General features: G+C 71.5%; 77 protein-coding genes and 2 pseudogenes (1 of these 79 cut by a window edge). 43 read left to right on the top strand and 36 right to left on the bottom strand.

Features of this window, described 5'->3' with window-relative positions; all coding sequences use genetic code 11:
• A pseudogene (locus WH85_RS13890) lies at positions 1–988 on the bottom strand (hypothetical protein); the annotation flags it as partial.
• Here WH85_RS13890 and WH85_RS13885 point away from each other — a divergent pair.
• From WH85_RS13885 to WH85_RS13875, 3 genes are all read left to right on the top strand, one after another.
• Positions 947–1,978: a tetratricopeptide repeat protein gene (locus WH85_RS13885; RefSeq protein WP_245673930.1), complete on the top strand. Its 1,032-nt coding sequence runs from the start codon at positions 947–949 to the stop codon at positions 1,976–1,978. The pseudogene WH85_RS13890 and the gene WH85_RS13885 sit on opposite strands and share 42 nt — an antisense overlap.
• Positions 1,975–2,979 (top strand): HAD-IIA family hydrolase, encoded by a 1,005-nt coding sequence (locus tag WH85_RS13880; protein ID WP_045742226.1) that lies wholly within the window; start codon positions 1,975–1,977, stop codon positions 2,977–2,979. Before WH85_RS13885 ends, WH85_RS13880 begins: the two co-directional genes overlap by 4 nt.
• Positions 2,980–3,114: 135 nt before the next feature.
• Positions 3,115–4,395, top strand: a complete 1,281-nt coding sequence (locus tag WH85_RS13875; RefSeq protein WP_045742225.1) for a methyl-accepting chemotaxis protein — start codon at positions 3,115–3,117, stop codon at positions 4,393–4,395.
• Between the two features lie 51 nt (positions 4,396–4,446).
• On the opposite strand, the gene WH85_RS13870 is transcribed toward WH85_RS13875, so the two are convergent.
• Positions 4,447–4,782, bottom strand: coding sequence for an SCP2 sterol-binding domain-containing protein (locus WH85_RS13870; protein ID WP_045742224.1), 336 nt, complete (start codon positions 4,780–4,782; stop codon positions 4,447–4,449).
• Between the two features lie 95 nt (positions 4,783–4,877).
• On the opposite strand from WH85_RS13870, the gene WH85_RS13865 reads away from it, so the two are divergent.
• The 13 genes from WH85_RS13865 (at position 4,878) to WH85_RS13805 (ending at position 19,693) form a co-directional block, all read left to right on the top strand.
• Positions 4,878–5,477: a phasin family protein gene (locus WH85_RS13865; RefSeq protein WP_045742223.1), complete on the top strand. Its 600-nt coding sequence runs from the start codon at positions 4,878–4,880 to the stop codon at positions 5,475–5,477.
• 4 nt (positions 5,478–5,481) lie between these two features.
• Entirely contained in the window at positions 5,482–5,766 is a 285-nt protein-coding gene (locus tag WH85_RS13860) for a hypothetical protein (RefSeq protein ID WP_045742222.1), read from the top strand.
• A gap of 31 nt (positions 5,767–5,797) precedes the next feature.
• Entirely contained in the window at positions 5,798–6,673 is an 876-nt protein-coding gene (locus tag WH85_RS13855) for a TlyA family RNA methyltransferase (RefSeq protein ID WP_045742221.1), read from the top strand.
• Complete coding sequence (locus tag WH85_RS13850) at positions 6,670–7,557, top strand: NAD kinase (RefSeq protein ID WP_045742220.1); 888 nt, start codon at positions 6,670–6,672, stop codon at positions 7,555–7,557. Before WH85_RS13855 ends, WH85_RS13850 begins: the two co-directional genes overlap by 4 nt.
• Positions 7,558–7,619: 62 nt before the next feature.
• The gene (recN, locus tag WH85_RS13845) at positions 7,620–9,377 is read left to right on the top strand and encodes a DNA repair protein RecN (RefSeq protein WP_045742219.1); all 1,758 of its coding nucleotides are present in this window, start codon (positions 7,620–7,622) and stop codon (positions 9,375–9,377) included.
• A 64-nt stretch (positions 9,378–9,441) separates the two neighbouring features.
• Positions 9,442–10,635 (top strand): putative cytokinetic ring protein SteA, encoded by a 1,194-nt coding sequence (gene steA, locus WH85_RS13840; protein WP_211275363.1) that lies wholly within the window; start codon positions 9,442–9,444, stop codon positions 10,633–10,635.
• A 7-nt stretch (positions 10,636–10,642) separates the two neighbouring features.
• Positions 10,643–11,572: a copper transporter gene (locus WH85_RS13835; protein ID WP_045742218.1), complete on the top strand. Its 930-nt coding sequence runs from the start codon at positions 10,643–10,645 to the stop codon at positions 11,570–11,572.
• Positions 11,573–11,597: 25 nt separating this feature from the next.
• Positions 11,598–12,431, top strand: coding sequence for a hypothetical protein (locus WH85_RS13830; protein WP_045742217.1), 834 nt, complete (start codon positions 11,598–11,600; stop codon positions 12,429–12,431).
• The gene (gene murJ, locus WH85_RS13825) at positions 12,428–13,990 is read left to right on the top strand and encodes a murein biosynthesis integral membrane protein MurJ (RefSeq protein WP_045742216.1); all 1,563 of its coding nucleotides are present in this window, start codon (positions 12,428–12,430) and stop codon (positions 13,988–13,990) included. The genes WH85_RS13830 and murJ overlap by 4 nt, the downstream gene beginning before the upstream one ends.
• A gap of 26 nt (positions 13,991–14,016) precedes the next feature.
• Positions 14,017–15,129 (top strand): glycosyltransferase family 4 protein, encoded by a 1,113-nt coding sequence (locus WH85_RS13820; protein ID WP_045742215.1) that lies wholly within the window; start codon positions 14,017–14,019, stop codon positions 15,127–15,129.
• 41 nt (positions 15,130–15,170) lie between these two features.
• Complete coding sequence (locus tag WH85_RS13815) at positions 15,171–17,306, top strand: hypothetical protein (RefSeq protein WP_045742253.1); 2,136 nt, start codon at positions 15,171–15,173, stop codon at positions 17,304–17,306.
• 133 nt (positions 17,307–17,439) lie between these two features.
• Positions 17,440–19,137 (top strand): CTP synthase, encoded by a 1,698-nt coding sequence (locus WH85_RS13810; protein WP_045742214.1) that lies wholly within the window; start codon positions 17,440–17,442, stop codon positions 19,135–19,137.
• A gap of 1 nt (position 19,138) precedes the next feature.
• Complete coding sequence (locus tag WH85_RS13805; RefSeq protein WP_045742213.1) at positions 19,139–19,693, top strand: NUDIX domain-containing protein; 555 nt, start codon at positions 19,139–19,141, stop codon at positions 19,691–19,693.
• A 109-nt stretch (positions 19,694–19,802) separates the two neighbouring features.
• On the opposite strand, the gene WH85_RS13800 is transcribed toward WH85_RS13805, so the two are convergent.
• Positions 19,803–20,780, bottom strand: a complete 978-nt coding sequence (locus WH85_RS13800) for an NAD(P)-dependent alcohol dehydrogenase (RefSeq protein WP_045742212.1) — start codon at positions 20,778–20,780, stop codon at positions 19,803–19,805.
• 76 nt (positions 20,781–20,856) lie between these two features.
• On the opposite strand from WH85_RS13800, the gene WH85_RS13795 reads away from it, so the two are divergent.
• Positions 20,857–21,273 (top strand): VOC family protein, encoded by a 417-nt coding sequence (locus tag WH85_RS13795; protein WP_045742211.1) that lies wholly within the window; start codon positions 20,857–20,859, stop codon positions 21,271–21,273.
• A 45-nt stretch (positions 21,274–21,318) separates the two neighbouring features.
• Here the strand turns inward: WH85_RS13795 and WH85_RS13790 are convergent, their stop codons facing one another.
• Together WH85_RS13790 and WH85_RS13785 are read right to left on the bottom strand one after the other, a co-directional pair.
• Positions 21,319–22,104: an SAM-dependent methyltransferase gene (locus WH85_RS13790; RefSeq protein ID WP_045742210.1), complete on the bottom strand. Its 786-nt coding sequence runs from the start codon at positions 22,102–22,104 to the stop codon at positions 21,319–21,321.
• 62 nt (positions 22,105–22,166) lie between these two features.
• Positions 22,167–23,375 (bottom strand): barstar family protein, encoded by a 1,209-nt coding sequence (locus WH85_RS13785; protein ID WP_045742209.1) that lies wholly within the window; start codon positions 23,373–23,375, stop codon positions 22,167–22,169.
• Between the two features lie 129 nt (positions 23,376–23,504).
• Here WH85_RS13785 and ald point away from each other — a divergent pair, with 129 nt between their 5' ends.
• The 5 genes from ald (at position 23,505) to WH85_RS13760 (ending at position 27,787) form a co-directional block, all read left to right on the top strand.
• Entirely contained in the window at positions 23,505–24,620 is a 1,116-nt protein-coding gene (gene ald / locus WH85_RS13780) for an alanine dehydrogenase (RefSeq protein ID WP_045742208.1), read from the top strand.
• Between the two features lie 14 nt (positions 24,621–24,634).
• Positions 24,635–25,537, top strand: coding sequence for a site-specific tyrosine recombinase XerD (locus tag WH85_RS13775; protein ID WP_211275362.1), 903 nt, complete (start codon positions 24,635–24,637; stop codon positions 25,535–25,537).
• A 112-nt stretch (positions 25,538–25,649) separates the two neighbouring features.
• Positions 25,650–26,582, top strand: coding sequence for a ParA family protein (locus tag WH85_RS13770; RefSeq protein ID WP_045742207.1), 933 nt, complete (start codon positions 25,650–25,652; stop codon positions 26,580–26,582).
• Positions 26,583–26,593: 11 nt separating this feature from the next.
• Complete coding sequence (locus WH85_RS13765) at positions 26,594–27,265, top strand: zinc metalloprotease (RefSeq protein ID WP_045742206.1); 672 nt, start codon at positions 26,594–26,596, stop codon at positions 27,263–27,265.
• Positions 27,266–27,601: 336 nt separating this feature from the next.
• Complete coding sequence (locus WH85_RS13760) at positions 27,602–27,787, top strand: hypothetical protein (protein ID WP_045742205.1); 186 nt, start codon at positions 27,602–27,604, stop codon at positions 27,785–27,787.
• A gap of 400 nt (positions 27,788–28,187) precedes the next feature.
• Here WH85_RS13760 and WH85_RS50345 read toward each other — a convergent pair whose 3' ends face one another.
• On the bottom strand, positions 28,188–28,352 hold the full coding sequence (locus WH85_RS50345) for a hypothetical protein (RefSeq protein WP_157410976.1): 165 nt from the start codon (positions 28,350–28,352) through the stop codon (positions 28,188–28,190).
• Between the two features lie 657 nt (positions 28,353–29,009).
• On the opposite strand from WH85_RS50345, the gene WH85_RS13755 reads away from it, so the two are divergent.
• Together WH85_RS13755 and WH85_RS13750 are read left to right on the top strand one after the other, a co-directional pair.
• Entirely contained in the window at positions 29,010–30,512 is a 1,503-nt protein-coding gene (locus WH85_RS13755) for a tetratricopeptide repeat-containing diguanylate cyclase (RefSeq protein ID WP_157410975.1), read from the top strand.
• A 197-nt stretch (positions 30,513–30,709) separates the two neighbouring features.
• Positions 30,710–31,021 carry a hypothetical protein gene (locus tag WH85_RS13750; RefSeq protein ID WP_157410974.1) on the top strand — a complete coding sequence of 104 codons (312 nt, stop codon included), beginning with the start codon at positions 30,710–30,712 and terminating at the stop codon, positions 31,019–31,021.
• A gap of 49 nt (positions 31,022–31,070) precedes the next feature.
• On the opposite strand, the gene WH85_RS13745 is transcribed toward WH85_RS13750, so the two are convergent.
• Positions 31,071–31,595: a GNAT family N-acetyltransferase gene (locus WH85_RS13745; protein WP_045742204.1), complete on the bottom strand. Its 525-nt coding sequence runs from the start codon at positions 31,593–31,595 to the stop codon at positions 31,071–31,073.
• A gap of 137 nt (positions 31,596–31,732) precedes the next feature.
• Between WH85_RS13745 and WH85_RS13740 the strand changes: the two genes are divergently transcribed.
• Genes WH85_RS13740 through WH85_RS13730 form a run of 3 tightly spaced genes read left to right on the top strand, consistent with a single transcriptional unit; the run spans position 31,733 to position 34,387 of the window.
• The gene (locus tag WH85_RS13740; RefSeq protein WP_045742249.1) at positions 31,733–32,776 is read left to right on the top strand and encodes a segregation and condensation protein A; all 1,044 of its coding nucleotides are present in this window, start codon (positions 31,733–31,735) and stop codon (positions 32,774–32,776) included.
• Complete coding sequence (scpB, locus tag WH85_RS13735; protein ID WP_045742203.1) at positions 32,773–33,657, top strand: SMC-Scp complex subunit ScpB; 885 nt, start codon at positions 32,773–32,775, stop codon at positions 33,655–33,657. Before WH85_RS13740 ends, scpB begins: the two co-directional genes overlap by 4 nt.
• Entirely contained in the window at positions 33,644–34,387 is a 744-nt protein-coding gene (locus WH85_RS13730; protein ID WP_045742202.1) for a pseudouridine synthase, read from the top strand. Before scpB ends, WH85_RS13730 begins: the two co-directional genes overlap by 14 nt.
• A gap of 4 nt (positions 34,388–34,391) precedes the next feature.
• Here the strand turns inward: WH85_RS13730 and WH85_RS13725 are convergent, their stop codons facing one another.
• The 3 genes from WH85_RS13725 to WH85_RS13715 form a co-directional block, all read right to left on the bottom strand.
• Positions 34,392–35,984: a methyl-accepting chemotaxis protein gene (locus tag WH85_RS13725; protein ID WP_245673928.1), complete on the bottom strand. Its 1,593-nt coding sequence runs from the start codon at positions 35,982–35,984 to the stop codon at positions 34,392–34,394.
• Positions 35,985–36,091: 107 nt separating this feature from the next.
• Positions 36,092–37,735, bottom strand: coding sequence for a WD40 repeat domain-containing protein (locus WH85_RS13720; RefSeq protein ID WP_045742201.1), 1,644 nt, complete (start codon positions 37,733–37,735; stop codon positions 36,092–36,094).
• Positions 37,736–37,738: 3 nt separating this feature from the next.
• Positions 37,739–38,647 carry a LysR family transcriptional regulator gene (locus WH85_RS13715; protein ID WP_045742200.1) on the bottom strand — a complete coding sequence of 303 codons (909 nt, stop codon included), beginning with the start codon at positions 38,645–38,647 and terminating at the stop codon, positions 37,739–37,741.
• A gap of 82 nt (positions 38,648–38,729) precedes the next feature.
• Between WH85_RS13715 and WH85_RS13710 the strand changes: the two genes are divergently transcribed.
• Positions 38,730–39,947, top strand: a complete 1,218-nt coding sequence (locus WH85_RS13710; RefSeq protein WP_245673927.1) for an MFS transporter — start codon at positions 38,730–38,732, stop codon at positions 39,945–39,947.
• Positions 39,948–39,959: 12 nt separating this feature from the next.
• Here the strand turns inward: WH85_RS13710 and WH85_RS13705 are convergent, their stop codons facing one another.
• On the bottom strand, positions 39,960–40,199 hold the full coding sequence (locus WH85_RS13705; protein WP_045742198.1) for a hypothetical protein: 240 nt from the start codon (positions 40,197–40,199) through the stop codon (positions 39,960–39,962).
• 68 nt (positions 40,200–40,267) lie between these two features.
• Here WH85_RS13705 and WH85_RS13700 point away from each other — a divergent pair, with 68 nt between their 5' ends.
• Positions 40,268–41,431: a hypothetical protein gene (locus tag WH85_RS13700; RefSeq protein ID WP_045742197.1), complete on the top strand. Its 1,164-nt coding sequence runs from the start codon at positions 40,268–40,270 to the stop codon at positions 41,429–41,431.
• Here the strand turns inward: WH85_RS13700 and WH85_RS13695 are convergent.
• From WH85_RS13695 to WH85_RS13685, 3 genes are read right to left on the bottom strand one after another with little or no spacing between them, the layout of a single operon-like run.
• The gene (locus WH85_RS13695) at positions 41,422–42,198 is read right to left on the bottom strand and encodes a metallophosphoesterase (RefSeq protein WP_211275359.1); all 777 of its coding nucleotides are present in this window, start codon (positions 42,196–42,198) and stop codon (positions 41,422–41,424) included. The two genes, WH85_RS13700 and WH85_RS13695, sit on opposite strands and share 10 nt — an antisense overlap.
• Positions 42,199–42,207: 9 nt before the next feature.
• The gene (locus WH85_RS13690) at positions 42,208–44,469 is read right to left on the bottom strand and encodes a putative bifunctional diguanylate cyclase/phosphodiesterase (protein WP_052720420.1); all 2,262 of its coding nucleotides are present in this window, start codon (positions 44,467–44,469) and stop codon (positions 42,208–42,210) included.
• Between the two features lie 48 nt (positions 44,470–44,517).
• Entirely contained in the window at positions 44,518–45,915 is a 1,398-nt protein-coding gene (locus WH85_RS13685; protein WP_045742196.1) for an AMP-binding protein, read from the bottom strand.
• Positions 45,916–46,015: 100 nt separating this feature from the next.
• On the opposite strand from WH85_RS13685, the gene WH85_RS13680 reads away from it, so the two are divergent.
• On the top strand, positions 46,016–47,758 hold the full coding sequence (locus tag WH85_RS13680; RefSeq protein ID WP_045742195.1) for an ABC transporter ATP-binding protein: 1,743 nt from the start codon (positions 46,016–46,018) through the stop codon (positions 47,756–47,758).
• Here the strand turns inward: WH85_RS13680 and WH85_RS13675 are convergent.
• The 5 genes from WH85_RS13675 to WH85_RS13655 all read right to left on the bottom strand — a co-directional run bounded on the left by WH85_RS13675 (position 47,715) and on the right by WH85_RS13655 (position 56,013).
• Positions 47,715–49,526 carry a tetratricopeptide repeat protein gene (locus WH85_RS13675; protein WP_045742194.1) on the bottom strand — a complete coding sequence of 604 codons (1,812 nt, stop codon included), beginning with the start codon at positions 49,524–49,526 and terminating at the stop codon, positions 47,715–47,717. The genes WH85_RS13680 and WH85_RS13675 overlap by 44 nt on opposite strands.
• A 3-nt stretch (positions 49,527–49,529) precedes the next feature.
• Complete coding sequence (locus WH85_RS13670) at positions 49,530–50,009, bottom strand: hypothetical protein (protein ID WP_169792440.1); 480 nt, start codon at positions 50,007–50,009, stop codon at positions 49,530–49,532.
• Between the two features lie 1,885 nt (positions 50,010–51,894).
• Positions 51,895–52,623 (bottom strand): hypothetical protein, encoded by a 729-nt coding sequence (locus WH85_RS13665; protein ID WP_052720419.1) that lies wholly within the window; start codon positions 52,621–52,623, stop codon positions 51,895–51,897.
• Between the two features lie 41 nt (positions 52,624–52,664).
• Positions 52,665–54,785 (bottom strand): 3-hydroxyacyl-CoA dehydrogenase NAD-binding domain-containing protein, encoded by a 2,121-nt coding sequence (locus WH85_RS13660; protein WP_045742191.1) that lies wholly within the window; start codon positions 54,783–54,785, stop codon positions 52,665–52,667.
• Positions 54,786–54,798: 13 nt separating this feature from the next.
• The gene (locus WH85_RS13655) at positions 54,799–56,013 is read right to left on the bottom strand and encodes an acetyl-CoA C-acetyltransferase (RefSeq protein WP_045742190.1); all 1,215 of its coding nucleotides are present in this window, start codon (positions 56,011–56,013) and stop codon (positions 54,799–54,801) included.
• A gap of 113 nt (positions 56,014–56,126) precedes the next feature.
• Between WH85_RS13655 and WH85_RS13650 the strand changes: the two genes are divergently transcribed.
• From WH85_RS13650 to WH85_RS46965, 3 genes are all read left to right on the top strand, one after another.
• Positions 56,127–57,338, top strand: a complete 1,212-nt coding sequence (locus WH85_RS13650; RefSeq protein ID WP_052720434.1) for a TetR/AcrR family transcriptional regulator — start codon at positions 56,127–56,129, stop codon at positions 57,336–57,338.
• Positions 57,339–57,459: 121 nt separating this feature from the next.
• Positions 57,460–59,268, top strand: a complete 1,809-nt coding sequence (locus WH85_RS13645) for an AMP-dependent synthetase/ligase (RefSeq protein ID WP_045742188.1) — start codon at positions 57,460–57,462, stop codon at positions 59,266–59,268.
• A gap of 168 nt (positions 59,269–59,436) precedes the next feature.
• Positions 59,437–60,546, top strand: a complete 1,110-nt coding sequence (locus WH85_RS46965) for a glycoside hydrolase family 26 protein (RefSeq protein ID WP_157410972.1) — start codon at positions 59,437–59,439, stop codon at positions 60,544–60,546.
• A 3-nt stretch (positions 60,547–60,549) separates the two neighbouring features.
• Here the strand turns inward: WH85_RS46965 and WH85_RS13635 are convergent, their stop codons facing one another.
• Positions 60,550–61,065, bottom strand: a complete 516-nt coding sequence (locus WH85_RS13635; protein ID WP_045742187.1) for a pyridoxamine 5'-phosphate oxidase family protein — start codon at positions 61,063–61,065, stop codon at positions 60,550–60,552.
• Between the two features lie 178 nt (positions 61,066–61,243).
• Between WH85_RS13635 and WH85_RS13630 the strand changes: the two genes are divergently transcribed.
• Entirely contained in the window at positions 61,244–61,453 is a 210-nt protein-coding gene (locus WH85_RS13630; protein ID WP_045742186.1) for a hypothetical protein, read from the top strand.
• An 85-nt stretch (positions 61,454–61,538) separates the two neighbouring features.
• Here the strand turns inward: WH85_RS13630 and WH85_RS13625 are convergent, their stop codons facing one another.
• Positions 61,539–62,789: a GDSL-type esterase/lipase family protein gene (locus tag WH85_RS13625; RefSeq protein ID WP_083448983.1), complete on the bottom strand. Its 1,251-nt coding sequence runs from the start codon at positions 62,787–62,789 to the stop codon at positions 61,539–61,541.
• Positions 62,790–62,871: 82 nt separating this feature from the next.
• Between WH85_RS13625 and WH85_RS13620 the strand changes: the two genes are divergently transcribed.
• Complete coding sequence (locus WH85_RS13620) at positions 62,872–63,420, top strand: hypothetical protein (protein WP_045742185.1); 549 nt, start codon at positions 62,872–62,874, stop codon at positions 63,418–63,420.
• Positions 63,421–63,460: 40 nt separating this feature from the next.
• Here WH85_RS13620 and WH85_RS13615 read toward each other — a convergent pair whose 3' ends face one another.
• Genes WH85_RS13615 through WH85_RS13595 form a run of 5 tightly spaced genes read right to left on the bottom strand, consistent with a single transcriptional unit; the run spans position 63,461 to position 70,616 of the window.
• Positions 63,461–64,969 carry a GGDEF domain-containing protein gene (locus WH85_RS13615; protein ID WP_045742184.1) on the bottom strand — a complete coding sequence of 503 codons (1,509 nt, stop codon included), beginning with the start codon at positions 64,967–64,969 and terminating at the stop codon, positions 63,461–63,463.
• Positions 64,970–64,985: 16 nt separating this feature from the next.
• The gene (locus WH85_RS13610; RefSeq protein WP_045742183.1) at positions 64,986–67,676 is read right to left on the bottom strand and encodes an exo-rhamnogalacturonan lyase family protein; all 2,691 of its coding nucleotides are present in this window, start codon (positions 67,674–67,676) and stop codon (positions 64,986–64,988) included.
• A 2-nt stretch (positions 67,677–67,678) separates the two neighbouring features.
• Positions 67,679–68,503, bottom strand: coding sequence for a carbohydrate ABC transporter permease (locus tag WH85_RS13605; RefSeq protein ID WP_045742182.1), 825 nt, complete (start codon positions 68,501–68,503; stop codon positions 67,679–67,681).
• Positions 68,500–69,336 (bottom strand): carbohydrate ABC transporter permease, encoded by an 837-nt coding sequence (locus WH85_RS13600; RefSeq protein WP_045742181.1) that lies wholly within the window; start codon positions 69,334–69,336, stop codon positions 68,500–68,502. Before WH85_RS13600 ends, WH85_RS13605 begins: the two co-directional genes overlap by 4 nt.
• Entirely contained in the window at positions 69,336–70,616 is a 1,281-nt protein-coding gene (locus WH85_RS13595; protein WP_052720415.1) for an ABC transporter substrate-binding protein, read from the bottom strand. Before WH85_RS13595 ends, WH85_RS13600 begins: the two co-directional genes overlap by 1 nt.
• A gap of 467 nt (positions 70,617–71,083) precedes the next feature.
• Between WH85_RS13595 and WH85_RS13590 the strand changes: the two genes are divergently transcribed.
• A complete protein-coding gene (locus tag WH85_RS13590; protein ID WP_045742180.1) occupies positions 71,084–72,235 on the top strand; it encodes a hypothetical protein in 1,152 nt (383 codons plus the stop codon).
• A gap of 774 nt (positions 72,236–73,009) precedes the next feature.
• Here the strand turns inward: WH85_RS13590 and WH85_RS13585 are convergent.
• Entirely contained in the window at positions 73,010–74,383 is a 1,374-nt protein-coding gene (locus WH85_RS13585) for a cellulase family glycosylhydrolase (RefSeq protein ID WP_045742179.1), read from the bottom strand.
• Positions 74,384–74,459: 76 nt separating this feature from the next.
• Complete coding sequence (locus tag WH85_RS13580) at positions 74,460–75,503, bottom strand: arabinan endo-1,5-alpha-L-arabinosidase (protein ID WP_083448990.1); 1,044 nt, start codon at positions 75,501–75,503, stop codon at positions 74,460–74,462.
• 319 nt (positions 75,504–75,822) lie between these two features.
• On the opposite strand from WH85_RS13580, the gene WH85_RS13575 reads away from it, so the two are divergent.
• Positions 75,823–76,149, top strand: coding sequence for a hypothetical protein (locus WH85_RS13575; protein ID WP_045742178.1), 327 nt, complete (start codon positions 75,823–75,825; stop codon positions 76,147–76,149).
• Between the two features lie 37 nt (positions 76,150–76,186).
• On the opposite strand, the gene WH85_RS13570 is transcribed toward WH85_RS13575, so the two are convergent.
• The gene (locus WH85_RS13570; RefSeq protein WP_063775507.1) at positions 76,187–77,746 is read right to left on the bottom strand and encodes a serine hydrolase domain-containing protein; all 1,560 of its coding nucleotides are present in this window, start codon (positions 77,744–77,746) and stop codon (positions 76,187–76,189) included.
• A gap of 53 nt (positions 77,747–77,799) precedes the next feature.
• Complete coding sequence (locus WH85_RS13565) at positions 77,800–79,059, bottom strand: dienelactone hydrolase family protein (protein ID WP_083448981.1); 1,260 nt, start codon at positions 79,057–79,059, stop codon at positions 77,800–77,802.
• Between the two features lie 108 nt (positions 79,060–79,167).
• Between WH85_RS13565 and WH85_RS13560 the strand changes: the two genes are divergently transcribed.
• The 3 genes from WH85_RS13560 to WH85_RS13550 all read left to right on the top strand — a co-directional run bounded on the left by WH85_RS13560 (position 79,168) and on the right by WH85_RS13550 (position 82,430).
• Positions 79,168–80,226, top strand: a complete 1,059-nt coding sequence (locus WH85_RS13560) for a pectinesterase family protein (RefSeq protein WP_045742177.1) — start codon at positions 79,168–79,170, stop codon at positions 80,224–80,226.
• Between the two features lie 260 nt (positions 80,227–80,486).
• The gene (locus WH85_RS13555) at positions 80,487–81,881 is read left to right on the top strand and encodes a hypothetical protein (protein WP_045742176.1); all 1,395 of its coding nucleotides are present in this window, start codon (positions 80,487–80,489) and stop codon (positions 81,879–81,881) included.
• A gap of 117 nt (positions 81,882–81,998) precedes the next feature.
• Positions 81,999–82,430, top strand: a complete 432-nt coding sequence (locus WH85_RS13550; protein WP_045742175.1) for a type II toxin-antitoxin system Rv0910 family toxin — start codon at positions 81,999–82,001, stop codon at positions 82,428–82,430.
• A gap of 10 nt (positions 82,431–82,440) precedes the next feature.
• On the opposite strand, the pseudogene WH85_RS48675 reads toward WH85_RS13550, so the two are convergent.
• Positions 82,441–82,593, bottom strand: a pseudogene (locus WH85_RS48675) (TetR/AcrR family transcriptional regulator); the annotation flags it as partial.
• Between the two features lie 126 nt (positions 82,594–82,719).
• Here WH85_RS48675 and WH85_RS13545 point away from each other — a divergent pair.
• Positions 82,720–83,400: a hypothetical protein gene (locus WH85_RS13545; RefSeq protein ID WP_045742174.1), complete on the top strand. Its 681-nt coding sequence runs from the start codon at positions 82,720–82,722 to the stop codon at positions 83,398–83,400.
• 101 nt (positions 83,401–83,501) lie between these two features.
• Here WH85_RS13545 and WH85_RS13540 read toward each other — a convergent pair whose 3' ends face one another.
• Positions 83,502–85,037: a flotillin family protein gene (locus WH85_RS13540; RefSeq protein ID WP_045742173.1), complete on the bottom strand. Its 1,536-nt coding sequence runs from the start codon at positions 85,035–85,037 to the stop codon at positions 83,502–83,504.
• A gap of 52 nt (positions 85,038–85,089) precedes the next feature.
• Positions 85,090–85,620: a hypothetical protein gene (locus tag WH85_RS13535; protein ID WP_045742172.1), complete on the bottom strand. Its 531-nt coding sequence runs from the start codon at positions 85,618–85,620 to the stop codon at positions 85,090–85,092.
• A 211-nt stretch (positions 85,621–85,831) separates the two neighbouring features.
• Here WH85_RS13535 and WH85_RS13530 point away from each other — a divergent pair, with 211 nt between their 5' ends.
• Complete coding sequence (locus WH85_RS13530; RefSeq protein ID WP_157410971.1) at positions 85,832–86,806, top strand: hypothetical protein; 975 nt, start codon at positions 85,832–85,834, stop codon at positions 86,804–86,806.
• A 78-nt stretch (positions 86,807–86,884) separates the two neighbouring features.
• Here WH85_RS13530 and WH85_RS13525 read toward each other — a convergent pair whose 3' ends face one another.
• The gene (locus WH85_RS13525) at positions 86,885–87,490 is read right to left on the bottom strand and encodes a Uma2 family endonuclease (protein ID WP_045742170.1); all 606 of its coding nucleotides are present in this window, start codon (positions 87,488–87,490) and stop codon (positions 86,885–86,887) included.
• A 226-nt stretch (positions 87,491–87,716) separates the two neighbouring features.
• Positions 87,717–89,285 carry a FadD3 family acyl-CoA ligase gene (locus tag WH85_RS13520; protein WP_045742169.1) on the bottom strand — a complete coding sequence of 523 codons (1,569 nt, stop codon included), beginning with the start codon at positions 89,283–89,285 and terminating at the stop codon, positions 87,717–87,719.
• 169 nt (positions 89,286–89,454) lie between these two features.
• Here WH85_RS13520 and WH85_RS13515 point away from each other — a divergent pair, with 169 nt between their 5' ends.
• Positions 89,455–90,480, top strand: coding sequence for a MerR family transcriptional regulator (locus tag WH85_RS13515; protein ID WP_045742168.1), 1,026 nt, complete (start codon positions 89,455–89,457; stop codon positions 90,478–90,480).
• Between the two features lie 59 nt (positions 90,481–90,539).
• On the opposite strand, the gene WH85_RS13510 is transcribed toward WH85_RS13515, so the two are convergent.
• A protein-coding gene (locus WH85_RS13510; RefSeq protein ID WP_045742167.1) for a TetR/AcrR family transcriptional regulator crosses the window boundary here: on the bottom strand, positions 90,540–90,675 show its 3' portion. It continues 488 nt past the right edge of the window; 136 of the gene's 624 nt are visible here — the last part of the coding sequence; its start codon lies off the right edge, out of view; its stop codon occupies positions 90,540–90,542.

The following is a 90,675-nucleotide window of genomic DNA, read 5'->3' as shown; positions in this document are numbered from 1 at the left end:
CCGTCCGAGTGGTGACCGTGGTGGCTTCCGTAGTGGTGGCGACCGTCCGGGTGGCGACCGCGGTGGCTTCCGTGGCGGTGACCGTCCGGGTGGCGACCGCGGTGGGTTCCGCGGTGGCGATCGTCCGAGTGGTGACCGTGGCGGCTACCAGGGTGGCGGCGACCGCGGTGGATACCGCGGTGGTGACCGTCCCAGTGGTGACCGTGGTGGGTTCCGCAACGACGACCGTGGACCGCGTCAGAGCTTCCAGGGTGGTGACCGTGGCGGCTTCCGTGGCGGCGACCGCCCCAGTGGTGACCGTGGTGGCTACCAGGGTGGCGGCGACCGTGGCGGCTTCCGTGGTGGGGACCGTCCGAGCGGGGACCGTGGTGGTTACCAGGGTGGCGGCGACCGGGGTGGATACCGCGGTGGTGACCGTCCCAGTGGTGACCGTGGTGGTTACCAGGGTGGTGGCGACCGCGGTGGTTTCCGTGGTGGGGACCGTCCGAGCGGGGACCGTGGTGGCTTCCGTAGTGGTGGCGACCGTCCGGGTGGCGACCGCGGTGGGTTCCGCGGTGGCGACCGTCCCAGTGGTGACCGTGGTGGTTACCAGGGTGGCGGCGACCGGGGTGGATACCGCGGCAGCGACCGTCCGAGCGGCGACCGGCCCGGTGGTGACCGTGGCGGATACCGGGGTGGCGACCGTCCGACCGGCGACCGGGGTGGATACCGCGGCGGCGACCGGCCGAGTGGTGACCGTGGTGGGTTCCGCAGCGACGACCGGGGTGACCGGGGCGGCTTCCGGGGCGACCGGGACCGCGCCGGCGACCAGGGTGGCCGCGAGCAGGGTGGGCGTGACCGGGACGAGCGTCCGCAGGACGACGCGACGCAGCAGGGCTTCCGGGTTCCGGAGCTGCCCGCGGACGTCGTCGCGACCGACCTCGACGAGGAGGTCCGCTCGGAGCTGGTGAGCCTGTCCCGGGAGGCCGCGGACAACGTCGCGCGGCACCTGGTGGCGGCCGGCCAGATCATCGACGAGGACTCCGAACTGGCTCTGCAGCACGCGATCGCCGCTCGCCGGCTCGCGTCGCGGATCGCGGTCGTGCGGGAGGCCGTCGGCCTCGCGGCGTACGCGGCGGGTGACTGGACCACCGCCATCGCGGAGCTGCGCACCTACCACCGGATGACCGGCAAGCAGACGCACCTGGCCGAGCTGGCCGACTGCGAGCGTGCGCTGGGCCGTCCGGAGCGGGCGATCGACCTGTTCCGCGGCGCCGACACGGCAACGCTGGAGAAGGCGGGCGCGATCGAACTGCTGATCGTGGCGGCCGGCGCCCGGGGCGACCTGGGTCAGCACGAGGCGGCCGCGGCGATGCTGCAGGTCAAGGAACTGACGGGCAACGACGACGCGGAGTGGGCGGCACGTCTGCGGTACGCGTACGCCGACGCCCTGCTCGCCGGTGGTCGCCGGGACGAGGCGCGGGAGTGGTTCGCTCGTGCCGCCGCCGTCGACGAGGACGGTCTGACCGACGCGGCCGAGCGTCTGCTCGAACTCGACGGCGTGACCATCGAGGGCGACGACGCGGACGAGGACGAGGAGTCCGAGACCGAGGCGGCGATCGGTGAGGGCGGTGCGGAGACCGCGACCGACGACGAGGGTGACGAGGACTTCGAGGACGAGGACGACGAGGAGTTCGAGGAGGACGACGACACCGAGCCGGTGGCCGTCGCCGACACGGACGTGAACACCGACGCCGTCGCCGCCGAGAAGACCGTTGCCGCGGAGAAGACCGCGGACGCGCCGGCGGAGACCGTGGCGGACACCTCGGCGAAGGCTGAGAAGTCCGAGACCGTCAAGGCGGAGGCGCCGGAGAAGCCGGGCGCCGTGGTCGCCCCGGCGTTCCTCGAGCCGGAGAAGGCCGCCGGCGCGGACGACAAGGCGGACGCCGACGAGTTCGTGGCGAAGGCCGACGACCGGGACGAGCGCCCGCAGGGATGAGTGATCACCTCGCGGCCGGTTACGACCTCTGTGTCTTCGACCTGGACGGCGTCGTCTTTCTGATCGACACGCCGATTCCGGGCGCGGTCGAGGCGGTCGAACGCCTTCGTACCGACCGGACCGCGATCGCGTACGCGACGAACAACGCGTCCCGCCGGGCCGCCGACGTCGCTGCGCTGTTGAACGGCATGGGTGTGAGTGCGGCGCCGGCCGAGGTTTCGACCTCGGCCGGCGCCGCCGCCGCTCTCCTTGCCGAGCGCCTGCCCGCCGGTGCGAACGTGCTGGTGGTGGGCGCGGAGGCGTTACGGGCCGAGGTCCGGGACGCCGGCCTGAACCCGGTGGATTCGCTCGCCGGGGAGCCGGTCGCGGTGGTTCAGGGGTACGGGCCGGAGGTCGGCTGGAAGGAACTGGCGGAGGCGTCGCTCGCGGTGCGGGCCGGTGCCGTCTGGTTCGCCACCAACACCGACCGGACCCTGCCCAGTCCGCGCGGTCCGCTGCCGGGTAACGGCTCGCTGGTCGCGGTGCTGCGGACCGCCCTGGACCGGGATCCGGACGTGGTGGTCGGCAAGCCGCAGCCGGGGCTGTTCCACACCGCCGCCGCCCAGGCGTCGGCGCGGAAGCCGCTGGTGATCGGTGACCGGCTGGACACCGACATCGAAGGCGCGGTCGGCGCGGGCATGGACAGTCTGCTCGTGCTGACCGGGGTGAGCGGTCCGGCGGACCTGCTGGTCGCCGCCCCGGAACGGCGTCCCACGTATGTCGCGGCCGACCTGTCCGGGTTGTTCCGGCCGGCGTCGGGCGCGGTGGTGCCGGCTGACGGGGACACCGTGGGCGGCTGGCGGGTCGAGCGGGACGGCGACCGGGCGATCCTGCACGGTTCCGGTGAACCGGTCGATGCGCTGCGTCTGCTGTGCGGGGTGACCTGGTCGGGGGTTCCGGTGCACGCCGTCGAGGCGGGATCGGGCGCGGCGGGTGAACTGCTGACCGGCTGGGGTGTCTGAGGACGGCGCTTCACCGCGTACCGTGAAGAGGAGATCCAGAGGCGGGGCCGCGGCCGCGCCTTTTCTGTCTCCACCTTTTGGCACTGTGGGTGTTTTCGGGGTCATTTCTGGTGGTTCGCGGTCGAAGAGGAGAGCGTGAGCACATCCTCGTCCCTGCCGCGCGGCGCCCGGCTCTCCGACGCATCCTGGCAGGCGCGACACCGGATCATCGAACGGCTGCTCTGGTGCCATGTGCCGGTGTTCCTGGTGGTGGGTTTCCTGGGAACGCGCCCGCCGTGGGAGACGGTGCTGCTGGCGGTGGTCGTCGCGGCCTGGGCGGGCTGCTCGCGGGCGTTGCCGTCGACCCGGGCCCGATCACAGGTCACCGCGGTGGGGCTGATCGGGTGCACGTTCGTCGCGATCGAGCTGTCCGGTGGGGCGATGTCCGCGCACATCCACCTGTACGCGGTGCTGATCTTCGTGGCGTTGTATCAGCAGTGGTCACCCCTGGTCCTGTCGATCCTGGCGGTGGTGGTGCACCACGGGGTGCTCGGGCTGGTGGCGCCGGGCCGGGTGTTCGGCATGCACCACCTGCCGATCTCGTCCGCGATCGGGCTGGTCGTCGTGCACGCCGGGCTGCTCACCCTCGAGGTGATCGGGATCGTCGTGTTCTGGCACTTCGCCGAGCAGGCCGAACGGGAGAACGAGATGCTCGCCGAGCAGGCCGAACAGGCGCGGCGGGAGGTGGAACGGGCCGAGCAGGCCAACCGGGACCGGGCCGCCGACGAGTTGCGGAGCCGGTCGGAGCAGGCCGCCGAGGAGTCCCGCCGGCTCGCCGGTGAGGTGGCCGGGATCAGCGCGGAGGCGCACGCGGCGATCTCGGCGGTGGCCGCGGTGGACAACGAGCTGGCCGCGCTGACCGCCTCGGTGCACGACATCGCGCAGCGGTCCGCGCAGGCCGCCGGTACCGCCGCCACCGGGCAGGACGCGGCCACCTCGGCGACGGCGAAGGTGCGCCAGCTGGAACGGTCGGTCGGGGAGATCGCCGACGTCAACGCGATCATCGCGTCGCTGGCCGAACAGACCAACCTGCTGGCGCTGAACGCGACCATCGAGGCGGCCCGCGCCGGTGAACTGGGCAAGGGCTTCGCGGTGGTGGCCGGTGAGGTGAAGGACCTGGCGCAGGAGACGGCGACGTCGGTGAAACGGGTCAACGAGGTGATCACCGCGATCGTGGCGGAGACCGGCGACGTGGCGAACACGTTCGCGGCCACCGCCGGTGCGGTCGACGACATCCACGAGCTGCAACTGAACATCGCGTCGTCGGTGGAGGAACAGGCGGCGGTGCTGAGCGAGGTGACCAGTCAGCTGTCCACCGCGACGGCGGCCGCCGACCAGGTGCTCCGCGGTCTGGAGACGCTCGCCGCCACCCGGTGAACGATCTTCGGCCGGCGTCCGTATCCCCGGGCGCCCGGCCGGAGTGATCGTTTACAGGAGTTTGCGGAGCTTGAGCAGGTCGAACGGATTCGCCTTGATGCGCACCTGCCCGGACGCGATCGCCCGGGTGACGTCCAGGCCGCCCTTGACCAGGGCGATCAGGTCGTCGCCGGTGGAGATCAGGGCGATCTTGGCTTTCGGGTCGTCGCCGTCGGCGATGTCGACCAGGCGGCCGCCGGTCAGCCGGGCGTGGAAGGCGGTGTCCAGGTCGGTGACCCGGCAGGCAAGCGTCCGGTCGAGATCCAGACGACCCTGCGCCTCGGCGTTCGCCGCCAACCGGGCGGCCAGATCGTGCAACGCCTGGCGGCACTCGTCCACGGTGGCCATCGGCATCCTCCCTCGCGACACCAGCACGGTACCTCAGGAGTTCCACGGTAGTGCCCGGTAGCGTGGCACCCGACGCGGCGAGAGGAGACCGGAACATGCCGGACCCATGGCGTGCTTATCTGGACCTGGCCCTCGGCCTGACCGAGGCGCCCCGGAAGAAGGCGCAGCAGGTCGCCGGGGAACTGTTCACCCGCGGCGGGGCGACGGCGGCACAGGTGCAGGGTCTCGTGGAGGACCTGCTCTCGACCGGCGGGGCCAACCGTGAGGCGCTGACGACCATCGTGCGTTACGAAGTGGACCGGGCCCTCGGGCGGGTCGGGCTGGCCACCGCGGAGGAGGTGGCGGACCTCACCTTGCGCGTACGCGATCTGGAACGGCGGTTGCGGGAGGCGCAGGCCCGGGCCGACGCGGCGGAGACGGTCCCGGACGCTGCCGGTGGTGCCGCGGCGACGGGCGCAGCACCGGCCTGGAAGATCGCGGCGGCGAAGGCCGCGCCCGCCCGGAAGCGCACTCCGGTGAAGAAGACCGCACCTGTCAAGGCCGTGCCGGCCGAGAGGGGCGTACCGGCCGAGAAGGCCGTACCGGCTGAGAAGGCAGTACCGGCTGAGAAGGCAGTACCGGCCAAGAGAGTGGCCGCGAAGAGGACCGCCGCGAAGAAGACCGCCGCCAAGCCGGCTGACGACATGGAGGCGTGACCGCGTGACGTTCCCGAACCCGCAGCCCGGGCCGCGCCCCGGCGGATTCCGTCCCGGACCCCCGCCCGGTGGCCCCCGGCCGCCGCAGACGCAGCTGACCGGCCTGCACGTCCCGGCGCCGGGCGGGCTGACACCGCTGGGCGAAGGGGAGGACACCGGACATCCCGCGGTGGACGCGGTGTTACGGTCGCTCGCCAATGCCGCGCGTCTGGCGCCGGCCGAACAACTCGCCGAGTTCGAGGCCGCGCACCAGGTGCTCCAGGAGACCCTGGCGAGCATCGACCGCTGATTCTGTTCCGTACTCGAAAATAAGGACACTGATGGCCCGCCGTGTGCGTCTCGACGCGGAGCTCGTCCGTCGTAAGCTCGCTCGTTCCCGGGAACAGGCCGCCGCTCTGGTCGCGGCCGGCCGTGTGCAGGTGCGTGGCACCGTCGCCCACAAGGTGGCGGCGATGGTGGACACCGCCGACCCGGTCGTGGTGACCGGCGAGGATCCCCAGACGGAGTACGTGTCCCGGGGCGGGCACAAACTGGCCGGTGCGCTGGCCGCCTTCGCTCTGCCGGTCGAGGGCCGGCGCTGCCTGGACGCCGGTGCCTCCACCGGCGGGTTCAGCGACGTCCTGCTCCGGGCCGGCGCGGACCGGGTGGTGGCGGTGGACGTCGGGTACGGCCAGCTGGCCTGGCCGATCCGCACGAACGACCGGGTGGACGTGTACGAGCGCACCAACGTGCGCACGCTGACCCCCGAGGCGATCGGCGGTGTCGTCGACCTGACGGTGGCCGATCTCTCCTTCATCTCGCTGCGGCTGGTGCTGCCCGCGCTGGCCGCGTGCACCGCCGAGGACGGCGATCTGGCGTTGATGGTCAAGCCGCAGTTCGAGGTGGGCAAGGAGCGGGTCGGCACCGGTGGTGTGGTCCGTGACTGGCGGCTGCGCGCGGAGGCGGTGCTGGACGTGGCGGCGGCCGCGGCCGCCCTGGGCCTGGGCGTGCGGGACGTGACGGCCAGTCCGCTGCCCGGTCCGAGTGGCAACGTCGAGTTCTTCGTGTGGTTCCGGCGGGACGCCCCGCCGGCCGACCGGGATCGGGTGGAGACCGTCGTCGAGGCCGGTCCGGGCGGCGGGGTAGGTTCCTCCGAACCGGAGAACTCTGCGGTTACCGACATCAATCAGACGCCTGCTCTCATGGAGGAGAAATGACGCGTTCGGCCCTGCTGGTGACGCATACCGGGCGCCGGCAGAGCACGCAGCACGCCAGAGCGGTCGCGCGTGACCTGATCGCCGCGGGCTTCGAGGTCCGGGTGATCGCCGAGGAGGTCGCGGATCTGGACCTGCCGCCCGGCGTGCAGTCGGTCAACGGCCCGAACGCCGCCGAGGGTGTGGAGATCGTGCTGGCGATGGGTGGTGACGGCACCATCCTGCGTGCCGCCGACCTGGCCCGGCCGGTGAAGGCGCCCCTGCTCGGGATCAACATGGGCAAGGTCGGCTTCCTGGCGGAGACCGAGATCGACCACATCGACGAGGCGGTCGCCGAGGTGGTGGCCGGTGAGTACGCGGTCGACGAGCGGCTCACCCTGGACGTCCGGGCCGAGTACGACGGGCGGCTGATCGCCGAGTCCTGGGCGCTCAACGAGGTGACCGTCGAGAAGGGTCAGCGGGCCCAGATGCTCGAGCTGATGGTCGACGTCGACGGCCGGCCGCTCTCCCGCTACGGATGCGACGGTGTGGTGTGTGCCACACCGACGGGTTCGACGGCGTACGCGTTCTCGGCCGGCGGACCGGTGGTCTGGCCCGAGGTGGAGGCGCTGCTGCTCGTGCCGATCAGTGCGCACGCCCTGTTCAGCAAGCCGCTGGTGACCGCTCCGACATCGACGTTCGTGCTGACCGTCGATCCGTACACGTCGTTTGCGGTGCTCTGCTGTGACGGACGACGCACCTGGGATCTGCCGCCGGGTTCACAGGTGACCGTCGAGCGCGGGAAGCTGCCGGTCCGCCTGGTCCGGCTGGCGCCGCGCCCGTTCACGGACACGCTGGTCGCGAAGTTCGAGTTGCCGGTGGTCGGCTGGCGGGGTAACCGGCGCTGATCGTCCGGGCCTGCCGGAACACCCGGTGGGCAATTGTCGGTGGGCACCGTTACTGTCTGCCTGTGCTGGAGGAACTACGCATCACCGGGCTGGGCGTCATCGACGACACGACGTTGCGCCTGGCGTCCGGAATGAACGTGATCACCGGTGAGACCGGTGCCGGCAAGACGATGGTGGTGACCGGCCTCGGACTCCTGTTCGGCGGGCGGGCCGACGCCGGCCGGGTCCGTGCCGACCCGGGCCGGGCCGTGGTCGAGGGCCGTCTGAAACTGGGCGGTTCCCTCGGCGACGCGGTCCGCACCCGGATCACCGACGCCGGCGGCGAGGCCGACGACGACGGTTCGGTGCTGCTCAGCCGCACGGTGACGGCCGAGGGCCGGTCCCGGGCGCACGTCGGCGGCCGCAGCATGCCGGTGTCCACCCTCAGCGAGCTGGGCGAGCAGATCCTGGCCGTGCACGGTCAGTCCGATCAGCTGCGCCTGCTGCGCCCGTCGGAGCAGCGGTCCGCGCTCGACCGGTTCGCCGGTCCCGAGCACGAGAAGCTGCTGGAGACCTACCGCGAGGCGTTCGGCCGCTGGCGTGCGGTCAGCGAGGATCTGGCCGACCGGCGGCGCAACGCGCGTCAGCGTTCGCAGGAGGCCGACCTGCTCAAGCTGGGCCTCGACGAGATCACCCGGGTCGACCCGCAGCCCGGTGAGGACGACGACCTGCGGGCCGAGCTGCAGCGCCTGGAGCACGCCGAGGGTCTGCGGGTGGCGGCGGCGCTGGCCGCGCAGGCGCTGGCCGGCGGCGTGGAGGCGGCCGACGACACCCCGGACGCGACGCAACTGCTGGGCACGGCCCGGCGCACCCTCGAGGGGCAGGCCGGAGTGGATCCGGCGCTCGGTGACCTGGCCGTCCGGCTGGAGGAGGCCGCGACCCTGGTCGGTGACGTCTCCGCGGAGCTGTCGGCCTATCTGGGCACACTCGACGCGGATCCGGCCCGGCTCGAGGCGATCTACGAGCGGCGGGCGGCGCTGCGGGCGCTGACCCGGAAATACGCGGACGACGTCGACGGCGTGATCGTCTGGGCGGAGAACGCCCGCACCAAGCTGAGTGAGCTGGACACCTCCGACGAACTGCTCGAGGAACTCGACCGGGAGCGTCAGCGGCTGGCCGCGTCGGTGGGCGAGCTGGCCGGCCGGCTGACCGCGGCGCGCCGGGAGGCCGCGGGGCGGTTCTCCGAGGCGGTCAGCGTGGAGCTGGCCGGTCTGGCGATGCCGCACTCGCGGGTCGAGGTGGCGGTGCTGACCCGCACACCGTCCAAGGACGAGCCGTCGGTGACGGTCGACGGGCAGGAACTGGTGGCCGGGGCGGACGGCGCGGACGAGGTGGAGCTGCGGTTGCTGGCCCACCCGGGTGCGCCGGCGCTGCCCCTGCAGAAGGGCGCCTCCGGTGGTGAGCTGTCCCGGGTGATGCTGGCCATCGAGGTGGTCTTCGCCGGGGCGGGTGGGCCGCCGACGCTGGTGTTCGACGAGGTGGACTCGGGTGTCGGCGGGACGGCGGCGGTGGAGATCGGCCGGCGGCTGGCGCGCTTGGCGCGTACCCATCAGGTGTTGGTCGTGACGCACCTGCCGCAGGTCGCCGCTTTCGCCGATCGCCACCTGGTGGTCGCGAAGGACACCGGCGGAGCGATCACCACGAGTGGGGTCCGGATCGTGGAGGAGACCGAACGGGCTCGGGAATTGTCCCGGATGCTGGCGGGTTTGCCGGATTCCGATTTGGGTATCGCCCACGCAGAGGAGTTGCTCTCCGTAGCGTCTCGGGAAAAGCGTGGATGATAGGTCCCTTTTGTCGGTGAGCTGGCGCATGTCGTGGGGGGAACGCATGCGGCGGCATGTCAGGATGGCCGGGATGCGACTTCCCATTCCCACCCTGCGCCGGTCCCGCGGCACCGAGCCGGGATCGGTGTCCGGTGTCGCCCGCCTCGACCGGCGGACCAAACGCATGACCGGCCGGCTGCGGCCCGGCGAGATCGCGGTGATCGACCACGTCGATCTGGACCGGGTCGCCGCCGACTCACTGGTGGCCTGCGGTGTCACCGCGGTGCTCAACGCGAAGCCCTCGATCTCCGGGCGCTACCCCAACCTGGGCCCCGAGGTGTTGATCCAGGGCGGCGTCGTGCTCGTCGACAACCTCGGCGAGGACGTCTTCCAGGGGCTGCGTGAGGGGCAGACGGTCAGCATCGAGGGCGGCGTGGTGCTGCTCGACGGCGAGCCGGTGGCCACCGGTGACCGGCAGGACGCGGAGACCGTGGCCAAGTCGATGGCCGACGCCCGCGAGGGACTGTCGGTGCAGCTCGAGGCGTTCGCCGCGAACACCATGGAATACCTCAAGCAGGAACGCGACCTGCTGCTCGACGGCGTGGGCGTGCCCGACGTGGAGACCCGCATCGGCGGCCGGCACGTGCTGATCGTGGTGCGCGGCTACGACTACAAGGAGGACCTCGACGTCCTCCGGCCGTACATCCGGGAGTACAAGCCGGTTCTGATCGGCGTCGACGGCGGCGCGGACGCGCTGGTGGAGAACGGCTACACCCCCGACCTGATCATCGGGGACATGGACTCGGTCACCGACGACGTGCTGCGCTGCGGCGCCGAGGTCGTGGTGCACGCCTACCCGGACGGCCGGGCACCCGGCCTGCAGCGGGTCAAGAACCTCGGCGTCGAGGCGCTGACCTTCCCGGCGGCGGCCACCAGCGAGGACCTCGCGATGCTGCTCGCCGACGAGAAGGGCGCGTCGCTGATCGTCGCCGTCGGCACCCACGCCAACCTGGTCGAGTTCCTGGACAAGGGACGCGGCGGCATGGCCTCGACGTTCCTGACCCGGCTCAAGGTCGGTGGCAAACTGGTCGACGCCAAGGGCGTCAGCCGCCTCTACCGGCAGAACATCTCCGGCTCGGCGCTGCTGCTGCTGGTGCTCTCGGCGATGGCGGCGATGGCCTCGGCGGTGGCGGTGTCGACGGTGGGCCGGGCGTATCTCACCGTGGTGTCCGAGTGGTGGGACAATCTGGTCTTCCAGCTCGGCAATCTTCTTTGAGGGCGTTGTGATCAACTTCCGGTACCACGTGGTGTCGCTCACCGCGGTCTTCCTGGCGCTGGCAATCGGCCTGGTGGTGGGCACCTCCGCGCTCAACGGCCCGGTCTCGGAGAACCTGCGTGACAATCTCGCCGAGCTGAACAAGGACAACAGCGTCAAGCGCGAGCAGGTCAACAATCTCCGCGAGGAGGTCAACCGCAGTCAGGACTTCGCCGGCGAGATCGCGCCGTGGCTGCTCAGCGGCAAGCTGGCCACCCGCCGCATCGCCGTGGTGGCGCTGCCCGGCGCGCAGGACTACGCCGAGGGCGTGGTCACCCAGCTCGGCGTGGCCGGCGCCACGATCACCGCGCGGATCACCGTCGAGGACAAGTTCTTCGATCCGGGGTACGCCAACGAGCTGCTCGACCTGGCCGACCAGTCGTCGCAGCCGACCATCCCGGTCACCGGCCTGCCGCTGAACAGCGACGGGGTGGAGACCGCCAGCGCACTCCTCGCGCTCACGATCATGCAGGGCACGACCACGCCCGCCGCCGCCGACGTGACCGCGGTGCTGACCGCGTTCACCAAGGCCGGCTACATCGCCATCGAGGACGGGGCGCTCGGCGGCGCCGAAGCCGTGGTGCTGGTCGCCGGGGCGCCCGCCACCGACAAGGAGGCCACCCGCAAGGCGCAGTCGGCGGTCACCGTGGCCGGCCAGTTCGGCACCAACCGGATGCTGGTGGTGGCCGGTGACGGTGCGGGTGACGGCAACCTGGTGGCCGGTGTCCGCAGCGACGCGACCCTGGTCAAGCAGATCTCCACGGTGGACAACGTCGGCACCGTCCAGGGGCAGGTGGCCACCGCGATGGCGACCGTCGAGCGGCTGGTGCAGAACCGGGTCGGCCAGTACGGCCTCGGCACGGGGGCGACCTCCATCGTGCCGTCCACCGCTCCGTAGCCGTCGTCTGGCAGACTCGTCAGCCATGGCCTACCTCCGCTCGCTCGGGATCGGCGCGTCCGTGGCGCGTGCCGCACTAGCCTGGGTCCGCCGTGATCCGCACGCCGCCGAGCTGCACCGGACCAACTTCCAGGGCCGGACGGTGACGCTGGCCGGCGGCCCGGCACTCGCGGCCGGGGCCACCCTGGGCGCGGCCGCCGGGGCGACGACCGGCCGGCTGGCGGCCGCCGCGCTCACCGCCGGGGCGGTCAGCGGCGCGGTCGGGTTCTACGACGACATCGTCGGCAACCGGCCCGAGCAGAAGGCGGCGAAAGGCTTCGCCGGGCACCTCGGTGCGCTGCGCGAGGGCCGGGTCACCAGCGGACTCGTCAAGATCGCCGGGGTGGGCGCCGCCGGACTGGTGGCGTCCGCACTGATCGGCAGCAGCCGCACCGGACGGTTCGGCCGGGGCGTGGACGTGCTCCTCGGGGCCGGTGTGATCGCCGGCGCGGCCAACTTCGTCAACCTGCTCGACCTGCGCCCGGGCCGGGCGATCAAAGCCGGGCTGATCCTCGGTGCGCCGCTGGCGGTGGGACGGCACGCCTCGATGGCCGCGGGCACCCTGAGCGCGGGGGCGGCCCTGCTGCCCGCCGACCTGAACGAGGAGATCATGCTCGGCGACGCCGGGGCGAACGCGCTGGGCGCGCTCCTCGGGGTGACGCTGACCGCGCGGACCTCGACGGCCGGCCGGCTCGCCGCCCTGGCGGTGCTCGGATCGCTCACCGCCGCCAGCGAGAAGGTCAGCTTCACCAAGGTCATCGGGGACACACCGTGGTTGCGGTACGTCGACGAGCTCGGCCGGCGGCCACCCTCTTCGTGACCAGCGCCAGAATCGCCGGTGCGGCGGCGCTGATCACGGTCCTGACGATCGTGGCCCGGCTGGCCGGGTTCGTCCGCACACTCATCTTCTTCTACACCGTGGGCGAGGGCGGCGACGGCAACCTGCCGGACGTCTACGCCTCGGCCAACACCGTTCCCAACATCGTCTTCGAGCTGGTCGCCGGAGGTGCGCTGGCCAGCCTGGTGGTGCCGCTGCTCGCCGCCGCGATCAGCGCCGGCGACCGGGAACGGGTCTCCGCGATCACCTCCGCGCTGCTCACCTGGATGCTCGTGCTGACCGTGCCGCTCGCCGTGGTGGTCGCGCTCGCCGCCGGGCCGATCACCGGGATGTTCGGCGGGATCTCCCCGGAACACCAGGACGTCGCGGCCCGGATGCTGCGCTGGTTCGCGCCGCAACTGCCGCTGTACGGCATCGCGGTGGTGCTCACCGGCGCGCTGCAGGCGCACCGGCGCTTCGCCTGGCCGGTGATCGCCCCGCTGCTGTCCAGCGTGACGGTGATGACGGCGTACCTCACCTATGCCGGGGTCGACGGTGCGCGTACCGGCTTCCCCGGACTGTCCACCACCGGCGAGCTGATCCTGGCGGTGGGCACCACCCTCGGCGTGGTGGTCCTCGCGTTCTGCCTGTTCATCCCGCTGCGCTCGCTGCGGCTGCGCCTGCGGCCCACCCTCAGGTTCCCCGGTGACGAGGGCCGGCAGGCGATCCGTCTCGGCTGGGCCGGCGCGGTCACCGTCGGCGCGCAGCAGATCCTGGTCGGGCTGATCCTGCTGCTGGCCGCCCGGCAGATGGGCCCCTACACCGGGGCGCAGACCGTCTTCCTGCTGCCCTGGGCGGTCCTCGCGGTGCCGCTGGCGACGGCGGCGTACCCGCGGCTGGCGGAGGCCTTCGTCCGCGGTGACGAACCGGGCTTCGCCTCCACGCTCGCCGGCGCCGCCCGGTCGATCGTCCTGCTCGCCGGCCTCGGCGCGGCGGCCCTCGGCGGTCTCGCCGGGCCGGCCACCCTGCTGATGGGCGCGCCCAGCGCCGCGGCTGCGGTCGTCGGCTTCGCTCCCGGTCTGCTGGGGTACGCGCTGTTCGCGCTGCTGTCCCGGGCGTTGTACGCCCGCGGCGCCACGGTCGCCGCGGCGGTCGCCTCCCTCGTCGGCTGGCTGTGCGCCGGTCTCGCGGTGGTGGTGGTCACCGCGACCTCCACCGGCGCCGCACGGTTGTTCGGACTGGGCCTGGCCAACGCGATCGGCATGACGGTGATCGGGGTGCTGCTGGTCCTGGCCGTCCGCCGGCACGCCGGACCGGAGGCGCTCGCCGGACTCGGCCGGGCGGTCCCGGCCGCGGTGGTCGCCGGGACGCTGGCCGGACTCGCCGGGTGGGGGACGGTGGGCGGCCTCGAGGCGGCCTTCTGGCCCACCCCGGGCGTGCTCGGCGGCCTCGTGGAAGGCATGCTGGGCGGTGTGGTGGTCGCGGCGGTGTTCGCCGCGGTGGCGTTCGCGCTGGACCGGCGTGACCTCGGGCCGCTGGTCGCGAAACTGGGCCGGCGGTGACGGTTCATGTCGGAGAGGAATCATCAGTGAGCAGCGACGACGGTTGGCGGGGTTCGGTCGTCCTGGTGCTGGGATCCAGCACCGGCGGGATCGGCCGGCACGTCGCCTCGCTGGCCCGCGGCCTCGCCGCCGCCGGCTGCCGGGTGCTGGTCTGCGGACCGGCGGCGACCGACGAGCACTTCGGGCTCAGCACGTCCGGCGTCGACTTCGCCGCGGTGGAGATCCCGGCCGACCCCGGCCCGCAGGACTCCGGCGCGATCCGGCAACTACGCAAGGCCATCGCCGGCCGTGACGCCGAGGTGATCCACGCGCACGGGCTGCGGGCCGCGTTCGTGGTGTCGCTGGCGCGCACCGGCGTACCCCTGGTGGTGACCTGGCACAACGCGGTGCTCGCGCGGGGTCTCAAAGGCCAGGCCGGTGCCCTGCTGGAACGCATCGTGGCCCGCAACGCCGACCTGACCCTGGGCGCCTCGGAGGACCTGGTCGAACGGGCGCTCGCCCTCGGCGCGAAAAGCGCCCGGCTGGGACCGGTGGCCGCCCCGGCGATGGGGGCACCCCGGCGCACCCGCGCCGCGGTCCGCGCCGAGTTCCGGCTGCGCGGCGACACCCCGCTGATCCTCTCGGTCGGCCGGCTGCACCCGCAGAAGCACTACGACCTGCTGGTCCAGGGCGCCGCCCGCTGGCGGGACCTGGACCCGGCCCCGGTGGTCGTGGTGGCCGGCTCCGGGCCCAGTTACATGAACCTGGCCCAGGAGGCGTCCCGCCTGCACGCCCCGCTGCACCTGCTCGGGCACCGCACCGACGTGCCCGACCTGCTCCTCGGCGCCGACCTCGCGGTGATCACCAGCGACTGGGAGGCCCGTCAGCTGTTCGCCCAGGAGGCCCTGCGCGCCGGCGTCCCGCTGATCACCACCGCGGTCGGCGGGCTGCCCGGTCTGGTCGGCGACGCGGCGGTCCAGATCCCGCCGCGGGACCTGGACGCCCTCGACACGGCGGTCCGTGACCTTCTCGGCGACCCGCGCCGGCGCGCCGACTACGCGGCCCGGGGACCCCGGCAGGCCGCGACCTGGCCGGATGAGCCGGCCGTGGTGGACGACGTGCGGTCGGCGTACGCGGAGATCGCGGCGGTCCGCCGGTGACCCGGCGCACCGAGCGGCGGCCCTGGCTGCCCTACCTGCTGATGGCCCTGGTCGTGGCGGCCAGCGTCGCGGGCCTGTCGTTGCGGCCCGGCGAGGGCCGTCGGATCGGCGAGGCCGACTACGTGGTGGTGGCCGCGGCCGCCGGGCTGCGCTGGGAGGACCTGGACCCGGACACCACCCCGGCCCTGTGGCAGGAGGCGACCGCCGGCGCGATCGGCTGGCTCTCCGTCCGGTCCGCGCACGACGTGACCTGCCCCGCGGACGGCTGGCTGACCCTGGGCGCCGGCAACTTCGCCGCCTGGAGCACCGACGACGTCCCGGGACGCTGCCCGGCGGCGGCACCCGCGCTCACCCGGCCGGACGGGATCGGCGCCAACCTGGTGGACCAGCGGGCGGTGGTCCGTACCAACCAGAACAGCCTGCCGTACGGCACCACGCCCGGCGCCCTGGCCGAGTCGGTGCGCTGCACGGTGGCCGTCGGCCCCGGCGCCGCCGTCGCCGCGGCCCGCCCGTTCGGCCGCGTCGACAGGTACGTGCCGGAGCTGCCCGCCGACCCGGCCGACCTGCTCGACGACTGCGTACTGAGCATCGTCGACCTGGGCACCGTCACGGGTTCCGGCGCTGACCGGCGGGCCGCGGTCCAGGCCGCCGACACCGCCCTGGCGAAGGTCCTCGCCGCCCGCCCGGAACGGTCCCTGATGCTGATCGCCGGGGTGGCCGACACCGACGCCGCCTCCCGGCTGCACGTGGCCATCGCCGAGGGGCCGGGCTGGGACGACGGCTGGCTCACCTCGGCCAGCACCGGCCGCGACGGCTACCTGCAACTGGTCGACCTGGCGCCGACCGTGCTCTCGGCGCTCGGCCGGGACCAGCCGGAGAAGCTGTTCGCCGGGTACGCCGCCACGGTCGCCGGTGACCGTCCGGCGTCCCCGGCCGACGCGATGCAGGGTGACGCCGACGCGGACCAGCGGGCCATCGCCCAGCGCGGGGTCGCCGAGATCTTCTTCACCGTCCTGGCGATCGTGCAACTGGTCCTCTTCGTACTGGTGATCCCGATCCTGATCCGGGCCCGCCGGCACGGGGGACCGGCCGGCCCGCCGCTGCCCCCCGCCCGCCTGGTGGCGGTCGCCGAGGGCGCACTGATCGCGGCCGGCCTGGCCATCCCGGCGGCGCTGCTGGCCGACGTGGTGCCCTGGTGGACCAGCGACCACCCGGCCTGGCTGTTCGGGACGGCCACCGGCGCGCTGATGCTGGCCGGCACCGCCGTGGTCCGGCTGGCCGGCCGGTACACCTCCACGCTGTGGCCGATGGCCGCGGTGGCCGGGATCAGCGCCACCGTCGTTGCGGTCGACCTGCTCACCGGCGCGCGGCTCCAGCTCAACGGTGTCGCCGGCTATTCGACCGTGCACGGCATCCGGTACGCCGGGCTGGGCGGCGTCGGCCTCGGCGTCTTCGTGGCCGGACTGCTGCTGCTGGCCGGCTGCCTGGCCCAGCGGGTCGGCAAACGGTGGCGTCCGGTGGTGGTGGTGCTGTTCGGCGGGCTCGGCGTGGTGATGGTGGGCAGCGCATACCTGGGAGCCGACCCGGTCGGCGCCATCGCGGTGACCGCCGGGGTCTGCGTGGCCGCGGCGATCAGCACCGGCGGCTGGCTGACCTTCGCCCGGTTCGCCTGGGCCGCGCTGGCCGGACTCGCGGTGACCGCCGGTTTCGCGATCTTCGATCTGAGCCGGGCCCCGCTGGAACAGGGCGCCCTGGGCCGGATCCTGACCGCGCTCGGCAACGGCACCGCCGGCCCGGCCATGCAACGGGCCGCCTCGGCGAACGGCCAGGCCCTGCTGGACAGCCCGCTGACCCTGCTCGCCGTGATCGGCACCCTGATGCTGGTGTTCTGCCAGTTCTCGCCCTGGGCCGGCCTCAACCGGCTGTACGGCCTGCACCCGGCGATCCGGGCCGCGATGGCGGGCACCCCGGTCGCGACGCTGATCGCCGGCATGCTCGGCGGCACCGCCCTGGGCGTGGCCGGCGCGGCCGCCGCGACCGCCGTTCCGGTGGCGGTGCTCACCGCACTGCGAGTTCTGTTACATGCCGCCGACCGGACCCCGCCACCCGGCGAAACGGACGGACCGGGCGGACCTTCGCTGCGCAAAACCGACGAAGATCAGGTAGCGGTCACCTGACCGGGCACTGACACGCAGGTCCCGGCGGCCCGAGGAGGGCGGCCCCAGCAATCAGTGTTACGGTGAACTCCCGTGGATGGGGCACGGCCCCGGCCGCACGAACCGGAAACATCGGCGACCACGGGAGCGGGCCTTGGCCTCAACAGTGCGCGACACGCGGCACATCTTCGTCACCGGGGGCGTCGCCTCCTCGCTGGGCAAGGGCCTCACCGCCTCGAGCCTCGGCAATCTGCTCACCGCCCGCGGGCTCCGCGTCGTGATGCAGAAGCTCGACCCCTACCTCAACGTCGACCCGGGAACGATGAACCCGTTCCAGCACGGCGAGGTGTTCGTGACGGAGGACGGCGCGGAGACCGACCTCGACGTCGGGCACTACGAGCGCTTCCTCGACCGGGACCTCTCCGGCAAGGCGAACGTCACGACCGGCCAGGTCTACTCGGCGGTGATCGCCCGGGAGCGCCGCGGCGAGTACCTCGGTGACACGGTGCAGGTCATCCCGCACATCACCAACGAGATCAAGAGCCGGATCTTCGCGATGGCCGATCCCGACGAGAACGGCCTCACGCCGGACGTCGTGATCACCGAGGTGGGCGGCACGGTCGGCGACATGGAGTCGCTGCCGTTCCTCGAGGCGATCCGTCAGGTCCGCCACGAGGTGGGCCGGGACCACGTCTTCTACCTGCACGTCTCCCTGGTGCCCTACCTGGCGCCGTCCGGCGAGCTGAAGACCAAGCCGACCCAGCACTCGGTGGCCGCGCTGCGCAACATCGGTATCCAGCCGGATGCCCTGATCTGCCGCAGCGACCGGGAGATCCCGGACAAGATGAAGCACAAGCTGGCGCTCTACTGCGACGTCGACCGTGAGGCCGTCATCGCCTGCCCGGACGCGCCGAGCATCTACGACATCCCCAAGGTGCTGCACGACGAGGGCCTCGACGCGTACGTCGTACGCCGTCTGGGCCTGTCGTTCCGGGACGTCAACTGGAAGACCTGGAACGACCTCCTCGAGCGGGTCCACCACCCCAAGCGGACGATCACCATCGGTCTCGTCGGCAAGTACGTGGACCTGCCGGACGCGTACCTCTCGGTCAGCGAGGCGATCCGCGCGGCCGGCTTCGGCAACACCGTGAAGATCAAGCTGCGGTGGGTGCCGAGCGACGACTGCGCCACCCCGGCCGGCGCTGCCGCCGCCCTCAAGGGCGTCGACGGCATCGTCATCCCCGGCGGGTTCGGTGTGCGCGGCATCGAAGGTAAGGTCAACACTTCGCGGTACGCCCGGGAGAACCGCATCCCGATTCTCGGCCTGTGTCTCGGTCTGCAGTGCATGACCATCGACGCCGCCCGTAACCTGGCCGGGCTCACCGGGGCCAACTCGCTGGAGTTCGACGAGACGGCGACCTACCCGGTCATCTCCACGATGGCCGACCAGGAGGACATCGTCGCGGGCAAGGGCGACCTGGGCGGCACCATGCGGCTCGGGGCGTACCCGGCGGCCCTCAAGGAGGGCTCGATCGTCGCCGAGGTCTACGGCGCGACCGAGATCTCCGAGCGGCACCGGCACCGCTACGAGGTGAACAACGACTACCGGGACAAGCTGACCCAGGCCGGCCTGGTCTTCTCCGGCACCTCCCCGGACGGCCGCCTCGTCGAGTTCATCGAGCTGGACCGGGACGTCCACCCGTACTTCGTGGCGACCCAGGCCCACCCGGAGCTGAAGAGCCGGCCGACCCGGCCGCACCCGCTCTTCGACGGCCTGGTCAAGGCCGCGGTGGCGTACGCGGCCGCCGACGAACTGCCGGTCGAGGTGGCGACCGAGCCGGTCGAGGCCTGAGATGACGTTCGCCCACGAGACGGTGTCGCGGACCCCGCGGTACACCGGCCCGATCTTCTCGGTGCACACCGACACGATCACCATGTCGGACGGCCGGACCGCGGACCGGGACGTGGTGGAGAACCGCGGCGCGGTCGTGGTGGTCGCCGTCGACGAGCAGGACCGGGTCGTGCTGATCAAGCAGTACCGGCATCCGGTCGCGGCCCGGCTCTGGGAACTGCCGGCCGGCCTGCGCGACGTGGAGGGCGAACCCGAGGAGATCACCGCGGCGCGGGAACTGGCCGAGGAGGCCGACCTGATCGCCGGCCGGATCGAACCGCTGATCGCGCTGCACACCTCGGCGGGGTTCAGCAACGAGTTCGTCCGGGTGTTCCTGGCCCGGGACCTGCGGCCGGTGCCGGACGCGGAGCGTCACGTCCGGGAGGACGAGGAGGCCGACCTGGAGATTCACCTGGTCGCGCTGGACGAGGCGGTCGGCATGGTGCTGCGGGGAGAGATCACCAACGCGGCGGCGGTGGCGGGGATTCTCGCCGCGGCCCGGGTGCTGAACGTCTGACGGGTTCTGCGTGGTCGTGTCCGCCGGGGTCGCTGTGCGGCCCCGGCGGTCCTCTTCTGGAAGACCTTTCGGCCGTCGACGGGTCCACTGGTGTGTTCGGGGTGGGGCGTCAGGCCAGGGTGATCACCATTTTGCCGCCGGTGTGGCCGCGACCGATCTCGGCCAGCGCCTCGGGCGCGTGGGCGAGGGGATAGGTGCGGTCGACGGCCGGGCGCAGGGTGCCGCTCTCCAGCAGGGCGGCCAGCTCGGTCAGGTCGGCGGCGTTCTCCTTGGCCAGCAGGCCGTGCAGGCGCTGGTCGCCGCTGGTCAGGCTCAGCAGCGGGGCGGCCACCAGCGCGCGGCTGATGCCGCCGAACAGGGCGGTGCCGTGGCGTTCGCCGCCGATCAGGACCAGGGTGCCGTGCGAGGTCAGGGCGCGGCGCAGCAGGGACAGCGGGCGGTTGCCGGCGGTGTCGACGACCGCGTCGAAGATCGGGCCGCGGCTGTCCACCTCCTCACGGTGGTAGTCGAGGACGTGCTCGGCGCCCAGGCCGCGCACCATGTCGGCTTTGCCGGGGCTGCACACGCCGGTCACGCGGGCGCCGGCGGCCACCGCCAGCTGGACGGCGAACGAGCCCACGCCGCCGCCCGCGCCGATGACCAGGACCTGCCGGCCGGTGGTGATGCGGGCGTAGCGGACGGCCTGCAGGGCGGTGGTGCCGGACACCGGGACGGCGGCGGCGTCGACGAACGGGACACCCGCCGGCTTGCGGGCGATCCGGTCGGCGCGGGCCACCGCGAACTCGGCGAACGAGCCGCCCTCGCAGGTGCCGAACACCTCGTCCCCGGGCTGGAAACCGGACTCGGGTCCGGCCGTCTCGACGACGCCCGCCAGGTCGCGGCCGCGGACCGGGATGCGGGGCCGCCGCGGGCCCAGCGCGGCGCGGATCAGGTAGGGGCGGCCGGTCATCAGGTGCCAGACGCCGGGGTCGACGCCGGCCGCCATCACCCGGATCAGGACCTCACCGGTTTTGGGGACGGGCCGGGGGATGTCACGGACGGCGAGCACGTCGGCCTCGCCGTAGACGTCTTGAACTATCGCCTTCATGGAATCGACGGTAGGAAGTTACGGCAATCGCATAAGGGGCAGTAGATCCATAGCAGAGGACCGGAGGAGGGGAAACGTGAGCATTCCGCGGTTGTGGGCGTTTGTTCTGGACACCACCGATGCCCGGCGGGCAGCCGAGTTCTACCGGCATCTGCTGAATCTGAAGTACCGGCCGGGCGACGAGCCGCCACCGCCCGGGACGGACGACGAGAAGGGCCGGGTCTGGCTGCAACTGGTCGGCGGCGACGGGGCGTGGAACCTGTCGTTCCAGCAGACCGCCGTGGTGAAGCCGACCACCTGGCCGGACGCCGAGGTGCCGCAGCAGATGCACCTGGACACCGCGGTCGACTCGCTGGAGGAGCTCGACCGGCAGCACGAGCGGGTGCTGAGCCTGGGCGGGGTGGTGCGTTTCGACCGCCGGGACGATCCGGAGGAGCCGCTGCTGGTGTTCGCCGACCCGGACGGCCACACCTTCTGCATCTTCGTCCAATGAGCATCGGGGCGCCCGACGACGGGCGCCCCGAACACCGAACGAGGGTCAGCGCTTGATGCCGACCGCTCCGGACATCTGCACGTGGAAGTCCTCCACCGGCGCCGACGCGGGCTCCGGGCGCCACCGGTGCACCAGCTGCACCCCGGGTTCCACGACCTCCAGGTCACGGAACAGGCCCCGGAGCTGATCGTCGGTGCGCGGCTTCGCCGGGATGCCCCGGGCCGTGTACACCGCCGCGGCTTGGACCGCCTGCGGGTTGTGCGCGGTCACCGTCGAGATGGCCAGGGCGCTTCCGGCGGGCAGCGGGGCCATCAGAGCGTCGATGATCTCGTACGCCCGGGACTCGTCCGGGACGAACTGCATGATCGCCAGGAGGCTGACCGCCACCGGACGGCTGAAGTCGAGGTCGCGTACCTCGGCGGAATTGATGATCTTCTCGACGTCGAGCAGGTCGGCGTCCAGGTACGCGGTCGACCCCTCGGCGGACGAGGTGAGCAGTGCCCGCGCGTGCACCAGCACGATCGGGTCGTTGTCGACGTAGACGACCTTCGACGCCGGGTCCACCCCCTGCACGACCTCGTGCAGGTTGGGGGAGGTCGGCAGCCCGGTGCCGATGTCCAGGAACTGGCGGATGCCGAGGTCCTCGGCGAGGAAGCGGGCCGAGCGGGCGAGGAAGTCCCGGTTGGCGCGCATCGAGATGGGCAGGCTCGGGGACGCCTTGACGATGTCGGCGGCCGCTTTCCGGTCCGCGTCGAAGTTGTCCTTGCCGCCCAGCAGGTAGTCGTAGATCCGGGCCGAGTGCGGCACGGCGGTGTTCAGATCGACCGGCATGGCGGCAACCTACCCGGTCCACAGTGTCACGGCCAACGGGGTGATCGACTGAACAGAAACGGTCACATCAGTTCGACGCGAACCCCGTCACGATCCAGCAGCCCGAGCACGTCGTCCATCGTCACCGCCGGCTCCCACCAATACCGGTCGTAGCCGGGCACCAGATGCTCCCGGGCCACCTGCGCGTCGTGCCAGACCAGCCGGAACCCGGGCTCGGCGCCCCAGCCCCCACCCGCGCAGTCGTGCAGGGCGCCCAGGTTCCAGCCGAAGTAGCCGGCCGGCCCGTTGATCGCCTCGCCGATCGCGCAGTAGAAGCCCTCCTCGTCGGTCACGTGCCGCCCGTCCAGGTGGAACGTGGTGTCCGCCGGCCGGTCCGGGGCCTGCCGGTGGTGGGCCAGCGCCGCGCCCGCCCACTCGTGACGCAGCTCGGTGTCGTACCCGGACCACAGGTTCACCTCGGTCGGGCGTCCCACCCGCCACAGGTCCCAGATCTCCCGGGCCCGGGTCGGCCGCGGACCGCCGATCGCGTCGCCGTACTGCGAGCGCAACTCCACGTCGTAGAGGCCCTCGCCGAGCGCCGACGGCCGGACCGCGCTCACCTCCGCGCCCAGGCCACTGCCGAGCACGTGGATCGCGGTGCCGTCGTACGCCGCATGGAATATCGACGCGTTGATGAAACGGCGCCGGGGCGCACCCCGGCGCAGCGCGTCGATCGCCCGTTTGAGTGACGGCTCCGGACGGCAGCCGATCAGGGTGGCCGGCCGCGGCGCCGGGGCGTTGCGATGCCGGAACACCCCGGCGACGTCCTGGCAGTCGCCGAACGGCTCATCGCCGTGACCGGTGATGCCGGCCAGCAGGAAGCCGTCCGCGTCGGGCGCCTTCTCCGCGTTACGGCTCGGCGAGCCGGTCTCGTCGACCCGGAACCGGCCCTCGAGTGTGACATCGAAAAGACCGGGTACCACGATCGAGGGACCGGCGCCGAGCACCGTCACGTCGAGCAGTTCCTCGGCGCAGTCCCAGCACTCCGGGCCGTGGGGCGAGTCGGGCCGGTGCACCGCGGCGACGCCGAGGTTGCCCAGCCGGACCGGCCCGCTGCCGTCGCACGCGGCCAGCAGGCGGCCCTCCGGGGCGCAGCCGAGCAGTTCGTAGCGTTCCACCGGCGGCTGCGGCGGATCGACGAAGAGGCCGTCGATGTCCGCGCACGCGGCGATCACGGCGTCACTGCCGTCGTCAGTGTTCTGATCGACCAGAAGCCAGGGAAAGCCACTCATCGGGTGGAACCGTACAGGCCGGACCGCCGAGCGGGGGATCCGGTGCGCGAACCGGGAAAGCTGCGCAGCTCACAGGTAGTGTCCCGCGCAGGCGGGTCTTTACTCAGTGTTGAGAAAGGACGGTGGCCCGTGAGGGTCGGCATCCCCAGCGAAGTCAAGAACAACGAGTTCCGGGTGGCGATCACCCCGGCCGGGGTGTTCGAGTTCGCCCGGCACGGTCACGACGTCTTCGTGCAGGCCGGCGCCGGTCTCGGCTCGTCGATCACCGACGACGACTTCCGGTCGGCCGGAGCCGTGATCCTGCCGGACGCGGATGCGGTGTGGCAGACCGGCGACCTGATCCTCAAGGTCAAGGAGCCGATCGCCGAGGAGTACCCGCGGATGCGGCCCGACCAGGTGCTCTTCACCTACCTGCACCTGGCGGCCGGCAAAGCCTGCACGGACGCGCTGCTGGACCGCCGGGTCACCGGGATCGCGTACGAGACGGTCGAACTCGCCGACCGTTCCCTGCCACTGCTGGCCCCGATGTCCGAGGTGGCCGGGCGACTCGCCCCGCAGGTCGGCGCGTACCACCTGATGCGGGCACGCGGCGGTCGTGGCGTACTCATGGGCGGGGTTCCCGGGGTGTACGCCGCGAAGGCCGTCGTGATCGGCGCGGGCGTCTCGGGCCTCAACGCCGCGGCGATAGCCCTCGGCATGCAGGCCGAGGTGCTGCTGCTCGACAAGAACGTGGCCCGGCTGCGGGCGGTGGACGCCGACTACCGCGGTCACGTGCAGACGATCGCCTCCAACGCGTACGAGATCGAGAAGGCCGTGCTCGACGCGGACCTGGTGATCGGAGCGGTCCTGGTCCCCGGCGCGAAGGCGCCGACCCTGATCTCCAACGACCTGGTGTCGCGGATGAAACCGGGAAGTGTGCTGGTCGACATCTCGATCGACCAGGGCGGCTGTTTCGAGGACTCCCGGCCGACGACCCACGACGACCCGGCCTACCGGGTCCACGAGTCGATGTTCTACTGCGTCGCCAACATGCCCGGGGCGGTGCCGCACACCAGCACCTACGCGCTCACCAACGTCACTCTGCCGTACGCTCTGGAACTGGCCGACCACGGCTGGCGGGCCGCGATGAAGGCCGATCCGGCCCTCGCCGCCGGCCTGAACACGTTCGACGGGCGCGTCGTCTACGGCCCGGTCGCCGACGCGCACGGGATGGTGCCGATGCCGCTGACGGAGGTGCTCCGCTGAGTCTCGAACCGGCGATCCGGGCCTACCTCGACCACCTGAGCGTGGAACGCGGCCTGTCCCGCAACACCCTCGCCTCGTACCGTCGCGACCTCGACCGCTACGCCGGCGTGCTGGCCGAAGCCGGCGTCGAGGAACTCGGCGACATCCGGTCCACGCACGTCACCGGGCACCTGGCCGGCCTGCGCGACGAGGGCCTGGCGTCCTCGTCGGCGGCCCGGGCCATCAGCGCGGTCCGCGGCCTGCACCGGTTCGCGGTCCGGGAACGCCTGGTCCCGCACGACGTGGCCGCCGACGTCAGCCCACCGGCCCAGGCCAAGCGGCTGCCCAAGGCGCTCGACGTGGACCAGGTGACCCGGCTGCTGTCCGTGCCGGCGGTGGACTCGCCGCTGGGGCTGCGCGACCGGGCGCTGCTGGAGTTCCTGTACGGCACCGGGGCGCGGATCTCCGAGGCGGTCGGCGCCGACATCGACGACCTGGAACTGGACGACGAGGACACCGCGGCGGCGATCCTGCGCGGCAAGGGCGGCCGGACCCGCCTCGTGCCGGTCGGCGGGTTCGCGCGTACCGCGGTGCGGTCCTATCTGGTCCGCTCCCGCCCCCAGCTCGCGGCAGCCGGGAAGGGTACCCCGGCGATCTTCCTCAACGCCAGGGGCGGAAGACTCTCCCGGCAGAGTGCCTGGACGGTCCTGCATCGTTGTGCCGGTGTGGCCGGTCTTCCGGTGGACGGTCCGAACGCGGTCAGTCCGCACACGCTGCGTCACTCGTACGCTACGCATCTGCTCGACGGGGGAGCTGACGTTCGGGTGGTGCAAGAACTGCTGGGACACGCCTCAGTCACGACGACGCAGGTGTATACCCTGGTGACCGTCGAACGTCTGCGGGAGATATACGCGACCACTCACCCGCGCGCTCGTTAGACGCTACGCACCCCTAGGTGCGACACGCCGAACGGCTGACCCCGAGTGGGCGGCGCGTGTGGCGTACAGTCGGGCATCGGCTCCGGCTAACAGCCGGGAGGGGGCGAAGGCAATGTCGGGGAACGGCGAGCGGGCGGAAGCATGGACTTCCACACTCCGCGAGCAGCAGAACTCCCTGGATCTCGGCGCCGACCTCGGTCCCGCCGACCCCACCGCGTACACGATGCGCCGTCCCATCCCCGAACCGATGCCGGCCGACCGGCACGGGCCCGCGCGGATCATCGCCCTGGCGAACCAGAAGGGTGGCGTCGGCAAGACGACCACCACCATCAACCTGGGCGCCGCCCTCGCCGAATACGGCCGTAAGGTCCTGCTCGTCGACTTCGACCCGCAGGGCGCCTGCTCGGTGGGCCTCGGCGTCAACCCGCACAACCTCGACCTGAGCGTCTACAACCTGCTCATGCAGGACGACGTCACCACCGAGGACGTCATCATCAAGACCGACGTGGCCGGGCTGCACCTGCTGCCGGCCAACATCGACCTGTCGGCCGCGGAGATCCAGCTGGTCAACGAGGTCGCCCGGGAGATGGCGCTGGCGCGGGCCCTCCGCAGCGTCCGCAAGGAATACGACTTCATCCTGATCGACTGTCAGCCCTCGCTGGGCCTGCTGGCGATCAACGCGCTGACCATCGCGCACGGCGTGCTCATACCGCTGGAGTGCGAGTTCTTCTCCCTCCGAGGCGTGGCCCTGCTCCTGGACACCATCGACAAGGTCCGCGAGCGGCTCAACTTCGACCTCGAACTCGAAGGCATCCTCGCCACCATGTACGACTCCCGCACCACGCACTGCCGCCAGGTGCTGCAGCGCGTCGTCGAGGCCTTCGGCGACAAGGTCTACCAGACGGTCATCACCAAGACGGTGAAGTTCCCCGAGTCGACCGTCGCGGGTGCGCCGATCACTACGCTGGACCCGGCGTCGTCCGGCGCCCGCAACTACCGTCAGCTCGCTCGCGAGGTCATCGCCGCCCAGGCGGATCGAAGCTAGGTTCCACACCCGTGCTGTTCGCACTCGGCTCGCCGGTGGCGTTCGTCGCCCTGCTGGTCGCCTTCCTGCTCGGCCTGGCCCTGCGCGTGGCCGTCATGCGGTTCACGCTGCGCACCGTGGGCCTCTCGCCGTACCGCCGTCCCCTGCGCCTCAACCCGCGCGAAGACATCGACCCGTTCGGCGCGGTCGCCGCAGCCGTCGGCGGCATGGGCTGGGGCCGGCAGGTCACCGTCGACGAGGTCCCCCGCCACCTGGGACGAGGCCGGGCCGCCGCGGTCTTCGCCTCCGGACCGGTCGCCACCATCCTGCTGGGCGAACTGATCCTGGCCGCGTACGCGATCGCCTTCCCGGACAACGTGCTCAGCGACCTGGGCTTCGTGGACATCCTGCGCGGCGTCGGAACCCTCCCCTACACCGACCAGATCATGCTGTCCCTCGGCGGTGGCCTGCTCGCCTTCGGCCTGCTGGCGATCATCCCGATCCCGCCGCTGGACGGCTTCGGCATCCTGTGGTTCGCGCTGCGGCGCCCCGGCGCGAGCATGAACTGGATGCGCCTCTGGTTCGAGGACAAGAACGTCGGCGTGCTGATCCTGCTGCTCTTCGCGTTCTTCCCGACCGGATACCCCCTGCTGATCATGTTCCTGGACATCCTCGGCGTCCTGTTCCTCCGGATCTGGGGCTGAAAGCTCTTTCGGCGGTACGCGTACCGTAACTCCCTGGGAACCGGGCCTGCAGGACATGCCCTGCGATGTGATCGGTGCTCCCCGGCCCGAACGGGTCCCGCCCCACGAAGCCCACCGCGCCTCCAACCCGAGCCCATCGCGTCGATCTGCTCCTGCCACTGGTACCGCATCCCGAACGGCCGCAGCCGCACCCCGCCATCGGCGAACGTGAGAGTCTGCCGCAGAAACGTCCGCGCCTCATGGTCATATCGGTGCAGGTGTGCCGAGACGTGCCCCTCGGCGACATCCCTGGTCTGGACCTGCTGCTCTTCGCGCTCGAACTGCGCCCGATCCGGCATGAACGTCTCCGCGGTGAACGTCTCCGCGGTGAACGTCTCCGCAGTGAACGCCTTCACCACGAACGTCTCCGCGGCGAACGCCTCCGCCACGAACGCCTCCGCCACGAACGCCCCACCGGGCGCGAGCACCCGCGCCACATTCCGCAGGCACTTCTCCTGGCGGCCGAGATCGGAATCGCAGTGAGCGCCCCCGGTCAGATGATCGGGTGCAGAAGCCCTACCTTTTGGGGCGGTGAAGGCACCCGAACCCTTGATCGGGTGCGGTCACCACAGGGTTCGAGCGGGCCGGCCACCGGGCGGAAAAGCACGCCAGCAGGGGCCTTTGGGTGCACCCACCGTCGTGTTTCGGATGCTGCCGCTGCCGCTGCCGCTGCCGCTGCCGCTGCCGCTGCCGCTGCCGCTGCCGCTGCCGCTGCCGCTGCCGCTGCCGGGTGCCGGGACAGCTGGGCAGTGGGTGCACCCGATCAAGGGGTTGGGTGCGGAGAACCCGCCGTTTGGGGTGGTGAGCGCACTTGATCGCTTGATCGGGTGCTTGTGCCGCCGTCTTTCATCGGAACTATTTGCCGGCTTCATCATCGGTGTACCTATTTGTCGTTGTCGTTGTCGTTGTCGTTGTCGTTGTCGTTGTCGTTGTCGTTGTCGTTGTCGAGGGCGAGGGCGAGGGCGAGGGCGAGGGCGAGGGCGAGGGCGAGGTCGAGGTCGAGGTCGAGGTCGAGGTCGAGGGCGCCGGGCGCCCAACTGCCCGGCACCCGGCAGTTGGGCGGTGGGTGCCGGGCAGTTGGGTGGTGGGCGCACCCGATCAAGGGGTTGGGTGCGGGGAGCCCTCCGTTTGGGACGGTGGGGGCACTCGATCCCTTGATCGGGTGCTTGTGCCGCCATGGGTTGTGGGTAGTGGTTGGCGACAGCTTGGTGGGTCTTGATGCCTCTTTGTCGGGGCTTGTTGGCGGACTGCTGCTCTCGTTGTCTGGCTGCCGGGCCGTCGCGGGCGGCGTTGTGCGTGCCGACAGCGCGACCGGCCGCGCAACTGGTAACGCAACTGGTAACGCAACTGGTAACGCGACCGGCGATGCGGTTGGCAGCGCGACCGGCCGTACGACCGGCCGCGCGACTGGCGATGCGACCGGCCGCGCGACTGGCGACGCCTGGCGATGCGACTGGTAGCGCGCCTGGCGACGCGACCGGCCGTGCGACCGGCCGCGTGACTGGCAGCGCGGGCGGTGGCTGAGGCGGCTCGTCTCGTCCGTGTGCAGCTGACGGCCGAGACGGTTCTGTGGTTGCCGAGGGTGACGGGCGCCGGGCAGTGGGACGGTGGGTGTGGTGTGCCCGATCACGTGGTCGGGTGCGGAGGGCGTTGGTGGGTGGAGGGGTGGGCTAAGGAGTTGGGTGTCGGGGGCGATCGTGCAGGCATGCTGCCGGTGGTGGAGGACTCGCTTCTGGGTGCGGTCGGCCGGCTCGTTGCGGACGTTTACGCGTCTCATGTCGGACTTGCGGAGCGGGCTGCGGCGTTGGCGGGGGCTGCGGAGCGGGCGGGGGACGGGCAGTGTGTGCTGCTGGCCCGGCTCGTTGCGGCGGAGTTGGACAACCGGGCTGGGCGGGCGCCTGAAGGGGTGACGGTTGCCCGGCATGTGCTGAGCAGCAGTGAGGACCGGCTGGTGCGGGCGCACGCTCATGCGGTGATCGCCGGTGGGCTGTGGCGGCTGGGGGACAACGCGACCGCCGTGCGGCATGCGTTGTGGGCGACCCGGATGCTCGCCGACGGGGATCCGCTGCCGTTGCGGGCGGACCACGCGATCATTCTGGCGGTGCAGGTCAACGACCGGCGGCTGGGGGACTTCTCCGCTGAGGAGTTCGTCGTCGCGCAGGAGTTGGCGGATGCTTCGGGGCTGCCCACCCTGATCATCGCCAATTTGAACAATTGGGCGTGGTGTTCGTACGCCGCCGGGGACATCGACGCCGCGGGGGAGTTGACCGGGCGTCTGCGGGATTTCGCGGCGGCTTCGGGGCAGGCGTTGAACGCGTCGACCGCCGACACGGTCGCCAACGTGCTGCTGGAGACGGGGCGGGCGGGGGAGGCGGAGCGGGTGATCCGGTACGCGATCGAGCATGCCCCGTCGACCGATTCGGATGCGGTGCCGGGGGCGCTGCTGACTCTGGCCGAGATTCAGCGCCGGGGCGGGGACCTGGGGACGGCCCTGTCCACGTTGCAGCGGTGCCGTGTCCTGGCGGCGGAGCGGCACCTGCCGGAGAACGACGCGCAGGCGCTGCGGATGATCGCCTCCTGTCACGCGGAGGCCGGGGACTTCGCGGCGGCGTACCGGAGCATGGTCGAGTTTCATGAGGCGTGGGAGGGGCGCCGGACGCAGCAGGGTGACATGGCGGCCCGGTTCGCGCACGCCCAGTTCGCGGTGGAGGAGGCGTATCGGGCCAGTGAGCATTTCCGGGAGATGGCGGAGCGGGATTCGCTGACCGGGTTGTGGAATCGGCGGCGCAGTGACGCCGTGCTGGCCGAGGTGCTGGCGTCGGGGGAGCCGGCCAGCGTCGCCCTGGTCGACCTGGACCACTTCAAGCGGGTCAACGACACGTTTTCGCACGCTGTCGGTGACGAGGTGCTGCGCCGGCTCGCGGATCTGCTGAACGGCGTGCCGGGGCATGCGGGCCGGCTGGGTGGGGAGGAGTTCGTGTTGATTCTGCGGGCCGGCCCGGACGAGGCCGCGCGGATGTGCGAGCTGCTGCGGGCGGAGATCGAGGCGTACGGCTGGGGCGACATCGTCGCCGGTCTGCGGGTGACCGCCAGTATCGGGGTGACGGGGGTGCTGCCCGGCGACGACCGGGGTGTGGTGGTGGGCCGGGCCGACGCGCTGCTGTACGACGCGAAACATGCCGGCCGTAACCGTGTGACGACCGGCTGACTGGGTAGTAATCAGGTCGTGGATCCCGGAATTCCCGAGATGAGCAACCATGGCCGGGCAACGGCCGAAATAAAAAATGGTGAACATCTCATTTTCGGTCGGAGAACCCCTCGACCCCGGATCTGTTCAACTGGCCGGTCTACAGTCGCGGCGCGGTGACCGGCTGGTCACGCATCGCACAGGATGAGGAGTCCCCCATGGCGGAGAAGGCGAAGAAGGACGCGAAGGTCGTGGCCAAGGATGTCAAGGCGAAGGCCAAGGGCGCCACGGTCAAGGCCGCGAAGAAGGCTGACAAGGCCGTCGTGAAGACCGACAAGGTCGCCACGAAGACCGCTGCCAAGGCCAAGCCGGCCAAGGCGAAGCCCGCGACCGTCAAGGCGAAGCCGGCGACGGTCAAGGCGAAGCCCGCAACGGTCAAGGCGAAGCCGGCGACGGTCAAGTCCACCAAGGTGAAGCCGTCGAAGGCCAAGAAGGCCGTCGTGGCGAAGAAGGCCACCAAGAAGAAGTAGTACCGCACCAGCGCCACGGGCCGTCACGTTCACACGTGGCGGCCCGGCCTTATTCCCGGAGCGTGGTGTACAGCTCGCAGGTCTGGTCGTAGTAGCGGTCGGTCGTCCCGAGGTGACGCATCCCCAGGCGGCGGCAGACGGCCCGGGCGGCGCTGTCGTCGGGGCCGGTCACGGCGTACACCCCGGTCAGGCTGGAGCGGGCCGCGTAGGCGAGCACCGCGACCGCGGCCTCGGTGGCGTACCCCTTGCCCCAGGCGTCCGGGTGCAGATGCCAGCCGATCTCGGTCTCGTCCGCCACCGCCGACGAGCCGGAGAGCATCATCCGCAGCAGCAGGGCGGTGCCGACCAGGTGACCGGTGGCCCGGTCCTGAACGGCCCAGACCCCGTGTGCCTCGTCCTGCCGGGCACGCCAGCGTTCGAGCATCGCCAGTGCCTCCGCCTCGTCCCGCAGCACCTGCGAGTCGGCGACGAGGTGTCGCTTCACCTCCGGGCGCGAGTACATGTCGAGGAGGAAACCGGCGTCCTTCTCCTCCCACTCGCGCAACAGGAGGCGGGGCGCGATCAATGACTGCATCGCGGCAGCGTAACCGCGGAGAAGCGGAAACGTAACCGGTGAGCAACCCGCAGCCGGTTGTGCCGTTGGAAGGGTCGGGGGCTGTCCGGCGACGGAAGGACCGACACAGCGTGAGCCCGGAACAGCTGATGCACGGCATGGTCTACGGTCGGCACGTGCCTGAAGAGCCCGACCTGCCGCCGCCCGGTGATCCTGAGCCGTCCGACGACGCGTCCACGGCGGTCACCGCGGGTGACGACGATGCCGTGATGGCCGAGCCGGAGGCCGATTCCGGGGGTTTCACGGTCCGGTTGGAGAACTTCACCGGTCCGTTCGATCTGCTGTTGCAGCTGATCGGCAAGCACAAACTGGACGTCACCGAGATCGCGCTGCATCAGGTGACCGACGACTTCATCGCGTACATCCGGGCCATGGGCGACGACTGGGACCTGGGCGAGACGAGCGAGTTCCTGCTGGTCGCGGCGACGCTGCTCGACCTGAAGGCGGCTCGGTTGCTGCCGGCCGCCGAGGTCGAGAACGAGGAGGACCTGGCTCTGCTGGAGGCGCGCGACCTGCTGTTCGCCCGGCTCCTGCAGTACAAGGCTTTCAAGGAGGCGGCCGCGCACATCGCGGAACTCGAGGCCACCGGGGCGCGTCGCTGGCCGCGTCTGGTCAGTCTGGAGCAGCGGTACGCGGACGCGCTCCCCGAACTGGTTCTCGGCGTCGGCCCGCCGCGGCTGCTCAAACTGGCGCTCAAGCAGTTCCTGCCGAAGCCGGGACCGCCGCAGGTCAGCATCGCCCACATCCACCAGGTACGCGTCAGCGTCCGTGAACACGCCTCGATGCTGCGGGACCGTCTGCGCCGGGCCGGCAGCGCCACGTTCAGCCTGCTGGTCGCGGACTGCGCGAACACCCTCGAGGTGGTGGCCCGGTTCCTGGCGCTGCTGGAGCTGTACCGGGAGGGGCTCGTCGACTTCGAGCAGCCGGTGTCGCTCGACGAGCTGACGGTGCGCTGGATCGGCGGTGCGGGCGACGTCGAACTCGACATCGACGACTACGAGGGGACCAGACCGCTTCCCGAGGACGCCGAGAAGGCCGACGATGACACCGGTTCGGAGGACAGCGGCACCGCGGAACTTGACGGGCCGCGTCCCGATGGTGATCTTGATGAGGGTGATTCGGCGGCGGAGGAGACATCGTGAGCGGTGAGGAGCAGCAGCCCGATTCCCTGGCCGCGCAGGCGGCGGCGTGGGTGCCGCCGTGGGAACGCAAACGTGAGCCGGACCGCGAGTACCAGGCGAGCGTGGACGAGCCGGAGGAACCCGACGAGTCCGATGAACCCGGCGAGTCCGGGGAGCCCGGCGGGTCCGGGGAGCCCGGCGCGCCTTCGGCACCCGAAGCCGAGCCGGAACAGGAAGCCGCTTCGGGTCAGATGACGGTGCCCGCGCAGCCTCGGGGGCCACGGGACGCTCCGGTTGCGCCTGTCGAAGGTGTGGCTCGTACCCCCAAGGAAGATCTCACCGCGCCGAGCGTGATGGACGACGCCGAGCTCGCCGGGGCACTGGAATCGATTCTGCTCGTGGTCGACGAGCCCACCGGTGAGCTGCAGCTGGCGCAGGTGCTGGAGCAGCCGGTGGAACGGATCGCGCGGACGCTGGAGCGGATCGCCGAGCGGTACTCGGCGGCCGGGCACGGCATCGACCTGCGGCGCGCGGCCGGGGGATGGCGGTTGTACACCCGTCCGGAGTACGCGCAGTACGTGGAACGTTTCGTGCTGGACGGGCAGTCTGTGCGGCTCACCCAGGCCGCGTTGGAGACACTGTCGGTGGTCGCCTACAAGCAACCGGTCACGAGGTCGCGCATCTCCGCCATCCGCGGTGTGAACTGTGACGGCGTCATGCGTACGCTGGTCACTCGCGGCCTGATCGAGGAGTGCGGCACCGAACCGGAGACCGGGGCCTACCTGTACCGGACGACGAGCCTCTTCCTGGAGAAACTCGGGCTCAACTCGGTCGATCAGTTGCCGCCGCTCGCCCCATTTTTGCCCGACGACGTGGAAGAAGTGCTCGATGCCTCAGGCTGACACCGCCGAACGCCTCCAGAAAGTCCTGGCGGCGGCCGGTGTTGGATCCCGGCGCGCCTGCGAAGATCTGATCTTCCGCCGGCGCGTCACCGTCAACGGCCGTGTCGCCAAGCTCGGCGACAAGGTCGACCCCGCCACGGCGGAGATCCACGTCGACGGACAGCGGGTGATCACCAACACCAAGCTGGTCTACGTGGCGCTGAACAAGCCCCGCGGCGTCGTCTCCAGTCTCGACGACGAGAAGGGCCGCACCGAGCTGTCCGACTTCCTCGGCGCCAACTTCGAGCAGCGGCTGTTCCACGTGGGCCGGCTCGACGCCGACTCCGAGGGTCTGCTGCTGTTCACCAACGACGGCACGCTCGCGCACAAGCTGATGCACCCGTCGTACGGGATCGCCAAGACCTACCTCGCCGAGGTGGTCGGGCCGCTGCCGCGGACCGTCGGCCGGGCCCTGCAGTCCGGCGTCGAACTGGAGGACGGTCCGGCCAAGGTCGACAGCTTCCGGCTGGTCGACGCGGTCGGCAAGACCGCCCAGGTGGAGATCACCCTGCACGAGGGCCGCAAGCACATCGTGCGCCGGATGATGGACGCCGTCGGTCACCCGGTGACCCGGCTGATCCGCACCTCGGTGGGCCCGATCCGGCTCGGCGACATGCGCCCGGGTGGTTTCCGGCACCTGTCGAACGCCGAGGTCGCCGCGCTCTTCAAGGCCGTCGGCGACGGCGAGTGATCTCTCAGTAGGAGAACTGCGAGACCAGCTCGCGCAGCCGCCGGGAACTCTCCGCCAGATCGTTGGCGGAGACCTCGGCGGCCTGTGCGGCCTCCCGGGTCGTCATGGTCACCTGGACCACCTGGGAGAGTCCGCCGGTGATCTCCGAGGTGCCACCGGCCGCCCGGTTCAGGTCGCCGGTCATGTTCTGGGTGGTCGCGCTCTGCTCCTCGACCGCCGAGGCGATGGTGTTCTGGTAATCGTTGATCCGCTCGATGATCTCGCCGATGCCGGAGATCGACTCCACGGCGACCCGGGTGTCGGTCTGGATGACCTCCATCCGGCGGCTGATCTCCTCGGTCGCCTTCGCGGTCTCCTGCGCCAGGTCCTTCACCTCGCCGGCCACCACCGCGAAGCCCTTGCCGGTCTCGCCGGCCCGGGCCGCCTCGATCGTGGCGTTCAGGGCCAGCAGGTTGGTCTGCTCGGCGATCGCGGTGATCGTCTTGACCACGCCGTCGATCTCCCCGGACGACGCGTCCAGCTTCTGCATGGTCAGCTTCGCGTCCGCGGCCACCTCGACGGCCTGGGAGGCGACCCCGGCGGCCTCGGTGGCGCTGATCGAGATCTCCCGGATGGCCGCGCCCATCTGCTCGGCGCCGCTCGCCACGGCCTGGACACCGGCGCTGACCTCACCGGCGGCGGCGTCGATCGTGCCGACCTGGTGCGAGGCCTGGTCGGTGCTGGCGGCCAGATCCCGGCTGGCCTGATCCAATTCGGACGAGCGTGCGGACAGGCTGATGCTGATCGAGGCGACCGCGTCGATGGTGTCCCGGGTCCGGGCCACGGCCAGGTGGACGGCCCGGGACATCTCGCCGATCTCGTTGGCGGCCAGGTCCTCGTCTCGTTCGGCCAGGTCGCCGTCGGCCATCGCGGTCACCACCTCGCGGAGGGCTCTGATCCGCTGATTGGTGATCCGGGCGACGACGGCGGCGAAGGCGGCGGCCAGGACCACGCCGACGATCAGCACCACGGCGATGGCGACGGCGGCCTGGGCCGCGGTGGTCTGTGCCTGGGCGGCAGCCGCCGCGGCGAGGGATTCGGAGGAGGCGGCCAGATCGTCCAGCGTCGTGATCGACCCGGCGAGGGCCGGGTTGAGCGTGCTGCTGCGGAACTCCGCCCACTCGGCGAGTTTGCCGGCCTTCTTCAGCGCGGACGACTGCTGCCGCAGCTCCAGGTAGTTCGCCCAGCCGGTCTGGAAGGTGCTCATCGCAGCATGTTGGTCGCTGGTGAGGCTGAACGCGTTGTACTCCTCGATGCGCGTGGAGACCAGGTCGTAGTTGGCTGCGGCCTCCTCGTTGTAGGCCGTTGCCTTGGTCGTGTCGGTGGCGGTGAGGCCGGACAGGCTTGCCCAGCGGCCGTGCCAGATGAGCTGCTGGATGTCCTTGACGACGGCCAGCGGGCGTAGCTGCTGACCGTACAGATCCTCGGCCTTGTCGGCGATGGCCTGCGTACGGGAGATGCCGAACCCGCCGACGACGACCGCGACCAGCAGAGCGATGCCGGCCGAGATCATCAGGCCGGCCCGGATGCTCAGAGCGCGAAGGCTGAAACCGGGCAACGGGGCCTCCTCGAACAGCGGAACTGTCCCGTGGATCAGACCACCCGGCGACCCCTGCGGGGTCACTTATCCAGATACCCAAGACTTATCGGGTACGACCTGATAGCTCAGTCCACGACGAAACTCGGCGAGGTGACCGTGGGGGAGGCGGCCGCCGTCGTGTCACCGAGGGCCTTCGCGGCGAACCGGTAGGTCACCTTCTTGGCACCCTGCTGCATGGCGATCGGCAGCGAACCGTCCCCCTCCGCGGTGAACGTCATCCGCTGCAGGGTCTTCCAGGTCTTCCCGGAGCGCTGCTGCAGCTGGACCTCGATCCGCCCGGCGTGCTCCGGCCGTTGCTGGAAGTCCACCGCCACCTTGGTGATCGCGGTGTAGTGGGCGACGCCCTCGACCGTCCGCGACGCGCCGGAGAGCTTGGCGGAGACCGAGCCCGGAGTGCTGAACCGCGCCGAACCGGTGGCACCGAGCCAGGTCAGATCAGTCGGGGTACGCGCCGACACGGTCCCGTTGGCGCGGGCCGGCAGCGCCCAGTCGGCGATCCCGGCGCTGTTGGTGGTCAGGACCCGGGTGCTGACCGCGCCGTTCTGGGTGACCGACACCGGGACGGCGACACCGGCCCGCTTCGGGGTGGTGCGGACCACCAGTTTGAGGTTCCGGCCGTACGCGCGGGCCGGCGTGACGGTGACCGCGACCGCGTCCCGGGCCTGCCCGGCGGCCGGCGCCACGGCGAGGTACGCGTTCCCGCCGGCCGGCTGGAACGGGAAGTAGATGTACCTGCCGTCCGCGGACCAGGCCGCCTCGTGCGCGTCGTTGGTGTACACCGTGCTGCCCGCGGTGCCGGACCGCGTCGTCGCGCTGCCGTCGGAGGTGGAGAACACCTGGACCGGCCGGGTGTCGCCGCTGCCGTCCAGGATCCCGGCGAACCGTTTGCCGTCCGGTGACCAGGCGACGGCGGTCGGGTACGACCCGGTGGTGAAGGTGCCGGTCTGCGCCATCGTGGTGGTGTCGTAGCGGACGAAACCGTAGCCCTTGGCGTACCGGGTGGTGAGGACCTGTCTGCCGTCGGCGGACAGCTCCGCGCCGTAGTTGGTGTCGTTGTCGGCGCCGGCCCGTTTGGTCAGCGTCCCGTCGTCGTTGATCCCGTACGCCGTGATCCCCCCGGAGGACCCGTAGCTGACCACGGTCGACCCGGCCGCGGTCAGCGATTCGGGAGTGCCGGTGAGCACGCTGGTGTCGACGCCGGTGGCCGGGTCGAGGCGGGCCACGCCCCGGTCGGCGGCGCTGCAGCCGTACGCGTACCAGAGGGCGCCGGAGGCCAGTCCGGACCGGCCGGGGCAGGCCTGCGAGGTCCAGGAGTCGAGCACCGTCCCGGCGGTGGACACCTGGAAGATCTTGGTGGCCGCGCCGGCCGAGACGAAGACGCCGGTGCCGTCCGCGCTCAGGCTCAGGCCCGTCACGCCGGACATGCCGGTCACGGTCTTCCGGACGGTGCCGGCCGGGGTGACGATCAGGACGCTGTCACCGGCCGCGACCCAGGCGTCGGAGCCGACGGCCAGCACGTCGGTGATCCGGTCGGTGGTGGGTAGTTTGTGGCGTACCGGCACGGTCAGCGCGGGATCTGCGGCCGCGTGGGCGGGCACCGGACCTGCCGTCGCGTGGGCGGGCACCGGAAGTGCCGTCGCGTGGGCGGGCACCGGAAGGGCCGTCAGTGTCAGGGCGACCGCCGCGGCGGCGAGACGGATCGGCTGCATGCATCACTGATCGGCACCTCCCCGGAAACCCGTAGCGGCCTCGTCGAGCAGGGCGATCAGTGCTCGTACGGCCGCGCCCGGCACCCCGTCGGCCGGGAGCGCCAGCGACAGCGGCCACGTCAGGTCGGCGCCGGAGACCGGCAGGGTGACGACGTCCGGGGCGCCGGCCACCACGAACCGGGGGAGCAGGGCGATGCCCAGACCGTGCCGGACGTGGTCGGCGCCGGTGCCGATGTCCGGGATCTCGATGGTGACGTGCCGGGGCACCCCGGCGGCGGCGAACGCCCGGTCGGTGACCGCCCGGTTGCCGAATCCGGTCGGCGAGTCGATGAAGTCCAGCCCGGCCAGCTCGGTGATCGGCACCGAGGACCGGCCGGCGAGCGGGTGCCCGGGCGGCACGACCAGGTCGAGGACCGAGGAGGCCAGTTCGATCAGGCGTACGCCCGGCGGGTGCGCGCCCGGCAACGAGACGAACGCCAGGTCGAGGCGGTGGTCGAGGAGCGCCTCGAGCAGGCCGACCGACCCGCTCGGCGCGGCCGTGGTGCGCAGCAGGACACCCGGGTGCCGCCGGTGGAACTCGCCGAGCAGGGCCGGCAGGTCGATGATCCGGACCGAGGTGAGGGTGCCGATCCGCAGGGTGCCGCGCAGCCCGCCGCGGACCTCGGCGACGGCGTCGCGGGCCTCCCGGGCGGCGTCCAGGGCGGTCCGGGCCCGGGGCAGCAGGGTGGCGCCCGCGTCGGTGAGCCGGACCCGTTTCGCGTTGCGGTCCAGCAGGGTGGCGCCGAGCTCGCGTTCCAGGGTCTTCACCGCGGCGGAGACGGCGGACTGGACGACGTGCAGGCGGGTCGCGGCGCGGGTGAAGCTCTGCTCCTCGGCGACCGCGACGAAATAGGCGAGCTGACGGAGTTCCACACCGGCAAGTATCTCTGTTGGTGATAGCTGTGAGCATCAACTTTCGTTGTCGGTGATGATCGGTGCGGCGCACAGTGGCCGCATGACCGCCACCCCCACGCCCGCCCGGTTGCACGCCGGGTTCTGGGCGATCGCCCTCACCTTCCTCACCGCGATGGCGTTCTCCACCGTGCCGACGCCGCTGTACCCGCTCTACATGGCCCGCGACGGCTTCTCCACCTTCGTCGTGACGGTGGTGTTCGCCGCGTACGCGGCCGGAGTGGTGGCCAGTCTGCTGCTGGCCGGGCACGTCTCCGACTGGTTCGGCCGCAGGAGGGTGCTGATCCCGGCGCTGCTGCTCGAACTCCTCGCGGCGGTGCTGTTCCTGACCGGCACGTCGCTGCCGGTGCTGCTGCTGGCCCGGTTCGTCACCGGCCTGGGGGTCGGCATGATCACCGCCACCGCCACGGCGCACCTGCAGGAACTGCACGCCGCGCACCGGCCGGAGGCGTCGCGCCGCCGGTTCGAGGTGGTGTCGACCGCGGCGAACAGCGGGGGACTCGGCCTGGGCACGCTCGTCGCCGGACTGCTGGCCCAGTACGCGCCGGCTCCGTTGCGTACCCCCTATCTGGTCTTCCTGGTCCTTCTGGTCCTGAGCGTCGTCGCGGTGGCCCTGACCCCGGAGACGGTGCCGCCGCGGGTGGACCGGCCCGCCTACCGCCCGCAGCGGATCCGCGCGCACGGCGACCGGACCAGGTATCTGGCCGCGGCGGCCGGGGCGTTCGCCTCGTTCGCGGTGTTCGGCGTGTTCACCGCGCTGGCGCCGTCCTTCGTGGCCGGTACGCTGCACCACACCTCCCGGGCGCTGGCCGGTGCCGTGGTGTTCGCGGTGTTCGGCAGCGCGGCCGTCGCGCAGAGCCTGACCGGTGGGCTGAGCGGCCCGGCGCGGACGGCCCTGGGCCTGCTCGCCCAGGCCGGCGGGGTGCTGACCCTGGTGGCCGGCATGCACGCCGGCAGCCTGGCGGTGTTCGTGGCCGGTGGTGTGGTGTCCGGTGTCGGCGCGGGCGTGCTGTTCAAGGCGTCGGTCGGCGCGGTGGCCGCGATGGCGGCGCCCGCCGAGCGCGGTGAGGCGCTGGCCGGGCTGTTCCTCGTCGCCTACCTGGGGATCGGGGTGCCGGCGGTGGTGCTGGGGGTGGCCACCGCGCTGGCCGGCCCGGTCACCGTGATGACCTGGTTCGCCGGGGTTCTGGTGCTGCTGCTCGCGGCGGTGGCGCTGCTCTCCCGGGAGCGCGGACCGTCCCGCGCCCCCGTAACGGTGTGAGGTGCGAAGGTCTCAGGAGAGATCGTCGCCGTGGGCGGCGAGGACGGCCAGCAGCCGCCGGTCCCACGCGTTCTCGTCGAGATCGCGCCACTGATGGCCGTGAGCACACTGCCAGTTGGGCGCCGGCTCCCGCAGGACGCAGCCGCCGAGAGCGAGGTCCCCGTTCTCGGCGGCTCTTCGCGCTGCCGGAACCGGCAGTCCGAACAGCAGCGGCACGCCCTGCGCGCCGCACTCGGGGCAGAAAGGGATCACACACGAACGTTACCCGCACCGGTGCGGGCGCAGATGCGTGTGGTGGTGGGAGCCCCTACGGTGGGTGGATGAGCGACGAGTGGATCAGCGCCCTGGGCCGGTACGCGCGCCGGCTGCACGCCTCGGCCGGCACCGGGCATCACGTGGCGTCGCCGCTGGGCGCGTGGCTGCTGCTGGCGCTCGCCGGGCGGGCCTGCGCCGAGCCGGATCCGCAGCTCACCGAGGTGCTCGGCATCGACCCGCGGCGGGCCGCCACGATCGCCGCCGAGCTGCTGGAGCAGCCGCATCCGGCGGTCGCCGCGGCGACGGCGGTGTGGCACGGCCCGTCCGCCGACCCGGACGGCCTGGCCGGCTGGCGGGCCGGACTGCCCGCGAGCACCGGCACCGGCCCCCTGCCCGACCAGGCCGGGCTGGACCGCTGGGCCCGGGATCACACGTTCGGCCTGATCGACCGTTTCCCGCTCGGTGCCGGCCCGGACGTGGTGTTGATGCTGGCCAGCGCCCTGGCGACGAAGGTTTCCTGGGAGCATCCGTTCGAGGTGGCGCCCGCGGCGGCGCTCGGTGCGGGCAGCCCGTGGGCCGGGCGGCTGGACCGGGTGCTGCGGACCCCGGAGCACGGCCACGAGGCGTTCGTGACCCGCGACGCCGACGCCGGTGAGCTGATCGTGCACGCGGCGGCCTCCGCGGACGGCCTGCGGGTGTTCTCGGTGGCGGCGGGTGCGGACGTCCCGCCGGAGACGGTGATCGCGGCCGCCTACCGGGTGGCCGCCGGGGCGGAGAAGGTCTCGCTCTTCGACCTGCCGCTCGGCGAGGGACCGCTGTGGGATCTTCGCGAGGAGCGGGAGGCGTCCCGGTCCCGGGAGTTCCACAGCGCCGTCCTGCCCTGCTGGTCAGCCACCAGCGATCTCGACCTGACCGCTCCCGGGCTGGGCTTCGGTGCGGCGTCGCGGGTGCTGGGCCCGCTCGCCGGGACGAACGGCGAGGCCTTCGACGCGCGGCAGTCGGCGATGGCACGGTACGGCCGGTACGGCTTCGAGGCCGCCGCGGTCACCGGCTGGGCGACCCTGACGATGATGCCGCCGACGGTCGTGGTCCGGCGGGCGGAGCTGCGGTTCGGTCACGCGTACGCGGTGGTCGCGGTCGCCGCGCAGGACGGCCCGTGGGACGGCGTCCCGGTGTTCTCGGCGTGGGTCAGCGAACCCGCCTCGGTGTCCGAAAAAGATCAGGACTGAGCGGGGAACGGCAGGGGCGTCACGAGGACCCGACCGCCCTCGAAGACGCCCCCGTCGACGGCCAGCACCCGATCATCGGAGTAACTCAGCGCGGTCCGCACGTCGTCCGGCCGGACCCCGAACTGTGAGATCAGCGTGCTGTGCCCGTGCACCAGGCGGCTCCCGCCGAAGGTCGCGAACATCCGCTCCACCTCGTCACCGGTGCGGAACGAGGCCCGGCCGCTGATCATGCCGCAGAAGTAGAGGAACGCCTCCGGGTCGTCGGTGTTCAGATAGTCGGTCACCATCGCGTTGACCGTCGCCACACTGTCGCCGAACGCCAGATAGTTCGTGGTGTCCGAGTGCACCAGCAGGTGGTCGTCGACGAGCGCGGTCGCGGGCAGCCGCAGCAGCCACTCGACGTGCTCCGGGGTGAGCCGCCGGATGTCCGACTCCTGACCGCCGTACCGCACCCAGGCGTCGTAGAAGTCCCAGTCCTGGGCGGTGACCGTGTGCCCGAACCGGTACGCCGCCAGCAGCTGCGCCTCGTGGTTGCCGAGCAGGGCGTGCACCTCGCCACCGGACGCCGGGGCCTGACCGGCGAGCCGCCGGATGTCGTCGATCACCCCGACACCGTCCGGACCACGGTCGAAGTAGTCGCCGAGCAGCCACAGCCGGGCGTCGGCCCCCGACCAGTCGCCGGCGGCGTCGATCAACCCGGCGTCGCGCAGCGCCTCCCGGAACTCGGCACGATGACCGTGCATGTCACTGGCGGCGAAGAGAGGCACGCCGGGAGACTACAGCGCCGCGGCGGGTTCGCCGAGAGCGATATCGATCTCATTCGCCGGCGCCGGGCGGGCGAAGTAGTAGCCCTGCGCGTACCGGTAACCCAGCGTGTGCAGCCGTTCCGCCTGATCCCGGGTCTCCACACCCTCGGCGACCGCACGCAACCCGAGGGTTGCCGCGATGGTGCTCAGCGAACTGGCGATGGCCTCCCGCTCGGCGCCACCACCCAGGTCGTCGATGAACGACTTGTCCACCTTCAGCGAGGTGACCGGGCAGGTCCGCAGCAGGGTGAGCGAGCTGTGCCCGGTGCCGAAATCGTCGAGGGCCAGGCCGACGCCGAGTTCCCGCAGCTCCCGGACGGTGCTCATGGCCGCGCCGCCGGCGAACACCGCGGTCTCGGTGATCTCCACCGTGATCCGGTCCGGGGACAGTCCGTGCCGCTGCAGGGCCGCGGACACCTGGGCGGGCAGCTCCGGGTCGAGCAACTGCCGCGCCGACACGTTGATGTTGACCCGTGGCCCGGCCGTGCCGTACCGCCGCTGCCAGACGGCCGCATCCGCGCAGGCGGTGTCGATGACCCACGCCCCCAGATCGATGATCAGGCCGCTGTGCTCGGCGACCGGGATGAACTCGGCCGGCGACATCGGCGGCAGATTGGTCGGCTTCCACCGCAGCAGCGCCTCGACCCCGGCGATCGAGCCGGACGGCAACTCCACGATCGGCTGGTACACCAGATGGAACTCGTCGCACTCCAGCCCCCGGCGCAGGGCGGCGGCCAGCTCGGCGTGGTGCTGCGCGGTGGCGTCCAGCTCCCGGGTGTGCTCCCGGAACCGGTTCGCGCCGGTGTACTTGGCGGCCTGCAACGCCAGCTCGGCCCGGCGCAGCAGATCCGGGCACTCGTCGCCGTCCCCGCTCGCCGCGCCCACCGTGACGGTGACCAGCAGATCCCGGTCGTCCACGCACAGCGGCGACCGGAACGCCTCGAGCAGGCGCTCGGCGATCCGGTCGCCGTCACCGGGGAGCACCACGCCGAACTCGTCACCGAGCAGCCGGGCGACCATCGCGTCCGGCCCGGCGACCGCGGCCACCCGGGCGGCGGCGGCCCGCAGCAGGGCGTCCCCGGTCTCGTCGCCGAGCTGGTCGTTCAACGACGCGAACCCGTCCAGGTCACAGACCGCCACGGTGGTCCGGTCGAGCCGCCGCGCCAGCGTCACGGTGAACAGGCGGCGGTTCGGCAGACCGGTCAGATCGTCGTGGTACGCCTGATCGGCCAGCCGGTCCAGCAGCACCCGGTTCTCCGACAGTGCGGTCAGCTGACGGACCACGATCAGCACGGTGAGCAGCACCGAACCACCGGCCAGCGTCGGCGGCAGGTAACCGGTCCGCGACGTGACCACGACCAGCATGGTGGTGGTGCCCGCCACGGCGGCGTACGGCACCAGGCTGATCCGCCGCCAGGCACCCCGCCGCTCGGCCGGCAGCGGCGGTGTCCGGGGCGGGGCCGGGAACACGTTGGCGTGCGTCTGCAGGTACGCCGAGAACGCGATCAGCAGACCGATGACCGGCATGGTGACGACCGTGCTGGCCAGGTGCGGCATCCCGGCGAACCGTGGCTCGAGCAGCAACGCCGCAGTGGTGACCAGCCCGATCGGGGCGAGCGCCCAGATCGACGGGGCGTGCACCGGCCCGCTCCCGGTCACCCCCACCCTGATCACCGCGACCACGGCGGCCACCGCCGCGCCGACCAGGATGGCCACGAACCGGTCCGAGACCCCCGGACCGGACGGGCCCGGAGCGCTGTGGAACACATGCGTGATGACCAGGGCGGCGGCCACCCCGACCACCGCCACGTCCAGATGGACCGCGACGGCGGCCCGCCAGGTCCGGCGGCGGCGGGGCAGCCGGACGACGGTGATCATGCCGACGGTCACCGCGAGGACGTACAGCGCCGCGGTGACCGGGCCCATCGAACTCGAGTCGCCGGTCACGGCCGCGTCCACGGCCTGCGCGACGACGCCGCCGGTCACCAGGGCGGTGGTGACGGTCACCCCACGCCAGAAGTCACGCACCGGACCCCGCCCGGACCGGGCCGCGACGGCGCACGTCAGGGCCGCGGTGAGCGAAACGGCCGCGGTGGACGGCCAGAGCAGCCACACCGGCGGCGGCCCGGACGCCCCCACGATCATCAACAGGGCGCTGAGGACCGTCCAGCCGGCGGCGGCGAAGAACAGCTTCCGGGCCGTGTCGGCGGCGCGGCTCGGCGGACGGGTCACGGAGGTGAAGTTCGGCAGGCCACCCCGCGGGTTGAGATCAATGACGTCTCACTCCGTGGTCAGCAGCTTCTTCTGCACCTTGCCCATGCCGTTGCGGGGAAGCGCGTCGACCAGGCGGACCACCCGGGGACGCTTGTGCGCGGCGAGCCGCCCGGCGACGAACGCGATCAGCTCCTGCGGGTCGACCGGGTCGGCGACCACGAACGCGGTGACCTGCTCGCCGAGATCCGGATGCGGGGTGCCGACCACCGCGGCCTCCCGGACCGCCGGATGCAGCAGCAGCACGTCCTCGACCTCCCCGGCCCCGACCCGGTAGCCACCGGTCTTGATCAGGTCGGTCGAGGCGCGCCCGACGATCCGGTGCCAGCCGTCCGGGCCGACGGTGGCCACGTCCCCGGTCGGGAACCAGCCGTCCACCAGCGCGGGCGGCTCGACGGTGTCGCCGCGGACATAACCGTCGAGCAGGGTCGGGCCGTTGACCTGCAGATGCCCGATGCTCGTACCGTCGTACGGCAGCGGAACCCCGGCGTCGTCGACCAGGCGGGTGCCGACCCCGGGCAGGGCCAGGCCCACATGCCCGGGACGGCGCTCGCCGACCGCCGGAGTGCTGATCGTGATCAGGGTCTCGGTCATGCCGTACCGCTCGACCGGGGCCTGACCGGTCAGGGCGGCGAGCGCGTCGAACACCGGAACCGGCAGGGGCGCGCTGCCGGAGACGAGCAGCCGCGCCGGGGACAGGGCACGGGCGGCATCCGGGTCCGCGGCGACACGGGACCAGACGGTCGGCACGCCGAAATACAGGGAACCGGGCGTTTCGGCGTACCCCCGCGGTGTGGGTCTGATCGTGTGCCGCAAGGCCGAACCCAGCCGCAACGGACCCAGCACGCCGAGCACCAGGCCGTGCACGTGATAGATCGGCAGACCGTGCACGAGAACGTCGTCCGCGGTCCACCGCCAGGCGGCGGCGAGCGCGTCCAGCCCCGCCGCGAGCGCCGACCGGGACAGCACCACACCCTTCGGCGGACCGGTCGTGCCGCTGGTGTACAGGACCAGCGCGGCAGCCGTCCCCTCGGGTTCCGGCGGCAGACTCCCCGACCGGACCGGCCCGCTGACCGGCACCACCGGCAGACCCGACGTGCCCGCCGCGGCCGGATCGTCGGACAGCACCAGCGCCGCCCCCGAGTCCCGCAGGATGTGCTCCCGCTCCAGCACCCCGGCATCCGGAGGCACCGGCACCACCGGCACCCCGGCCAGCAACGCGCCGGTGACCGCGGCGATCGCCGGCAACCCGGGCGCCGCGTGCACGGCCACGATCGGGGCGCCCGCGATCCGGCCGGCCAGACCGGTCGCCCAGCCGAGCAGTTCATGGGAGGACACCGACCGGTCCGGGACACCGACGAAGCCGGCCCGGTCGCCGGGGGAGAGCAACGCGTCGAGCAGGGGCATGAACGGATGATCCCATCCGGGCGTCCGGTTTCCCCCTTGCCGCGCTCCGACGCCCGGACGGGGCGTTGTCCGGCCACCCCGGGACCGTTTCACTCGGACCATGCGCGCCGACCTGAGCCGCCTCGCCCGTGACTACCGCAAACCGATCCTGGTGGCCGCGGCCCTCAGCCTGCTCGGCTCGGTACTCGCCCTGGCCCAGCCACTGATCGCCCGGGTGGCGGTGGACGACGCGGCCACCGGCCGGGTACCCGGCGCCGTGGTCGCCGTCCTCGTCGTCCTGTTCACCGCGCAGGCCAGCGCGCTCGCCCTGGCCCGGTACGTGCAGGCGCACACCGGCGAGACGATGACCCACGACCTGCGCCGGCACCTCACCGGGCACCTGCTGCGAGTCCGGCTCTCGGTACTCGACCGCGGCAGCACCGGCGACCTGATCGCCCGGGCCTGCGGCGACACCGCCGTGGTGAAGACCCTGATCGCGCAGAGCCTCGGCACCGGCGCGGCCGGGGTGATCGGCCTGCTGGTGGCGGTCGGCATCCTCGGCTGGCTGGACCCGCTGCTGCTCGCCGCGGTGCTGGCCCTGTTCAGCGGCTCGTTCGTCGCCCTGCTCCTGGTGGTCAACCGGGTCCGCGCCGCCTCCCGCGCCGCCCAGAACGCCGAAGGTGTCCTGCTCGCCGACCTGGAACGGGTCCTCGGTGGGATGCGCACCGTCCGGGCCTGCCGCGCCGAACGCCAGGAGGAGGCCCGCCTCGACCGCTCGTCCGCCCGCGCCCACCTGGCCAACCTGCGCACCGCCGGACTGGCCGCCCTCAGCGGCCCGGCCAACGACCTGGCGGTCAGCGGCGCGTTCCTGGTCGTCCTGCTCGCCGGGGCGTCCCGGGTACGCAGCGGCGCGATGAGCCTCGGCGACCTGGTCGCGTTCGTGCTGGCGATGACCTACCTGTCCGCGCCCGTCTACGAGATCTTCCAGGCGATCGGGGCGGTGCAACAGGGCTCCGGGGCGCTCAGCCGGATCAACGAGGTGTTCGACCTGCCCGCCGAACAGGACGAACCGATCGGGGTGGTCCCGCTCGCCGGCCCCGACGGCCCGCCCCCGGTACTGGAGTTCCGGGACGTCTGGTTCGGGTACGACCCGATGCGCCCCGTACTGCGCGGCGTCGGCTTCACCGTCGGCACCCGCGGCCACCTCGCCGTGGTCGGGCCCTCCGGCGGCGGCAAATCGACGATCTTCGCCCTGGCCGAACGGTTCTACGAACCGGACCGCGGAACGATCCTGCTGCACGGGCGGGACAGCCGGGTCGTCCCGTACGCCCGGCACCGCAAGACCGTCGGCCTCGTCGAACAGGACTGCCCGCTGCTCGACGGCACCCTGCGGGAGAACCTGCTCTACGGCTCCGGCCGGGTCCCGGACGCCGAACTCCGCCGGGTCCTCGCGATGACCGGACTGTCCACGCTGGTCCGCTCACTGCCCGGCGGCCTGGACAGCCCGGTCGGCGAACGCGGCCGGCACCTCTCCGGCGGCCAGCGCCAGCGGGTGGCGATCGCCCGCTGCCTGCTGTCCCGCCCCGAACTGATCCTGCTCGACGAACCGACCGCCCACCTCGACCCGGACAACGAACGGGCCCTGGCCACCACCCTGCGCGAGGTCTCCGCGGTCTGCGCACTGGTGGTGATCGCCCACCGGGTGACGACGGTCCGCTCCGCCGACCGGATCCTGGTCGTCGAGAACGGGGTGGTGGCCGCCGCCGGCACCCACGACCAGGTGATGCGCGACAGCGCGTACTACCGCCGGCTGACCGGGGTCAGGCCGCCCGGAACTCGGCCAGCTCCGCGGCTGCCTCCTTGACCGTCGCCGGATCACCGACCAGGTTCGCCAGCGTCACCCGGTCCTCCAGAGCGGCGAGATAGGCACCCGGACTGCCCGGCAGCAGACGCCGGGCGGCGACCCGCACCGTCCCGGCCCACAACGCCTCCTCCATCCGCCGCGACTCGGTCAACGCGATGGTGAGCCGGTCCAGCTCCTCCGCGGTCCGGGACAACACGTCGGACGGCAGATCCGGATCGTCGACGGCATCCCAGACGATGTCCAGCGAACGGGCCGTGTCACCGCGTACCTCCCGCAGGAAACCGGCCAGCCGCAACAGCCGGGACCAGCGCGGCTCCCCGATATCCTCGGTCAGCACGTGCTCGGCGTCGTCGGTGCGCCCCTGCCGCAACATCACCTGCACCAGCGTCTCGGTGGCGTGCGGCACCCGCAGCCGGCGGGCCGGGGCCAGCAACTCCTCAGCCTCGGCGTACCGGTCCCGCGCCGCGTGCAACGCCGCCAGATTGACCGCGGCCGTCCAGTCGCCGTCGTCCATACCCCGCCGGAACCACGAATCCGCCTCGGACAGGTCACCGCGGGAGTACTCGACCGCACCCAGGTCGTTGCCCGCCTCGAACACCCGCAGCCCGGCGGCCCGGCGCAACCACACCCGGGCCCCGTCCAGGTCACCCTCCTGCTGCAGAGACGCACCCAGCCGGTACGCGGCCGGACCGCTCCCCGCCTCCGCGGCGAACCGCCACGCCTCCCGGGCCAGATCGGTGCGGCCCTCGGCGTGCAACTCGTCGGCCTCGGCACGTTCCCGGGCGGCACCGGCAGGCTCGGGAGCGGGCTCCTGCGGCCGGCGCCGCGGCTCCCACGCCGTGCCCGTCACACCGTCGTCGTCGCCGACCGCACCGGTGGCGTCCAGATCCCAGTGGACCACGGCCGGGCCGGCGTCACCGTCCACCTCGCAGGTCAGCCGCCAGCGCACCCAGTCGCCGCGTTCGGTGACCGGCATCAGGACCAGGGTGCGGACATCGTCGTCGTCCACGGTGAACGGCGGCGCCTCGATCCGGCGCATCATCCCGATCCCGGCCGGTTCCTCGTCGAGCAGGACCGCCACATCCGGGTCGGCCGGCGGGCGGTACCCGGCCACCGCACGGCGCAACGGCCCCAGCAGACCGGCGTCGCCGATCACGTCGGGCATCCGGGACGGCACGTGAGCGACACCGGCCGGGGTGCGCGGAAGGGGACGACGGTCCAGCACGACGGCGCTGACGGCCTGGACGGTGACCGGGCCGGCCAGGCTGAGAGTGACACGGTGGCCGGTGCCCGGGATCCAACGGCCCTGCGGGCCGATCTCCGCGTCCGGGGTGAGGATGAGGGCGGTGCGGCTGCGGGCCGTCACTTTCATGGGGTACGCGGAAAGCACACGCTCGTCGTCCGCGGCGATGGTCCGCTGGGGGCGTTGCAGCACGAACGTTCCGAGTTCTTCCCTCTCCTGTTCCTGTTCCTGCTCCCGTTCCTGTTCCCGCTCCCGCTCCCGTTCCTGCTCCTGTTCTCGTTCCTGCTCCTGTTCCCGCTCCCGTTCCCGTTCCTGTGGTGCGGGCCCCGGTCCGGTCGTGAGCGCATGTGGGGCCACCCTGACTGCCGGGGGACCATCCCGTTGAGCGGACAAACCCGACAGGAACGCGACGACGAGCACCGCCAGCCACGCCGGGTGAGCCGACACCCCCGCCGTGGCCAACACCAGACCACCGGCCGCCACCGGAAGCGCCGCACTCACCACCACCCGGGCCGGATCCGCCACCGGTCAGCCCACCACGTCATGACGGGCGACCGTCCGGAACGGCCGCCCACCCAGATCGACAGGCAACGAACCGGACCGCACCCGGGTGCTCCACTCCAGCCACAGCCGCCACCGGACGTCACCGTCCCCGACCCGGACCGCCAACGCGACGACCTCACGGTCGTGCCGCTCCAGCTCCAGCGGAAAACCGATACCACCGAGCGGCAGGATCCTCGGGGACTGGTCCGTCAGACATACTTCGAAATCCCGCTCCGAAAGATCCGCCGCCTGACGTTCGAGCACCCCGCCACCCGGCTCACGCCCCACCACCTCGACCCGCAACCCGCCGATCCGCACCGGGGCGAGCGCGGTGACCACCAGGCGGACGGTGTGCCCCGCCGCCGGAACCTCCACCACCGACCCGCCGTCGTCGTCGACCACCACATAGTCGAGATCCGCGACCTCGACCCGGCACGCCACCGGAGCCCCCACGGGCGAAGGCACCGCCTCCGGCCCGCCGCCCCGCCGCTTTTCCCTTGCCGCCCGGTCCGTCGGCCGTCCCATTTCCGCTGCTGCCCGGTCCGTCGGCTGCCGCTTTTCCGTTGCCGCCGGGTCCGCCGTCCGTCGCATTTCCGCTGCTGCCCGGTCTGCCGTCCGTCGCATTCCCGCTGCTGCCCGGTCAACCGTCCGCCGTGGTCCGGTTGCCCGTCCGCCGACCGCACGTTGCAGTGAGCCCGCCCGGCCGTCCGCCCGCGTCGCTGCGGCACCGGGCGGCCCGTCGACAGTGCGCCGGGATGTAGTCGCTCGCCTGTCCTCGTAAGGCCGCCGTCGAGCGTCGACCGCAGTCGGTTGCTGGCTCAGATAGGCGACCAGGGAGGCCCCACCCACCGCAGCGATCGTGGTGACGACACCCCCGGGTTCCCACACGAGCATGGTCCCGGCGATCATCCCGACCACCCCGAACCCTGCCGCGATGAGCAGCCACGACCCTCTCTCCGCCATCGGCATCGCATCCTGTCATTGATCGACAACCGTTGGTGATTGATCGCCACGATAACAGCGCGCAGCGGTCTTGGCCCCACCCAAAAGCGATGCCATTAGTGCCGACCTATCAAGCACCGTCACCGACCCCCACACCCCACACCCCGCCCCTCCGCCTCTCCGCCTCGTCACGCCTCCGTCTCGTCACACCCCGCCCCTCCGCCCCTCTGCCTCGTCACGCCTCCGTCTCGTCACGCCAACGTCTCGTCATGCCTCCGTCCCTACACGCTTTGGGTGCTCTCACCTGTCGCGAATCGGTGGTGGACGCACCCGATCAAGCTTCTGGGTGCGTTGGCCTGTCCTGGATAGGTGGTTGGTGCACCCGGAAGCTTGATCGGGTGCGCTTGCCGCTCGTGTGGTGGCGAGGAGGTGGTGGGCGAACCCGAAGCGGGTTTGGGTGCTCTCGCCCGTCTCGGATCGGGGTTGGGGGCACCCGAGGTCATGATCGGGTGTGTGCGCAGTCCCGGATTGGCGGCTGGAGTCCCCGAGGGCTTGATCGGGTGCACCGACCGCGGATCGGGGTTTGGTTGCACCCGAAGCGGGGGTTGGGTGCGTTGACCTGTTCCAGTTCGGCGGTGGGTGCGTTGACCTGTTCCAGTTCGGCGGTGGGTGCGTTGACCTGTTCGAGTTCGGCGGTGGTTGCACCCGGGAGCTCGATCGGGTGCGTTGACCCGTCCTTGAACAGCGGTGACTGCGCCCGAAAGCTTGATCGGGTGCGGTCACCGGCGGGGTGGGGTGTGGACGCACCCGAAGTTGGGATCGGGTGCATTTGCCCGTCCCGAATCGGTGGTGGACGCACCCGATCAAGCTTCTGGGTGCGTTGGCCTGTCCTGGATGGGTGGTTGGTGCACCCGGAAGCTTGATCGGGTGCGCTTGCCGCTCGTGTGGTGGCGAGGAGGTGGTGGGCGAACCCGAAGCGGGTTCGGGTGCTCTCGCCCGTCTCGGATCGGCGTTGGGGACACCCGAAGTCATGATCAAGTGTGTGCGCAGCCCGGATTGGCGGCCGGCGTCCCCGAGAGCTTCATCGGGTGCTGTCACCGGCGGAGTGGAGTGTGGTGGCACCCGCAGTCGGGATCGGGGGCGGTGGCCTGCCCGTGCAGGGGTGAGCGCACCCGGGAGCTTGATCGGGTGCGCTTGCTGGCGCGGCGAGACAGGGCGCGGCGAGACAGGGCGGTGCGGAGCGAGACAGGGCAAGGCAATGCAAGACAGGCCGGGGCGAGACAGGGTAAGACGGGGCGGGGCGATACAGGGCAAGACGGGACAAGAGGGGGCGGGGCGAGGCGAGACGGGGCAAGACGGGGCGGGGCAGCGTGAGGCGGGACGGGGTGGGGACGGGGTGCGGTGGAGATCAGGAGGGGAACGTGGCTAGCTCCTGGACTCCGGCGGCCAGGGCTTTGTCTACTCCGGTGGCTATCAGGGACTGGCAACCGGCGTCTCCGGCTGCGGACAGTCGGCGGATGTCGTGGATGGCTGCGCTCATCCGGTCGCGGACCTCGTGGATGAAGTCTCGGAGTGTGCCGGACCAACGGTAGGCGTTCAGGAGCAGGCGCAGCCGCCTCGGACGGTCCTCGAATGCCGTGAATCCGGCGGCCTGGGCGGATGATCGGGCGGTCAGTGGCACCCACGCGTAGGCGATCAGGGCCAGGTCGGCGGTGGGGGTCACCGGTCCGGCGAAGTCCCAGCCGGAGAAGCCGGTGATGCGCCCGCTGGACCAGGAGGCGTTGTAGGGGGCGGCGTTGTTGTGGCCGATGATCAGGCCGGGTTCCCAGGTGCCGCCGACCCGCCAGATAGCGTCGGCTGGCGGGACGAAACCGGCCACCGCCGTGTGGTACTCGCGGAGCCACTGGGCTACCTGCCAGAGGGTTTCGTCGTCGTAGGTCCAGTGTGGCCACGGGCGGATGTCGCCGACGGGCTCGCCCGGCAGCCGCAACTCCCCACCGATCATGGGTAGGGGAGCGGCAAGAGGGCCGTGCGCGGTCAGGGCGGGAAGGCGGGCGTCGACGCGGGGTGCGCCGTCGAAACCCACCTTCTCCAGGTGGCGCAGCAGGGCGAGGACCGCGGGAGTTGACTGACCCATGATCGACGAACCTAGTGCGGTGATCGTCGATCATGTATCGGTCAGAAGGACTCTCCCGCCTCCGCCTTGGCCAGCAGCAGTGCCGGCGGGGCGAAACGGTCGCCGTAGCGGCCCGCCAGTTCGCGGGCGCGGTCCACGAATCCCGGCAGTCCGCCCGGGTACTGGTTGATGTACTGCAGGACGCCGCCGGTCCAGCCCGGATAGCCGATGCCGAGGATCGAGCCGATGTTCGCCTCGGCGACCGTCGTCAGCACCCCTTCGTCGAGGCATTTCACCGTTTCGATGGCCTCGATGAAGAGCATCCGTTCCTTCAGGTCCTCGAACGGGACGTCCACGTCGGTCCGGCGGAAGGTGTCGAGGCCGGGCCAGAGTCCGGTACGCCGTCCGTCCTCGTACTCGTAGAAGCCGGCACCGCCGGACCGCCCGGGGCGACCGAAGTCGTCGATCATGCGGTCGATGACCTCGTCGGCGGGGTGGGGGCGCCAGGTGTCGCCGGCGGCGGCGCGGTATTCGTTGCGGATGCGGCGGGGCAGGGTGAGGGTCAGCTCGTCCATCAGCTGCAGCACCGGAGCCGGGTATCCGGCCTGGCTGCTGGCCTGTTCGATGCTGGCGGGGGCGACGCCTTCGGCGAGCATCGCGATGCCCTCGTTGGTGAAGGTGCCGATCACCCGGCTGGTGAAGAAGCCGCGGCTGTCGTTGACCACGATCGGGGTCTTGCGGAGGCGGCGCACCACGTCGAGAGCGCGGCGCAGGGCGTGGTCGCCGGTCTTCTCGCCGCGGATCACCTCGACCAGTGGCATCTTGTCGACGGGGGAGAAGAAGTGCAGCCCGATGAAGTCGGCTTGCCGCCGGACACCGTCGGCGAGTGCGGTGATCGGCAGGGTGGAGGTGTTGGAGCAGAGCAGCGCGTCCGGCGCGATCACGCCTTCGATCTCGGCGAACACCTTGTGTTTGAGGGCCGGGTCCTCGAAGACCGCCTCGATCACCAGGTCGGCCCCGGCGAGGTCGGCCACCTCGGCGGTCGGGGTGATCAGGTCCAGCAGTTCCCGGGCCTTCGCCGGGTCTAGGCGGCGACGGGCGACGAGTTTCTCCGAGTACGCCTTGCCGCGCTGCGCCGATTCGAGGGTGACGTCGCGCAGCACCACGGGTAGTCCGGCGCGGGCGCACACGTACGCGATGGCCGCTCCCATCATGCCCGCGCCCAGCACCGCCACTTTGGTGATCGGCGGGACGTCGCCGATGTCGCGGGAGCTCACCGCGTTCAGGTCGAAGAAGAACGCTTTGATCATGTTCTTGGCGACCTGGCCGGTGACCAGTTCGACGAAGTACCGGGTCTCGATGGTGAGGGCGTTGTCCACGTCGACCTGGGCGCCTTCGACCGCGGCGGCCAGGATGTTGCGCGGCGCCGGGTAGGGCGCGCCTTTGAGCTGTTTACGCAGGTTGGCCGGGAACGCGGGCAGTTGGGCGGCGAGGGCCGGTGTCGACGGGGTGCCGCCGGGGATCCGGTATCCCTTGGTGTCCCAGGGCTGGGCGGCGTCCGGATGCGTGATGATCCACTCGCGGGCGGCGGTGATCAGCTGCTCCGGGGTGTCCACCAGCGCGTCGATCAGGCCCAGCTCGTGGGCGGCGGGCGCGCGGTGCCGGGTGCCCTGCAGCAGCACCTTGGTGAGGGCGGTGAACAGGCCGAGCAGCCGGACGGTGCGGACCACACCGCCGCCGGCGGGCAGCAGTCCCAGGGTGACTTCGGGGAGCCCGACCTCCAGCCGCGGATCGTTCAGCGCGATCCGGTGGTGGCAGGCCAGCGCCAGTTCGAGGCCGCCGCCCAGCGCCGAGCCGTTCAGGGCGGCGACCACCGGGCGGCCCAGCGTCTCCAGCCGGCGCAGCTGGCCCTTGACCCGGGTGGAGAGGGCGAAGACGTCGGCGCCGCGGTCGGCCGGGACGCTGCCGAGCTGGTCCAGGTCACCACCGGCGAACCAGGACTTCTTGGCCGACGTGATGACCACGCCGGTGATCGACTCCTTCTCCGCCTCGAGGCGGTCCACGGTCGCGCCCATGCTGGTGACGTACGCGTCGTTCATGGTGTTGGCGCCGCGGGCGGGGTCGTCGAGGGTGAGCACGACGATGCCGTCGTCGCCACGGTCCCAGCGAATCGTCTCGGTCACGAGTTGAGCCCCTTCAGAGTCGTTCGACGATGGTGGCGATGCCCATGCCGCCGCCGATGCAGAGGGTCGCCAGGCCGTACCGCCCGCCGCGCCGCTCCAACTCGTCGACGAGGGTGCCGAGGATCATGGCGCCGGTGGCGCCGAGGGGGTGGCCCATGGCGATCGCCCCGCCGTTCACGTTGACGATCTCCGGGTCCAGCTTGAGGTCGTCGATGAAGTGCAGCACCACCGCCGCGAACGCCTCGTTGATCTCGACCAGGTCGAGGTCGTCGACGGTCAGTCCGGCCTTGGCCAGGGCTTTGCGGGCGGCCGGGGCCGGGCCGGTCAGCATGATGGTCGGGTCGGCGCCGCTGAGCGCGGCGGCGACGATCCGGGCCCGGGGTGCGATCCCGGCGCGTTCCCCGGCGGCCTGTGATCCGACGAGTACGAGCGCCGCCCCGTCCACGATGCCCGACGAGTTGCCCGCCGAGTGCACGTGCCGGATCTTCTCGACCCAGTGGTATTTCTGCAGTGCCACCGCGTCGAATCCGCCCTGGTCGCCGATGGTCGCGAAGGACGCCGGCAGCCTGCCGAGTCCGTCCAGGGTGGAGTCCGCCCGGATGTGTTCGTCGTGGTCGAGGATCAGCAGGCCGTTGCGGTCCCGGACCGGCACCACGGACCGGTCGAAGTACCCGTTCGCCCAGGCCTTCGCGGCTTTGCGCTGCGAGCCCAGCGCGAACGTGTCGACGTCCTCGCGGCTGAGGCCGTCCATCGTGGCGATCAGGTCGGCGCTGATGCCCTGCGGGATGAAGTCGGTGGCCAGTGCGGTCTCCGGGTCGAGCGCCCAGGATCCGCCGTCGGAGCCCATCGGCACCCGGGACATCGACTCGACGCCGCCGGCCAGGACCAGGTCCTCCCAGCCGGAGCGGATCTTCTGGGCGGCCACGTTGACCGCTTCCAGCCCGGAGCCGCAGAAGCGGTTGAGCTGGACGCCGGCCACCTGGTGGGGCAGGCCGGCGGCGAGCGCGGCGGTCTTGGCGATGTCCGAGCCCTGGTCGCCGAGTGGCGAGACCACGCCGAGCACCACGTCCTCGATGTCCGCCGGGTCGAGGTCCGGGAACCGCCGGCGCAGCTCGTCGATCAGGCCGGTGACCAGCGAGATGGGTTTCACCGCGTGCAGCGAGCCGTTCTTCTTCCCGCGTCCCCGCGGGGTGCGCACGGCGTCGTAGACATAGGCCTCGGTCGTCATCGCCCACTCCTTCGGATGCGAATTGCGACTAACTTTTGCGGATGTTTCCGCTAGGTGTCAAGGACAACCGTCGTGGCCTGGGGCGAATGGTTCCTCACGGATAGGGTGGGGTGGTGCACACCGCAGCGACCGGGGATCCGGCACCCGCCGAGACGCGCAAACGGCCGCGCAACCGCAAGGCCCAGTTGGCCGTCGTCGCCGCCGAGATGTTCTGCGAGCACGGCTACCACGGCGTCAGCCTGGACGAGATCGCCACCGAGGTCGGGATCAGCGGCCCGGCGATCTACCGTCACTTCCCGAACAAATACGCCATGCTGGTGTACGCGACGCGCCAGCTCACCGAGAGCGTCCTGACCGCGACCGATCTGCGGCCGTTGCCCGATCCCGGCGAGCGGCTCGACGCGCTGCTGGCGGCGTTGTCCCGGCTGGCCGTCGAGGGCCGCCGGGTGGGCGGGCTCTACCAGTGGGAGTGGCGTTACCTGGAGGACGAGCACCGCGAGGAGCTCCGGGGGGCACTGACGGCCTTGGTCGATCGTGTCGGCGTACCCCTGAGGGTGTTGCGCCCGGAACTCACCGAGCCGGAGGCGAACGCCCTGGTCCGGGCCGCGCTCAGCGTGTTCGGCAGTTTGTCGACGCACCGTGCGGTGATCGCGCGGGGCAAGGCCGAGGCGGTGTTGCGCCGGACGGCGTGGGCGGTGTTGCGCGGCGAGCCGCCGTTGCCCGCGCCCGCGCAGCCGCGGGAGGAGGGCGAGGAGCCGGCTCTGCGGGTGGGCGCGCGGCGTGAGGTCGTCCTGGCCGAGTCGATCAAGCTTTTTCACGTGTACGGGTACCACGCTGTCGCCGTCGAGGACATCGGCCGGGCCGCGGGCATCAACGCGTCAAGCGTCTACCGGTACTTCCCCGGCAAGGCGGACATTCTGGCGGCCGCGTTCTACCGGGCGTCCGAGCGTGTCGCCGAGGCCACCGCCGTGGCTCTGCGGGGTGCCGGCGACGACGCCGGGGCGCTGCAGCGGCTGGTCGAGTCCTACGTGGATCTCACCTTCGAGCGCAGCGCCCTGGTCTCGGTCTACCTTGCCGAGAACAACAACCTGCCGGACGCCGACCGGCACGAGCTGCGCAAGCTGCAGCGCCTGCACGTGGAGGAGTGGGTGCGCCTGCTCGGCCGGGTGCGCCCGGGTCTGCCCGTCCCGGAGGCCCGGGTGCTGGTGCACGCCGCGCTCAACCTGGTCACCGACCTGAGCCGGTGGGTGGGTTTCGACCGGTCCACCGGCATGGACCGTCACCTGGTGCGCCTCGCCGTCGCCGTGCTGACCGCCGACTCCTGATCCGCCGGCTCCCGGTCCGGGAAGTTAAGCGGGATTCGCGTTTCTCCGGGCTTCCCCTATGCGGGAAGTTAATCCGCGTTTACAGTCGCGCCACGGACACGTGCAATCAGGAGGCAACGTCTTGGAAACCTCCCTCGCCCAGCGCTGCGCCGAGACCGCCCGCGGCCTGACGATTCCCGCACTGCTGCACCGCAACGCCACCGACCACGCCGACCTGCCCGCTCTCGACGTCCTCGGCCGGGGCGGCGGCGCCCTGACCTGGGGCGCGCTGCGCGACGAGGTCGCCTACCTGTCCCGCGGCCTGGCCGAACTCGGCCTGCTCCCCGGCGACCGCATGCTGATCATGATGTCCAGCCGGCCCGAGCACTGGCTGACCGACCTCGCCGCCGTGCACCTGGGCGCGGTCCCGTCCACGGTGTACTCGACCCTGTCCACCCAGCAGTTGCGCTACCTCGCGGTGCACAGCCGAGCCGAGATCATCGTGCTGGAGGGCGAGGCCGAGCTGGCCCGCTGGACGCCGATCCTGGCCGAGACGCCGCGGATCCGCCGGGTGGTGATCGTCGACGGATCGTCCGTCGACGGCCGTCTCCTGTCCCTGAGCAGCGTGCGGGCCCGCGGCGAGGCACTCCACCGGGCCGACCCGGGCGCCTTCGAGAAAGCGTGGCGGGAGGTGCGCCCCGAGCAGCCGGTCACCCTGCTCTACACCTCGGGGACCACCGGCGACCCCAAGGGTGTGGTGCTCAGCCACCACAACGTGATCTACCAGACGGTGACGCTGGAGAACACGGTCACGACGCCGGACCATCCGCACTCGCTGGCGTACCTGCCGCTGGCGCACATCGCCGAGCGGATCCTCGGCATCTACAACCCGATCTACCGGGCCGGGCACGTCACCATCTGCCCGGATCCGGCACGACTGGTGGCCGGGCTGGTCACGGTGCGCCCGGCGACGTTCTTCGGGGTACCGCGGATCTGGGAGAAGATGGTCGCCGGCATCCAGGGCCGGCTGGCCGCCGCCGACCCGGCCGTCCGCGCCGCGATCGACGCGGCCCGCGAGACGACGCTGGAGGCGTACCGGCGGCGGGCGGACGGGCACGACGTCCCGCGGCCGGATCCGCCCATCCTGCGGGGGCTGCGCGCCGAACTCGGCCTGGACAACATGGTGTGGCCGGGCAGCGGCGCCGCGCCGATCCCGGTCGAGGTGCTGCTCTACCTCGCGAGCATCGGCGTCGACGTCCTCGAGGTGTGGGGGATGACCGAGACCACCGGCACCGCGACGATCAACACGCCGGGCCGTTTCCGGACCGGTTCGGTCGGCCGCCCCAACCCGGGCATGGAGATCCGGCTGGCCGGCGACGGCGAGATCCTGGTCCGCGGTCCCCTGGTCTGCAGCGGCTACCTGCGGGCCGACGGCGGCGTGGAACCGGTCACCGACGAGCACGGCTGGCTCGCCACCGGCGACGTCGGCACGATCGACGACGACGGTTTCCTCACCATCACCGACCGCAAGAAAGAACTGATCATCAACTCGAGCGGCAAGAACATCTCACCGGCCCAGATCGAGAACCTGCTGCGGGCGCATCCGCTGATCGCCCAGGCGGTGGCGATCGGCGATCGGCGGCCGTACGTGACCGCCCTGATCGTGCTGGACGAGGAGGCCGCGCCGGTGTGGGCGAAGGCCCGGGGCATCACCGCGGACTCGACGGCCGCGCTGGCCACCGACCCGGACGTGCTCACCGAGATCAGCGCGGCGGTGACGGCGGCCAACGGCCGGCTGTCCCGGCCCGAACAGGTGAAGACGTTCCGGGTGCTACCGGCCGGCTGGACCCCGGAGTCCGGTGAACTCACCCCGACACTGAAGCTGCGCCGCCGGGTGGTCCAGGAGCGGTACGCGGCCGAGATCAGCGAGTTGTACCTTCGCGCACAGTGACCCCGGACATGTCGGAATCTGCCTGGTCAGCCATGTGTGATTGGCCATCGAGGCGGCTTCAGCGACGCTGTGGGTGAGACGGGCGGCATATCCGTGGGGCATGATGGGCCGGATCTTGCTGGACGGGTATCGGGGGTAGGTGTGGTTGTCGAGCCGGGTGACGGCCGTGTGCTGAAGCGCCGTCATGTCCTGACGTTGCTGGCGCTGGTGCCCGCGGCGGGCTGTGCCACCTCCGCCGCGTCCTCCTCCACCACCGCCGGTGGGGCCGCCGGGACCACCGGGGCCTCCCCGGCTGCCGCGGCTCCCTCGCCGAGCGGCACCGCCAAGCTCGGCTCGCCGCTGAGCGTCACCGCCAGCGGCTCGCCGTCGGCGTCCGCATCAGCGTCGGCGTCGGCGTCGGCCAAGCCGTCCGCCACCGGATCGACCGCCGCGTCGTCCGGTGGCCGCGGCGGCGCCGTGCCGTTCACCGCCGGCAAGGCGATGCTCGGCTCCTACCTCGCGCTCAGCGGCAAGAACCTCAAGCAGAGCCTGGCGCTGCGCCGCGACCAGCTCGGCCGTGAGCAGCGGATCGTGCACCAGTTCTACCCGTGGAACGGGTACATCCCCACCTCCGAACCGAACGTGTCGAAGAACAGCGTGCTGATGGTGTCCTGGCACGGTGCGGCCTACTCGGGGATCACCAACGGCTCGTCGGACGCCAACATCCGGTCGGTGGCCAAGAAGCTCAAGGGCATGAAGCGGCCGATCATGCTGCGCTGGGGCTGGGAGATGAACGGCGACTGGTTCGAGTGGGGCGGTGGCCAGAACGGCCAGAACGCCGCGAACTACGTCAAGGCGTGGCGGCGCATCCACGGCATCTTCGCCGACCAGGGCGTCACCAACGTGGCCTGGGTGTGGAGTCCGAACTGGAACGCCTCACCGAACCAGAGCTGGAACCAGACGAAGAAGTACTACCCGGGTGACGAGTACGTCGACTGGGTGGGCATCTCCGGCTACAACTTCTACGGCGAGACGCCGACCAAACTCTTCACCCAGATCACCGACACGTACGGCAGCCGCAAACCGATCGTGCTGAGCGAGACCGCGGCGGTGTCCGGCAAAGCCAAGTGGATCAAGCAGCTGCAGACGTGGGTGGAGGACACCCCGCAGGTCGGCGCGGTGGTCTGGTTCGACACCGACGTGCAGGAGGGCACCGACCACAACTTCCGGCCGGACACCGACAGCGCGGCGCTGGCCGCGTACCGCACGATGGCCCGCAGTTCCCGCTTCGGCGGCTGACGCTCAGGGCTGGGATTTCCAGAACTGGCGCGGGGCGTACCCCTCGCGGCGCAGCCAATGTTCGGTGTAGACGACGCGCTCGACCGGGATCACCCCGATCGGGCCGAGCGGTGGCTCGTCGAGCGACTTCGACCGCTCCACGTGGTCGGACTGCCACCGGACCACCGGCCAGTGCTCGTCGAAGCCGTCCGCGCCCGGTTCGAGGATGCGCGCGGCGCCGAACAGTTGTGCCCCGCGGCTGCTGGCCTGCCCGACCAGCGGGGCGAACACGCCGACCGAGACTCGCGGGTCGGCGCGCAGGTTGCGCATCTTCGGTGAGTTCCCGGCGGCGGTGAACACGATCGTGAAGTCCCGGTGGAAGTAGCGGACCGGGGTGGCGAGCGGACCGTCCGGGCCGGTGGTGGCGAGCACGCACATGTTCTGCGACGACAGCAGGTTGAGGATCCGTTCGGCCAGCCGGTCGCGGTCCAGCCGGCGGGTCGGTGCCGGGCCGGACAGCCAGGGATTCGTCACGATCATGGGAGCAGCGTGCCAGATCGTGGGCACGCACAACCGGGGCCGCCCGTGACGCCGAATAGCGAATGATCCGGCAAAGTGGTGCATTGCGGGCAATGGCGGCGACCGGTCCCTCGGCACGACGTTCTCCAGGCAGAGGCACAATCGTCGGGGTACGAGGTGAGCACTGTTGCGGGGGATCATGGAAAGGTACGGCCGATGGCGCCGGGAACGGATCAGTTTCCGGTTCGGGGCGGCCTACTCGGTGTCGACGACACTGGGCGTGATGGCCGGGGCGTTCCTGGCCGGCGGTGCCCTGCAGCTCACCTTCGCGGTGTTCTGCCTGCTCGGCATGCTGTATGTCAGCGCGCTGTCCACTTCGGCCCTGTGCGACTTCGCCGCGAACTATTGACGCCGGGTTCGCTGAGGCCGGGTTCGCGGCTTCAGCGGACTCACGTCACGTCCGTGTCCGGCTCACCGGCCATCGTCGCGGGTGCTCATCCGAACCAGTTCAGGTCGGCCGCCCCGGCGATCGCGGTCATGCCCTGCTGATTCGGGTGCAGGTGGTCACCGGAGTCGTGCGCCGCGCGGAACCGGGCCGGCGCCTGCGGGTCGTGGGTGGCGGCATCCTGGTCGAGCACCGCGTCGCAGCCGCTGCCGGTGCCACGCACGTACGCGTTGACCGCGGCCCGCCCCTGCTCGCCGAGCGCCGTCCAGTACCCGGCACCGCGGTACGGCGTGAGCGTCGAGCAGATCACCCGGACACCCGCGTCGTGCGCGCGTTCGGTCAGTTCCCGCAGCGCCCCGATCAGCACCCCGGCGTCGGGGCGGTCGCCGCTGCCCAGATCGTTGAGCGCGTCATCCGAGATGATCACCCAGCGGACGCCGGGCTGGCGCAGCACGTCCCGGTCGAAGCGTTTCAAAGCGCTCTCGCCGCTCCCGTCGGCGGTCAGGCGGTTGCCGCTGATCCCGGTGTTGAGCACCGCGACGGTACGCCCGGAGTCCCGTAACCGGTCCGCCAGCAGGTCGGGCCAGCGCTGGTTCGCGCCCCACGTCGAGCCCAGCCCGTCGGTGATCGAGGCACCGAAGGCGACCACGGCGCCCGTCGCGGCCGGGTTGACCACGTCCAGTCCGGAGAGGAAGAACCAGCTGCTGACCTTCTCCGCGCCGGTCAGCGTGGCGGCGGCGGTCTGGTCGCCCGCGGCCACCCAGTTGTCCCGGGTGGCCAGGGAATGCCGGGTGGACGGCCCGGTCGTGCCGGACACGTGCAGGCTGATCACGATGTCCGCGTCGGCCGGTGTGGCCACCGTGGTCGCGTCGCTGACGGCTGTCGCCCCGGCCGGGATCGTCACCGCGGCACGCCCGCCGAACGTCACCGCGTGGTCGGTACCCGGCACGATCCCGTGGTCACCGGCGGGCCGGGCGATCCGGACGCCGGTCAGGGTCAGTGGTGTGGTTCCGTACTCGTTCGACAGCCGGATCCGGGTGGCGTCACCGCCGATGCTGGTGTGCACGACCTGCCGGACGGTCTGGTCGGTGAAGCTCCGCCCGCCGTCCTGAACCGCCGTCGCCCAGCTCCCGGTCCAGGCCGTGGCTGCCGCCTCCACCACGAAGCCCCCGCCCACCGGCGCCGCCGACGACGGCGGGGGTGCCGAGGACGACGGCCGGGCCGCCGGGCTCTCCGCCGCGCACGCCGAAGCGGTGACCGCCGCGAGAACTGTCGCCAGGGCCGTTCTGGTCCATCGCATTGCCGTTCCCCACCCCGGTCGCGCCGATTCCGCGAAAGATCTTCTCTTGACGTACGCCGCCGCACACGATCCTGTGAGGTACATGACTGCGATCGCTGGACTCACCCATGCCGGTTCCGTCTTCATCGGCGGCGACAGCGCCGGTGTCGGAGGCGGCTGGGACCTGACCATCCGCGCCGACGCCAAGGTGTTCCGCAATCGCGGCTACCTGTTCGGCTTCACCACGTCGTTCCGGATGGGCCAGCTGATCCGGTATTCCCTGAAGCCCCCGGCGCCGAAGGGCGACCTGGACAAGTTCATGTCCACGACGTTCGTGGACGCGTTGCGGGACTGCCTGAAGAAGGGCGGCTGGGCCCGCAAGGACTCCGAGCAGGAGTCCGGCGGCACCTTCCTGGTCGGCGTGCGCGGCCGGCTGTACACCGTCTACGACGACTACCAGTTGGCGAAGGCGGCCGACGGCTTCGCGGCGGTCGGCTGCGGCGACCAGATCGCCCTGGGCGCCTTCTACGCCACGGCGGGCACCGACCTGAAACCCCGCAAGCGGGTACGCGTGGCGCTGCAGGCCGCCGAACGTTTCAGCGCCGGAGTCCGCGGCCCCTTCGTCTGCCTCTCCCTGAAACCCAAGAACTGATCTGGAGACTTGTCGCCGGTTGCGAGCTTTCGGGTTTGCGTCACGCCGGGCGCTGATGGCCGGGGACGTCCGGGGAGTACAGCGTCCAGGTGCCCTTGCCGCGGTGTTTCGCCTCGTACATGGCCAGGTCGGCGAAGTGCAGCAGGGACCGCACGTCCGCGCACTCCGGCAACAGCGACGACGCGGCCACCCCGATGCTCGCGTTCGCCACGATCGCCGCCGGGCCGGCCGGGATCGGTGCGGTCAGCGCGCCCAGGATCCGGTCCGCCGTCGACCCGCCTTCGCCGGCGTCGCAGTGGTGCAGCAGCACCCCGAATTCGTCGCCGCCGAGCCGGGCCACCAGGTCGCCGGAGCGTACCGACTGCCGGAGCCGGTCGGCCACCCCGGCGAGCAGGGCGTCGCCCGCGGCGTGCCCGTGGGTGTCGTTGACCCCTTTGAAACCGTCCAGGTCGATCAGCAGCAGCGCCACCGGTTCGCCGGCGTCCAGCGCGCCGGTCACCTCCTCGTGGAAGTAGCCGCGGTTGGCCAGGCCGGTCAGGTCGTCGAAGAGGGCCTGCCGGCGTAGCCGCGTCTCGTGCCGGCGCAGTTCGGTCAGGGTGGTGTCGAGTTCGCGGATCAACCGGGTGTTGTCCTGGAACGCCACCCACTGCCGGGCCACGACCAGCACGATGATCACTCCGAGGCCGGCGACCACGCCCCACAGCCGGGTGTCCACGCCCCGCGGCAGGATCACGAGCAGGGTCGCGAAGACGGCGGCTATCGAAGCGTACGGCAGAAGGCTGTAAGGCTTGCGCCGTCGCGCCCGGCCCGCGCCCTGCTCGACGCCGGTGACGAGTTCCTGGATCCGGGGGCCGACCGCGATGAGCAGTGAGGGCAGGAAGCGCACGAGATAGACGTGGGCGGGCAGCCCGCCGGTGGCGTCGGGAGCCAGGAACAGTCCGATGCTGTTCACCACCGCCGAGCCGATCATCGGGACGGCGGCGAACCGGTGCAGTGGCGCGTTGCCGCTGAGGATCATCTTGACGGCCGCGAACGCCGAGGTCAGCACGACCGCCCCGGCGGCCAGGGTGCTGATCAGGTCGGCCCGGCCGGTGTCCGGGCCGACGGTGAAGCACCAGGCCACCACCGCGCCGCCGACCATGACGCTGCCCGCGTCGAGCCAGAAGCCCAGGCGTTCCCGGCCGGTCTGCCCGGCCTGCGGATGGATCAGCATGGTGACGATGACCAGGCCGAGACCGGTCAGGAAGCAGAGGGACTGCACGCCGCCCGCGGCGGTGGACCACTCGCCGGGGGTGCGCAGCGACTGCACGGCCTGCACGGTGTCGCCGGTGAGGAACAGGGCCGCCGCCATGGTCATCGAACGCCAGAAGCGGCGGACCACGCCGGCCGACGCCCGGGTGACCCGCCACGACGACCAGAGCAGCAGGGCGTCCAGCGGTGGCTGGAACGTCCAGAAGACGGTCACCTGCCGGTCCGGGACGCCGGCGAACTGGACGAACAGGGCGCCCGCGAGGAGGGTCCATGCCACGGCGACGAGCAGGACCCTCACCCACGGATCATCGGCGTTATCGCAGGGCGCCTGAGATCAGTGCCAGGTTCTGGATGGCGGCCAGGCCGTACAGCGCGGTGGTGTTGGTGTCGGCCCACGACGCCTCGTCGACCGGGTTGAGCACGGTGGGGCCTTCGAGGTGTTCGGTACGCCACGGCGACGCGTCGGTGTAGCCGTCGGTGCCGGTGAACTCGGCCCAGGCCCGGGCGGCGAGGCCGGCGTCGCCGAGGCGGGACGCCGCGTACGCGGTGAGCCGCGAATGTCCCTGTTTGAGGATGAGGTTGCCGAAGTCGGCCCCGCATTCGGCGGCCTGTTCGGCCTTGCTCGCGTTGAACAGCCGGCAGTACTGCAGCCAGGCCGCCTCGAACCCGGGCACGTCGACCAGAGCGATCAGTTCGGCGCAGATCTCGACCTGCCCGAACATGGCGCTCAGGTGCGACACCGACACGAGTTTCGCGATCTCGGCGAACTCGCCGGTGTCGATGTCGTAGAGGCCGCTGCCGGTGACGAAACCGTTCGGCATCCGGGCGATGGTCCGCATCGTCGCCAGCAGTTTGCGCTGGGCCACCTCGGCTTTCGGACCGTGCCGTTCCCACTCGGTCAGCCAGGCCGCGGCCAGGCCGCTCCAGTCGGTGCCGAGGCCGATGGAGAGCGCGTGCGGGTCCGGCTCGTAGGGCTCCGTGCGGATCTTGCGGAGCGGGTCCAGGACGAGGAAGGTCTGATCCGAATCGACCAGGGCGCTCATCAGGTCGCCGACCCGTTCGTCGGCGGTCAGGTAATAGAAGATCCGCCGGTAGACGGCCGTGCTGATGCGCTGCTGCTTGGCGCTGTCCGCCCAGTGCTGCACCCCGTGCCGGGTGCCGAGTCCGGCCCATCTGCCCAGGTGGTAGACGTCCACCTCGCCGGTGTGCCGGGTCATCGCCTCGGCGAACCGGTAGATGTCGGCCCGCCCGGAGCGCAGGTAGGCGAACCACAGCCACAGGTCGGGGGAGAGTTCGGAGTTGTCCCACGCGTAGCCGCCGACGTCGTAGCGCCACACGTGCCGGTCCGGGTCCGGCGTGTGCATGATGTCGCCGTGGTTCCAGAACCCGTACCAGTGCCGCTGGTCGACCTGGTCGCGGTAGTAGTCGAAGAGGAAGTCCAGCCGGTCCTCGATCCTGGTCCGGGCGGGGGTGGACCTGTCGACCGGGCTGAAGAGCGCGCCGAAGGCGCCGGACCCCGCGAGATGGTCCGGCTGGGCGACGACCTGGGGAGGATTCTTCACGGTACGCGCCAAAGCAGCCAACCGGTCCGCGGCCGGAGTGGCGGCCAGCGCGAAGAGGGTCAGTTCCGTGGTCCGGGCGATCCCGTACGGCGTGCCGAACCCGGGTTCGTAGTCCTCGTAGGTGATGTTCAGGCCTTCGAGCTGTTCCGGGTACGTGTCCTGGCCCAGCCCGTCGTGGTAGAAGCGGGTGTCCATCGGGCCGGCCTCCGGTGACCACATCCAGATCGTGGCGCTCGCCTCCGCGTCGGCCGCCCCGCGGATGTCGAGCTGTGCCGGGTACCGCTGCCAGAAGTCGCGCATGCCGAACCCGAGGCCGCCGCTGACCCCGCCCACATAGGCGAAGCCGCTCGCTCGCCGCCCCGCGTCGACGCCGATCCACGCGTACCCCGGCCGGGTCCTCTTCTTGATCGTGTAACCCTCGGAACTCAACTGGCTCAGGGTGTAGTCGCCCCAGGTGGGGATCAACGGCAGCCGGGTGGTGACCCGCTGGTCCCAGGTGGCCGGGTCGGGCAGCCTCTCCCCGGCGACCTGCGCGGTCCGTACGTTCGCGCCCGGGTCGCGCCGCAGGCCGGTGATGCCGCGGACCGCTTCGCGCATCAGGCCGTCGCCGTCGCCGGAGAGCCGGATGTGCCGGTCGTGGAGTTCGTCGCGCATCGGCACGCCGACCCGCACGCCCAGCCCGGCGATGAACTCGGTCTGGCCCTCGCTGTCGAAGACGAACGTGTGCACCAGCCGTACGTGCTCGGCCCCGGCGTAGAGGTAGAGCCGCACGCTGAACGGCAGCCAGGACCGTCCGCGTTTGCGGTGCGAGCCCTCCACCCGGACCACCGCGCGCACCGGTCCGCGCTGCTCCACGACGACCTTCGTGATCGTTCCGGTCAGCTTCTCCCGCGAGGTGCCGTGTTCGTCGCCGTCGTCCGCGCTGGTCTGGCGCAGGCTGATCAGCTCCAGGTCCCGGGCGATCTCGGTGCCGCCCCGGGTGATCGACTCGATCAGCGCGCCGCCGCGCCTCCCGATCGTCACGATGATCACGCCGGTGTCCACCACGACGTGGTCCTTCTTGTCGGTCACGGTGACCGCGGTGGCGGGGGCGGCCGGTTCCGCGCGGCTCAGCACCAGTTCCTCGGCGAGTGCGGCATCGGCCGGGATGGCGTGCGCGCTCCACTTCAGCGACCCGTCCGGCCAGTAGGCGATCGGCCAGCTCTGCACCGGCACGGCCGTGCCGTCCCCGGTGTGCAGGGCGAACCTCTCGGTGGCGGGTAGCGCGCCGTTCGGCCACGGCACACCCCAGGTGCTGCCCACGCCTTCGGCGGGCTTCCCCTCCAGCCAGCGCAGGGCAACCGGCGCTTCCTGCGCCTTCTTCTTGATCAAACCCGTCAGGGGTACGGCCGCGCCGGCGGCTGCCACGCCCCGGACGAACGTTCGTCGTGATATCTCGGGCATTGTCATCCTTTCAGGCCGGACGTTGCGAAACCCTCGACCAGCAGGCGCTGGAACGCGGCGAAGAAGAGCAGGATCGGCACGATGGCCAGGGCGGAGAGGGCGAGCATCGGGCCGTACGAGTTCTGATCGGTCTGATCGATGAACAGGCGCAGCGCCAGCGGCAACGTGTACTTCTCCGGTGTGGACAGATAGATCAACTGGGTGAGGAAGTCGTTCCAGGTCCAGATGAACGTGAAGATCGCCGTGGTGACCAGCGCCGGCCGGACCAACGGAAGCACCACCGCCCCGAAGATCCGGATCGAGCCGCAGCCGTCGATCCGGGCCGCCTCGTCCAGCTCCCGCGGGATGGTCCGCATGAACTGGACCATCAGGAAGACGAAGAACGCGTCGGTGGCGAGCAGCTTCGGCAGGATGAGCGGCCAGAAACTGTCGACCAGGCCGAGCCGCTGGAAGATCGTGTACTGCGGCAGCAGCACGATGTGCACCGGCAACATGATCGTGGCCAGCATGAACGCGAACAGCACGCCGCGCAGCCGGAACCGCAGGCGGGCGAACGCGTACGCGGCGAGGGAACAACTGGCGACGTTGGCGGCCGCGCACCCGCCGGCGACGATCGTCGAGTTGACGAAGAACCGCCAGGCCGGCACCCCGGCGAAGTCCCCGGTCAGCCGCTGGTAGTTGTCCAGGATGGCGTCCCGCGGCAGCAGCGCCAGACTCTGCACGATCTCCGAGGCCGGCTTGAACGACGCGAACGTCAACCACAGGATCGGATAGAGCAGGGGTACGAGCAGGGCCAGCACGGCGAGGTGCCACAGTGCCCTCCTCATGCGTCGTCGCCGTAGAACACCCACGAACGGGACGTGCGGAACAGCAGGGCGGTGACCGCGGCGACCGCCACCAGCAGCAGCCACGCCATCGCGGAGGCGTAGCCCATCCTGAACTCCACGAATCCCTTCTCGTACAGGTAGAGCGTGTAGAACAGCGTCGAGTCGCTGGGACCGCCGGTGCCGTTGCTCAGCACGTACGCGCCGGTGAAGACCTGGAAGGCACGGATCGTGTCGAGCACCAGGTTGAAGAAGATCACCGGCGACAGCATCGGCAGCGTGATCGCGATGAAGGTCCGCCACCGGCCGGCGCCGTCGACCGCGGCCGCGTCGTAGTACTCCGGCGGGATCTGCTGCAGCCCGGCCAGGAAGATCACCATCGGCGCGCCGAACTGCCAGACCGCAAGCAGCACCAGCGCCAGCAGCGCCCGGTCCGGGTCGCCGATCCAGTCGTGGAAGATCACCCGCCAGACCAGGGCGACGCTGACACTGGCCCCGAGCAGCGACGGCGCGTAGAACGACGATCGGTACAGTCCCTGCGCCCGGCTCCGCCGGTTGATCAGCATCGCCACGCCGAGGGCCGCCGCCAGCTGCACCGGCACCGAGAAGACCACGAACTTGGTGGTGGCCAGCACGGCGTTCCAGAAATGCGGGTCGACCGTCAGCATCCGGACGTAGTTGTCCAGGCCGACCCACTGCGGCGCGGTGAACATGTCGTAGTCGGTGAACGACAGGTACAGCAGCCACAGCATCGGCCCGGCGGTGAGCAGCGCCGCCCCGGCGATCCAGGGGGAGAGGAACAGGTACGCGACCGACGGGCGTTCGCCGGTCGTCATCAGGCGCCCAGCGCCTGCTGGATCTCGCTCATCAGCCGGGGTGCCGCCTGCTCGGGCGTGGCCGACGCGTTCATCACGTCGTCGTAGATCCGCTGGAACTGGGTCTTCACCACGCCGGCGCCCTTCGGCGGGGGCGCCGGCGCGGGCAGCAGCCGCGGCGACACCTTCGCCTCGTAGTCGGCGACCATCTTCCACTCGTCGGTGAGCGTGCTGCTCAGCGTCTCGCGGATCTTCAGGTTGGCCGGCAGCCCCCGGCTCATACCGAGGACCGCGCCCGCCTCCGGGTCGTTGAGGAAGAAGTCGACGAAGGTCAGCGCGGCATCCCGGTTCCTGGTCCGCTGCGCGACGCTGATCATCATGGGCGGCTGGGTGACCTGTCCGATCCCGGTGCCCGCGGTGGGGAACGGGCTGAGCGCGAAGTCCCCGCCGTACGTCTCGAACGAGGTCATCCCGATCGTCGAGTCCGGGCAGAACTCGGCGGTCGACTCCTTACGCGGGAACGGTGTGCCGGTGGTGTTGCTGGTGACCGCGGGCGGGGTGATCGCGTTCGCGGCACGGAACCGGACACCGAGCTGCCACCAGCGGACCACGTCCTCCGGGGCGTACCCGAGCTGCCCGGCCGGGGTGTAGAGGTCCTTGCCCTGCTGACGAAGCCAGTCGCCGAACCAGTCCTCGATGCCGAACGGGTCACTGATCCCGCTGACCTTCGGACCGAACTTCGCGGTCACGGCGGACCCGGCGGTCAGCAGGTCGTCCCAGGTCCAGCCGTCCGCGGGCAGTGCCGCGCCGGCGTCGGTCCAGCGCTTGGCGTCGTACTGCAGGACGTGCGTGGTCTGGCCCATCGGCAGCCCGTACGTCTTGTCGCCCAGGGCGCCGGCGGGCAGCAGCTTCGGCTCCAGGTCAGCGGCGTGGATCGCGGACCCGAGGTGCGGGGTCAGGTCGAGCAGGGTGTTGCGTTCGGCGTACTCCCGCAGGTAGCGGTCACCCATCTGCAGCACGTCCGGGGCGTTGCCGCCGCTCATCTCGGTGGCGAGCTTCTGGAAGTACGGGTCGTACGTCGCGTACGTCGTCGTGACGGTGATGTCCGGGTGCCGGGTGTGGAAGAGGTCGACGACCTGCTGCGTGAGCTTGGCCCGTTCCTCACTGCCCCACCAGGCGAACCGCAGCGTGGTCTTCCCGTCGCCCGCCTCGTCACCGCACGCGGCGGTCCCGGCTCCGGTTCCGGCGAGGGCCAGCCCGGCGAGGCCACCGCGTAGCAGGGCGCGTCGGGACACGGACATGTCTGCCTCCAGGCTGGAACGTTTCATAATGAAGAAGGAAACCTATCGATAAATTTCGATGGAATGTCGGCAGCTTTGCATGCGGGTCAAGCGACCGTCAATGCCGTAACCGAAGGCTTGACAGCGCCGAAGTGATCGCTAACATCGAGCGAATTAGATGTGGGAGCGCGCCCAACGGCTCGTCCTCGATCGGCTGCAGACCCGTCCCGCCCCGTCCCCGTCCCCGTCCCGTCCCCGTCCCGTTTCCGTCCCGTCTCCGCCGGGCGGAGTTCCCCGCTCCGACCCGTACCCCCAAGACAGCCGACCTGCCCCCGAGGCCGAGCCGTCGCGCCCACCCGGCGCCGCACCCGGGCCGGCAGGCCCCGTGAACCGCCTGCCCACCCGGGACGAAGTCCACGGCGCCCGGCCGTCCGCGACACTCCCTGAAGGACGCGCTCGCACGATCCCCACCGGAATCGGAGCAAGCGATGAGACGACCACACCGCCGGTCAGCCCTGCTGGCCGCCGCGATCCTGACCGCGACCGGCGCCACCGCCGGTCTCGGCGCCGGACCCGCGGCGGCCGCGGACTGCGGCGCCCTCAGCTACCAGTCACAGGCCGTGCTCAGCGGCAGCACCTGGACCTCCACCTACGGCGGCAGCACCGTCTACAGCGGAACGGACATGCGCGCCGCCGTCCAAGCGGCCGTCAGCGCCCTGCCCGCGAGTCGCACCTCGAAGCAGAACGTGCTGGTCCGCGGCTCGGGATCGATCAGCGCCAACTCGCGGATCTCGCTGCCCAGCTACACCCTGATCGACGTCTGCGGCACGATCAACGTGACCGGGACCGGCAGTGGCGACCAGGCGCCGATCTACTCCCGCGGCACCCATGATGTGGAGGTCGCGCACCTGACGGTCAGTGGCGCACCGTTGTACGGCATCTTCCTGCGCAGTGTGTACAACGTGATACTCGGGCAGATCACCATGAATCTGTCGAGTGGGCTCGGCATCCGGATCGACAACTACGGCGACACCTCCGTCATGTCCCGAAATATCAGGCTTGATGCGGCCAATGTGTCCGGAGCCTCGTCGCACGCGGTGGAAACCTACGGCGTGGACGGCATCACCATCGGCACCGTCACCGCCCGCAACGTCGGCGAATCCGGCCTGCTGCTCAACCAGACGATCAACGCAACGGTCGGGACGGTCGACGCGGAGAACGCCGGCACCGGAACCGGGTACGCGGCATTCCGGATGGCCAACCGCAACGGCCGGATCGGCAGCAGCTACGCCACGAACGTGCGAGTCGGCACAGTGAAGGCCCGAGGCGGCGGCCGGGGCGTCTTCTGCGTCTCGGAGAGCGGCGGCGCGGTCATCGACCGGGTCGACATCGCCGACACCGGAAACAACTCCATCCTCGTCGAGAACTGCTACAACGTGACCATCGCCGGCGTGTCCGGCACGGTAACCGGCGGCGGCGAGGTCCGCATCTCGTCGCGGACGGAGTTCGCCCCGTCGTCCGACATCACCTTCAAGAACCTGACGGTGACGAACACGAACATCCGCTGGAGTCCGTGCACCGGCACCAACAACGTGGTGACCAACGTGACCAGGGTGAACTCGACACTCACCTGGTGTTGACCTGAGGCGATGCCATGCCGCTCCGCTTAAGTCGATCAACGTCGTAGCCGGTGATCATGCGTTCCCCTCTGCCGCGGCGGCTCGATCGGCCGTCGCCGGCGGCTCGATCGGCCGTTGCCGGTGGCCCGTCGGCCGTCGTCGGCGGCTCTTCGGCCGTTGCCGGTGGCTCGATCGGCCGTTGCCGGTGACAGCCGCATCGGCGTAGCTCAGCCGTTCTTCGCTGCGTGGGGTCACCTCCAAGATCAACTTAATCGAGTGGCGGGGCGCGACCGCCGGCCGTCGCCCACGGTCGTTTTCGACTCGCGGACGGACCGTGATCGACGGCTGGGTCGGTCGAGCCGTCGATCACGGCTGTTCGGGAGGGCGGGAATCAGCCGTCAGCGACGGCTCGGGGTCACCCGGCCGTCGCCGGCGGTCGTTTTCGGCTCGCGGGTGGACCGTGGCCGACGGCCGGGGTGCCGCCGAACCCGGTTCGATCTTGGTAGTGGCCCCGGGGAGGCTGCGAGTGGCTGGACGGTGCCGATGCGCGAGGCGACCGGAGGCGGTGTTCGGCGGGCGTGATGGCAGCCGCGGCAAAGTCGATGGTCGACTCAAACGGAGTGGCATCGGGGTCGGTCGAGCCGTCGCCGGTGGTCGTTTTCGGTTTGTGGGTGGACCGTGGCCGACGGCTGGGTTGGTCGAGCCGTCGGCCACGGCTGTTCGGGTGGGTGGGAGTCGGCCGTGGGCGACGGCTCGGGGTCGCCCGGCCGTCGTCCGTGGTCGCCCGGTGTCGTTTCAGCTCGCGGCGCAGACGACCGTGGTGGGGGGTGTGTTCGTGGTGGTGGCGGAAGCGGTGAAGCCCCAGCTTGTGGAGGCGCCCGCGGCCAGGGTGCCGTTGTAGGAGGCGTTGCGAGCCGTCACGCTGTCGCCGGAAGTGGTGACCGTGGCGTTCCAGCTGTTGGTGAGGCGCTGTCCGCTGGGCCAGGTCCAGGTGACGGTCCAGCCGGTGATCGGGGCGCTGCCCGCCTTCACCGTCACGGCGCCTTGGAAGCCACCCGACCAGGAACTCGTGACCGCGTAGGTGGCGGTGCACGCCCCGGACGGCGGCGGAGTGGACGTCGAGGGGGAGGCCGAGGTGGAGGGGGAGGTGGACGTCGGCGGTGAGCTGGAGGGCGGGGCGCCGAAGACGGTCGCCTCCTTCGCGGTGGCCTTGATGCCGTTCGCGCCGTTGAAGAGCCGCTGGCCCCACGTCGTCAGCTGCGCCGGGTCGAAGTTCGTGACCAGGTCCAGGTATTCCACGCCGCCGCCGTTGCCGCTCCACGACCAGCCCAGGTAGCCGATGCCGCGCTGCTGGGCGGTCGCCATGATGGTGTCCTCGTCCGGATCGCCGTCGGAGTGGAGGTTGCCGAACTCGCCGACCACGATCGGCAGGCCGGCCGTCTGGAAGCGGCCGAGGTAGTCGGTGATCTCGGCGGCGGTGTCGAAGACGCCGTACATGTGGATGCTGAAGACGGTGTTGCGGTTCGGGTCGGCGGCGAACACCGACGCCGCGTTGTCGCGCATCAGGAACTGCCAGTCCTGGCCCCAGTTCGGGGCGTCCACCATGATCTGGTGGGCGAAGCCGGCCGCGCGCAGGCGGGTGATGGCGGTCCGGGTGTCGGACGCCCAGGTGGCGGTGGCGGTGCCGTTGCCGTACGGCTCGTTGCCGATGTTCAGGATGACGTAGTTCTCCTGGCCGGCCAGCGCGCTCTTGATCGAGATCCAGTAGTCGACGGCCTGTGCCAGGGTGGCGGCGCCGGACTGTTCGCCGTATCCGGTGGTGTCGTGCACCTCGAGGACGCAGATCAGTCGGTTCGCCTTGCACTGGGTGATCACGTTGGTGACGTCGGCGGCGGTGTTGGCGGTCCACCGCTGGCCGCTGGCGAGGACGACCCGGACGGTGTTGGCGCCGAGGGCCTTGATGCCGGCCAGGGACGTGTTGAGCTGGCCGGGGTACCAGGTGTGCGCGTGGTTGACGCCGCGCATCACGAACGGGGTGCCGTTGCCGTCCACGATCTGGGTGCCGGAGACGGTGAATCCGGTGGCGGCCCGGGCGGGCTGGGCGACGGCGACGGCGGTGATTCCGGTGATCAGGGCGGCGACGAGCGCGCCCCACCATGGTTTTCTCACGGGGGTTCCTCCGGGGGACGGGGATTACCTGGGAGCGCTCCCACCATCCCCCGGAGGATCGACGACTGTCAAACGGTCAGTAGACGAACGGCCAGCCCGCGGAGTCGTACCCGATCAGGTTGATGCCCAGGTAGGGCGCACCGCTGTCCGCGTAGTAGTGGTAGACCAGCACGTCCGCGTCGGTGTCGGTGAACACCGCCTGATGGCCCGGCCCGTGGATGCTGCCGTGCGAGGCCAGCACCTGGGTGCCGCCGCCCGACGTCAGCGCGGTCCCGTTGCGGTCGGTGAACGGTCCGTTCGGGCTGGTCGAACGTCCGACCATGATCCGGTACGTGCTCGACGCACCCCGGCAGCAGTAGTCGAACGACACCCACAGGTAGTAGTACGAACCGTGCTTGACCAGCGTCGGCGCCTCGATCGGGCCGCCGCCCCGGCCGGCCAGGCTGCGGATCGTGGTGCCGGTGCGCAGCCCGGTGCTCGGGTTGAGCTGGATCTGCTTGATGCCGGTCCAGAACGATCCGAAGCTCAGCCACCAGTTGCCGGAGTCGTCCACGTTGAGGTTCGGGTCGATCGCGTTGTAGTCGTTGCTGGTGCTGCTCGCGATGACCAGGCCCTGGTTGGTCCACGATCCGGCGGCGCCGGTGGTCGAGGTGGCCAGGAAGATCGCCGAGTAGTTCGAGCCGAACGTCGACGCCGAGTAGTACAGGTAGTAGCGCCCGTTACGGTACGACAGGTCCGGCGCCCACAGGCTCTTGCCACCCCCGGTGTACGCCGTGGTCCACGACGCCCCGTTCGGGAACGCCACACCCGCGTTACGGAACGTGGTGCGGTCGGTGGACGTCTTGAGCTGGATGTTGTCGCCGGTGCCCGCCACCAGGTAACCCCCGGCCGGGGTCTTGACGATCGTCGGGTCGTGCACGCCGGTGTCGCCGGCGACGACACCGGGCCCGGGGTAGGCGGCGGGCGGGACGGTCGGGGTCGCCGCGACCGCGGGGAGACCGCCGCGCCCGGCTTCGATGGCGACCAGGCCGGCCACCACCGCCAGCAGCGTGACGGAGAGGATCAGCAGGCAGCGGCGGATCACCCGGCCGGCGTGGAACTGCGGTGTGCTCGTGGACATCATGCTCCCTCTGCGCCGCGGTCCGTGACCCGCGACGCGGACGATGGGGGAGTGCGACTGCCCCTGTCGCACATTTGATTTCCTCTATGTTAACGATCACATATCCGCCGTCAAGGCACTCGTCCCCCTTCGCCACGCCTGGCACACTCTGGGGCGGACTGTCCGTGACCTGGCCCGGCTCGGCTTGACAGTCGTCCCACGCGCCACGATCGTGTACGGCTTCGGGCCGTTGACCTCGGAGTTCCCGGTTGACGGCCGGGTTATCGCCACCCCCGGCGAATGCGAGCGCCACCCCCGGCGAATGCGAAGGACACCTCGAATGGAACTGCACCCGGACGACCGAGCGGAACTGCTCAACGGCGGCTCGACCCTGGAGAAGTGGCGCCGCAGCGACCACGCCGCCGAGGTCGCCGCCGAACTGATGCGCCTGACCGGCGGCACGGTCCCGATGAGCGACCTGCTCTGGCTCGGCGCCGAGTCCCTGCTGCCCCGCCCCTGGCTGGCCGGCCGTGCCCCGGAGCCGGTGGAGGCCGCCGTGCAGGTGTTCGACCGGTGGCGCCGCATCGAGGACCGCCGCCTGCAGCGCCGCCAGCGGGCCGGCCAGGTCGCCCAGGACGAGAGCAGCCGGGACGCCGGCTCGGAGTAGGCCGGGACGCCGGCTCGGAGTGGGCCGGGACGTCTGCTCAGAGCAGGCCGCTGTCCGGATGCGGGAGGGTCGTCAACGACGACGGGCGTGCCGGCCGGGCCGCGGAGACGGCGGCCGGCGCGACCCCGTCGTGCCGGTACAACCGTCCGCCGACGCGCAGCCAGGCGATCGAGCCGTCCCGGTCACGGACGAAGTTCGCCCGGCTGTTCGCCGCGCTGCCGTCGGGCTGGAGCACGACCACGTGGTCGCGTTTCGCCACCGCGTTGCGGTAGAACGCCAGCCGCAGCAGTTCCTCGTCCGCGTACGAGACCACCAGCACCCCGTCGGCCGCGGTCAGCCGCAGCGGAACGTACTCCGTCTCGCCGGTGTATCCGATCTGCTGTCCGAGGTAGGGACCCTCGTAGGGGGCCAGTTCGGCGGCGGACAGCCGTAGCGGCACGGCCGGCAGGTTGTGCAGTCCGGTGAACCGGCTCAGCGCCCAGTCGCCGCCGAACAGGTCGTCCAGCAGGGCCGGGCCGCCCTCCGAGTTGGTCAGCACGGTCAGTGCGAAGTCCCGCTCCGGGACCATCAGGAAACCCGAGTGTTGTCCGCCCAGGTCGCCGCCGTGTTGTACGACCTTCGGCCCCTCCGCGGTCGGGCGCAGCATCCAGGTGACGCCGGCGCCGTCCAGCTCCACGAAGAGCGTCCCGCCCGGTCCAGGCCGGGACCGCATCGCCCGCAACGAGCGCGCGGACAGCAGCGGACTGCCGTCACCGAGGTGGAACCGGGCCCACCGCAACTGGTCCCGTGCGCTGGAGAACAGGCCACCCGCGCCATGGATGCTGCGGGGCAGGGCGAGTGCCGCCGGCACGCTCACCGGGTTGCCCTCCTCGTCGAAGCCATGGGGTACGGCGATGCTGACGTCCCGGATCTCCTCCGGATGGAAGCGGGTGTGCGCCAGCCGCAGCGGGTCCATGACCAGCGACTGCAGCGCCCGCTCGAACGTCGTGCCGGTCACCACCTCGATCAGCCGTCCGGCCAGCGACAGGGCGGCGTTGTTGTAGCCGAACACCTCGCCCGGCGCGGTGAGCTGCGGCAGGCGGGACATCGCCGCGACATAGCGGGCGAGCGCCCCGTCGTCGCTGCCGGTGTCCAGGAAGAAGTCGCCGAGCCAGCCCGCGCTGTGGTCGAGCACCTGCCGGACGGTCACCCGGGCCGACGCCGCCGGGTCCGAGGTGCGGAAGTCCGGCAGATAACTCCGGATCGTCCGGTCCAGGTCGATCCGGCCCCGTTCGACCAGGCGCATCATGCCCGTACCCACGAAGGTCTTGGTCGTCGACGCGATCCGGAACACCGTGTCGCCGTCCACGGGTGCCGGAGCCGCCACGTCGGTCACGCCGAAACCGCGGACGTAGTCCACGCCCCGATGGCGGAGACCCAGCGAGACGCCCGGCACCCCGTACACCGGCATCGCCTGTCGGATCTTCTCCTCGAGCTCCCGCACCACCGCCGGAGTGCGGCCGGACGCGGAGGCCGGGGCCGGTGCGGCGATCATGGTGCCGACCGCGCCGCCTGCCGTGGCGCACAGCAGGGTGCGCCGGGAAATCTGCTCGGACATCGAACCACCCCGTTCGTCGACGGCACGTTCCCGACGCACTGTATCCACGCGTGTCACTGAGTTGGTGTCAGATGCCCGTCGAGCCAGGCGAACGCGGCATCCTGCATCTCCGCCGGGAACGCGTGTCCGAGCTCCGGCCAGACCCGGGTGACCAGGTGATCCCCGGCCCGCTGCGACTCCCAGACGGCACGCATCTTCGTGTACGCGACCCGCACTCCCTCGGCGGTGAACAGGGTGTCGGCTCCGCCGTTGAAGACGAGCATCGGACGGGGTGCGGCGATGCTCGCCACGTCGGGGATATCGAGGAACCGGGGCAGGCCGGGGTGCAGCATGAAGAACGCCGACTGGCCGCGCAGCGTGTTGTTGCCGGGCACCATCATCTCCTTCAGCCCGGTCATCCAGCAGATCGAGACGGTCGCCGCGATGGCGTCGGAGAGCGCCGCCACCTGCCAGGCGCGGTACCCGCCCATCGAGAAGCCGACCGCGGCCACCCGTCGCCGGTCCACCTCCGGCAGCCCGGCCAGCATCGCCGCCGCCCGGACGTCCTCCCTGGCCGTCAACCCGGCCAGGGAGCCGCCGAGGTTGAAGAAATTCGACGCCAGGGCCTGCTGGCCGTCGTACGCGAGATCGCCCCGGTCGCCCCAGCCGAGCGCGTCGACGGCGAGGACCGCGTACCCGCGCCGGGCCAGCTCGTCGCCGGGGAACCGGCCGGAGAAGTACCGCTGTGACCAGGCCTGCGCCGACGCCAGCCGGACCGGGTCGCTCCACGGTGCGACCAGCTTCTCCTTGCCGATGTCGAACTTGGCGCCGTGATCGTGCAGCAGCAGCGCGGCGGGGAACGGCCCGGGGCCGTCCGGCACCAGCATCGACGCGCGGACCCGGCTGTGCCGGGTGACCGAGAACAGCAGGGTGCGCCGCCGGTAGCCGTCGGCCTGCTGCTCGTCGACGATCTCCACGTCGAACGGGGTGTCGTCGGCCGGCTGCCACAGCAGCTCCTCGACCTTGGCGCGGGCCTGCCGTTTCCAGGCGCGGAAGCCCCGGCCCCAGGTGTCGCGGCCGGGCCGGTTGCGCGGATCGGTCCAGGCCAGCGGGAAGGTCAGCTCGTCCTTGAGCCGTCCGGCGAAGGCGGGCATGTTCCCGGCGACGATCTCCGGGCTCGCGGTGGCCTCTTTCGCCGCGGCGTTTCCGGCCACGGTGGCGTCTTTCGCCGCGGCGTTTCCGGCCGCGGTGGCGGGGGCGGGTGTTCCGGCTGCGGCGATCGGGGTGACGGCCAGTGCCGCGGCGGGCAGGGTGACGAAGACGCGCCGTTTCATGCAACCTCCATCGTCGACTCTTATTGACGAGTGTGAATTTAATGACTAAGAATGCCGTAGGAAAGCCCTTTCCCGCAGATCGCAGCCGTGACGACCGGAGGTGCGGCCATGCGCCGACGCAGGTTCCTCGAGCTCTCGGCCGGCCTCGGTGCCGCCGCCGGCCTGGCCGCCCAGGGCGGTCCGGCCCGCGCGGGCGGCCACCACTGGGACCTCGTCGTTGCCGCCGACGGCACCGGTGACCACACCAGCGTCCAGGCCGCGATCGACGCCGTCCCGGACGGTGCCACCAGTCCCGTCCGCATCGGCGTGCGCCCCGGCACCTACCTCGGCCAGGTGATCGTCCCGGCCGCCAAGACCCACGTCGAGCTGCACGGACTCGGCCACCGGCCGTCCGATGCGGTGATCGCCGACGACCGGGCCAACGGCACGCCGAAACCCGGCGGCGGCACCTGGGGCACCTCCGGAAGTGCCTCGGTCACCGTCGACGGCGCCGGGTTCCGGGCCGTCAACCTGACCTTCGCGAACCTGTTCGACGAGGCCGCCCACCCGGAGATCACCAACCGGCAGGCGGTCGCCGTGCTCACCCGCGCCGACCGCCTCGTCTTCGACCGGGTGCGGTTCCTCGCCAACCAGGACACGCTCTACGTCAACAGCACGGCGGCGGCCGTGGTGGCCCGCTCCTACTTCCGGGACTGCTACGTCGAGGGCGACGTCGACTTCATCTTCGGCCGGGGCACCGCGGTCTTCGACCGCACCCGCGTCCACTCCCTCGACCGGGGAAGCATCCCCAACGGGTACGTGACCGCGCCCAGCACCGACATCACCAACCCGTACGGTCTGCTCTTCCAGCACTGCCGGTTCACCGCGGACGCGCCGGACGGCACCGTCCTGCTGGGCCGCCCCTGGCACCCCGGTCAGGACCCGAACGCGATCGGCGCGACGATCATCCGGGAGTCCTGGATCGGCGCGCACATCCCGGCCACCCCCTGGGTCGATTTCGGTACTTGGCCCTGGGAGGACGCCCGGTTCGCGGAATACCGCAACTTCGGTCCCGGCGCGGCGGTGACACCGGACCGTCCCCAGCTGACCCGGGACGAGGCGGCCGCCCTCACCGCCACCACCCACCTGCGCGGCGCCGACGGCTGGGCACCCCACCTGTGCCCGTGAGCCGTCCCGTCCGGTCCGTGGGCGTCTCACCTGCGCGGCGCCGACGGATGGCCGCCCCACCCGCGTCCGTGAACCGTCGGCGCCGTGCCGGTGCGCGCCGATCGCCACCCGCGTGGACCCGCGACGCGGACGCCATTGTGAAACCCGGGCCGGGCGCCGACCAGACACCTGTCGCAAAGCCGTCGCCGCAGGCCCGGGCGGTCCCCCCGTGCGGGTGATCAGTACCGGCCAAGCCCCGGTCCCGCTCTTATGCTCGGCGCGTGCCTGTCTCGCGGAAGCGCAAGAAGTCCCGCAAGTCGCCCGCGTCGATCCGGGCCGACCGGCGCCGGGAACACCTCAAGCAGGTGCGGGCGGCGAAGACGGTGCGGGTCGTCCTCGACGACCTGGCGCGGGCCGACGCCCAGCGGGTCCGTGCGGCCCTGCCGGCGGCCCGGGAGTTCGTCGCGGACCTGGCCGCCTCGACAGCCACCGGCGCCGGCCTCGAGGACGAGTTGTGCGCCCGGCTCGGCCCGCTCCTGGCCCGCCTGGGCGAACGCCGCGGCGCCGACCACATCGGACCGGACCACTTCGCGGAGGCGGCGGTCGCCGCGGCCCGCGAGGCGATAGCCCACGAGGTCCGCGACTCCGGCAGACCCCGGGAGGCCCGCGATCGCGGCGGAGCTGACGAATCGCGGCGGGCCGGGCCGGAACGTGTTCTCGCCGCCCTGGCCGCGATCCTGCCCGAACGGCTGCGTGAACAACTGGCGCTCTACTCGCCGACGAGCCCCGGACCGGCCGGTGAGGTGCTCTGGACCCGGGACCGGTACGGCAGCCGGTTCGCGGTCGCCGCACTCTACGAGACGCCGGGCGGCCCGGCCCGCTGGTATCTCTGGGACGTCGACGCCTGCACGGGCACGCCGGTCCCGGTGCATGGCGGGTACTACGCCTCCCCGGAAGAAGCGCTGGCCGCCTGGCAGGTCGGCGTCGGTGCGGTGGCGGCCGGCGGCACCTCCTGGCGCAAAGCCGACGACTGGCGCCTGCTCGAGGAGATCCTGCCGGTGTGGGACGGGATGCCGCTGCTCGGCGGGGAGTCCGCCGAGCAGTTGGCCGAACACCACCGTTCTCGTAAGCTCGCCGAACTCGTCCTGGACCTGCCCGGTGTCTACCCGGTGACCCGTCCGGAGAACGTCGTCGGGCGGGCTGCGGAGAGTTTCCTGGCCTGGCGCAGGCGGCGTCCCGAAGCCGATCCCGTCGAGCCGTGGAAGCCCTCCGGTGCCCAGGACTCGGCCGGATCTCCCGGGTGGTCCGAGCGGATCGTTCCCGGTGAGAGGCCCAGCCCGGCGGAGAGGACCGGCCGGGGCGAACCTGATGCGATGGGGGAGCCGGACGAACTGCGCGATCTGGCCGAGACGCTGGCCGGGGCGTGGCCGTCCGAGGTGGAGCTGCTGCACGAGACCTGTTCGCCGCACCGGGTGGCGCACGTCGTCGAGACGATCCGGCGGGACCATGAGTCCGCCTGGGCCGGTGCGGTGCTCGCCCTCCTGCCCGGCTGGATCTCCTGGCTCGCCGAACGCGGCGGTACCCCGCCCGACCTGACCGCCCGCTCGATCCTGGTGGCCCGCGGCGAACCCCGCCGCCCGATGGGCGCCGCCCGCCCCACCCGCGTCATCGAATGAGCCGGCCGGCGGGGGAGGGCCGTGGTTCCTCGGCGGTCACCTGGTGTCCTCCGCCATAACCTGTTCTAGTTGTTGCGAGGCTGTCATGCGGGTGCCGGAGAAGATCTAGGAGGAGGCATGCCCAAGGTGAGCGTCTCGGTGACCGCCCCGGCCGACCCCGCCGAGGTGTGGCAGCTGGTCACCGACCTGCCCCGGACCCCGGAATGGAACAGCATGCACCAGGGCTTCGTCGGTGATCTGCCGCCGGCTCTCGAGGCGGGCAGCACGTGGCGGCAGAAGGTCAAGCTGATGGGGATGCCGGCCGAGATGGCCTGGCGGGTGACCACCGCCGACGTGCCGCACCACTTCGAGGCCGCCGGCGACGGTCCGATGGGCGTCAATGCCAAGAACCGTTTCCTGATCGAACCCGGCCCGCAGGGCTCGAAGGTCACCTACGAGGTGGAGTTCGCCGGCCCGGCCATCAACGGTCCGATGGCCGCGATGTTGGAGAAACAGGCCGGTTCCGCCGCCCGGCAGTCCCTGGAGAGACTGGCGTCGCTGCTGGGCTGAGCCGCGACGGTCACTTCAGCAGCAGGCGGGTGGCCAGCTCGAGGTGGTCGACGACGTCGTTGGCCGAGGCCCGGCGGGTCACCCAGGCGACCAGGTTGGACAGCCACACGTCGCCGATCACCCGGGCCTTGGCGCGGTCGTCCGTGGTGGGCTCGCCGCCTCTATCGGGAGCGGGCGGCCGGGCTGTTCCTCGAGGTGGCCTGAACAGGGGATCAGCCGGTCGCGGGCGTCTCCTAAGCTGTGGCGCGGAGATGGTCCGGACCGGGCCGCCGCATACGGGGGAGAGACCTTGCTGACGAAGGTGGCACTGCTCACGGCCATACCGCTGACCGCCCTGACGCTCGTCGCGGGCTGCGGCTCGGACGCCGAGCCGGAGGCCGGGCAGACACCGGCGGTCGCCGGGTCCGGCCCGGCGGCGTCCACCGCTCCGGCGGGCGACGACGGCACCGCCACCGGCGGTGCGGAGGGTGAGCCCGCCGACGAGGACACCGGCGACCCGCAGGCCGGGGTGGAGGACGGCGCGGACCTCGCCGCGATCGGCGACGCCGGCGACTGGGACGCGATGGTCGCCGACTGCGCGAACGACGATCAGGAGGCCGTCGTCCAGCAGGTCGTCAACGCCGACGTGACCGGTGACGGCAAGCCGGATGCCCTGGTCGCGCGGACGTGTGACGCGTCGACGTCGTACTACCCGTCGACCGTGGAGATCTTCGACGGTTCGTCGCCGTCGGCCCGGCCGTGGCGGGTCGGCACGCTGCTCTCCGACGTCGGGCCGACCGACCAGCCGTGGCTGACCGGGCTGAAGGTCAGCGGTGGCGTGGTGACCGTCACCGCGAACGGTGTGGACGCCAAGGGCAGCAACGCCTGCCCCAACCTGAAGCTGACCTACCGGTACAAGCTGTCCGGCACCCAGTTCAAGCGTCTCGACCGGCAGGCGACCACCTCCACCGAGTGCCTCCCGGTCGGCTGACCGTCTCCTCGGCGCGGCGGCTGACACGAAGCGGCCGGCCCTGACACGAAGCGGCCGCCGGGAGGACTCCTCCCGGCGGCCGTCGGCTTACGAAGGGCGTCTCACTCGGCGGTCTTGGCCTCGACGGCGCGGTCGCCGTTGACAGCGGTGCCGCCCGTGCCGGAGCCGAGCGCGCTGCCCGCACCCAGCTTGGCGAGCAGACCGGTCAGGTCGATGCCGGTCAGGTCGCTGCCCAGCTGCAGACCCTGCGCCACGTTGCCGGCCACCGACTTGGTGATCGAGCTCGCGCCGTCGGTCGAGATCACGGTCATCTTGTCGATCGCGCCGATCGGGGCGCTGGCCGCCTCGACGACCTGCGGCAGCACCTTGACCAGCAGGTCGATGACGGCCGCGTCACCGTAGGCGGCGAACGCCTCGGCCTTGCGCGCCATCGCCTCGGCCTCGGCCTGGCCCTTCGCGAGGATCGCGGCCGCCTCGGCCTGACCCTCACGCTCGATCGCCTCGGCGATGGCGGAACGACGACGCTGCTCCGCCTCACCCTCCTTGGCACCCTCGATCGCGTTGGCCTCGGCCAGCGCGGCACGACGGGCCCGCTCACCCTCACCGGTCAGGCGGGCCTGCTCGGCCTGCGCCTGCGCGCCGGCGATGGTGGCCTGACGCTGGGCGTCGGCGCCGAGGACGGCGGCGCTGCGGGCGGCCTCCGCCTCCTGCTCGACGCGGTACCGCTGGGCGTCGGCCGGGCGGCGGATCTCGGTGTCCAGCTGACGCTGCTTGAGCTCGGCGTTCTGCTCGGCGACCTTCTGCTGCTCGGCCAGGATCTTCTGGTCGCGCTCGGCCTGGGCCAGCGGGCCGGCCGCGGCGGACTGGGCCTTCGCGGCGTCGATCTCGGCCTGGATGCTGGCCTGCTTCAGCGACAGGTTCCGGTTGGCCTCGGCGATGGCCTCCTCGGCGAGCAGGCGCTCCTGCTCGGCGGCCTGCCGGGCGCGGGCCTCGGCGATCGCCGCGTCCTTGAGCACGCGGGCCGCCTCGGGCCGGCCCAGGTCCTGCAGGTAGGAGCCCTCGGCGACGATGTCCTGCAGCTGGAAGGCGTCGAGCACCAGACCCTGGTTGGTCATCGAGTGCTCGGCCTCCTCGGCGACCGCGCTGGCGAACGCCGCCCGATCCCGGATGATCTCCTCGATGGTCAGGCGCCCGACGATCGACCGCAGCGCGCCGGCCAGCACCTCACGGGTGAAGTCCTCGATCTCGTCCTGCTGGTGCAGGAAGCGCTGCGCGGCGGCCCGGATCGCGCCCTCGGTGCCACCGACCTTGACGATCGCGACGCCGTGCAGCTCGGCACGGATGCCCTGCTTGGAGACGGCGCCCTTGATGCTGACGTCGATGCGGCGGCTGGACAGGTCGAGCGACTGCAGCTTCTGGACGACCGGCAGCACGAACACCGACGCGCCCATGACGACCTTCTGCCCGGACATGTCGGTGGTGCTGGTGCCGTCCAGGGACTGCGTCGTCCGGCCCTTGCGGCCGGTGATGATGAACGCCTCGTTCGGCCCGGCCACCTTGATGCGGGAGAGCACGAACACGACGAGGAGGACGACCAGCAGCACCACGCCGCCGACGGCCAAAACGATGGAGGACATCTATGCCTTTCCTACCGGGAAGGGGTTTCACTGCTTTTCTGGAAGGGGGGTGTCATCCCTGGATCGCGCGGGTCTCCTCGACGACGACGCTGGTCTCGCTGGCCGCCTCGACCACGAAGACCTGCGCGCCGATCGGGATGGCCTGAACGGCACGGGCGTTGAGTTTCACCGGCTGCCCGCCGAGCCGGATGCGCACCTCGCCGTAACCGCTGCCGGCCGGCACCGGGGTGACCACCACGCCGAGCGTGCCGACCAGGTCGTCGCGGGTCGGGGTGGCATCGGTGCGCATGTTGCGGGCGGCGCGGGCGAGGCGCCACGCGAGCCAGCCGGTGGGCACGGCCGCCGCGGCGCCGACAGCTGCCGCCGCCGCCAACATCACCGGGGTACGCGCACCGAACAGTTCCGTGGCCGCGGCGCCGGCGAACCCGAACGCGCCGAGGAAACCGGCCACCACCTCGAGGGAGACCGGCCCGCCGGCGTCCGGATGCCCGATGTGCAGCAATTCGCCGCCGAGCAGCGCCAGTGCCAGGAGCGCGACGCCGAAGCCGCCGATCACCAAGAACACCACCGTTGCCGTCGCCACCGGTCACCCTCCCCGTTCGTCCGGTCATTTACGCAGGTCGTCAGGGTAGAACAGGCGCGCCAGCGATACATGGGCCGTACGGCCACCACGCACGAGGCGCTGATCACTCCCGGCGGACCGCGTATCGTCCCGGTCGAATATTCGCGATGTTCGCTTGACGGGGGCGACGGTGCTGGATTTCGCCGACTATCGTGCGTTTGCGGACGATCTCATGCGGGCCTGGTTCCGGCGGGTCGGGCCGATCACCGCTGCGGAGTACGCGACGGTCCGCGCCGACGCCCGCACGGTGTGGACGACGGTGGCGGGCCGTCCGGTCCCGGCGATCGCGCCGGTGGAACTGCTGGCCGACTTCGATCTCGAGCGGTGCCGGGTGCTGACCGGTGCCGACACGGTGTACGCCGAACTCCTGCCCCCGGATCTCCTCGGCCCGGGGGTGCTCCCGTCTCCGCGGATCAGGGCCCGTCCCGAACCGGGGACCGGACAGCCGGGGTGGGCGGGGTTCGACGATCCGCGGCTGGCGGCGGCGCACCGGCCGGCCGGGCTGGACCTGCTGACGATCACGATCGGGGAGCCGGGCGTGCCGTGGGGCGACATGGCGACACTGCGGGAGGCGGTGGCCGGCTCGACGGGTGACCTGCGGTTCCGGACCGGGCCCCAGGTGCGGGCGGCGGGACTGACCGACGAGCTGTGGAAACTCAACCGGTCCCGGTTCGAGGCGGCGCTGAGCCCGTACCATCCGATGGCGATGTCCGGTGACCGCGACGAGTACGAAGCGCTGCTGACCGCCCCGGACACGCTGGTGGCGGTCTGGTCCGACGAGGGCCGGGTCACCGCCTACGGGTCGCTGCTCGGTGGCGTGCCACCGTGGCACAACCCGCGGCATCCCATCGTGGCGGAGGCCCCGGTGGGCGGGTGCGCCTACTTCAACGAGATCATCAGCGTGCGTCCGGGTGTGGCGTCGGCGGTCCGGATGCTGGCCTCGTTCTTTCGGCTGCCCGCCCTGGTCGGGCGGCGATACACGGTGCGTTTCGAGGTCACCAACTACTCACGACGGTATGTCCCGCGGATCGCCGGGCGTGCGCTCGCCGAGACCGGGGCGGTGGTCTCGTCGCCGCTGCGGACGGCGGGCACGGTCACGTACGCCTACACCTGTTCCGGCGGGCGCCCGACGGGTCGACTCCGGTAGTGAACCGGCGGACGGCATCCCGGTGCGCCGTCCGGCCCGGCTTGCGGAACCGCACCGGCGCCTGCGGAGACCGGAGTGTCACAGCCAGTCGATGTCGGCGAAGTCGATGTCGACCGGGAACGGGACGGACAGTTTCAGGCGTTCGTGGAAGATGCCCATCAGCAGGTACTGGCAGGTGGCCGGATCCAGTTCGTAGACGTAGACCGTGACCCGCCCGTCCACCTCCTCGATGCGCCACAGGTGCGGGATGCCGGCCCGGGCGTACAACCGTGGTTTGGCACTGCGGTCGCGTTCCGCGGAGGCGGGGGAGACCACCTCGGCGGCGAGGATCACGGCGTCCGCCGGGTACCACGTGGCCTCCGGGTCGACACCGGCCTCCGCGTGGATGACCATCGCGTCCGGTTCGGGCCGCTGGCGCCGGCCGAGCACCAGGGTCATCTCGCGGCGGACCCGGAAACGGGCCGGGGAGGCGCACCGGCGCAGCCCCTGGACGAGGACATCGAGCGCGAGAGTGTGAAATGCGGACTGGGGGCCACGGAGGACGAGGCTTCCGTCGATAAGCTCGGTGTGTGTCGGAACTCCGGGAATGCTGTCGAGGTCGGCGGTCGTGTAACCGTCGGTCGGCGGCCGTAGCCATTCGGGTGCCGGCCAGGCTTCGAAGCTAGACGTGGGACCAGTAGTCATGAGACTAGTTTAGAGGTGATCGGCCCCACTGGGCCATCCCCGATTCGGATGCATCCCGCAGAGATCCAGGTCGGGCCGGTTCCGCTCCCGGGAATTCACCCGTTGGTGGGCAACGGACCGGCTCGACGGCAGGCCGGCCGGCGCGGCGCGGCTGATCCCGGGCCGACCGCGGCCGGCCCATGGTGACCAGGACGACCCGTCCGCGCCGCTCGTTGGCGGACGACGGTCACCGCGACTCCCGCAGCAGGTGTTTCAGCACTTTGCCGGAGGCGTCGTGCGGCAGCTCGGCCCGCAGTTCCACGGTCCGCGGCACCTTGTATCCGGCGAGCTGCGCCCGGCAGTACTGCAGCACCTCGACGATCGCGACACCGTGGCCGGCCCGGGGCACCACGAACGCCTTGCCGATCTCGCCGAGTCGCCGGTCCGGAACGCCGATCACGGCCGCCTCGGCGACTCCGGGCAGACCGGCGAGGACCCGTTCCACCTCGGCGGGATACACGGTGAAGCCGCCGCACACGTACATGTCCTTGATCCGGTCGGTGACGGTCAGGTTGCCGTGCTCGTCCAGCCGTCCCACGTCGCCGGTGTGCAGCCAGCCGTCCGCGTCGATCGCCGCGGCGGTGGCCTCCGGGTCGTCGAGGTAGCCGAGCATCAGGTTGGGCCCGCGCAGCAGCACCTCACCGCCGGGCCGGTCGATGCGCACCTCGAAGCCGGCCGCGGCCCGCCCGCTGGTGGACGCCACCGTCCGCACGTCGTCGCCGGGCCGGCACATCGTCGCCACCACGGCCTCGGTCAGCCCGTACGCCGTCAGCACCGTCCGGCACCCCAGGTCGTCCCGGATCCGCGTGACCAGCGACGGCGCGAGCATCGCCGCCTCGGTCACCGCCAGCCGCAGCGAGGACAGGTCGTGCCCGGTGCGGTCCGGATGGTCGAGCAGTCCGAGGTGGAGGGTGGGCGGGCCGGTCAGCACACTGATCCGTTCGGTCTCGACGAGGTCGAGGGTCCGGCCCGGATCGAACACCGCCTGCGGCACGATCGTCACCCCGCTGACCAGGCACGCCAGCAGCCCGGCCTTGAGCCCGAAGCCGCTGAAGAACGGGTTGACCATCAGGTAGCGGTCGCCCGGCCCGAGCCCGGCGATCTCCGCCCAGGCGGTGGCCACGCCGAGCGACTGCCGGTGGGTGCTCATGGCGCCCCGGCTGCGCCCGGTGGTGCCCGAGGTGAAAAGGATGTCGCTGACGTCGTCCGGCATGACCGCGACCGCGGCGGCCCGGATGCCGGGTTCCGCAGCGGCCCGGATGCCGGCGTCCTCGGCGGTGCGGATGCCGGGCTCCCCGGCGGTGTGGGCGCCGGGCTCTCCTGCGGCCCGGTCGAGCAGCTCGTCCCACGCGGCCAGGGAGATCACGATCTCCGGGAGCGGGCTGCCGGTGGCGCGCAGCTCGGCGAGCCGGTCGCGGCCGAGGAGCGGACCGGTGACGATCAGGACTCCGGCCCCGCTGCGGCCGATCACGTCGGCGGCCTCCAGCGCGCTGAGCCGGGTGTCGACCGGCACCAGAGTCGCACCGGCACAGCTCGCGCCGAGCGCGGCGAGGACCCACCGTGCGGTGTTCGGCGCCCAGATCGCGACCCGGTCGCCGGGTGCGGCGCCCGCCGCGGTCAGCGCCCGCGCCACCGTGCGGACCTGCTCGGCGAGCTCGGCGAACGTCCACCGGCCCTGTCCGGGATCGATCAGGGCGGGCGCGTCGCCGAACCGTCCGGCGGCCCACGCCACGGCTGCCGGAATGGTCTTGTCCATAAACATCTCCCGATGTTTACCGAGCAGATGCTCGGCCGGTAGGGCGAGCCTACGCACGACCGCGAGGGGACGCCAGTGAACGATCAGGCGTTCCGCGGAGAGGTCCGCGACCGGCTCGAGGCCGAGCCGGCTTGACCTTGACCTGCGGGTCAAGGTCTACCGTCGGCGCGTGTTGATCGGAGAGCTGGCCCGCGAGGCGGGAGTGACCATCAGGGCGTTGCGCTACTACGAGAAGGCCGGGCTGCTCACCCCGGCCCGGTCCGCGAACGGGTACCGCCACTACGACGAGGTGGCACTGCGCCAGGTGGCCCAGATCCGTGAACTGACCGCGCTCGGCCTCTCCGTGGAGGAGACCCGCCCGTTCGTGGAGTGCCTGGCCGGCGGCCACGACTCGGCGGACGAGTGCCCGGCGTCGCTGGCCGCCTATCGTGCCGCGATCGACGCGCTCTCCACCCGGATAGCCCGCCTGACCCGCTGGCGTGACGAGCTGGCCGGCCACCTGGACTCGGCCGCCACCCGCTCGTTCCCCGGCCCGTACCCGCACATCGATCTGCCGCCCGTCCCCGCGCCGGAAGCGGCCTGCCAGTTCACCCCGCACGTCCCTGAGCCCGTTCCCGCCTCGCGCGACTCGTCCGGTCCGTCCACCTCACCCGGAACTCCCGACGAGGCTGAGGCCCCCGATGAGCTGGTGCGACGGCTCACCGGCCGTCCGGTGCCCGCCCTGACGTTCCCCGACACCGGTGGCGGCACGGTCGACCTGACCGGACTCGGCGAGGGGCGGTCGGTCGTCTACCTCTATCCGCTCAGCGGCCGCCCCGGCGTCGACCTCCCGGACGGCTGGGACACCATTCCCGGCGCCCGTGGCTGCACCGCGCAGGCCTGCGCCTTCCGCGACCACCACCAGGACCTGCGTGCCGCCGGGGCCACGCACGTCTACGGGCTGTCCACGCAGAACACCGAGTATCAACGGGAACTCGTCGACCGCCTGCACCTGCCGTTCGCGATGCTCTCCGACGAGGCCTTCGGTCTCCGCGACGCACTGGGCCTGCCCACCTTCGAGGCCGGCGGCCGGCCGCTCCTCCGCAGGCTGACCCTGATCCTCCGCGGGTCCCGCATCGAACACGTCTTCTACCCGGTCGACCCGCCCGCCGACCACGCCACCCAGGTCCTCACCTGGCTGCGCGGCCGCCCCTGAACCGTTCGCCGGCCTGCCGGGACTCCGGCCGGGCGTCGTCCCGGCCGCAGCCCCGTCGATCAACGGCCGAGATGCTGAGGCGGGGACGTGAGAGTGCCGGCCCGAGCCGCGGCGATGGCGCTGTGGGCGGCCTGGTCGGCGTGGGCGGGCAGGAGGGGCGCACCGGTCAGGAGGCGGTAGTAGAGCGGCGCGGAC

Origin of the sequence: Actinoplanes rectilineatus, from assembly GCF_000962825.1 — a bacterium.
GTDB classification, from domain to species: domain Bacteria; phylum Actinomycetota; class Actinomycetes; order Mycobacteriales; family Micromonosporaceae; genus Actinoplanes; species Actinoplanes rectilineatus.
This window is presented reverse-complemented; position numbering and strand designations above follow the sequence as displayed.

Excerpts from the sequence above, each read along its gene's own strand:
- WH85_RS13620 (WP_045742185.1), top strand. The coding sequence starts at position 62,872 with ATGACTGCGATCGCTGGACTCACCCATGCCGGTTCCGTCTTCATCGGC.
- WH85_RS13750 (WP_157410974.1), top strand. The coding sequence starts at position 30,710 with ATGGCGGAGAAGGCGAAGAAGGACGCGAAGGTCGTGGCCAAGGATGTC.
- WH85_RS13815 (WP_045742253.1), top strand. The coding sequence starts at position 15,171 with ATGGCCCTGGTCGTGGCGGCCAGCGTCGCGGGCCTGTCGTTGCGGCCC.
- WH85_RS13730 (WP_045742202.1), top strand. The coding sequence starts at position 33,644 with ATGCCTCAGGCTGACACCGCCGAACGCCTCCAGAAAGTCCTGGCGGCG.
- WH85_RS13610 (WP_045742183.1), bottom strand. The coding sequence starts at position 67,676 with ATGCCCGAGATATCACGACGAACGTTCGTCCGGGGCGTGGCAGCCGCC.
- WH85_RS13830 (WP_045742217.1), top strand. The coding sequence starts at position 11,598 with ATGGCCTACCTCCGCTCGCTCGGGATCGGCGCGTCCGTGGCGCGTGCC.
- WH85_RS13635 (WP_045742187.1), bottom strand. The coding sequence starts at position 61,065 with ATGATCGTGACGAATCCCTGGCTGTCCGGCCCGGCACCGACCCGCCGG.
- WH85_RS13540 (WP_045742173.1), bottom strand. The coding sequence starts at position 85,037 with ATGTCCTCCATCGTTTTGGCCGTCGGCGGCGTGGTGCTGCTGGTCGTC.
- WH85_RS13630 (WP_045742186.1), top strand. The coding sequence starts at position 61,244 with ATGGAAAGGTACGGCCGATGGCGCCGGGAACGGATCAGTTTCCGGTTC.
- steA (WP_211275363.1), top strand. The coding sequence starts at position 9,442 with ATGGCCGGGATGCGACTTCCCATTCCCACCCTGCGCCGGTCCCGCGGC.
- WH85_RS13525 (WP_045742170.1), bottom strand. The coding sequence starts at position 87,490 with ATGACTACTGGTCCCACGTCTAGCTTCGAAGCCTGGCCGGCACCCGAA.
- WH85_RS13760 (WP_045742205.1), top strand. The coding sequence starts at position 27,602 with ATGAACGTCTCCGCGGTGAACGTCTCCGCGGTGAACGTCTCCGCAGTG.
- WH85_RS13655 (WP_045742190.1), bottom strand. The coding sequence starts at position 56,013 with ATGACGACCGAGGCCTATGTCTACGACGCCGTGCGCACCCCGCGGGGA.
- WH85_RS13665 (WP_052720419.1), bottom strand. The coding sequence starts at position 52,623 with ATGGGTCAGTCAACTCCCGCGGTCCTCGCCCTGCTGCGCCACCTGGAG.
- WH85_RS13605 (WP_045742182.1), bottom strand. The coding sequence starts at position 68,503 with ATGAGGAGGGCACTGTGGCACCTCGCCGTGCTGGCCCTGCTCGTACCC.
- WH85_RS13790 (WP_045742210.1), bottom strand. The coding sequence starts at position 22,104 with ATGCCGGTCGATCTGAACACCGCCGTGCCGCACTCGGCCCGGATCTAC.
- WH85_RS13580 (WP_083448990.1), bottom strand. The coding sequence starts at position 75,503 with ATGTCCACGAGCACACCGCAGTTCCACGCCGGCCGGGTGATCCGCCGC.
- WH85_RS13700 (WP_045742197.1), top strand. The coding sequence starts at position 40,268 with ATGAGCGACGAGTGGATCAGCGCCCTGGGCCGGTACGCGCGCCGGCTG.
- WH85_RS13805 (WP_045742213.1), top strand. The coding sequence starts at position 19,139 with ATGACGTTCGCCCACGAGACGGTGTCGCGGACCCCGCGGTACACCGGC.
- WH85_RS13520 (WP_045742169.1), bottom strand. The coding sequence starts at position 89,285 with ATGGACAAGACCATTCCGGCAGCCGTGGCGTGGGCCGCCGGACGGTTC.
- WH85_RS13770 (WP_045742207.1), top strand. The coding sequence starts at position 25,650 with ATGTCGGGGAACGGCGAGCGGGCGGAAGCATGGACTTCCACACTCCGC.
- WH85_RS13550 (WP_045742175.1), top strand. The coding sequence starts at position 81,999 with ATGCCCAAGGTGAGCGTCTCGGTGACCGCCCCGGCCGACCCCGCCGAG.
- WH85_RS13855 (WP_045742221.1), top strand. The coding sequence starts at position 5,798 with ATGGCCCGCCGTGTGCGTCTCGACGCGGAGCTCGTCCGTCGTAAGCTC.
- WH85_RS13755 (WP_157410975.1), top strand. The coding sequence starts at position 29,010 with ATGCTGCCGGTGGTGGAGGACTCGCTTCTGGGTGCGGTCGGCCGGCTC.
- WH85_RS13880 (WP_045742226.1), top strand. The coding sequence starts at position 1,975 with ATGAGTGATCACCTCGCGGCCGGTTACGACCTCTGTGTCTTCGACCTG.
- WH85_RS13710 (WP_245673927.1), top strand. The coding sequence starts at position 38,730 with ATGACCGCCACCCCCACGCCCGCCCGGTTGCACGCCGGGTTCTGGGCG.
- WH85_RS13740 (WP_045742249.1), top strand. The coding sequence starts at position 31,733 with ATGGTCTACGGTCGGCACGTGCCTGAAGAGCCCGACCTGCCGCCGCCC.
- WH85_RS13565 (WP_083448981.1), bottom strand. The coding sequence starts at position 79,059 with ATGAAACGGCGCGTCTTCGTCACCCTGCCCGCCGCGGCACTGGCCGTC.
- WH85_RS13745 (WP_045742204.1), bottom strand. The coding sequence starts at position 31,595 with ATGCAGTCATTGATCGCGCCCCGCCTCCTGTTGCGCGAGTGGGAGGAG.
- WH85_RS13530 (WP_157410971.1), top strand. The coding sequence starts at position 85,832 with ATGCGGGCCTGGTTCCGGCGGGTCGGGCCGATCACCGCTGCGGAGTAC.
- WH85_RS13720 (WP_045742201.1), bottom strand. The coding sequence starts at position 37,735 with ATGCAGCCGATCCGTCTCGCCGCCGCGGCGGTCGCCCTGACACTGACG.
- WH85_RS13785 (WP_045742209.1), bottom strand. The coding sequence starts at position 23,375 with ATGAGTGGCTTTCCCTGGCTTCTGGTCGATCAGAACACTGACGACGGC.
- WH85_RS13570 (WP_063775507.1), bottom strand. The coding sequence starts at position 77,746 with ATGTCCGAGCAGATTTCCCGGCGCACCCTGCTGTGCGCCACGGCAGGC.
- WH85_RS13575 (WP_045742178.1), top strand. The coding sequence starts at position 75,823 with ATGGAACTGCACCCGGACGACCGAGCGGAACTGCTCAACGGCGGCTCG.
- WH85_RS13870 (WP_045742224.1), bottom strand. The coding sequence starts at position 4,782 with ATGGCCACCGTGGACGAGTGCCGCCAGGCGTTGCACGATCTGGCCGCC.
- WH85_RS13600 (WP_045742181.1), bottom strand. The coding sequence starts at position 69,336 with ATGACGACCGGCGAACGCCCGTCGGTCGCGTACCTGTTCCTCTCCCCC.
- WH85_RS13680 (WP_045742195.1), top strand. The coding sequence starts at position 46,016 with ATGCGCGCCGACCTGAGCCGCCTCGCCCGTGACTACCGCAAACCGATC.
- WH85_RS13590 (WP_045742180.1), top strand. The coding sequence starts at position 71,084 with ATGAGACGACCACACCGCCGGTCAGCCCTGCTGGCCGCCGCGATCCTG.
- WH85_RS13865 (WP_045742223.1), top strand. The coding sequence starts at position 4,878 with ATGCCGGACCCATGGCGTGCTTATCTGGACCTGGCCCTCGGCCTGACC.
- WH85_RS13560 (WP_045742177.1), top strand. The coding sequence starts at position 79,168 with ATGCGCCGACGCAGGTTCCTCGAGCTCTCGGCCGGCCTCGGTGCCGCC.
- WH85_RS13625 (WP_083448983.1), bottom strand. The coding sequence starts at position 62,789 with ATGCGATGGACCAGAACGGCCCTGGCGACAGTTCTCGCGGCGGTCACC.
- WH85_RS13850 (WP_045742220.1), top strand. The coding sequence starts at position 6,670 with ATGACGCGTTCGGCCCTGCTGGTGACGCATACCGGGCGCCGGCAGAGC.
- WH85_RS13800 (WP_045742212.1), bottom strand. The coding sequence starts at position 20,780 with ATGAAGGCGATAGTTCAAGACGTCTACGGCGAGGCCGACGTGCTCGCC.
- WH85_RS13685 (WP_045742196.1), bottom strand. The coding sequence starts at position 45,915 with ATGCCCCTGCTCGACGCGTTGCTCTCCCCCGGCGACCGGGCCGGCTTC.
- WH85_RS13595 (WP_052720415.1), bottom strand. The coding sequence starts at position 70,616 with ATGTCCGTGTCCCGACGCGCCCTGCTACGCGGTGGCCTCGCCGGGCTG.